Genomic DNA, 113,218 nt, shown 5'->3' with positions numbered 1-113,218 from the left:
GGAATGGCAGCGCTACGAGGCGGTCATCAACCAGGCCCTGGCTGGCTGGCCGCTGTGGGGACTGTGCATGTTCGACACCCAGCGGCTGCCCGGGCCGTTGCTGGACGCGGCGCGGCGCACGCACTCCCGCCTCGCGACCCCCCGGGGGTCCGAGGCCAACCCGCGGTTCACCGACCCGGCCGAGTACCTGCGCGGCCTGCCGGTGCCCGAGGAGCCGCTCGAGGCGACGGTCCCCCGGCTGCACGCCTCGCACGTCGCCGACTTCGCTTCGCTGCGGCGGGCCCTCGCCGCTGAGCTCGCCACCGTGCCGGCCGACGAGGAACTCCTGCAGGACTTCCTGCTCGCCGTGGACGAGATGACGTCGAACGCCCTGCGGCACGGTGGCCGGCCGGTCGACCTGCGGCTGTGGATCGGCTCCGACCGCGTCGTCTGCACGATCGGCGACCACGGCACCGGGTGGGACGACCCCTTCGCCGGCTACGGGCCGGCGCACGGCGACGACCTCTCCCAGGGGGGCATGGGGCTGTGGCTCGCCCGCCAGCTCTGCGACCACGTCGACATCACCACCGGTCCGGACGGGGCGCTGGTGCGACTGACGATCATCATCTGAACACCGCTGCTTCCGGCCAGTGGTGCCCGGGCGTGGGGCCCGCGCCCCGGGCCAGGAATACTGGGGAATCACAGTTCCGACCGATGGGAGCACGATGGACAAGGTCCTGGCGTCCACCGAGGAGGCCGTCGCCGACATCGCCGACGGCAGCGTCCTCGCCGTCGGGGGCTTCGGCCTCTGCGGCGTCCCGATCGCACTGATCGACGCGCTGCTGGCGCAGGGCGCCCACGACCTCACCACGATCTCGAACAACTGCGGCGTCGACGACCAGGCCCTGGGTGTCCTGCTGTACGCCGGCCGGATCCGCAAGACGATCAGCTCGTTCGTCGGGGGCAACAAGGAGCTGGCGCGCCTGTACCTGACCGGCCAGATGGAGGTCGAGCTGACCCCGCAGGGCACGCTCGCCGAGCGGCTGCGCGCGGGTGGCGCGGGCGTCCCGGCCTTCTACACGCCCACCGGCGTGGGGACGCTCGTGGCGGACGGCGGCATCCCGATCCGGTACGACGCCGACGGGAACGTCGTCGAGACCAGCAGGCCCAAGGAGGTGCGCGAGTTCGACGGCCGGCAGTACGTCCTCGAGACGGCGCTGACCGCCGACTACGCACTGGTCCGCGCGGCGGTCGGCGACCGGCACGGCAACCTGGTCTTCCACGAGTCCGCGCGCAACTTCAACCCCCTGGCCGGCATGGCCGGCCGGATCACCATCGCGGAGGTCGAGCAGCTGGTCGAGCCCGGCGAGATCACGCCCGAGGACGTGCACCTGCCCGGCGTTTTCGTGTCCCGGGTCGTCGAGGTCGGCACCGAGGGCAAGAAGATCGAGTTCCGCACCACCCGGCCGCGTTCGGAGGCGACCCCCGCATGACCCTCACCCGCAACGAGCTGGCAGCCCGCGCCGCGCAGGAGCTGGAGGACGGGCAGTACGTCAACCTGGGCATCGGCATGCCGACACTGGTGCCGAACTACGTGCCCGACGGCGTCCACGTGGTCCTGCACAGCGAGAACGGGATCCTCGGCGTCGGCCCTTACCCCTTCGAGGGCGAGGAGGACGCCGACCTGATCAACGCCGGCAAGGAGACGGTGACGATCCTGCCCGGCGCGAGCTTCTTCGACTCGTCGCTGTCCTTCGGCATGATCCGCGGCGGCCACCTGGACCTCGCGATCCTCGGCGCCATGCAGGTGAACGTCCGCGGCGACCTGGCCAACTGGCTGATCCCGGGCAAGATGGTCAACGGCATGGGCGGCGCGATGGACCTGGTCCAGGGCGCGAAGCGGGTGATCGTGATGATGGAGCACGTCGCCCGCGACGGGTCGGCGAAGGTCGTCGAGGAGTGCACCCTGCCGCTCACCGGCAAGGCGTGCGTCGACCGGATCATCACCGACCTGGCCGTCATCGACGTCACCGGTGACGGACTCGCCCTCGTCGAGGTCGCACCCGGCGTCAGCGTCGACGAGGTGATCGAGAAGACCGCCGCGCCGCTGAAGGTCGCCGGCGAGATCCCCGCCATGGCCCTCTAGGCCCCTCGCAGACGTCGACTGTCGGGTTGCGGTCGCCTCAGCCGGCCTGAGACGACCGCAACTCGACAGTCAGCGCGCCAGCGCGGCGGCGACACGGGTGACGATCCGGTCCGGGTCTCGCATGTCCGCCGCCGTCACGAAGACGACCGTCCAGCCGGCGGCCGTGAGTCGGTTCAAGCGGCGCCGGTCCGCGTCGACCTGCTGCGGGGTCTCGCCGTGCCACCTGCCCTCGTACTCGACGGCCACCTTGGCCTCGGGCCACCCGAAATCCACGCGGGCTATCCGACCGGTGTGGTCGCGGACGACGAACTGGGCGACAGGCCTCGGTAGCGAGGAACGGTGCAGCAGCAGCCGCAGTCGGGTCTCCGGTGGTGACGCCGCCAAACCGTCGGCGAGCTCGGTGGCCATCCGGGCCTGACGGCACCCCGGTCCCGATGCTCGGCCCGCCTCGGCGCGCACCCGCTCCAGGCTCGTGACCTTCGCATCGATCAGGCGGTCGAGGAGGACGACGGCCTCGTCGAGCGGCCCTCGCCGCGCCAGGTCGACCGCCGTCACCTCCGGCGTCGTCGTGCGCGTACCTCGACGGACGGTGACCGCAGCCGGCTCCAGGGCGCGACGCCGAACGGTGATCCCGGGAACGCGGCACACGTTCGTTCCCGGCGGCACGGTGAGCTCGACGTCGTCGTCCCGCTCGGCCACGGGCAGGCCCCAGAGAACGGCGGAGCTGCGACCACTCACCACCGCTCCGGGGACGAGGAGCCCGGCCGCCGCCACCGCCCGCAGTTCATGGGTGACGGTCAGGCGGGCGCAGGCATAGACGTCGCGGAAGAGCCGCTGCCAGGCCCGGCTCCGCAGCTCGGCGGGCGAGAGCATCCCCGCGGCAACGACCGCGGAACCGCGGAACGCCTTACCGCGGAGTTCTGCGGGGCGACGGGGGCTGAGGGGCACCGCGGAATCGTGGCCGATCTGCGCGGCGGCCCGCGTCGTCGTCCACAGGCGGCTTCGACTGTCGACTTGTCGTCGTCTCAGCGCGGTCGAGAAGACGACAAGTCGACACTCAGGCGGGCTCGACCCGGACCGGGATGCTCTCCCAGGCCCGCAGGGTGTTGTTGTGGTGCCGCTTCGTCGGGCCCGCGAGCTCGATGCGGCGCACCCGCCGGGCGAGCGCGGTGAGCAGCGCCTCGGCCTCCAGCCGGGCGACGTGCTGCCCGGCGCACTGGTGGATGCCCATGCCGAAGCCCACGTGGCCCGACGGGTCGCGGGACAGGTCGAAGCTGTCGGGGTCGTCCCAGCGCCGGGGGTCGCGGTTGGCCGCGGCGAGGAACATCAGGATCTTCTTGCCCTCGGGCACGACGTGGTCGCCCACGCGGACGTCGACGGTCGCCGTCCGGAAGAAGGTCTGCACCGGCGACTCCCACCGCACCGCCTCGTCGAAGGCGACCCGGGCGAGCTCCGGCTGCTCGCGCAGCCGCTGCCACTGATCCGGGTTGGTGGCAAACGCGTAGAGGACCGCGGACAGGCCGTGCACCGTGGTGTCGACACCCGCGGTGAGCAGCGACCGGACGATGAGCGGGGCCTGCTGGGCGGTGATGTCGCCGCGGTCGGACGCCGCCCAGATCTGCGCGCCGAAGCCGTCGTCGCTGAGCACGTCCCGCTCGCACTGGGCGTTGACCCAGGCCGAGATCTCGGCGACCCGTGGCGCGCCCTTGGCCACCAGGTCGTTGCTCGGCCCGAACGCGTTGAAGGCGTGGTCGCCGTAGGGCAGCAGGTTCTCCCGGCCGGCCTGCGGGATGCCGACGGCGTCGGGGAACACCCGCAAGGGGAACACCCCCGTCAGCGCGCCGACCGCCTCGAACTCGCGCCCGCCGGACAGGACCTCGTCGACGAGCGACTCGGCATCGGCGGCCCAGCCCTCGCGCAACCGGTGGAGGGCCCGGGGGCCCAACACCTTGGTCAGCACGCGCCGGGGGGCGTCGTGCCGCGGGGGGTCCGCCTCGAGCAGCAGGCTCGGCGGGCGCCAGGGCTTCTCCTTGCCGAAGTGCGACATCCCCACCCCGGACTTGGACTCGAAGACCTGCCAGTTGACCAGCGCCGCGTGCACCTGCTCGTAGCGGGCGAAGGCGTAGAGGTCGTACGTGCTGAGGTACACGACCGGGCCCGCCTCGCGCAGCGCGGCGTGCATCGGCAGCGGGTCCTCGAGCACCTCGTGGCTGAAGGGGTCGACGTCGTCCGTCGGGAGGGCGGTGCCGGAGTCCAGGGTGGCGGTCACAGGTCTGCCTTTCAGAGGTCGAGGACGAGGCGATCGCTGCGCGCGCGGGACACGCAGATGAACATGCAGTCGTTGGCCAGGCGTTCGTCGTCGTCCAGAAGCGCGTCCCGGTGGTCGGGCACGCCCTTCAGGACCGTCGTCTCGCAGGTACCGCAGATGCCCTGCCGGCAGGAGGACAGGACGTCGACGCCGGCCGCGCCGACCGCCTCGAGGACGGTCGTGTCCGGCGTCACGGTCACGGTCGCGCCGGTGCGGGCGAGCTCCACCTCGAACGACGACGTGCGGACCGGCCCGCCCAGCTCCTCCCCCACGAACCGCTCGGTGCGCAGCGTGTGGGCAGGCCATCCGGCGCAGGCCGTCTCCATCCCCGCGAGCAGCGCGGCCGGGCCACAGGCGTAGATCGCCACCCCGGACCGGGGACTGCCGAGGAAGCCCGGCAGGTGGTGTCGCAGGCCGAGCTCGTCCCGGGACACCACCTGGACGCGGTCGCCGTAGCCGGCCAGCTCGTCGAGGAAGGCCATCGACGTCCGGGTGCGGCCGCCGTAGAGCAGCCGCCAGTCGGCGCCGAGGAGCTCGGCCTGGCGCACCATCGGCACGAGCGGGGTGATGCCGATGCCCCCGGCGACGAAGAGGTACTCCTCCGACGGCACCATCGCGAAGTTGTTCCGCGGGCCGCCGACGCCCACCAGGTCACCGACCTCCAGCTCGTCGTGCACGTAGGCCGAGCCGCCCCGGCCCGACTGCTCGCGCAGGACGCCCACGCGGTACGTGAACGGATCCCAGCGGTCGCCGCAGAGCGAGTACTGGCGGGTCATGCCGTTGGGGAGCACCAGGTCGATGTGCGACCCGGGAGACCAGTCCCGCAGCCGGAGCCCCTGCGGGGAGGCCAGCTCCAGGGTCAGCACGTCGCCGGCCACCAGCGTCTTGCCGGTGACGCGCAGCGTGGCGACGTCCGCGGACACGGCGCCCTTCTCGGTGCCGATCACCCCGGTGAGTGTGTGGATCACGCGACCTCCTCGTCGTCCTGGCCAGCGTGGCGTCCGTCACCCGCCGTGGCGAAGCACCCTCTCAATGGATGAGACGACGTGTCAGACTGTGCTCGTGCCGCGTACCGCTACCGGGGAGTCGTCGATCGCCCGCGCGGTGCGCATCTTCGCCGCGTTCACGCCGGACGACCCGGTCCTGCAGGTCTCCGAGATCGCCCGGCGCGCCGGTCTGCACGTGGCCACCGCCTCGCGGCTCGTCGCCGAACTGACGTCCCACGGGCTGCTGGAGCGGGGCCCCGAGCGGGAGGTCCGGGTCGGCGTCCGGATGTGGGAGCTCGCCTCCCGGGCCTCCCCCACGCTGTCCCTGCGCGACGCCGCGATGCCCTACCTGGAGGACGTGCACGCCGTCGTCGGCCACCACGCCCAGCTGGGGGTGCTCGACGGCGACGACGTCCTCTTCGTCGAGCGCCTCTCGGCCCGCGACGCGGTCATCAACTACTCCCGCGTCGCGGGCCGGCTCGCGCCGCACGGATCCTCGTCCGGACACGTCCTGCTGGCCTTCGGGCCGCCCGAGCTCCAGGACCGGGTCCTCGCCGGACCACTGGAGCGGTACACCGACCGGACGCTGACGACGCCGGCCGCCCTGCAGGCCGCGCTCGCCGAGACGCGGCGCCGGGGCTACGCCGTGCTCCCGGGTCACGTCCACGCGGAGGCCACCGGGGTGGCGGTCCCGATCCGCAACGCCTTCAACGACGTGGTCGCCGCGCTGTCGGTGATCGTCCCCAACGACGGTCGTGCACAGACCCACGTGCCCGTCCTCCTGGCGGCCGCCCGGGGCATCACCCGCACGCTGTCCGGAACGCATCCGCCGGTGTGACGGTCAGTCGGCCCGCGGCGGAGCGTCCTCGGCCGCCAGCCGGCGCAGTTCGGCGCGCTGCACCTTCGCCGAGGCGGTCATCGGCAGGTCGTCCACGACGCGCCACAGCCGCGGCACCTTGAACGGGGACAGCCCGTTCCGGCAGAACTCGGTCAGCGCCCCGGGGTCGGGCTCACGCCCCGGCGCCGGGACGACGAACGCCACCACGAGCTCGCCCCAGCGCTCGTCGGGCACACCGACCACGGCGGCCCGGTCGACGTCCGGATGCGCGACGAGGAGCTCCTCCACCTCCACCGGTGAGACGTTCTCGCCGCCTGTCTTGATCATGTCCTTGAGCCGGCCGACCACCCGGCAGGCTCCGTCGTCGTCCATCTCGGCGAGGTCGCCGGTGTGCAGCCAGCCGTGGGCGTCGATGGCCGCGGCGGTCGCGACCGGGTCGTCGAGGTACCCGCGGGTGATGCGGGCGCCGCGCACCCACAGCTCACCCGGCACGCCGGGGGGTACGGCCGCGCCGTCCGGCCCGGCGATCCGCACATCGGTGCCGGCCAGCGGCGCCCCGACGGTCTCCCGGCGGACCCGGTCGGGGTCGGTCGGCGAGGTCTGCAGCACGGCACCGCAGGTCTCGGTCATGCCGAAGGTGATCGACAGCCGCGCACCGAACAGCGTCTCGACGCGGTCGACGAAGGACGGGGTGACCGTCATGCCACCGGTGAAGAGCACCTGCAGGGCCGAGACGTCGGTGCCCGCCAGCGCGGGAGACGCGGCGAGCAGGTCGAGCAGCGTCGGCGCGGCCGACAGCAGGGTGACCCGGCGGTCGGCCAGGGCCCGCAGCACCGGTTCCGGCGCGAACGGGAGGACGACGTGCTCCGCTCGTGCCCAGAGCGCCCCGACCACGCCCAGCACGTTGCCCGCGGTGTGGAACAGCGGCATCGGGTTCAGCCAGACCCGCCCCGCCGTCGGGCCGAGGCGCTCGGCGAAGGCCCGGCCGGTGGCGACCATCCCGGCGTGGGTGATCTGCACGCCCTTGGCGCGCCCGGTGGTGCCCGAGGTGAATTGGACCTGCGCCAGGCTCTGCGGATCCACCACGGGCAGGTCGGACGGCGGCCCGAGCTCGATCGCCGTCCGCCGGTCGTCGCCGCACCGCCGGATCTCCACCAGATCCGGCAACCGCTCGGCGGCCTCGGCGGCGAGGTCGGCGACCGGGTTCCCGGCGACGTCCTCGGCCGCGTACAGGCAGACGGCGCGCGACAACCGCAGCGCGTGCTCCAGCTCCGGCGGCCGCGACCGGGGGTTGATCGGCACGAGGGTCATCCCGGCCAGCGCGACGCCCAGCTGGAGCAGGACGGCCTCGGGACCGTTGCCGAGGCAGGTCGCGATCCGCGCCCCAGGCGCCCACCGCCCCAGCAGGCCGGCCGCCACCCCGTGCGCGTCCGCCAGCAGCTGCGCCGCCGTCCAGGTCTCCCCGGTCGCCGGCGTGCAGAGCAGCAGGTCGTCCGGGCCCTCCTGGGCGGCGCGGTGGAGGACGTCTCCGAGGACGCCCTCCACCGCACCGGGGGCCGGAGCGACCAGCAGTTCACTGCGCTCCAGGGCCACGTGATCCACCGGAGGCTCAGCCGAACGTGTAGCTCTTGGCGCTGGGACCCTCGATCGTGTCCAGCAGCTTGAGCCCGGCGTCGGTCCCGGCGTCGACCTTGGAGATGAAGACCTTCCGGGTCGGCGACTCGCCCTTCTTCGTGAAGTCCAGGCCGTCGGGGAAGACGCCGTCGGTGTTCACGTCGGACGCCTTGCTCAGCGCGGAGACGACGCCCTCGGGAGTGAGGTCGCCGCTGTCGCATGCGTCCTGGAGCGCGGTCTTCAGCAGCTCGGCCTGACCGTAGGCGAGCGGGACCTCCCAGCCGATGGCTCCCTTCGGGTCCGCCTTCGCGTACATCTCCTCGGCGGCCTTCACGCCGGGCGCGTCGGTCGCGTAGGGGGCGACGCTGGTGATGCTGTAGGTGTTCGCCTCCAGCGCAGCGGCGGCGGGCGTCTTCAGGAGCGCCGGGTTGAACGTCGGGTTCATGCCGATGATCGGCACGTCGGCCCCCTGGGCGGAGAGGACGCCGGCCAGCGACGCGAGCTGCCCGGGGGCGGCGCCGAGGATGACGGCCTTCACGCCGGCCTGCACCAGCGCCGAGGCCTGCGCGGAGAGGTCGGTGACCGCGGGGGTGATCTCCTGCGGGACGACGTCCAGTCCGCGCTTGCCGGCCGCGTACTTGGCGCCGGCGAGGGCGTCGCTGCCGTAGTCGCCGGTGAAGTACACGACGCCGACCTTGTCGCCCTTGGCCAGGCCGAGCTCGTCGACGAGGTAGTCGATGGCGTTGGCGCCCTCGATGCTGTAGCTGGCACCGGGGAGCTGGTTGTTCTCGTACTGCAGCGCCGAGCTGGCCCAGCCCACCCCGCCGACGTACAGGCTGTCCTGCTGCGCCAGCGGAAGGACAGCGGCGCTCGTCGGGCCGCCCAGGACCTGCTGCAGGGCGACGATGTTCGGGGACATGCTGCGGTACAGCGAGACGGCCTTCTGCGGGTCGTACCCGTGGTCCTGCACCTGCATCTTGACGTCGCGGGAGCAGATGCCGCCGTCGGAGTTGACCTTGTCCCAGTAGGCCTGGAACTCGGTGACCTGCACGGCCGCGCCGGCGGCGAAGGGGCCCGACAGGTCGGTCAGCACGCCGATGTTGATGTCGGAGTCGGTCACCCCGTTCCCGGTCTTGACGTCGCCGCCGCTACCCCCGCCGGAGGCCTCCGGCTTCGTGGTGGAACAGGCGGTGACCGCGAACAGACACGCGGCGGCGAGTGCCAGGGCGGGACGGGTCTTGCTCATCGAGCGGTCTCCTTAGACCTGGAGGGGCTGGGCCCGGCCGGATGACCGGGGTCCGTGTGGGGCGAGCTGGGAGGAGGCGTGTCGTCGGGGGCACCGGAGACGGCGCCCCCGCGACCGCGGGGGCGGAGCCGGCGGAACGCGCCGGCGAGGCCGCCGCGCAGGAAGAGGAGGACCGCGATGATCGCCAGGCCGTAGAGCAGCCGGGCTGCCGTCGCCGGGTCGAGCCCACCGGAGCCCGGGGAGGCGAGGAAGGGCAGCGCGCTGCTGTACTGGGTCAGCACCAGCGGCAGCGCGGTGACGAAGAGCGCGCCGACCACGGCGCCGCCCACCGAGCCCAGGCCGCCCAGCACGATCATCACGAGGAAGTCGACGGAGACGGTCAGCGTGAAGACGTCGGGGGCCAGCCGGCCGTAGGCGAGTGCGAGCAGCGCCCCGGCGAGCCCGGCGTAGCCCGAGGAGACGATGAACGCCGAGGCCTTGTGCCGGGCGACGGCGATGCCCATGGCCGCCGCCGCGGTCTCGCTGTCGCGGACGTTCGCCCACGCCCGCCCGACGCGGCTGGTGCGCAGGTTCCGCGCCAGCCAGCAGGCGAGCAGGGTGAGGACGAGGAACAGGTACCAGAGCCGGTGCAGGCCCTCGAACTCCACGCCGGCGACGGCGAGGTAGTCCGGGCTCCTGTTGCTGAAGCTGAACCCGCCGAGAGCGAAAGGCTCCACCGAGCGGCCGTTGAACCCCCCGGTCCAGCTGTCCAGGTTCAGCAGCAGGTGCCGGACGACGAAGACCAGTCCGAGGGTGGCCAGGCCCAGGTAGATGCCGCGCAGCCGGCTGGCGACCGGAGAGAACACGAACCCCACGAGCGCGGCCGCGGCGACGGCCAGCACGAGCCCGACGACGGCGGGCAGCCCCACGCCGGCGAGGGTGTCGGTCGGCTCCGAGGTGGCCCAGACGTAGACGTAGGCGCCGATGGCGGCGAAGGCGGCGTGGCCGAGCGAGAGCTGGCCGGCCACGCCGACGAGCAGGGTGAGCCCGACGGCACCGACGGCGGTCGCCATCACGAACAGGCCCAGCTGCAGCCAGAAGTCCTGGAGCACCAGAGGCAGCGCGAGCGCCACCACGAGCAGGCCGAGGACGCCGAGCCGGCGAGGGAGGTCAGACACGGACTGCCTCCTTGCTGCCGAGCAGACCCTGGGGCCGCACCAGCAGGACGATGATCATGACCACGTAGGGCGCGACCTCGCCGAAGCCGCTGCCGAGGAAGGCGAGGTGGCTCTCGTAGCCCACGGTGAGCGACGTGACGAGGCCGATGACCAGGCCGCCGATGACCGCCCCGGGCACCGAGTCGAAGCCACCGAGGACCCAGGCGGGGATGGCCAGGAACGCCGAGACGGCCACGGTCGGCGCGACCCCCGGCGCCGGGAACGAGGTGAGGAAGATGCCGGCGAGCGCGGCGAGCACTCCGGCCAGTGCCCAGCCGGTGGCGCCGGTGCGGGAGAGCCGGATACCCATGAGGGCGGCCGTCGGCCCGTCGGCCGCGGCCGCGCGCATCCCGATGCCCAGGCGGGTGCGGGCGAACAGGAACCAGAGACCGGCGAAGACCACCACGGCCAGTCCGGCCGCGAGCACCCGGCCGGCCGGGAGCGCGATGCCGCCGAAGTGGATGACGTCCGCGCCCCAGGGGGCGCCGAGCGGGAGCACCTGGTTGCCGATCCGGCGGGTCAGCTCGGTCAGCAGCACGATGTCGACGCCGAGCATGAGGATGGCCGCCGTGCCCGGGTTGGGGTCGGCGAGGTGGCGCACCAGCAGGGCGTTGATCAGCACGCCCACGACGGCGGCGCCGACGATGCCCACGAGGACCGCCGCCCAGAACCCGATGGTGGGCTGCGTCACGGCGACCAGGTACGCGCCGAGCAGCACGACCGAGCCGTGGGCGAAGTTGAGCACCCCGGTGGAGGTGAACACGATCGCGAAGCCGGCGGCGATGAGGCTCAGCACGAGCCCGTAGGACAGGCCGTTGAGCACCTGCGAGAGGAGGTAGCTCATGCGGCTGCCGCTCCCAGGTAGGCGCGGAGCACCTCGGGGTCGCGCTGGACCTCCGCGGGGGTGCCGTCGGCGATCTTCTTGCCGAAGTCGAGGACGGTCACCCGCTCGGCCAGGCCCATGACGAAGGGCATGTCGTGCTCGACGAGCAGGATCGACAGCCCGAGGTCCCGCCGGACCTGGCGGATCGTCTCGGCCATCTCCTGCGACTCGCCGTGCGTCATCCCGGCGACGGGCTCGTCGAGCAGCAGCAGCGACGGGCGGGCGGCCAGCGCGCGCCCCATCTCGACCCGCTTCCGGTCGCCGTAGGACAGCGTGTGCACGGGGGTGTGCAGCACGCGCGTCAGCCCCAGCATCTCGGCGATGTCCCGGACGGTCTCCCGGTGCTCCCGTTCCTCGCGTCGGGCACGCGGGGTGCGCAGGGCGCCGGTCACGACGCCGGAGCGCATCAGCCGGTGGCGGCCGACGAGCAGGTTGTCCTCGACGGTGTCCTCGAGGGCGAGGGAGATGTTCTGGAACGTGCGGGCCACCCCGAGCGCCGCGGTGCGGTGCGCGGGGAGGGCGGTGAGCTCGTCATCCCCGTACGTCACCCGACCCTCCGTGGCACGGTAGGCGCCCCCGAGGACGTTGATGCACGTCGACTTGCCCGCACCGTTGGGCCCGATCAGGGCGTGCACCGTGCCGGGCTCGACGGCGAACGAGACGCCGGCGAGCGCCGCGACGCCGCCGAAGCGCACGGTGAGGTTGTCGACCGCGAGCCGCTCGGGCGCCGAGGCGGTCGGGATCGCGGGTTCGCTGACGACCACGTCGACGGGACGGACCGGGACGGCGACGCCCAGATACCGCTCGCGGACGTCGTCGCTGGCCGCCAGCTCGTCGGCGGTGCCCGACGCCGTGACGCGGCCGACCTCGAGGACGTAGGCGGAGTCGGCGACCCTGAGGCCCATCACCGCGTTCTGCTCGATCAGCAGCACCGCGGTGCCTTGGGCGTTGATGGCGGTGACGATCTCGCCGATCTGGTCGACCAGGAGCGGCGCCAGGCCGAGGGAGGGCTCGTCGAGCAGCAGCAGCTGCGGTGCGGCCATCAGGGCCCGGCCCATCGCGAGCATCTGCTGCTGTCCGCCCGACAGCAGCCCGCCCGGCTGGTTGCGGCGCTCGGCGAGGATGGGGAACAGGTCGAAGACCCGGTCGCGGGCCTCGTTGCCGGCCTTCGCGTCGCGGACGGTGAACCCGCCGGCGCGGAGGTTCTCCTCGACGGTCAGGTCGCGGAACACCCGGCGTCCCTCGGGCACCTGCACGAGGCCACGCCGGACGACGGCCGAGGCGTCCAGTCCGGCCAGGTCCTCCCCCCGGTAGCGGATGGTGCCGCCGGTGACCGCGCCGCCGTAGTTGCCCAGTGCGCGAGAGACGGCACGCAGCAGCGAGGTCTTCCCGGCGCCGTTGGACCCGAGGACGGCGACCACCGACCCGGCCTGGACCTCCAGGGAGACGTCGCGCAGCGCCTGGACGGCGCCGTCGTAGGACACGTCGAGACCCTCGACGCTCAGCAGCGGTGATGACATCGGCGTCCTTCGGTGGCCGGACGGCAGACCCGACGGAGTGATACGCCGTGGTCCAGGTCACGCAAAAGCTAGAGACGTTGTAGACGCACGTCAAGTAAGTGTCTAACTTTGTGGCCGCCGAACGTGACCATGGTGGGATCACCGGCGACGCCGGGAGGCAACGGGATGAGCGCAGCGGAGGCCGTCGAGACCGACGGCGGCGAACGCCCCGCCACCGCGGGCACGCACCGCCCGCAGTCGCTGCTGCTGAGCTTCTTCGGGGCGCTCGTGGTCGACTTCGGTCTGCCACCGATGCCGTCGATGGTCCTGCTGGACCTCCTGGCCGACCTCGGGGTCACCGAGGCCGCCGCCCGAGCGACGCTCAAGCGGCTGACGCAGCGCGGCCTGCTCTCGCGCGGCCAGGTGGGCCGGACCGCGGAGTACGCGCTGACCCCGCTCGCCGAAGACGTGATCCGTCAGGCCCGCGAGCGCGTGGCGTCACCGGCCCCGTTCGAGCACCCCGACGGCGAATGGACGCTGCTCAGCTACTCGGTCCCCGAGAGCCGCCGGGATCTTCGGCACCGGGTCCGGGCGCGGCTCACCTGGGCAGGCTTCGGTGGCCTGCGCGACGGACTGTGGATCGCCCCGGGAACCGTCGACGTCGTCGGCGTCCTCGGACGATCGGACCTCGCGGACGCAGCCGGTCTGGCCGACGCCTTCGCGGCCAGGCCGCTGCCCGGGACCGACGTGGACCGGCTGCTGCACCGGGCCTGGGACATTCCCGCCGTCCGCGAGGCGCACGACTGGTTCATCGCCGCCTGGAGCCGGCCGCCGCGCGTGAACGGCTCATTGGCCCAGCTGACCCTCGTCGGCGCCGACTGGCTGCGCCTGCTGCGCACCGACCCAGGGCTTCCTGCCGCGCAGCTGGGTCCGGACTGGCCGGCCGCGACCAGCAGCGCCCTGTACCGGCGGATCTTCGACGGCCTCGAGCCGGCCGCCCGGGCCGCACTCCAACGCAGCCTGCGGGCCAGCGGCCGCTGAGGTCCTCCGCGGCAGCGTTCCCTCGGCCGGCCGACCCTTCGGCCGGCCGACCCCTCAGCCGGCCGCGGTCCAGATGCGGTGCAGCATGTCGCGCAGCCGGTCCCGCTCCGCACTGCCCAGCAGGTGGAGCGGCGTCTCGACGGCGGCGTCGGCGGCCTTGCCCGCCGCCGCCCGCACCCGGCGACCCTCCGCGGTGGCCACCACCAGCCGCGTGCGCCGATCTGCCTCCGGGGCCTGCCGCTCGACCAGCCCGGCGGCGGCGAGCTCGTCGACGAGCAGCACCACCTGCGAGGGGTCGAGCCCGAGCACCGTGGCCAGCTCGCGCTGACTGAGCCCGTCGGCCGCCTCGCAGGCCAGCACCAGGACCGAGTACTGCCGCACCCGCAAGCCGTGCTCGGCGAGCGCCGCGTTCGTGGCCCGGACGACCTGCCCGCTGGCGCGCGAGAGCAGGAAGCCGAGGTCGTCGGCCAGGGGCTGACCCATTGCGCACCTCCATCGTTGACAACCTCCACGATACCGTCCTACGTTCCACAGACCACCCCTGCATCACCCCTGCATCGATGAGGAGCACTCGTGGACCTGACCGGCAAGGTCGCCGTCGTCACCGGATCGGGCAGGGGCCTCGGCCTCGCCTACGCCAGGGAGCTGGCCCGCCGCGGCGCCGCCGTCGTCATCAACGACGTCGACCGCGCCGTCGCCGACGAGGCCGTCGCGGCGATCACCGCCGACGGGGGCACCGCCGTCGCCGAGGTCGTGCCGGTCGGCACGAGCGAGGCGGCACAGGCGCTGGTCGACCGCGCCGTCGCCGAGTTCGGCCGGCTGGACATCCTCGTGAACAACGCCGGCATCCTGCGCGACACGACGGTGTGGAAGATGAGCGACGACGACTTCGACGCCGTCCTCACCACCCACCTGCGCGGCACCTTCACCTGCACCCGCGCCGCCGCCGTGCGCATGCGCGAGCAGGGCGAGGGCGGCCGGATCATCTGCGTGGGCTCCCCCACCGGACAGGTCGGCAACTTCGGCCAGACCAACTACGCCGCGGCCAAGGCCGGGATCGTCGGCATGGTGCGCACGTGGGCGATGGAGCTGGCCCGCGCCGAGATCACCGTCAACGCGATCGTCCCCGTGGCGGCCACAGCGATGACCGAGACGGTGCCCTTCCTCAAGCCGTACGTCGACGCGCTGAAGGCCGGCGAACCGCTCCCTCCGTTCGCCCGCCAGCAACTGGGCTTCGGCAGCCCCGAGGACGCCGCGGGTGTCGTCGCCTTCCTCGCCTCGGACGAGGCCGCCGGGATCACCGGCCAGGCCGTGGGCATCGGCGGTGACCGCCTGGCACTCTGGTCGCACCCGTCCGAGGTCGTCGTCGAGTTCGCCGACGGCACGGGCTGGTCGGCCGACGCGATCGCCGACGTGTGGCCGAAGCAGTTCGCCGCCGCCCAGCAGACCGTGGGCCAACAGTTCCCGGAGCCCCCCAAGTGACCCTCAACCTGAACCTCGACAACCTGATCGCGATCGACGTGCACACCCACGTGCACGCCGACACGCACGGCCACATGGCCCTGGACGACGAGCTGTCCGCCGCCGCGTCGAAGTACTTCAAGGGCGACCCCTACGACCCGACGGTGCCCGACATCGCCGCGGACTACCGGGCCAAGAACATGGCCGCGGTCGTCTTCAGCGTCGACACGGAGATGGCGACCGGGCAGCCGGCGCTGTCCAACGAGGAGATCGCCGACCTCGCCGCCGAGCACCCCGACGTGCTCATCCCGTTCGGCTCGATCGATCCCGCCCGCGGGCGGTCCGGCATCCGGCTGGCCCGCAAGCTGGTGGAGTCCCACGGCGTCCGCGGGTTCAAGTTCCACCCGTCGATCCAGGCCTTCGAGCCCAACGACCCGAAGGTCTACCCGCTGTACGAGGAGCTGCAGAGCCTCGGTGTCCCGGCGCTGTTCCACACCGGCCAGACCGGCATCGGCGCCGGCCTGCCCGGTGGGCGCGGTATCAAGCTGCGCTACTCCGACCCGATGCTGCTCGACGACGTCGCCGCCGACTTCCCGGGCCTCACGATCATCATGGCCCACCCCTCGGTGCCGTGGCAGGACGCGGCGATCTCGGTCGCCACCCACAAGGCCAACGCCTACATCGACCTGTCCGGGTGGTCGCCCAAGTACTTCCCGCCGCAGCTGGTCAAGGCGGCGAACGGGCTGCTGAAGCACAAGGTGCTGTTCGGCTCGGACTACCCGCTGCTGCGCCCCGAGCGCTGGATCGCCGACTTCGAGCAGCTCGACATCAAGCCCGAGGTGAAGCCGCTGATCATGAAGGAGAACGCGATACGGGCCCTGGGCCTCCGGTGAGGAACGCGGGCCTGGGCAGCTGGCCGGAGCGCCGGCTGCACATCTCGCCGCACCGGCCGGCGATCTGGTTCGAGGGCACGACGACGACCCATGGCGAGTTCGCCGTCCGCGTGCGGCGGGCGGCGACCGCCCTGGACGCCCTCGGGGTCCGGCGCGGCGACCGGGTCGCCTGGTTCGGGGCCAACCACCCCACCGCGCTGGAGATGCTCTACGCCTGCGGCCAGCTCGGTGCGATCTGGGTCCCGGTCAATGCGCGGCTCACCGCGCCCGAGGCGAGGTACGTCCTCGAGCACTCGGGCGCGAGCCTCGTGGTGCACGGCCGGGAGCACGGGACGACGGCCGATGCGCTCCGCACCGAGCTGCCCGCCGTCCGGCACTGGGTCGCCGCCGAGCCCCCGCTGGCGGGCGGCGCGGACTCCCTGGACTGGCAGCAGCTGCTCGCCGACGCCGACCCGGTGCACCGCGACGAGCCGATCTCCGACGACGACCCCTGCCTGATCATGTACACGTCGGGCACCACGGGCCGGCCGAAGGGTGCGGTGCTCACCCACGGCAACATGACGTGGTCGTGCATCAACCAGGCGTTCGGCCTGGACTTCACCCCCGAGGAGCGCACGCTCGGGCTGGCGCCGCTGTTCCACATCGGCGGACTGAACGGCACGGTGAACCCGACCCTGATGCGCGGCGGGTCCGTCGTCCTCGTGCGCGGCTTCGACCCGCCCGCGACGCTGGCGGTCATCTCAGAGCAGCGGGTGACGTCGTTCTTCGCCGTTCCGACGATGCTGGACGCGCTGAGCCGGCAGCCGGACTTCGACACCATCGACCTGTCGGCGCTGCGGACCATCGGCGCCGCCGGCGCGCCGCTCCCCCTCCCGCTGCTGCGCACCTGGCTCGACCGCGGGATCACCGTGCAGCAGGCCTACGGCATGACCGAGTCGGCACCCGCCGGCACGATGCTCGACAGCGCCGACGCGGTCGCCAAGGTCGGGTCGGCCGGGAAGGCGCAGTTCTTCGTCGACGTCCGGGTGGTGCGGCCCGACGGCACCGAGTGCGCTCCGCACGAGGTCGGCGAGGTGGTCCTCTCGGGGCCGAACATCATGGCGGGCTACTGGAACGACCCGGAGGCCACCGCGGCGGCGATCGTCGACGGCTGGTACCACTCCGGGGATGCGGGATCGACGGACGAGGACGGCTACCTGTACATCCGCGACCGGTACAAGGACATGATCATCTCCGGCGGGGAGAACGTGTACCCCGCCGAGGTGGAGTCGGCCCTGCTCGAGCTGCCCGAGGTGGTCGAGGCCGCCGTGATCGGCGTCCCCGACGCGACGTGGGGAGAGATCGGCCTGGCCGTGCTCGTCGCCGCCCCCGGCGCGAACCGCGACCCGGAGCAGATCCGCACGGCCCTGCGCGAGCGGCTCGCCGGGTTCAAGGTGCCCCGCCTGATCGAGTTCGCCGACGAGCTGCCCAAGACCGCAACCGGCAAGATCCGGAAGCCAGACCTGCGCGACCGGTACGTCCCCATGGAGGAGAACCCCGCATGAGCACCACCACCACGACCATCGCCGAGCTGCCATCCCTCAAGGGGCAGGAGCTCGGCACCAGCGACTGGATCGAGGTCACCCAGGAGCGGGTCAACACGTTCGCCGACGCCACCGGTGACCACCAGTGGATCCACGTCGACGTCGAGCGCGCCAAGGCCGAGAGCCCCTTCGGCGGGCCGATCGCGCACGGCTACCTGACGCTGTCGCTGATGGTGCCGCTGGTGTCGCAGACCTACACGATCAGCGACGCGAAGATGGGCGTGAACTACGGCCTGAACAAGGTGCGCTTCCCCGCCCCGGTGCCGGTGGGCTCGAAGGTGCGGGCCCGCGTGACGCTCAAGGACGTGGAGGAGGTGGCCGGCGGGCTGCAGAACACCTTCGCCGTCACCATCGAGCGCGAGGGCGGCGACAAGCCGGTCTGCATCGCCGAGTGGGTCACCCGCGCCTACTCCTGAGCCGCCCGCCTGATCCGCCGCACCCGGCCCCCCGGGCATCCGCCGGGGGGCCGGGTCGCCCCGCTCACTCGAAGACGACGGTGCGGCTCCCGTGGATGACGATGCGGTTCTCCGTGTGCCAGCGGACCGCGTGGGCCAGGGCCCGCGTCTCCGCCTCGCGGCCACGGGCGGCCAGCTGCTCCGGGCTGAGGTGATGGTCGACGCGGAGCATCTCCTGCTCGATGATCGGGCCCTCGTCCAGGTCCCCGGTCACGTAGTGCGCGGTCGCGCCGATGAACTTCACACCGCGGGCGTGCGCCTGGTGGTAGGGCCGGGCGCCCTTGAAGCTCGGCAGCATCGAGTGGTGGATGTTGATCGCCCGGCCCTCGAGGGCGGTGCAGAGCTCGTTGGACAGGATCTGCATGTACCGGGCCAGCACCACCAACTGCACCCGCTCCGTGCGCACGATGTCCAGCAGCGCGGCCTCCGCCTGCGGCTTCGTCTCGCGGGTCACCGGGATGTGGTGGAACGGGACGCCGTAGAAGTCCGCCGTGGACTTCAGATCGGGGTGGTTGGACACGACCGCGACCACGTCGAGGTTGAGCTCGCCGATCGATTTGCGGAACAGCAGGTCGTTGAGGCAGTGCGCGTACTGGCTGACCATGATGACCACCCGCTGACGCTCGGCGGCGTCGGCCATGTGCCAGCTCATGTCGAACCGCGCGGCGGTCGACTCGAAGGCCTCGCACAGCCGGCCGAAGTCCAGCGGCGACCCGTCGGCGCGCGCGAACTCGACCCGCATGTAGAACATGCCGCTGGTCAGGCTGTCGAACTGGTGGCTCTCCACGATCGTGCAGCCCTCGTCCAGGAGCACGCCGGACACGGCGTGCACGATGCCGGGAGCATCCTGGCAGGACAGCACGAGGACGCCGTGCTGAGCGTCGGCGGGCCGCGTCATGACACCTCCATGATCAAGTGCGGGCAGGATCGGATGCGGGACCTGCGTCCAGTGGACACGGGAGGGACGGTACCGACCGGACCGCGTCCGGCCATGCCGCAGATGACCCCTCGTGGCCCCGAGCGGGTCGCACCCGGGCCGCGACAATCGACGTAGGTCCCCACCGCCATCGGCGGATTGCCCCGGCCGGGACGGGCGGGCAGCCTGGGCGCAGCCGCGTCGCCCGCCGGTGACGCCGACCCCGAGCACGGAGGACTGATGGCCGGCATGCACGCCCGATCGACCACGATCCACGGAGACCCGGCAGCGGTGGACGCCGGCATCGCCTTCGTCCGCGACGAGGTCATGCCGACGGTCCGGTCGATGGACGGTTGCGTCGGTCTCTCCATGCTCGCCGAGCGGGGCTCGGGCCACTGCATCGTCACGACGTCCTGGCGGGACGAGGCCGCGCTGCGGTCCAGCGAGGACGGCGTGCGGTCGGCCGCCGAACGGACCATCGCGATCCTCGGTGGACGTCCCGAGCTGCAGGAGTGGGAGATCGCCGCGATGCACCGCGTGCACGAGGCCCACCACGGGGCCGCCGCCCGCGTCACCTGGCTGCGCACCGACCCCGGCTCGGTCCATCGCGCGGTCGACGCCGTGCGGCTCTCGCTCATGCCGAAGCTCGACGACCTGGCCGGCTTCTGCAGCGTCAGCGCGATGGTCCGCCGCGAGGACGGCCTGACCGTGGCTGCCGTCTCCTACGACACCCGGGCCGACCTCGAGCGCGCGAACGAGGGCGCGCGCGAGTTCCGGGAGGAGTTCGCACCCACCCTCGGGGTCGAGATCGTCGACACCGCGGTGTTCGACGTCGCGATCGCCCACCTGCGGGTGCCCGAGACGATCTGACCCCCGGCGGTCAGCCCGCGAGCGCGGCCGCGAGCCGGGGATAGACGCGCCGGACGTTGCCCTCGAACACGGCCGAGCGCGCCTCGGCGTCCAGAGCGGATGCCTCGATGTACCGGCGGGTGTCGTCGTAGTAGTGGCCGGTGCGCTCGTCGATGCCGCGGACCGCCCCCACCATCTCCGAACCGAACAGGATGTTCGGGGTGTCGATCACGTCGAGGAGCAGGTCGATCCCGGGCTGGTGGTAGACGCAGGTGTCGAAGAAGACGTTGCCCATCACGTTGGACTCGACCGGCGGCTGCTTCAGCATGTCGGCCAGCCCTCGGTAGCGGCCCCAGTGGTAGGGCACCGCTCCCCCGCCGTGCGGGATGACCAGGCGCAGGCCCGGCAGGTCGCCGAACAGGTTGCCCTGCACCAGTTGCATGAACGCGGTCGTGTCGGCGTTGATGTAGTACGCGCCCGTCCCGTGGAAGACGGGTGTGGCCGACGCCGACACGTGCACCATCGCGGGCACGTCCAGCTCGATCGCCGCCTCGTAGAGGGGGTACCAGCTGCGGTCGGTCAGCGGCGGTTCGGTCCAGAAACCGCCGCTCGGGTCCGGGTTGAGGTTGCAGCCGACGAACCCGAGCTCCTCCACGCACCGGCGCAGCTCGGCGACCGACGCCCGCAGGTCCGCCCCGGGGAACTGGGGCAGCTGGGCCACCGGCACGAACCGGCCCGGGTAGAGGGTGGCCACCCGGTGGACGAGGTCGTTGCACCGGCGCGACCACTCGAGGCTCACCGCCGGGTCGCCGACGTGCGGCGCCATGGCCGACGCGCGCGGTGAGAACAGCGTGACGTCGATGCCGCGCTCGTCCATCAGCCGCAGCTGGCTGGTCTCGATCGTCTCGCGGATCTCGTCGTCGCTGATCGAGGGGTAGGCCGGCGCCGTCGTGCCCGCCTCCCAGGCCGCCACCTGCTGCTCGCGCCACGCGGTGTGCGCGGCAGGGGCAGTGGTGTAGTGGCCGTGACAGTCGATGATCACGCCGTCGTCCTCTCCGGTGCGTCGCGCAGTTCCACGAGCAGGTCGCGGGCCGCGGGTGCGATGCGGGCGGTCACGCCGAGCTCCTCGAGCTGATCGGTGGCGGCCGCCATCTCGTCGGCCCGCCGCCGGGCGTGCGCATGCGTGCCGTCGACCAGCCGGTCGACGGTGCGCGCGTCGAAGCTCTCGAGTTCGGCGGCGATGTTGCCGCGCAGCCAGTCCGCGCAACCGGCCGCCTCCGCGCCGCGCAGCGCCTCCACGACAGCGGCGGCGAGACCCTTGTAGAACACGCTGCGCAGCAGCTTGCGGGAGATCGCCGTCCCCACCGGGCCCGGCTGCACGCCGACGTCGGCGCCCAGGTCACCGAGGAGCTGGGCGTAGCGCCCGGCCGCCTCCCCGGACGCCAGCATCGGCGTCCGGAGGCCCTTGCCCGGCACCGGGGACATCAGCGCCACGTCGACCACCTCGACGTCGCGTCCGGCCACCCGGTCGGCGAGCGACTGCTTCAACCCGGGGCTGGCGGTGTTGAGGTCGGCCCAGAGCGTGCCGGCCGGGAGGGCCGGCAGCGCGTTCTCCAGCGCCGTCATGGCGTCGTGCGAGCTGTTCAGGCTCAGGACGACGTCGGCATCGGCCACCGCCTCGCCCTCGCTGCCGCGCGCCTGCACCCCGTCGACGACGATGCCCTTCGGGTCGTACCCGCGGACGTCGGCCCCGGCGGCGACCAGGTCGCGCGCGATCTCCGAACCCGCCTCGCCGAGCCCGAGGACGGCGATCCGGGTGCTCACTCCCCCACCGGCGGCGTGCCGTGCGTGTGGAAGGTCGAGATGGTCTGCAGACCCCAGGCCTGGCCCTTGGCGCGCTCCGCCTCGGACCAGTCGATCGGCTGCCAGTCGGGGGCGAACACCAGACGCGCCCCGGGGTTGTCCAGCTCGATCCGGTTGCCGGCCGGCTCCCAGACGTAGAGGAAGAAGCTCTGCTGGATCGTGTGCTTGTGCGGCCCGGTCTCGATGTGGATGCCCTGTTCGAGCGCGAGGTCGGCGGCCCGGATGATGTCGTCGCGGCTGTCCACGGCGAACGCCAGGTGGTGCAGCCGGCCGGCCGTGCCGGTCTTGTCCTTGGTCCAGACCGCGGTGTAGCCCTGGTTGGTGAACGTCGTCCAGGTGCCCGCGATCTCCCCGCTGTCGAGCACGATCTGCTCGGTGGTCATCGCACCGAGGGTGTCGACGAAGAAGTCGCGGTTCTCCTGAGGGTTCACCCCGAGGTAGTTGATGTGGTCGATCCGCCGGACGCTCACCCCGCGGCCGGGGTAGGCCTGCGCCTGGTTCTTCAGCGCCGGCACCAGGTCACCGGTGGGCCGGTACCACTCGGTCTCGTAGTAGACGCCCATCTCGTGCCCGTCGGGGTCGGTGAACACGTAGACCGGGCCGTAACCGGGGTCGCCGTCCTCCCAGCCGCGGCCGAGGCCGGTGGCCTCGATCGCGGCCACCCGTCGCTGCAGCGCCTCGGGGGTGCTGCTGCGGAAGTTGGTCCGCCCCACGCCGGGCTGCGCGGCGGCAGTGAGCTTGATCGTCGTGTTCTCGTAGTCGTCCCACGCCCGCAGGAAGACCGAGTCGCCGGCCGAGCCGGTCTCGGTCATGCCGAGGTAGCGGACGAAGAAGTCCAGGCTCTCCTCGGGCTTGTGCGTGAGCAGCTCGACGTGGGCGAGGTGCGCGATGTCGTGCAGCGGGGGCATTCAGAGGTCCAATCCGTGGGGGCGGCTCAAGCTCGGGGAAAGGCAAGTCCGTCGAACAACTTCCGGGCGGTGCGGACGACGCCCGAGCGGACCACGCGCGGCGGGTCGACGGAGCCGTCGACGACGACGTCGACCAGCAGATGGCCCGTCGGGTGCTCGACGTCGACCTGCGAGGTGTCCCGCGGCCAGTCCGCGGTCAGGTCGTGGCCGACGGCGCCGGGCAGGAGCATGCCGGTGACCACGCTGACCGCGCCCAGGACGCCGATCGACGTGTGCGGCTGCACCGGGATGAACGAACGCGTGCCGACCTGACCGCCGTCACGCGGCGCGGACAGGAGCACGGTCTTCGGCACCGACGCCGAGGACACGTCCCCCATGCCCATGAGCTCGGCGGCCTTGCGGCGGAACGCGTCGACCCGGTCCAGCAGCCCGGCGTCGGCGGCCAGCTCCTCGTGGGATTCGTGGCCGGTGAGCCCGAACGACTCGGCGAGCGCGAGCACCACCGGCATCCCGTTGTCGACGCAGGTCACCTCGATGCCCTCGACGGTGTCCCGGACGTGCCCGGTCGGCAGCAGCGCGCCGGTCGCCGACCCCTCGGTGTCCGCGAAGTCGAGGACGACGGGCGCCGCGGTCCCCGGGACCCCGGCGATCGCGACGTCGCCGCGGTACTCCACGCGCCCGCCCGGCGTCGGGAACGTGGCGACGGCGACGCTGTCGGAGTTCACCATGCGGATGCGCACGCTGGTCTCCCCGTCGGCCGCGGGCACCAGCCCGCGCTCCACCGCGAACGGTCCGACCCCGGCGAGGATGTTGCCGCAGTTCTGCCGGTCGCTGACGGTGGCCCGGTCGACACCCAGCTGCAGGAACAGGTAGTCGACGTCGATGTCGGGGTCGTCGGACGGCGACACCACGGCCACCTTGCTGGTCAGCGTCGTCGCGCCGCCCAGCCCGTCGATCTGCCGGGGGTCCGGCGTGCCCATGAGCCGCAGCAGCAGGTCGTCGCGCGCGGCCGGGTCGGCCGGCAGGTCACCCGCCTCGAAGTACAGCCCGCGCGACGTGCCGCCGCGCAGCATGGTGGCGCGGACGCCCGTCTCGTCGTAGGTCACCGTTCCTCCGCCCACTTCTCGTAGGGGACGTACTCGATGCCGAAGTCGGGCAGCTTGTCGCGCAGGCCGTAGCGGTCCAGCCCGAGCTCGCCCTGGCCGAAGGCCGCGCGGCTGGCGGTCTCCTTGTCGATGCGGGCCTGCGCCGCGGTGAGCGCCCGGGGCACGTCGGCGCGCGGCACCACCATGACGCCGTCATCATCGGCCACCACGACGTCGCCGGGGTGGATCGTCTGCCCGCCGAGCACGACGGGCACGTTGACCGCGCCGGCCGTCGCCTTCACCGAACCCTGCGCGCTCACGGCGCGCGACCAGGCCGGGAAGCCCATCTCGTGCAGCTCCGCCACGTCGCGCACCCCGCAGCCGAGCACCACGCCGCGGACCCCCCGGTGGGCCAGGGCGGTCGCGAACAGCTCGCCGAACAGGCCGTCAGTGGACGGGGAGTTCGTCGCGACCACGAGCACGTCACCGGGCCGGCACTGCTCCACCGCGACGTGGATCATCAGGTTGTCCCCGGGCCAGCACAGCGCGGTGACGGCCGTGCCGCCGATCCGGGCACCGGGCCAGGCGGGTCGCAACTCCGGGCCCAGGTAGCCGCTGCGGCCCAGGGCCTCGTGCACGGTGGCGACGCCGAAACCGCCGAGGGCCTCGGCATCGGCTGCGTCGGCGCGGGGCGGATCGGTGACGACGACGGTCCTCATGCGGGTCCTCCGGGGGTGGGTTCGGTCAGCGCGGCGATGACGCTGCGGAAGTGACTGACGACGGCGGCCTCGGCCCTGTCCGGATCGCGCGTGGCGACCGCCTCGACCAGCGCGGTGAGTTCGCCCAGGCTGACCTGCGCCCGCCCCGGGCGCAGCGACAGCTGGAACTGGTGGCGCACCAGCTGGGCCTGCAGACGATCAACCAGACCCGCCGCCACGGGCTGGTCGGCGATCTCCCGAACCAGTTCGTGCAGCCGCTGGATGAGCGCCGAGTACTTCGGCAGATCGCCGGCCTCGAGCGCGCTCCGCAGGGTGTCGAGATGGGCGCGGAGGCGGTCGGCGTCCGCGGTCGTGACGCGCTCGGCTGCCTTGCGGGCGAGCAGGCCCTCCAGCGCCATCCGGGCCTCGGTGATCGCCACCGCTTCGTCCGGGGAGATCACGCGGACCCGCGCGCCGCGGTTGGGGATCCGCTCGACCAGCCCGTCGGCGTCCAGCGCCTCGATGGCCAGCCGGACGTTTCCGCGACTGACGCCCAGCATCGTCACGAGGTCGGCCTCGACGAGCCGGGCACCGGGGAGGAGGTCGCCGTCGGCAATCGCTGCCCGCAGGGCATGCTCCGCCACGAGACGCCCCGGTCCACTCACGTGCCACCTCCCCTGCTACGACTCCATCGACGCTATCGGCCCGGAACCACGATTGTCAACAATCCCGTCAACAACGAGCGGCCTCTCCCACCGCCGGTAAAGGAGTCCACCGGCGAGCAGGCATGCGGCGAGGCAGGTCAGCGCCACGGCCCCACCGACCCACGAGCCGACGGCCGATTCCACTCCCACGACGAGGGGTGGACCGAGCAGCTGACCGACGCTGGAGCCCTGGACCAGCAGACCGACCGCGGCGCCGGCGGAGGCCGTGCCGGCCGACATCGACACCACGCCGCTGAAGGCGGCGGAGGGGACGATCCCGACCACGAGCGTGAACGCCAGGGCGGACGCGATGCGGACCGGCAGGGGCAACGCCGGATCCAGCACCCCCCAGACCGTGCCGGCGATCCACGCGCTGCCGCCCACGATCAGCACCCAGCGCGGCACGCCGCGGTGCTGCAGGAAGGCCCCCAGCAGGTTGGCGGGGACGTTGGCGAGGGAGACGATGCTGGTGACCAGCCCCGCGGCCGCCAGCGACAGGCCGCCGTCGACCAGCATGGTGGGCAGCAGCCCGACGACCGCCAGGTACGCCCCGGCGTAGAACCCGAAGGCGAGGGCCAGGCACATCACGCCGGGTGACCGGATCGCCGCCCACAGGCCGCTCCGCCCCGGCGGTCGCCGCGCGGGCCCGGACGGCACCCAGCGCGCCACGGCCAGCAGCACGCCCGCCGTCACCGCGGCGTCGACCAGCCAGGCGCCGCGCCAGCCGAGCCCGGTGATGGCGACCGGCACGACCAGGGTGGCGAGCCCCGTGCCCAGCGGCATGTACACGCCCCAGGCGCCGATGACCAGCCGCCGGTGCGCCTCGCCGGTGACCTCGGTCAGCAGGCCGGGCGCGGCCAGCACGACCAGCACGAAGCCCAGGCCTTCGCCGGCGCGGGCGGCCAGGAGCCACCCGGCGGTCCTCGCCGCGGCGCCCAGCAGGTTGGTGGCCACGATGGCGAACAGTCCCAGCAGGACCTGCCGCCGGAAGCCGAGCGCCTGACCGAGCCAGCCGAGCAGAGCGCCGGCCACCGCGCCGATCACGCTCACGATGGAGAGGAACCAGGCCGCGCCCGCGGAGCTGAGCGCGAACTCGTCCTGCAGCACGGGCAGCGCCGCGGCACCCTTGCCGATCTGCGCCGCCCCCACCACCCCGGCCGCCACGAGGGCGAGGACCGCACCCCAGGACGTGACGTCCTGCCTCGACGCGGCCGGGGACCGGGACGCCATCAGCCGCCCTGCGGCAGCACGGGAACCACCAGGTGCGAGTCGAACCGGCCGCCGGTGTGGACGACGTTGCGCCCGACGTTCACCGATGCGGCGTGCCGGGCGTAGGTGAGTGGCTCGGGATAGCGCATCACGTCGCTGCCCTGGACGACCAGCAGCAGCTGCTCCCCCGCCTCGAAGCGCGTGCCCGACGGCCACACCTCGATGTCGAGCCGGGCCGGCTCGCCGGGCGTCAGCGGGAGCGCCCGCCGGTGGGCCAGCACCGGCAGGTAGTCGGTCGAGCGCTCCGGGTCGAGCTCCCGGTGCGAGGCGCGGAGCCAGCCGACCGCCACAGGGCCGTCCTCGAACTGCCCGTAGTACGGGAACCCGACCTGGTTGCCGTCGGCGTCGAGCTTGAAGAGCGCCACGAAGACGTCCAGGTCGTCGGCGTCCTCGGCCGACATGTGCAGCACCGCGCGGACGTGGCCGACGAGCTCCACCGGCTCCTCGAAGGTCATCGCGAAGGTCGCCCGCCGCGGAGCCAGCCCGCTGCCGAGCCCGTCGTAGGAGGCCGCGCCCTCGGCGGTGACCGGCGTCCAGCTCAACGAGCTGCTGGTGGCGTCCAGGTGCACCTGCCGGTACTGGACGTCCTCGAGCGGCCACTCGCCGGCGTCCCGCCAGATGCCCTCGTCGTACCGCTCGCGCACCTCCGCGCGGACCCGCGGCCAGGACTCGATGCCGGTGTCCTTGCCGAGCAGGTAGTGGTCGAAGAAGGCGCGCTGCCGCTCGACGTTCTCCGGCTCGTAGTAGTACGCCCACTTCTTGCGGCCGTGCACGTCCAGCCACTTCTCCGCCGAGCTCATCCGCCGGAAGCCCTCGAGCGTGCCGCGGGTGTGCAGGCCCTGGTCGGCCCAGCTGGCCACCACGAAGGCGGGCACCCGGATCGCCTCCAGGTCGGCGGCCTTGCTCGCCCAGAACTCGTCGTACCAGGGGTGGGCGGCCGTCTCGGCCTCGAGGTCCTCGATCTCGCCGGTGCCGGCGCCCCATCGCTCCCAGATGTAGGGCCAGAAGGAGGTCTCCGGGATGCCGCCGTGCCGGGCGACCTCCCGATAGGTGTCGTTCCACCCCTCCCACGGGTTGATCGCGGCCAGGTGCGGGGGGTTCAGTGCGGCGACGAACCACTGCAGGCTCGACAGGTAGGAGACACCGGACAGCCCGACCTTCCCGGCGCTCCACGGCTGGGTACCGGCCCACTCCACCAGGTCGGCGAACGCGCGCGCCTCCTCCGGCGAGTGGTACGTGGCCCGGCCCTGCGAGTACCAGGTGCCGGGTACGTCGGCGAGGACGATCGCGTAGCCGTGCGGGACCCAGTACTCGGGGTCCGGCGCCTCGAACGTGGTCAGGTCCGAGGTCCACTCCGGCCGCACGCCGCTGTTCGGATAGATCTGGCCGATCGGCGCGGGGTTGTGCTTGCCGTAGGGCGACCAGCTCACCAGCGGCGCCGCCGGTACGTCCCCCTCGGGCCGGTACACGTCCACGTACATGACGTGCCCCTGGTCCCCGTACGGGACGGCGATGTCCTTCTCGATGACCATGCCGGGCCGGTTCTCGAACCGGTGCTCCGGCGGCCGGCCGCCGCGCGACTCCGGCGTGCTGCGGGGCGCGCGGAACAGGTACTGGGTGGTCGTGTCGTCCATGGAACTCCTTCTCCCGCACGAACGAAGGGGCGGCCCGTCCGAGAACGGGCCGCCCCTCGGCGATCAGACGCCGGTCACTTGAAGTCGGTGACCGTGTCGTATCCCTTGCCGTTGAACTTCTGCACGACCACGGTCGAGACCGCAGGCTGACCGTCCTTGGTGGTGTTCACCGAGGTGTCGGGCAGCATGAGCGGCGCCTGGAAGTCCTTGATCGAACGCAGCGCCTTCATGAAGCTGTCCCGGGTCGGGTCGGTCATCTTCTGGAATGCCTGGTCGAGCGTCGCGCCCACCATCCAGCTCCACTGGCAGTGCGGGAACGCCGGCGGATCCGCGTACTCGCCGTACTGCTTGAGTGCCGCCAGGTACTCCACCACGTCCGGGTCCGAGGCGAACGCCGGGCTGGCCGGCGCCTTGCTGAACGCGACCGAGTAGATGCCGGGGTACGCCGCGGCGCCGCCGGGCGTGAGGATCGCACCTGGGCTCGACGTGTTGGAAGGCAGGAACCAGCTCGGCTTCCAGTTGACCTGCTGCGCCTTCTGCAGCGCCGAGATGGCCAGCGGGGTGACCGACATCGCGTTGAAGAAGACGTCGGCACCGCTGGAGGCCAGCTCGGTGATCTGCCCGTCGACGGAGGTGTCCGTCGCCTCGTAGGTGAGCTCCTTGACGACCTGGATGTTGTCCTTGCCCTTGATGCCGGACTTGAAGCCCTCGACGTAACCCTTCCCGTAGTCGTCGTTCTGGGACAGGATCGCGACCTTGTGCTGGCCGCTCGAGGAGGCCAGCAGCTTCCCGAACGCTTCGCCCTCGTTCTGGTACTTGGGCACGAAGCCCAGCTGCCAGGGGCTCTGCTTGGTGTCCGAGAAGATCGGGTCGCCGGTCATGATCAGCACCTGCGGCACCTTGTCGGAGATGGCCGCCTGCCGCCACGCCCGGTTGGTCGGCGTGCCCAGCCCGGCGGTCATCGCGAAGACGTCGCCCTTCAGCTGGTCGTAGTTCGCCTTGGCCTTCTGCGGGTCGTAGGTGTCGTCGAGCGCCTTGATCTCGACGGTGCGGGTCTTCCCGTCACCGAACTTGATGCCGCCCGCGGCGTTCTTCGCGCCGAAGTACGCCTTGACGCCGGCGACCGTGCAGGTGCCCGGTCCCGCCGTGGCACCGCTGAGCGGGGTGGTGATGCCGAGCGTGAGCGTGGTGTCGGTGATGCCCGGGCTGGGCGCGCCCTTGGCCGCATCGCCGCTGCGGCCGCTGTTGCCGCTGTTGCCGCCGCAGCCCGCGAGCAGCAGCGCGAGCGCCGACGCGCCGGCGACGACGCGGACCGCCGTCCGCGTTCGAAGGTGGGAGTTCATGCGTGACCTTGCCTCTCTGTCTGAGCTTCCTCCGCCGCGGTGCCCGACCCGGTGGTCGACGACGGAGTGGTCGGGGGTGCGGCCGGACCGTGCGCGGCGGAGGAGCGCCGCCGTCCGCGGGTCAGCGCGCGGGGCAGCGACACGAGGCCGCCGGGGAGCAGGAACAGCACGATCAGCAGGAGCGCGCCCTGCAGCAGCGCCGTGAGGCTGGGGTCCACCGCGTTGGTGAGCTGCGGGACCAGCACGTAGTAGAGCCCGCCGAGGACGGAGCCCACGATGCTCGCCGAGCCACCGATCACCATCGCGGCCAGCAGGTTGATCGAGTGCCCGAAGCTCATGGTCTCCGGCGAGGTGTACTGGATGACGAGCATGTACAGGAACCCGCTCACGCCACCGATCAGCGAGGCGATCGTGAACGCCAGCACTTTGTAGCGGTACGGCGAGATGCCCATGGACGACGCGACGGCCTCGTTGCCCTTGACGATCGCGAACGCCCGGCCGTACTTGCCGCGCACGAGGCTGCGGGTCAGCAGGAACACGATGCCGCCGATGATCAGCACGAGGTAGAGCTGCCACTGGTCGTCGTAGAGCCCGCTGCCGGAAGGCGCGGCGGCGAAGGCCGTGGACAGACCCTCGGAGCCGCCGGTGAAATCGCTGAGCCGTTTCGCCAGCGGCACGCCGACGATGGGCAGCGCCACCGTCACCATCGCGATCGCGAGTCCGCCCAGGCGTGCGGCGGCGAGCGCCACCAGCAGTCCGGCCACGGCCGAGGCCAGGCAGGCGAGCACGAAGACCAGGACGATGTTCCAGCCCTGCGTGACGCCGTACGCGGTGACGTACGCGCCCAGACCGAGGAAGAAGATCTGACCGAGCGAGACCTGCCCGGTGTACCCCATCACCACGTTCAGCCCCAGCACGGCGACGGCGAAGACCCCGATCCGGGCGAGCGTCTGGTTGGTGAACTCCGACATCTGGAGGGGTGCCACGACGAGCACGGCCAGGAGCACCAGCAGCGCTCCCCAGCGCACCCACGGGCGCTGCATCCAGGGGGAGGCTGCCCCCTGGGAACTCGCGATCGCTCGGGCCATCACACGCGCACCACGGATTTCCGGCCGAACAGGCCCTGAGGACGGACGATGAGGACGACGAAGATCAGGATGAACGGCACGGCGACCTTGAGGTCGAAGCCGATGAACTTCACGTAGACGGCGGCCAGGTTCTCAAGGACGCCGATGATCCAGGCCGCGACGACCACGCCGATCGGGCTCGTGAGCCCGCCGAGGATGACGGCGGCCAGCGCGTAGACCAGCGCCGTGTCGAGCATGCCCGGCGTCAGCGTGAGCTGCGGCGCGACGAGCGCACCGGCGACGGCGCCGAGGGCCGCGGCGAGACCCCACCCGATCATGAGCAGACGTCCGACGGGGAGCCCGGAGAAGGCCGCCGACTCCGGGTTGATCGCGACCGCCCGCAGCGCGAGGCCGAGCTTCGTGCCGACGAAGAGGACCTGCAGCAGGACCATCGCCACGACGATCACGAGCGTGGTCCCGATCGAGCGGATGCTGATGTGCACACCCAGGAACGACACCGTGCCGAGCGGGAAGAGCGAGCGGAACTGCTGGTTGTTGTACGTGAACAACCACCCGCAGATGCCCGTGATCAAGGTCAGCAGGCCGATGGTGACGACGACGGCGGTGTCGGGGTCGCCGCGCTCGAACCGCCGGATCAGCCACCGCTCGACCACGGCACCGAGCACGAGGGAGAAGACGACCGACAGCAGGATGGCGACGATCAGCGGCAGGCTGTGGGTCGTCAGCCACCAGGCCACGTACGCGGCGAGCACGGCCATGCCGCCCTGCGCGAAGTTGACCAGGCCGGTCGCCTGGTTCACCAGCACGATCGCCAGTGCGATCGCGCCGTAGATCGAGCCGGTCGACAGGCCGTCGACGACGAGTTGGACGAATTTTCCCATCTCAGCCTCCCAGGTAAGCGCGACGGATCTCGTCCATGCCCCGGAGTTCGGCGGTCGTGCCGGTCAGCACGTTCCGTCCGGTCTCCAGGACCGTGGCGCTGTCGACGAGGCTGAAGGCGAGGTTGGCGTTCTGCTCGACCACGACCATGGCGATGTCGGAGTCGATGCGCAGTCGGCGGATCGCGTCGTAGACGTTCTTCGCGGTGCTCGGCGCCAGCCCCAGCGAGGCCTCGTCGAGCAGCAGCAGCCGCGGTTTGGACATGATCGCCCGGGCCACCGCGAGCATCTGCTGCTCGCCGCCGGACAGGGCCGACGCGTTGGACTTGATCCGGTTCTTGAGGTTCGGGAACAGGTCCAGGCAGTAGTCGATGTCCCGGTCGATCCCCTTGGCGTCCTTGCGGAGGTAGGCCCCGACCCGGAGGTTCTCGCGGACCGTCAGGTCACCGAGCGTGCCGCGCCCCTCCGGCACGTGGGCGATGCCGAGGGCGGCGACCTGGTCGGGCCGCATGCCCCGGATGTCCTTGCCGTCGAACACGATGCGACCGGCCGCGCGGACCGTCCCGCTGATCGCGCGGAGGGTGGTCGTCTTGCCGGCGCCGTTCGCCCCCAGGATGCCGACCGCCCCGTTGTCCGGGACGCTCAGCGACACACCCTCCAGCACCTGCACGGGGCCGTAGAACGCGGTGACGTCCTCGAGCTCAAGCAGCGTCATCCGCCGCGTCCTTTCCGATGTAGGCCTCGATGACGCGGGCGTCGGACTGCGCCTCGGCGGCCGTGCCCTCCATCAGCTTGGCTCCGTGGTCGAGCACGACGACGCGGTCGGTGAGGGCGGCGATGAGGCCCATGTGGTGCTCGACGATGACGACGGTGATGTCGTCCTCGGCACGCAGCCGCCGGACGGTCGCGATCAGCGTCTCCACCTCGGCGTGCGGCAGGCCGGCAGCGGGTTCGTCGAGGAGCAGCAGCGCAGGCTTCATGAGCAGCGCCCGGCACAGCTCGACGCCCTTGTGCAGGCCGTGCGACAGCTCGTCGGCGGGCAGGTGCGCGGCCCAGCCGAGGCCGTTGCGCTCCAGCAGGTCCAGGGCCTCGGCGCGCAGCTCCTTCTCCGAGCGCCGCGTGCGCGGCAGCCGCAGCGACCACTCCAGGGCGCCGCCGGGGAGCCGGGTGTGCGCACCGAGCAGCACGTTCTCGAGCACCGTCTCGCGCAGCTGCAGGGCGGGGTGCTGGAAGGTCCGGGCCAGGCCGTGCCGCGCCAGCGTCGCCGGGCGCGCCCCCTGCACCTCCGTGCCGTTGATCCGCACGGTTCCGGCGGTCGGCTTGTAGTGCCCGCTGATGCAGTTGAACAGCGAGGTCTTGCCCGCGCCGTTGGGCCCGACGAGCCCGAAGATCTGGCCGGGCTCGACCGAGAAGCTCACGTCCTGCAGCACCTTGATGCCGCCGAACTGCAGGCTTACGTCCTGCAAGGTCAGTTCAGCCGCCATTGACCGCTTCTCCCGCCGTTGCCACGTTGCATCGGTGTGCGGGCCCCAGAAGAAGGCAGCCCGGCACGGAACCTATCGTCGGATCCGGGGGGTGACGCCGGGCCGATACAACACCGTGACCGCCCGCCCTCCCCCGGTCCTCATGTCTGCTCGCCCGCGTCCTGACGGGCGTTCTCGAGCTCCGAGATGACGCCGCGGATGTGCGCCACGGCGGCGGCCTCGGCGCGATCGGCGTCGCGGCTGATGACCGCGTCCACGACGGCGCTCAGGGCGGCCAGGCTCACCCGCGGCCGGCCGGGCCGCAGGGACAACTGGAACTGGTGGCGCACCAGCTGAGCCTGCAGGCGGCCGACGAGCCCGGCCGCCACCGGATGGCGCGCGGCCTCCCGGACCATGCCGTGCAGCTGCTGGATGAGGTCGGAGTACTTCAGGACGTCCCCGGCGTCGACCGCCGCGGTCATGGCGCCCAGGTGTGCGCGCAGCTGCTGCGCCTCCGCAGCCGTGATGCGCTCGGCGGCCTTGCGTGCCAGCAAGCCCTCCAGCGGCATCCGGCACTCGGTGATCGCGATGGCCTCCTCGAGGGAGACGACCCGCACGCGGGCGCCCTTGTTCTGGATCCGCTCGACCAGGCCCTCGGCCGCCAGCGCGTCGATCGTCAGCCGCACGGCGCTGCGGCTGGCCCCGGTCAGGGCGACCAGCTCGGCCTCGACCAGCCGGTACCCCGGCGGCATGTCGCCGCGCGAGATGGCGACACGGATGGCGCGCTCCGCCGCCGCCTGCGCCGCTCTGGTCATGGGCCGGGACGCTAACCCATGCTGACGGGATTGCCAACAATCCTGTCGGCATTTTTGTCAGACCGTTGCGTCCCCTGCACTCGCCGTGCGAATGCGGGTCATCCGGCGCAGGCTCGGGCCACCGACGCCGAGCGAGGAAGGGGGCGCGTCTCTCAGAGCACCGACGATCACCGCACCGACGAGCACCGCAGCCTCGACACCCTGGGCCGCTGATACGACATCTGACGTAGCCGGGCACGCCGATGTGGCCGGACGCAGCCCGACATCCGGCTGTGGGCGGCGCCACCTCCCGGGCCTAGCGTCGACCTCGGACCACGCCCGGCCCGGTCGGCCGTCGTGCCCGCGGCGCGTTCCACCCGGATGACCGGATCCCGCGGGCCGCAGCCGGCCAGCAGGCAACGAGCCGCCTCCCCGAGACGGCGTCCCGCCGAGATGACACAAGGACGGATGTACATGACCGCGAAGAACCTGCAGGAGCTCCTCGACCAGACCGGCGACACCGTCGGCCTGCTGCGCAACTCCCAGCTCGGCACCTACATCTACCCCGTGGTGCCGTCGGAGTTCACCAACTGGCGGCGCGAGCAGAAGGCGTGGCAGGAGACCGCCGTGCTCTTCGACCAGACCCACCACATGTTCAACCTGTTCATGACCGGGCCGGACGCCATCAAGCTCATCTCGGACACCGGCATCAACAGCGTGGCCAACTTCCCGGTCGACATGGCCAAGCAGTTCGTCCCGGTCACCCACGCCGGCAACGTCATCGGTGACGGCATCCTCTTCCGCCTGGCCGAGGAGGAGTACGTCTACGTGGGGCGCGCCCCCGGCGCCAACTGGCTGCAGTTCCAGGGCCAGACCGGTGGCTACGACGTCGAGATCCGCAACGACCCCCGGTCGCCCTCGCGGCCGTACGGCAAGGCCGTCACCCGCGACCTGTGGCGCTTCCAGATCCAGGGCCCTCAGGCCTGGCCGATCATCGAGAAGCTCAACGGCGGAGAACTCGAGCAGCTGAAGTTCTTCCGGATGAGCACCATGAAGATCGCCGGCGAGACCGTGCGCACGTTGCGGCACGGCATGGCCGGCGCGCCGGGCCTGGAGATCTGGGGCCCCTACGAGAGCTACGACCGGATCCGGGAGGCCATCCTCGAGGCGGGCCAGGAGTTCGGGATGGAGCCCGTCGGCTCCCGCGCGTACTCCACCAACACCCTCGAGTCCGGGTGGATCCCCTCGCCGTTGCCCGCCATCTACACCGGCGAGGAACTGCGTCCCTACCGCGAGTGGCTCGGGGCGGACAGCTACGAGGCGACCAACGCCATCGCCGGCAGCTTCGTCTCCGACGACATCGAGGACTACTACACCAACCCGTGGGACCTCGGGTACGGCTCCTTCGTGAAGTTCGACCACGACTTCATCGGCCGTGACGCCCTCGAGGCCATCGACAAGGACGCGCAGCGCCGCAAGGTCACCCTGGAGTGGAACTCCGACGACCTCGCCACGCTGCTCTCCTCCCCCGTCGAGGGTGCCAAGTACCAGTTCTTCGACCTGCCGAACGCCAACTACGGGTCGTCGAACTTCGACAAGGTGATCGACGCCGACGGCACCCTGCTGGGCCTGTCGATGTTCACCGGCATCTCCGCGAACGAGAAGAAGGGTCTGTCGCTGGCCACCATCAGCCCCGACGTCCCGCACGGCGCCGAGGTCAAGGTGGTCTGGGGCGAGCCCGACGGCGGCAGCAAGAAGACCACCGTCGAGCCGCACGAGCAGTTCGAGGTGCGCGCCACCGTCAGCCCGGTTCCCTACGCCAAGATGGCTCGGGAGACCTACCACGCCGGCTGGCGCAGCGCCGCCACGAGCTAGGCCCGGCGATCTCCGGGGTCGGGTGGCCGTCGCACGGCCACCCGACCCCGGATCACCTCCGTCAGGTCAGCCGTTCCAGCTCGGCCCACGTCCCTGCGCGCCTGGGACCCGCCCCCCGATGAAGGGTGCTCCGCCATGCCGTCCGAGAGCCTTGCCGCCGCACTCGCCCGGGCCGCCGGCCCGGTGGAGCTGCTGAGGAACCTCGCCTTCCCACCGAGCACGTTCCCGGTGCAGCCGGAGTTCACGAACTGGCGCTCGGAGCAACGGGCGTGGGTGGACTCCTGCGCGCTGCTCGACCAGTCGCACCACATGCACGATCTGTTCGTCGAGGGCCCGGACGCGCTGCGGCTGTTCAGCGACACCGGGGTCAACAGCTTCGCCGGCTTCGGTCCGGGCAAGGCCAAGCAGTTCGTCGCGGTGGATCCCGAGGGCCACCTGATCGGCGACGCCATCCTCTTCCACCTGGAGGAGAACTCCTTCGACCTGGTCGGCCACCCCATGGTCCTCGACTGGGTCACGTTCCACCTCGAGCGTGGCGACTACGAGGCCACCTCCGAGCGCGATCCCAACTCCCACCTGCGGAAGTCGGGGCCGCCGAAGCTCTACCGCTACGAGCTGCAGGGTCCGACCGCCGCGGCGATCGTGGAGCAGGCGACCGGCGCCCCGGTGCCCGACGTGAAGTTCTTCACCATGGCCGAGTTCACCATCGCCGGCACGCGCGCCCGCGCGCTCCGGCACGGCATGGCGGGCCAGCCGGGCTTCGAGCTGTTCGGCCCGTGGGCGGACGGCGAGGCGGTGCTCGCCGCGCTGCTCGAGGCCGGGAAGGACCACGGACTGGTGCGGGTCGGCGCCAAGGCGTACTCGACGGCCAACCTCGGCTCGGGCTGGGTCCCGGCCCCGATGCCCGCGTTGTTCTCCGCGGACCCGCTCATGCAGGAGTACCGGGACTGGCTCCCGGTCGACCGGGTCGGCTCCATCGGCGGCAGCCTGGACTCCGCGGACATCGCCGACTACTACCTGACCCCCTACGACATCGGCTACGGCAAGACGATCAAGTTCGACCACGACTTCGTCGGCCGCGAGGCCCTCGAGCGCATGGCGCAGACGCCGCCGCCGCGCACCAAGGTCACCCTCGTCTGGAACGCCGACGACGTCACTGCCGCGATCGGCTCGCTCTACCGCCCGGGTCCGGGCGCGAAGTTCATCGACATGCCCAAGGCGCGCTACGCCACCCACCACGAGGACAAGGTCCTCAAGGACGGCGAGCAGGTCGGCATCTCCCTCGACGTCGGCTACCTCGCCAACGAGCGCGAGATGGTCTCCCTGGCCACCATCGACAGCGCGCTGGCCGAACCGGGCACCGAGGTGACCGTCGTCTGGGGCGAGCAGCCCGTCTCGGCCAAGCCCGCCGTCGAGGACCACGTGCAGGTGCAGATCCGGGCGGTCGTCGCCGCGAGTCCCTACGACGCCCGCGAGAACTACCGAGGACGGTGATCGGCCGCGCCGGACCGGCGTGGTTGGCTGAAGCCGACAGCGGGAACTCCGGCCGGGCCGGCCGCTCGGGACAGGAGGACGGGACGGTGGACCTCGATCGGAGGGGCGCCACGAGCGCCTCCCCCGCCACGAGCGCCCTGCGGGCCGAGCTGGTCGAGCACGCGCCGGAGGGGCTGGCGGTCATCGACGCCGAGGCCCGGTTCGTCGACGCCAACCCGGCCGCCGTGGCGCTCTGCGGGCTCCTGCGCGGTCAGCTGACCGGCGCGCCATCCCCCTTCCCGGCGCCCGGCAGCGATCCGGCGGCGACCAGGACCGGCGAGTCGACCGTGGAGTGGCATCCGGCCCCCGGCGAGCGCCGGGAGTTCGCCTACCTGATCGACCAGGTGCCGGGCCGGCAGCTGTGGGTGGTCTCGTTCCGCGACGTGACGGTGAGCCGGCAGCACCAGCGCCGGCTGGCCGCCATCGCCAAGGCCGCCTCCAGCGTCGCCTCCAAGCGGTCCCTGGTCGGCACGCTCGAGACGCTCGCCCGCGAGGTCCTGCGGACGGACTCGCTCGCCGGCGTGCAGGTGCTCACGACGACCCCCGGTGGCGACCGGCTGCACGTGATGGGGGCGGCCGGATTCGGCCGCGCCCCCGACTTCTTCGACAAGCTGATGGAGTGCCGCGCCCTCGGCGCCCGGCTGGTCATGCTGGAGGCCCTCGAGACCCGGCAGCCCCTCGTCGTCGCCGACCGCTACGACGCCATCCAGCGGGATCCCGCCTGGGCGCCGCTGCACGAGCTCATGCGCCATCCCCGCTGGGACTGGTTCGCCAGCGTGCCGCTGCTCGCCCGCGGGGAACCGGTCGGCATCCTGAACGCCTTCTTCGCCCCCGGCCAGACGGTCGGCGACACCCAGCTGGAATTCCTGCTCGCCATGGCCGAGCAGGCGGCGATGGCGGTCGACCACGCGGCGCTGCTCGACCGGGAACGGGACGTCGCCCGCCGGGAGGAGCGCCAGAAGCTGGCCCGCGACCTGCACGACTCGGTCGTGCAGCAGGTCTTCTCGATGATGATGCAGGCGCGCTCGCTGGGCGTGCTCGTCGCCCGCGGGCTGGCACCGGCGCCGGAGAAGGTCGCGCAGGTCGCCGACGACCTGAGCAGCAGCGCCGAGGCCGTCCTGGCCGATCTGCGCGGGATGGTGGTCGAGCTCCGGCCGGCCACCGGCACCGAGCGCGGCCTGGTCTCGGCACTGCACTCCCTGGTCGACACGACCCGGGCCCGGACCGAGCTCGTCGTGGAGCTGGACGTGGACGATCCCGCCCAGGAGCTGTCCCGGCTGGACGCGGACCTGCTCGAGGACGTCTACCGCATCGTCGCGGAGGCGCTGCACAACAGCGTCAAGCACGCGGCGGCCGACCGGGTGTCCATCTCCCTGTCGGTCAGCTCCCACGGCAGCCGGCGACGACTCCTGGCCGAGGTCAGCGACGACGGGCGCGGGATCGGCGAGGGCCCGGAGCGGGGCGCCGGCCCGGCCTCGAGCGGGCTGGGGATGGCCGTGATGCAGGAGCGCGCCGCCCGCTGGGGTGGCGTCGTCCGGGTGCGCGACCTGCCCGCCGGCGGGGCGCGGATGCAGCTCACGCTGCCGCTGCTGACGTCGCTCCCGGCGAACCGGACGGACCGGCCGTGAGCGCCGCGGAACCGATCCGCGTCCTGGTGGTGGACGACCACGCGGTGGTCCGCCGCGGCGTGGTCGCCTACCTCGAGGCCATCGAGGACCTGGAGGTGGCGGGCGAGGCCGGCACGGGGCAGGAGGCCCTCGACTTCCTGGCGCGCGCGGCGGCGCACAAGGAGCTGCCCGACGTCGTCCTCATGGACCTGCAGATGCCGGTCATGGACGGCGTGACGGCGACCGGGGAGATCGTCGCGCGGTTCCCCGGCGTGCGCGTGGTGATCCTGACCAGCTTCGGCGAGACCGAACGGGTCCACGCCGCGCTCGAGCAGGGCGCATCGGGATATCTGCTGAAGGACGCCGGTCCCAGCGAGGTCGACGGGGCGCTGCGCGCAGCGGTCCGGGACGAGGTCTTCCTCGATGCCGCCGTCACCCGGCGGCTCACGCAGGAGATGCGCGCACCCCGCGCCGGGCTCGGCGTCCTGACCGCACGGGAGAAGGAGGTGCTGGTGCTGGTGGCGGAGGGGCAGTCGAACAAGGACATCGCCCGGCAGCTCGACATCAGCGAGCGGACCGCCCGGACGCACGTGAGCCACCTGCTCACGAAGATGGGCCTCACCTCGCGGACGCAGGCGGCGCTGCTGGCGGTCAAGGAGGGGCTGGTCCAGCCCCGCTGACCGCCGCACGCATCATTTGTCGCGCCCCCGGTGCGACGCCGATGACCTGCCGGCCGGGTCAACCGCGCGATCCGCCGGAGGGCCTGCGCTCGTAGCGTGGACCTCCCGGAGGGAGGACCCCATGACTGGCGCGCACGACGTCGAACTCGCTCCCGTCCAGGTCGTCTGCGAGACCGCGGGCAGGGTGGTGCTCGTCCCGGCGGGGACCACGATCCTGCAGGCGGTCCGCGAGGCGGGTCTCGAGGTGACCCCGCCCTGCGTCGACGGCCTCTGCGGCATGTGCGAGACGCGTGTCCTCGAGGGCGAGCCCGACCATCGCGACGTCCTCCTGACCCCCGAGGAGCACGCCTGCGGGGACACGATGCTGATCTGCGTCTCGAGGGCGAGGACGGACCCGCTGGTGCTCGATCTGTGACCGGCACGCAACCGGGTATGCAAGACGGATGTCCTACGTGATCCGCGCGGCATCGGTCGCCGCGGCGGTGACATCGGACGGATTCCCGACGTCGTCGCCGTCCCTAGCGTGGTCACCATGAGCACCTTCGTCCTCGTCCACGGCGCCTGGCACGGAGGGTGGTGCTGGGACCGGGTGGCCGGGCCGTTGCGGGAGGCCGGCCACAGCGTCCACGCGCCGACCCTCACCGGGCTGTCGGAGCGGGCGCACCTGCTCTCACCGCTGGTGGGGCTCGAGACCCACGTGGAGGACGTCGTCCGGGTGATCGACACGCTCGCGCTGACCGACATCGTGCTGGTGGGCCACAGCTACGCGGGCCAGATCGTGACCGCGGTGGCCGACCGCCGGCCGCAGGCGATCGCGCGGCGCGTGTACCTCGACGCCTTCGTCGGCGCCGACGGCGAGGCGGCCCGCGACCTGCTGCCCGAGACCGTGGAGCACCACTGGGCGGAGTCGGCGGCGGAGCAGGGCTTCGGGTGGCTGGTGCCGGTGCGCAAGCTGTCGGTGCTCGGGGTGACCGAGCAGTCCGACGTCGACTGGTTGCTGCCCAAGCTGACGCCGCACCCCTGGAGGACCTACACCGACCCGCTGCGACTGACCGGTGCGGTGGACGGCGTCCCGGCGGCGTTCGTCGAGTGCGTCAGCTGGATGCGCGTGTTCGCCGGCCAGGCCGACCGCGCCCGGGCCCGCGGGTGGCCGGTCCACGAGCTGGAGACCGGTCACGAGGCGATGGTGACCGCGCCCGCCGAACTGGCCCGCGTCCTGCAGGACCTGGCAACGGACACGGAGGTCTGAGATGGAGTTCCTGGTCAGGTCGGAGAACCGGCTGCCCGCGGACACCCCGGCCGAGCGGCGCGAGGAGCTGCGCGCCGGTGAGCGCGCGCGGGCCATGGAGCTGCGGGCCCAGGGTGTGCTGAAGCGGCTGTGGCGGGTGCCCGGCCGCAATGCGACCGTGGGGCTGTACGAGGCCGAGGACCCGGCCGCGCTGCACGACGCCCTCATGTCCCTCCCGATGGCCCCGTGGCTCGACGTCCACGTCGAGGCACTGGCCACCCACCCGCAGGAGCGGACGTGACCGGCGCGGGCGAGCCGCGCGGCCGCCTGGACCTGCCGGGGACGCCCATCTTCGACGGGCAGAGCAGCCGTCGCGGACTCCGGATGAACAAGATGTTCATGAGCTTCCGCGACGAGGCGAACCGCACCCGGTTCGCGGCCGACGAGGCGGCCTACTGCCAGGAGTTCGGCCTGACGCCGGAGCAGCAGCAGGCGGTCCTGGACCGCGACTGGACGGCGATGATCGACCTCGGCGGCAGCATCTTCTACGTCTACAAGCTGGCCATGATGGACGGCCGCTCGATGCAGTACCTCGGCGGCGTCTTCACAGGGATGGGCGAGGACGACTTCCTCGCGGCGATGCGGGCGGGAGGGCGCCGGGATGGCTGAGGTGATCTGGGGGCTGGCCACGTCGCACGTCCCCTCCATCGGTGCGGCGATGGACCGGCAGAAGACCGAGGACCCGAACTGGAAGGACCTGTTCGACGGGTACGCCCCCGCCCGCGCCTGGCTGGCCGAGCACCGCCCCGACGTCGCGATCGTCGTCTACAACGACCACGCCAACGGCATCGACCTCGACTTCGTGCCGACCTTCGGGCTCGGCACCGCCGAGCGCTACCAGGTGGCGGACGAGGGTTACGGACCGCGCCAGGTGCCCGACGTGATCGGCGACCCCGAGCTGTCGCTGCACCTGGTGGAGAGCCTGATCGACGAGGGCTTCGACCTGACCGTCTTCCAGGAGCTCGACGTCGACCACGGCCTGACCGTGCCGCTCTCGGTCTGGACGCCCGATCCCGGGGACGCCTGGCCCTGCCCCGTCGTGCCGATCCTGGTCAACGTCATCCAGTACCCCCAGCCGACGGCCGCCCGGTGCTACGCCCTCGGCCAGGCACTCGGCCGGGCGATCCGCAGCTACCGGGACGACGTGACCATCGGCATTCTCGGCACCGGTGGCATGTCCCACCAGCTGGCCGGCGCGCGGGCGGGCTTCATCAACCCGGAGTTCGACCGGATGTGGATGGAGACCATCCGGACAGACCCGGCGAAGCTCGCGATGCTCAGCCGCGAGGAGCTCATCCGCGAGGCCGGCTCCGAGGGCATCGAGCTGATCATGTGGCTGGTCATGCGCGGCGCCATGAACGAGCAGATCACGCAGGTCCACTCGCACTACTTCGTGCCGGCCTCGAACACCGCGGCCGGCCTCGCCCTGTTCGACAACCGTGTGCACGAGCCGGCCTGAAAGGCATCCACATGAACCGCGCCCTGACCGCCCGCGACTCGACCACCCGCGCCTCCCTCCGGAGCGCCTTCGAGAACCTCGGCTACGAGGTCATCCCGTTCAAGAAGACCGAGGAGCAGGTCCTCGCCAATGTGCCGAAGGACGTGCGGCTGACCGTCACCGCCTCCCCGGCCAAGGGCCAGGACGCCACCGTCGACCTCACGGTGAAGCTCGCCGGCCACGGGTATTCGGTGGCGCCCCACCTCTCGGCACAGCAGGTACGGGACCGGGCGCACCTGGCCGACCTCGTCGCCCGCTGCCGGGAGGCCGGCATCACCGACGTCTTCGTCGTCGGGGGCGACCCGACCGACACACCCACCGAGTTCAAGCACGCGCACGACCTGCTCGTCGCCCTGCACGAGCTCGACCACGGCTTCACCGACATCGGCATCGGCGGCCACCCCGAGGGCCACCCGGCCGTGTCCGACGAGGTGCTGTTCCAGGCGCTCAAGGACAAGGCGGAGCTCGCCACCCACATCAAGACGCAGATCGTGTTCGATCCACGGGTGATCCTGAACTGGTCCCGGGAGCTCAAGCGCCGCGGCATCGACCTCCCCGTGCAGGTCGGGGTGCCGGGGGCCGTCCACCGGCAGAAGCTGCTCCGCGTCTCCGGCAGCCTGGGGATCGGCGCGTCCGCCGGGTTCCTCAAGAAGCAGCAGAACCTCTTCTGGCGCTTCTTCGTGCCCGGCGGCTACAACCCGGCGAAGATCATCAAGGGGCTGGCGCCGCACATCGGCAAGCCGGACAACACCCTCGACGGGTTCCACATCTTCACGTTCAACGACCTGCACTCGACGGAGGCCTGGCGGAAGAAGACGCTCGAGGCGCTCGCGTGACCGCGCGCCTCATCGACGGCACCGCCGTCGCCCGGCGGGTGCGCGAGGACGTGGCGCGCGGTGTGGAGAAGCTGCTCGCGGACGGCGGCACGCCACCCGGCCTGGCCACGGTGCTCATCGGCGACGACCCGGCGTCGGAGGTCTACGTCCGCAACAAGCGCCGTCTCAGCGTCGAAGCCGGGATGCTCGACCAGCACCGGCACCTGCCCGGCGACGTCGACCAGGACACCGCCGCCGCGCTGCTCGCCGAGCTGGCGGCCGACCCTGCGGTCTCCGGGATCCTGCTGCAGCTGCCCACCCCCGGGCAGCTGGACTCCGACGCGCTGATCGCCGGCATCCCGGCCGAGAAGGACGTCGACGGGCTGACCACGCTCAACGCGGGCCGCCTCATGCAGGGACGGCCGGGACTGCGGCCCTGCACGCCGGCCGGTGTCATGACGCTGCTCGACGAGTACGACGTCCCCCTGCAGGGGGTGGAGGCCGTGGTCGTCGGCCGGTCGCCGCTCGTCGGGAAGCCCATGGCCCAACTGCTGCTCGGCCGGCACGCGACGGTGACGACGTGCCACTCCCGCACCCGCGACGTCGCGGAGGTGTGCCGCCGCGCCGACGTCCTCGTGGTGGCCGCCGGCATCCCGGGGCTCATCGGCGCCGACGCGGTCAAGCCGGGTGCGACCGTCATCGACGTCGGCATCCACCGCGGCGAGACCGGTCTGCGCGGGGACGTGCAGTTCGACGAGGTCGCGGAGGTGGCCGGCCTGATCACCCCGGTTCCCGGCGGGGTCGGACCGATGACGATCGCGATGCTGCTGGCCAACACGCTCACCGCCGCCCGGGTACAACAGGGCATCGGGGACTGATGGACGGGCAGCCGTGGGCCCGGTTCGACGACCTCGACGCCGGCGAGGCGCTGCTCTGCCCGCCGCCGTCCCGGATCCTGACCGCGGCACGGCCCGAGGACGTCCCCGGCGTCCTGCAGGAGGTGCACGACGCGACCGAGGCGGGCAGCTGGGCGTTCGGGTACGTGGCGTACGAGGCCGCCGCCGGCCTGGACGCCCACCTGCCCGGCGGCCCCTCCTCCCCCGGCGAGCCACCGCTGGTCTGGTTCGGGCTGTGCGGCGAACCGGCCCGGGTGGAGGTGCTCGCCCCGCCCGCCGAGGCCGTGTCGCCGAGCCCCCCGTGGCGCCCGGACTGGACCGATGGCGAGCACGCACGAGCGGTCGCCGCCGTGCGGGAGCACATCGCGGACGGCGAGACCTACCAGTGCAATCTGACCGACCGGCTGCGGTCCCGCCTGACCGGGGACCCTCTGGACCTCTACGCCCGGCTCGCGCTCGCCCAGCGCGGCGCCTACAACGCCTATCTCGACCTCGGCCCGCACGTCGTCGCCAGCGCGAGCCCGGAGCTGTTCTTCGAGTGGGCCGGGGACGTGGTCCGGACACGGCCGATGAAGGGCACCGCGCGTCGCGGCCGGACCACCGCCGAGGACCGGGAGCAGAGCCGCGTCCTGCGCTCCAGCAGCAAGGAGCAGGCCGAGAACCTGATGATCGTCGACCTGCTCCGCAACGACCTCAGCCGGGTGGCCGAGATCGGCAGCGTGGTGGTCGACGAGCTCTTCGCCCTGGAGCGGTACCCGACCGTCTGGCAGATGACCTCGCAGGTCAACGCCCGGGTCCGGCCGGGGACCGGGCTGCTCGACCTGTTCGGCGCGCTGTTCCCCTGCGGATCGGTCACCGGCGCGCCGAAGCAGCGGACGATGCAGCTGATCGACGAGCTCGAGCCGACGCCGCGCGGCGTCTACTGCGGAGCGGTCGGGCTGGTGGCTCCCCCGACCGCCCCGTTCCGGGCCCGCTTCAACGTCGCCATCCGGACCGTCGTGGTCGACCGCGGCACCGGCGACGCGGTGTACGGGGTCGGGGGCGGCATCACGTGGGGCTCCGAGGCGGTCCCGGAACGCGCGGAGATCCACGCCAAGGCCGCCGTCCTCGACCACGACGTGACCGAGCACCGGCTGCTGGAGACGCTGGGGTTCGTCCCGGCCGAGGGGCTGCGCAATCTCGACGGCCATCTCGCCCGGATGGCCGACTCAGCCGACTGGACCGGATTCCGGTTCGACCGCGCCGCCGTCCTGGACGCCGTGACCCGGGCCGTCTCCGGCCGGTCCACCCCTGCGCGGGTCCGGATCCTGGGCTCCCGGGACGGCGACGTCGACGTCGAGCTGAGCGCCATGCCCCCCGCCGGCACCGGGCCGGTGGCTCTGGCGCTGGACGACGATCCGGTGGACGCCACCGACCCGTGGCTCCAGCACAAGACGACCCGGCGCGACGTCTACCTGACGCGGGCCCTCCGGCATCCGGACGCCGACGACGTCGTCCTGGTCAACGAGCGCGGCGAGCTGACCGAGACCACGACGGCGAACCTCGTCCTGCGCATCGGGGGCCGGTGGTGGACCCCGCCCACGACGTCGGGCTGCCTGCCGGGCGTGGAGCGCGGCCGGCTGCTGGCCGCCGGCCGCCTGCACGAGCGCGTCCTGACCGTTCCGGACCTGGACGCCGCGGAGCGGCTGGCGGTGCTCAACTCGCTGCGCGGCTGGCGGGCGGCCCGGCTGGTCGCCGACCGCGCGCCTGCCGGGAAGCGGGGCACGGTGACCGTCGGGCGTGCCTCCGGAGGGAACTCGTGAGCGGGACCGAGCAGGACCTCGACGACCAGTCGCTCGGCGACTTCCTGGGGCAGCTGGCCGCCCGCATGGCCGCCCCGGGGGCCGGCGCCACGGCCGCCGTGGAGGCCGCGCTGTCCGCCTCGCTCGTGGCGATGGTCGGACGCTTCACCACCGACGAGGAGCACGCCCGGCTGGTGGGCGAGATCGTGGCGGCAGCCGATGCGCAGCGGGACGCGTGCCTCGCGGCCGCCGCCGACGACGAGGCCGCGTTCTCGGCGGTCGCCGAGGCGATGAAGCTGCCCCAGGACACCGCGGAGGAGAAGGCGGCCCGCCGACGTCGGCTCTCCGCGGCCTCGCTCCACGCCACCGAGCCCCCGCTGGCCGTCCTCCGGTCGGCCGCCGAGCTCGTGACGCTCGCGGCACGCGTCCTGCCTGTCGCCAACCCCAACCTGGTCAGTGACGTCGCGGCGGCCACCGCCGCCGCCCGCGCCGCCGCCACGACGGCGCGGCTGTCGGTCGAGGCGAACCTCCCCGGCATCGACGACCAGGCCGCCCGCGACGACCTCGCCACCGCCGTCGGGGTGGTCGAGGACCTGGCGCGACGGGCGGACGACGTCGAGGCCGCGGTCCGCGAGCGGATGCGCCGGTGACCGCCGCCGTCCCGTCGATCGCGCGGCCCGGCCGCTGCGTCGTCATGGGGATCCTCAACGTCACGCCGGACTCGTTCTCCGACGGTGGCCGCTACGACTCGCTCGACGCCGCGGTCGCGCACGGGCTGGAGCTGGCGGCAGCCGGCGCGGACTACGTCGACGTCGGCGGCGAATCGACCCGGCCCGGCGCCGGGCGCGTGGCTCCCGAGGAGGAGCGCCGGCGGGTCCTGCCCGTGGTCACCGCACTGGCCGGGCAGGGGGTCGCGGTCAGCATCGACACCACCCGGGCGTCGGTGGCCACCGCCGCCCTCGACGCGGGAGCGGTGCTGGTCAACGACGTCAGCGGCGGACTCGCCGACCCCGGCATGGCCCCGGCCGTCGCCGACGCCGGTGTCCCCTGGGTGCTCATGCACCGGCGGGGCGACAGCCGCGACATGTACGCCCGGGCTACCTACGACGACGTGGTGTCCGACGTGCGCCGCGAGCTGTGCCGACGCGTGGACGCCGCGCTGTCGGCCGGGGTCGCCGCGGAGCGGATCGTCGTGGACCCGGGTCTGGGTTTCGCCAAGCAGCCCGAGCACGACCTCACACTCCTGGCGGCCCTGGACCGGATCGCCGAGCTGGGCTTCCCCGTCCTGGTCGGCGCCTCCCGCAAGCGCTTCCTCGGCGCGCTGCTCGCCTCGCCGGACGGCCTCCCCCGGCCACCGGCCGGACGGGACCACGCCACCGTCGCGACCACGGTGCTCGCCGCAGCCGCGGGCGCATGGGGCGTGCGTGTCCACGACGTGGCGGGCAGCGTGGACGCCGTGCGGGTGGTCGCCGCCACCGCCGGAGCACCGGCACCTCGGACTCTGGCGCTGACGGCGCCAGCAAGGGAAGAACTCGGACACACAGAGAGGTGGCGATCCGCATGACGGACACGATCAGCACGACGGCCCCGGTGACGACGGGGCTCTACATCGGCGGGCAGGAGCGGTCCACGCAGGACGTGCTCGAGGTCGTCGACCCGGCCCGGCCGGGCGTCGTCGTCGGCACCGCGGCGGCGGCGTCGAAGGACGACGTGGCGGACGCGGTCGCGGCGGCGAAGGCGGCCTTCCCGGCGTGGTCGGCACTCTCGGCCGCCGAGCGGGCGGCTCAGATGGCCGCCGCCATCGAGGGGATCGCGGACGAGCGCGACGAGGACGCGCGGGTGCTCTCGCTGGAGAACGGCAAGATCCGCATGGAGGCCTGGATCGACGCGCTGGTCTTCGAGATCCGGTGGCAGCTCGCCCTGTCCCTCGCCGACGAGGTGGAGCAGAGCAAGGTGCTGCCGCCCGCCCCCGGCATCCCGGTCGAGACGACGGTGGCCTACCAGCCGATCGGCGTGGTGACCGTGATCGTGCCGTTCAACTGGCCGATCGCGATCCTCGCCGCCGCGCTCCCCCACGCCCTGCTGGCCGGCAACACCGCGATCGTCAAGCCGCCGCCCTCGACGCCGCTGGCGACCACCCGGCTGGTGCAGCGGGTGGCGGAGAAGCTGCCGCCGGGCGTGCTCAACGTGGTGACCGGCCGGGATCCCGAGATGGCCGGCCTGATCGACAACCCCGACGTCGCCAAGGTCTGCTTCACCGGCAGCGTCAACGGCGGCAAGCGGATCATGGAGATGGCCGCGCGCAGCCTCACCCGGGTCACCCTGGAGCTGGGCGGCAACGACCCCGCCATCATCCGCGAGGACGCCGTCCTCGACGACGACCACCTCGACCGGCTGTTCGGCGCGATCTACGACACCACCGGCCAGATCTGCATGAACGCCAAGCGCCTGTACGTGCACCGGTCGCGCATGGACGAGCTGGTGGCCGGGCTGTCGGCACGGCTGGAGAAGGTCGTCCTCGGCCACGGTCTGGCCGAGGGGACGACGATGGGGCCCCTGCACCAGCCCGCGCAGAAGGCGTTCGTGTCGGAGATCGTCGAGGAGGCGAAGTCCTCCGGCGCGACGGTCCTGGAGTTCGGCGAGCTGCCCGGCGGGGAGTTCGCCGAGGGCAACTTCCTGCGCCCGGCCATCGTGGTCGACCCCGACCCGTCGCTGCGGGTCGTCACCCAGGAGCAGTTCGGCCCGGTGATCCCGGTGATCCCGTTCGACGACGACGCCGACGCGGTGCGGCTGGCGAACGACACCTGGGCCGGGCTGTGCGCGTCGGTTTGGACCGCCGACCCCGACACGGCGACCCGGCTGGGCAACCAGCTGGAGTGCGGCTACGTCTGGGTCAACGACCACGGCGCCGCCCGGCTGGACCTGCGTGCTCCCTTCGGTGGCATGAAGCACTCGGGGATGGGTCGCGAGCAGGGCATCGAGGGAGTGCGGGCCTTCCAGGACACCCGCTCGATCGCGCATCCCCGCCCGGCCGAGGCAGCCGGGCACTGAGTCGTGCCCTCGCGCAGCGCCTCCGTCGACGGCTTCTCCCTCGCCTACGACCGGACCGGCAGCGGGCCACCCGTGGTGCTCCTCCACGGGTGGCCCGGCGGCCGCTCGGACTTCCGGCTGGTGGCGCCGTTGCTGGCCGACGCCGCGGACGTCGTCGTCCCGGACCTCCGGGGGTTCGGGGAGTCCGACACGCACCCGGTCGCGCCCGACGAGGGGTACACCGGCGATGCCCAGGCGCGCAGCGTGACCGGCCTGCTGGACGAACTGGGACTCGACCGGGTCGTGCTGGCGGGATACGACATCGGCGCCCGCATCGCCCAGGTCGTCGCCGCCCGGTCGCCGGAGCGGGTGCGGGCGCTGGTGCTCACGCCGCCCCTGCCCGGCGCCGGGCAGCGGCTGCTGGACCCGGCCGTCGTGACCGAGTTCTGGTACCAGAATTTCCACCGCACGGGCCTGCCCGAGCGGCTGCTGGACGGCGACCGGGACGCCGTCCGGACCTACCTGGAGCACTTCTGGACCCACTGGTCCGGCCCGTCCTTCACGCCGGCGGCCGCGGACCTCGACCGGCTCGCCGACGGCTACGCGCGGCGGGGGGCCTTCACCGCGTCGATCGGCTGGTACCGGCAGGGCCCGGGCATCCTCGCCCGCGGCCTGGCCGAGGGGGCACCGGACCCCGCGGACCGGCTCGCCGTCCCGACGCGCGTCCTCTGGCCGGCACACGACCCGCTGTTCCCGGCGGCGTGGGCGGACCGGCTCGACGAGTTCTTCAGCGACGTCACGGTGACGCCGCTGCCGGACTCCGGTCACTTCGTCCCGATCGAGGCACCGGACGCCTTCGCCGCGGCGATCCGGGGGGCTCTCGGCGAGGGCTGAGCTCACGCCGGGACGAAGTCCTCCCAGCCACCGGACGGCGTGACCACGGCGGTCACCGGCCGGTCGTGGACCTCGCGCGGGAGCCGGTCGACCCGCTCGTCGTCGAACACGATGGTGACGAGGACGGCGTCCGGGCGGGCGTGGACGAGCGCGCGGTCGTAGTACCCGCCACCGCGGCCCAGCCGGATGCCGAAACGGTCGACGGCCAGCGCCGGGACGACGACGGCGTCCGCGGCCGCGAGGGCGGTGGGGCCCAGCCGCGGCCCGACCGGGTGGGACAGCCCGAACCGGCCGACCTCCAGCTCGCCCGAGTCCTCCGCCCAGTCCAGGATCCGCCCCCGCGACGGGATGACGGGGAGCAGGACCCGGGCGCCGAGCTGCGCGAACGCGGCCGGCAGCCGGCCGGATCCCGGTTCGGCGGGGTCCGGGACGAAGGCGGCCAGCGTGCCGACCCCCGTCAGCTTCTCGAGCAGGGCGGCGACGATCGCGTCGGCGGCGGCCGCGCGCTCGGCCGGCGTGCGGGCGAATCGGCGGACGAGGAGGTCGGCGCGCAGCTCGTCCTTGGCCACCGCGGGCTGGTCGACGGGTTCCATCACCCCGGCAGCCTAGGAGAAGAGCACCGACGACCGCCGGCGTTCCGCGGCCCGACCAGGCATGGTTACCTGACGTCGTCCTGCTCGATCCCTGGCCGCCCGGAGGCTGACCCCCGCGATGTCGGAGACGGAGAGCGGCCAGTCGCTGGCGTCCTGGCTCGTGGGCCTGCGCGCCTGGGACGCCGAGCGGGCGGTCGCGTCCACCCCGGCCACGGTGCCCTACGGCGACCACCCGGATCAGGTCGCGGATCTCTGGCTGCCGCCCGAGGACGCGCTGCCGCTCACCGGTGTCCCGCCGCTGGTGGTCAGCATCCACGGCGGCTACTTCATGGCGCCCTACCGGCGTGACCTGCACGTGCCGATCGTGCATGAGCTGGTGCGGCGCGGCTTCGCCGTCTGGAACGTGGAGTACCGGCGCAGCGGCACCGGCGGCGGGCTGCGCGAGACGACGGCCGACGTGTGGGCCGCGGTCGACGCGCTGCCGCCCACCGCGGGGCAGGTCGCCGTCTTCGGGCACTCGGCCGGCGGCTACCTGGCCGAGACGCTGGCCACCCACCCACGGGTCGACCTCGTCGTCCCGCTGGCCGGGGTCATGGATCTCGCCGGCGTGGTCCGGGCCGGCTGGGACGGCGGCGCCGTCACCGAGTGGCTCGGGGCCGGGCCGGACGAGGACCCCGGCACCTATGCGGCCGCAGGCCTCATGCACCGGTTGCCGACCGGCACCGCGCGGGTGCTGATCCACGGCACGGCCGACAGCACGGTCGGCGTCGAGCAGTCCCGCGCCTTCGCCGCGGCCGCGGCCGACGCCGGCGACCCCACCGACCTGATCGAGCTCGAGGGCGAGGGGCACTACGCCTTCCTGGACCCCCGCCAGCCCGCGTTCGAGACGCTGTGCAGCGTGCTCGAGCGCTGGCGCCGGCAGGGCTAGAGACCCCGGTCCGGCGCGCTCATGTCCCCCGTCGCGGGCGTGCCCTCGGCGAGCCCGTAGCGCAGGAGGACCGAGCCCTTCGGCCCGGCGAACGGCTGTTCCAGCAGGGTGAGGTTGGTGGGCACCGTGCCACCCTCGAACACCTTCTTGCCGACGCCGAGGGTGATCGGGTGCACCCAGAGGTCGAGCCGGTCGAAGAGCTTCTCGCGCAGCAGGGTCTGCACGAAGTCGAGGCTGCCGACGACCTTGACGTGCTCGTGCCGGTCCCGGATCTCCCGCACGGCCGCGGGCAGATCCGGGCCGAGCCGTGAGGACCCGGCCCAGGGGAGGTCGGGAGTCCCGCGCGACGCCACGTACTTCGGGATGCTGTTGAACAGGGTGGCGATCGCGTTGTCCTCGCCGCCCTCGGCGTGCGGCCAGTACGAGGCGAAGATGTCGTAGGTCTTCCGGCCGAGCAGGAGTGCGTCCGTCTGCTCGTACGCGGCCATGATCTGTTCCCCGGCGACGTCGTCCATCAGCGGCGCCTGCCAGCCGCCGAACGGGAAGCCGCCGTCCGGATCCTCCTCGGGGCCGCCGGGCGCCTGCCCGACGAGGTCGAGGGTCGCGAAGAGCTCGATCTCGATGAGTCCCATGCCGGACAGACCTGCGAGCGGCCAGGAACTCATCGCTGTGCGCCGCGCAGCTCAGGACATGGAGTCGCGGAGCTCAGGACATGGAGTCGCGGAGCTCCTCCAGGATCGGCGCCGCCACCTTGAACGCGTGGTTGGCCGCGGGCACGCCGGCGTAGATCGCCGCGTGCTGGATGACCTCGGCGATCTCCTCGTCGGTGAGGCCGTTGTTCTTCGCCGCCCGCACGTGCAGGGCGAACTCCTCCCAGTGCCGCAGCGCGATCGTGATCGACAGCGTCATCAGGCTGCGGTCGCGTCGGGCGAGGCCCGGCCGCTGCCAGAGGTCACCCCACGCGGTGCGGGTGATGAAGTCCTGGAAGTCGGCGGTGAACGGGGTCGTGTGGGCGACGGCGCGGTCGACGTGCGCGTCGCCGAGCACCTCGCGCCGGGTGCGCATGCCTGCCTCGCGGCGCTCGTCGTCGGTCCGTGGCTCGGTCATCGGGTGCCCCCTGCGGTGTCGAAGTGGCTCAGCAGCGCGCCGGTGACCTGCCCGGGCTGCTCGAGGTTCGCCAGGTGGGCGCCCGGGCTCACGGTGAGCAGCTCCGCACCGGGGATCGCGTCGGCGATCAGCTGCTGGTGCGCCGGCGGCAGTGCCAGGTCCTCGCGGCCGGCGACGACGAGCGTCGGCACCGAGATGCGGGCGAGGTCCGCGACGAGGTCGACGCTCGCGACCACCTCGCAGCAGGACGCGTATCCCTCGTCGTCGGCCCCGGCGATCATCGCCTCCAGGCGCGCCACCAGCTCGGGGTGCTGCGCCGCGTACTCCGGCGTCAGCCACCGGGCGGCCACGGCCGGAGCGAGCGGCGCGGTGCCACCGGCCCGGACGGTTGCTGCCCGGTCGAGGAAGGGCTGCGGGTCGGGCCTCGCCGACGTGCACAGGAGCGCCAGCCGGTCGAGGCGCTGCGGCTCGCGCACCGCCAGCCGCAGGGCGGTCATCCCGCCCAGCGACAGCCCGGCGACGTGCGCCCGCGGCGCTCCGACCTCGTCGAGCAGCGCCATCAGGTCGTCGACGAGGTCGTCCTGCGTGTACGGGCCGCCCGGCGCAGGGGATTCGCCGTGCCCGCGGGTGTCGTACGTGACCACCCGGAACCGCTCGGCCAGCTCCGGTACCTGGGGGTCCCACATGGCGCGGGTGGCGCCCAGGGAGTGGGACAGGACGACGACGGGTGCGTCGGCCGGTCCGGCGACGGTGTAGCTGACTGCAACGGCGGTCATCCGGTTCCCTCGGTCAGCCGGGCGTGGTCGGCGAGGACGGCGTCCACCTGCGCGCCCGCCTCCCCGGTGTCGGAGGCGCCCGGAAGCAGGGCCGCGACGTCGACGTCGGCACGCTCGGCGACGACGTCGGCCAGCGGCCGGCCGGTCGCGGCGGCCGACCGGACGGCGTCGGCGGCGGCGTCGTGGGCGGCGCCCCGACCGAGCGACGGCGTCAGGGCCTCGGCCAGCGCGCCCGCCAGTTCCGGGTCCCGGGCCGCGGCGACCGCGGCGGCCATCCGTGCGGTGTCCGGCCGGAGCCCGTCGAGGCTCTCGGCCAGCCAGGCGGCGGCCGAGCCCACGGTGGTCAGCAGCGTCGTCAGCGTGGGCCACTCGCTGTGCCACGCGCCCGCGGCCCGCTCGTGCTCCTGCTCCATGGCGCCGAAGAGCGTGCCCACCAGCCCGGGCGCGCGCCGGGCACAGGCCCGCGCGGAGATCGCGGCGACCGGGTTGTGCTTGTGCGGCATCGCCGACGAGCCGCCGCGGGCGCCTCCCTCGCTGACCTCGGCGACCTCCGTCTGCGCCATCAGCACGATGTCGACGGCGACCGTCGCCACCACCCCCGCCGCAGCACCGAGCGCGCCGGCCAGGTCGGCGATCGGCAGCCGGACGGTGTGCCAGGGCGCCGGGGTGTCGGCGAGGCCGAGCTCCGCCGCGAACGCCGTCCGGACGACGACGCCGGAACCGCCGCCGGCGGCCAGCGTCCCCACCGCCCCGCCGTACTGCACCGGCAGCGAGGCCACCACCTCGGCCAGCCGCAGGCGGGCGCCGTCGAGGCCGGCGAGCCAGCCGGCGGCCTTCAGCCCGAACGTCGTCGGCAGGCCCTGTTGCATCAGGGTGCGGCCCATGACCACGTCGTCCCGGTGCGTCTGCGCCAGGCGAGCCGCCGCCGCGGCGGCTGCGGTGAGGTCGCCGTCGATGGCCGAGATCGCGTTCCGGGCGAGCAGCACGAGCGCGGTGTCCACGATGTCCTGGCTGGTCGCGCCCACGTGCACGGCGACGGCGTCCCGCTCCCCCACCGCGTCCTGCAGCGCGCGCACCAGCGGCGGCACCGGGTTGCCGGCGTCCGCGGCCTTCGCCACCACGGTCGCGAGATCCAGCCGGCCGGGATCGGCGCAGACTGCGGTCACCGCATCGGCGGCCGTCCGTGGCACCAGGCCGGCCGTCGCGGCGGCGCGGGCCAGCGCCGCCTCGGCGGCCAGCAGGGCGCGGAACCAGGCGTCGTCCGAGACGGCGACGGCTGCACCGCCGCGCGCGAACGTGCCGTCGAAGAGCCCCGTCATCCGTGCAGCGCCGTCGTCACGGAGCACTTCATACCGCGAAGAACACCGTCTCGCGGTCACCCTGCAGGTAGAGGTCCAACCGGTAGCCGTCGTCGGTCTTCTCCGCGACCAGGGTGGCGCGCTGCTCGGGCGACAGCCCGCGCAGGACGACGTCCTCGGCGTTCGCCTCCGCCTCGTCGGCGAAGTAGATCCGCGTGACGACGCGGTCGAGGATCCCGCGCGCGAACAGCGACACGTCGATGTGCGGCGCCTGCAGCCCACCCTCGCCGTCGGGCACGCGGCCGGGCTTGAGGGTGAAGATGCCGAACTCACCGGGCGGGTCGACCGTCTGCGCGCGGGCGTAGCCGCGGAACCCCGGGTAGGTCGAGGCGCCGCGCGGGTCCTCCGGCGACGGGAAGCCGCCGTCGGGGTCGGCCTGCCACGTCTCGACCATCGCATCCGGGACGACCTCGCCGGCGCCGTCGAACACGCGGCCGCGGATCCAGATCCCGCCGTCGGTGCCCTCCTTCGCGGCCCAGATGCCGTCGGGCCAGGTGAGCCCGATCGCCAGGTAGGGGCCGACGGTGGCGCTCGGCGTGGGACCGAGCCGGAACGGGTCGGTCAGGAAGCCGCTCCCCCGCTGCCCGGAACGGGGCTGGTACGGCTCCGTGACGTCCGGGACGTCCAGCGGGTTCACGGTCATGCGACACCTCCAGCGCGATTCCGCGCCTCGTTCCGCTCCTCGGTCGCTAGCGCTCCCTGCGATGCTCGCTCGGCTGTCATCACGCCACGTCTCCGTCGTCCTCGGTCTCGAACGGCGTCTGGTCGGTCCCGCGCAGCACGATGTCCCACTCGAACGCCAGGGCCCAGTTGTCCTGGGTGCGCTCGAGGGAGTACCGGCTGATCGTCCGGGGCCGCGCCGCCGCGGGGATTGCGTTGTAGATCGGGTCCTGGCCGAAGAGCGGGTCGTCCGGGAAGTACATCTGCGTGACCAGCCGCTGGGTGAATGCACGGCCGAAGAGGCTGAAGTGGATGTGCGCCGGCCGCCAGGCGTTGTGGTGGTTGCCCCACGGGTAGGCGCCGGGCTTGATCGTCAGGAACTCGTAGCGGCCCAGGCTGTCGGTGACCACCCGGCCGAGCCCGTCGAAGTGCGGGTCCAGCGGTCCGGGGAAGGAGTCGACCGCGTGGCGGTAACGGCCGGCCGAGTTCGCCTGCCACACCTCGACCAGGGCGTTGGGCACCGGACGGCCGTCGCTGTCGAGCAGGCGGCCGAACACGAGGATCCGCTGACCCAGTGCCTCACCGCCGTTGCGCAGCGTCAGGTCGGCGTCCTGGGGCAGCACCCTGTCCTCGCCGAGCACCGGACCGGTGACCTCGGTGAGCCGCTGCGGCAGGTCGACCGGCGTGCGCAGCGGCGCCCGCAGCGCAGTGCTCCGGTAGTTGGGGAAGCCGACGGGTGTGCGCATCTCGGCCGCTTCGCGGTAGTACTGCGGAAGGTGCAGGCCGCTCGCCGTGGTCGTCCCGGTCATGCCGGGACAGTACGTGCGGCGGGCTATCGTGCCCAAGGGGGACCTTCCACCCAGTGAAAGAGGAGCGTCGATGGCCGGCCGCAGCACGACACCCGGCCGATCGGTGACCTCGCGAGCACTCGCGATCCTCGACGCCTTCGACGCCACCAGCCCGCGACTGTCCCTCTCCGAGATCGCCGACCGATCCGGCACCCCGCTGACGACGGCCCACCGCCTGCTCGCCGAGCTGACCGGGTGGGGAGCCCTGGCGCGACGCGCGGACGGCCGCTACGAGATCGGGGCCAAGCTCTGGGACCTCGGCCTGCTCGCCCCGGTCCAGCTCGAGCTGCGCCAGGTCGCGGCGCCGTTCCTGATGGACGTGCACACGACCATCCGCGACACCGTCCACCTCGCCGTCCGGGACGGGCTCAGCGCGCTCTACGTCGAGCGGGTCTCCGGCCGCGAGTCGGTACCGGTCGTCAGCTCCGTGGGCAGCCGGCTGCCGCTGCACGCCACCGGCGTCGGCAAGGTGCTGCTCGCGGCGGCCCCTCCGGAGGTGGAGCAGGAGGTGCTGCGCTCGCTCAGCCGGGTCACCCGACACACCGTGGTCGACCCCGGCCGGTTGCGCCGCGAGCTGACCGAGGTGCGGCGACGGCACTACGCCCGGACGTCGGAGGAGATGTCCCCGGGCGCCGCCTCCCTGGCCGTGCCCGTGCAGGTCGACCGGCCGCGCGGGCCGATCGTCGTCGCCGCGCTCGGCATCGTCGTCCCCCCACAGCGTCGCGACGTCGCCCGCCTCGTCCCCGTGCTCGAGGTCGCCGCCCGCGGCATCGGGCGGGAGCTGGCGCGCACGCGGGACTTCCACTGACCGGAAGATCCCGGTTCCCACCGGCGCGGACGCTGGTCACACTCGGTCCGTGCGCACCCAGGTAGGCATCATCGGCGCGGGCCCCGCCGGCCTGCTCCTGTCCCGGCTCCTCTTCCTCCAGGGCGTCGACAACGTCGTCCTGGAGAACCGGTCACGCGACTACGTCGAGGCCCGCATCCGCGCCGGCATCCTCGAGCAGCACACCGTCGACACCCTGACGGCGGCGGGCGTGGGCGACCGGCTGCAGCGCGAGGGCCTGGAGCACCGCGGCATCTACCTGCAATACCCCGGGACGCGGCACAAGCTGGACTTCCCGGAGCTCTGCGGGCGCACGGTCTGGGTCTACGGACAGACCGAGGTCACGAAGGACCTCATCAAGGCCCAGCTGGACGGCGGTCCGCCGCTGCTGTTCGAGGTGTCCGACGTGGCACCTGCAGACGTCGACACGGACCACCCGAAGATCCGGTTCACCGACGCCGACGGCAACGCCCAGGTGCTCGAGTGCGACGTGATCGCCGGCACCGACGGCTTCCACGGGGTCTCCCGCCCGGTCGTCCAGCAGCGCTCCGGCGGCCGGGTCTGGGAGCGCACCTACCCCTACGCCTGGCTCGGCATCCTCGCCGACGCCGCCCCGGCGACCGACGAGCTCATCTACTCCTGGCACCCCGAGGGCTTCGCGCTCTACTCCATGCGCTCGCCCAGGGTCTCGCGGCTGTACCTGCAGGTCGATCCGTCCGAGAAGATCGAGGACTGGTCCGACGACCGCATCTGGGACAACCTCGCGACCCGGTTCACCCTCGACGGGTGGGAGATCAACACCGGCCCGATCACCGAGAAGTCGGTGCTCCCGATGCGCTCCTTCGTCAGCGCGCCGATGCGCCGCGGCCGGCTCTTCCTCGCCGGCGACGCCGCGCACATCGTGCCGCCGACCGGCGCCAAGGGACTCAACCTCGCCGCCGCCGACGTCACGCTGCTCGCCTCGGCCCTGGTCCGGCTGCTGCAGGAGAAGCAGAGCGACCTCGTCGACAGCTACTCGGACCGCGCGCTGGCCCGTGTGTGGCGGTGCACCCACTTCTCGTGGTTCATGACCTCGATGCTGCACCGCTCCGGCGACGACTTCGACGCCGAACTCCAGCTCTCGCAGTTGCGCCGGGTGGTCGCCTCGGAGGCCGCCGCCCGTGAGCTGGCGGAGAACTACACCGGGCTGCCGCTCGACCTCTGACGACGCCGTCATCGACACTCTGTGCCATGGCACACGGCGCCCGACGGCACACGGTCCTCGCCGCGACCGACGCGACGGGGTTCGCGTCGCTGGGGCACACCGCCACCCCCCGCGCGGAGCGCTACGCGATCGGGCGGGGGCTCCGTGAGCGGGTGCCGCGCTCGGCGCTGGCCGGGTGGGACCCGGACGACCGGCGGGCCGATCCCGTGCAGCAGGTCATCGCGAGCAACGAGGGCCGGGTGGCCCGGCTGGTCCCGGTGCGGATCGGGCGGATGGCCGCCAGTCCGTTCGCGTTCCTCCGCGGTGCGGCGGGCGTGATGGCGGAGGACTTCTCCGGGCTGCCGGCCACGGGCATCACACCGGTGATCTGCGGGGACGCCCATCTGAGCAACTTCGGCTTCTACGCCTCGCCCGAGCGCGACCTCGTCTTCGACCTCAACGACTTCGACGAGGCCCATCCCGGCGCCTGGGAGTGGGACCTGCGCCGGCTGATCGCCAGCGTGCACGTCGCCGGACGGCAGAACGGCGCCTCCGAGGAGGAGTGCGGGGCCGCCGTCACCCGCTGCGTCCGCTCCTACCGGGAGCACCTGTCCCACCTCGCGGGGCAGCCGCTGCTCGAGCGCGCCTACGAACGGCTGAACGTCGACCGGCTGCACCGCACTGCCGCGGGGGCCGGCCGGCGGGCGCTCGAGAACGCCGCGGTCCGGGCCCGGAAGCGCACCAGCGACCGCGCCCTCCCCCGCTTCACCGAGCAGCGCGACGGCGGGCTGCGGCTGGTGGAGGAACCGCCGCTGATCACCCGGCCGGACCCGGCGCAGTACGAGCGCATCGTCGCCGCCCTCGACGAGTACCTACAGACGCTGCGGACGCAGTGGGCCGTCATCGTCGGCGGCTACCGGCTGGTCGACATCGCGCACAAGGTGGTGGGGGTGGGCTCGGTCGGGCTGCGTGCCTACATCGCACTGTGCGAGGGCTCCGGTTCGGACGACCTGCTGTTCCTGCAGCTGAAACAGGCGCGGCGGTCCGTCGTCGCGCCGTATGTGCACGGCGACTCGGCCTGGCACGACCACCAGGGGCAGCGCGTCGTGGAGTACCAGCAGGCGCTGCAGACGGTCAGCGATCCACTGCTCGGCTGGACGACCGTCGGCGAGCGGCAGTACTACGTGCGCCAGTTCCGCGACATGAAGGGCGCCGTCATCGTCGACGGCATCGACGCCGCGGCGCTGGCCGACTACGCCGGCGTCTGCGGGCTGCTGCTCGCGAAGGGGCATGCGCGCACCAGCGGCGCGTCGATGATCACCGGCTACCTCGGCCGGGGCGACAAGGCCGACGTCGCCCTCGCCACCTTCGCGCGGCGCTACGCCGACCAGACCGAACGCGACCACGCCGCCCTCCTCGCGGCGGTCGACCGGGGGTTGCTGCCCTGCGAGAGCGGCGTCTGACCCGGGGTCGGGAGGGACCGGGCGAGGCTCCGGTTACCGGCGGGTAGCAGATGTGGGATCGTCGGGGTGACCCGACGCGACGGCGGCACCACCAGGACGTGTCCGCCGTCAGGAAATGAGGACCGATGCGGTTGCAGCTGTCCCCGGAGCTCGAGGCCTTCCGGGAGGAGATGCGCACCTTCTTCACCACGCAGGTGCCGCAGGAGATCCGCGACACCGTCGCGGCCCACCGGCACGTCTCCAAGGAGCAGTACATCGAGACCCAGCGGGTGCTGAACGCCGCCGGTCTCGCGGTGCCGCACTGGCCGGTGGAGTGGGGCGGGAAGGACTGGACGCCGCTGCAGCGCCACATCTGGCGCGAGGAGATGCAGCTGGCCAACGTGCCGGAGCCCCTGGCGTTCAACGCGAGCATGATCGGCCCGGTCATCGCCGCCTTCGGCAACCAGGAGCAGAAGGAACGCTTCCTGGCCAAGACGGCGAACCTCGACATCTGGTGGTGCCAGGGCTTCTCCGAGCCCGACGCCGGCTCCGACCTCGCCTCCCTGCGCACCACCGCCGTCCGCGACGGCGACGACTGGGTGGTCAACGGCCAGAAGACGTGGACGACGCTCGGCCAGCACGCCGACTGGATCTTCTGCCTCGTCCGCACGGACCCGACCGCCGAGAAGAAGCAGCGCGGCATCTCGCTGCTGGTCTTCCCGATGGACTCCCCCGGCGTCACCCTGCGGCCGATCGAGCTGATCGACGGCGGCTTCGAGGTCAACGAGGTGTTCTTCGAGGACGTCCGGGTGCCCCCCGAGAACCTGATCGGCGAGGAGAACCAGGGCTGGACGATGGCGAAGTTCCTGCTCGGCAACGAGCGGGTCGGCATCGCGCGGGTCGGCGCCACCAAGCGGATGCTGGCCCAGGCCAAGGAGCACGCCCGCTCGATCACCGTCGACGGCCGGACGCTGGCCGACGACCCGATCATGGCCAACCGCATCGCGGCGATCGAGAACGAGCTGCTGGCCCTGGAACTCACCGCCCTGCGGGTCGTCGCCGACTCCGCGGGCGGCAAGCAGAACCCCGCCTCGTCGGTGCTCAAGCTGCGCGGCTCCGAGCTGCAGCAGGCGGCCACCGAGCTGATGGTCGACCTCGCGGGCCCGCTGTCGCTGGCCTCGTTCGCCGAGGAGGGCTCCGAGGTGCCGGACTGGGCGCGGGTGGCCACGCCGCACTACCTGAACTACCGCAAGGTCTCCATCTACGGAGGCTCCAACGAGGTGCAGCGCACCATCATCGCCGGCTCGATCCTGGGGTTGTGAGACAACCGTGAACTTCGACTACGACAGCGAGCAGAACGACCTCCGGGACGCAGTCCGCGGCCTGCTGGCCCGGGCCTACGCCGACAGCGAGGCGCGCCGGGGGGTCGTCAAGGCCGACCCCGGCTTCGACGAGAAGACCTGGTCGCGGCTGGCCGAGATGGGCCTGCTGGGTCTCCCCTTCGCGGAGGAGGACGGTGGCATGGGCGCCGGCCCGGTCGAGGTGGCGATCGTCGCCGAGGAGATCGGGCGGGTGCTGGCGCCCGAGCCGTTCATCGAGACCGTCGTCCTGGCCGGTGGCCTCGTCGCGGCCGTCGGCACGGCCGAGCAGAAGGGCGAGGTACTCGGCGGCATCTCCGAGGGGACGACGATCGCCGTCTTCGCGCACGCCGAGCCCGGCACCCGCTGGACGGCGAGCGCGGCGGGCGTCACCGCCACGCAGAGCGGCGACGGCTGGACGCTGAGCGGCGTCAAGGAGCCGGTGCCCAGCGGCGCCCGGGCCGATGTCCTGGTCGTCTCCGCGGTGGTCGACGGCGGCACCGGCCTGTTCCTGGTGCAGGGGGACGCCGAGGGCCTGACCCGCACCGGCTACCGCACGCACGACGGCACGCGGGCGGCCCACATCCGGTTCGACGGCACGCCGGCGGTGGCCCTCGGCGAGGGCGGCGACGCGACGGCGGAGATCGAGAAGGCGCTGGCGGTGGCCCGGATCGCCTACGCCCACGAGGCCCTGGGCGCCATGGACACCGCGCTGCGCACGACCACCGAGTACCTGAAGACGCGCAAGCAGTTCGGCGTCACCATCAGCAAGTTCCAGGCCCTGACCTTCCGGGCCGCGGACATGTACGTGTCGCTGGAGCTGGCCCGCAGCATCGCCCTGTGGGCGTCGATGGTGGCCGACGCCGGCGGCGACGTCGTCCAGGCCGCCGACCGCGCCCGGCTGCAGATCAGCCGCGCGAGCCGGCACATCGGCAAGGAGGCCATCCAGCTGCACGGCGGCATCGGCGTGACGGCGGAGTACTCCGTGGGGCACTACACGAGCCGGCTCACCGCGATCGACCACCTGCTCGGCGACGGCGACTGGGCGCTGGCCCGGCTCGCCGAGAACGTCGCGGGCTACGAGACGGTCGACCCGCTGGGCGCGCCGTACTCCGGCTGATCACCGGGCCAACCGGCTCACCACGAGCCGGTTGGCCCAGTCGGGCGTCACCGCCGACGCCGCAGCCATCAGCTGGGTCTGCCGGCCCACGGCACGGTGCGGGCCCGGAAGGAACCGGCGGCGCTCGTGCACGACCTTCCACGCCGCGGCGGCGACGTCGCCGGCCGTCAGCCGCACGCCCAGGTGGGCGACGCTGGTGGCCCGGCGGCCGTCGCGCCTGACCATCTCGGTGTCGACGAACAGCGGCAGCAGACTGCGCACGCGGACGCCGCTCCCCCGCCACTCGATGTCCAGCGCCTCGGTCAGCGACTTCACGGCGGCCTTCGTCGCCCCGTAGGTCGCCAGGGTCGGCTGCCCGTAGAGGGCGGATGCGGAACAGAGGTTGAGCAGCAGGCTGCCCGGCGACCGGCGCAGGTAGGCGTGGCCGGCCAGGCTGCCGTTGACGACGCCGGTGACGTTCACGTCGACCATCCGCTGCTGCGCGTCGGCGGACAGCTCGGCGAACGGGCCGGACGCCAGGACGCCGGCGTTGTTCACCAGCACGTCCAGCCCGCCGTCGCCGCTGAAGGCGCGCAGCGCCTCGTCCCACTGGCCGGCGTCGCGGACGTCGAGGCTGCCGTGCACGGCCGAGGCGCGCCCGCCCGCAGCCTCGGCCACCGCGTCGGCGTCCACGTCGAACAGGCCGACCCGCCAGCCGCGGGACAGGAAGAGCTCCGCGGTCGCCCGGCCGATGCCTCGGCCGGCGCCACTGATGAAGATGCTGCGGGGACCCGTCACCCGGTCACTTCTACCGGATCAGGCCCCCGTGCGGGGTCCCGCGACGAGCTTGCGAGTGGCGGGGGGGCACGGGGGTCCTCCTTCTAGGCGATCCAGTCGTCGGCTTCGTCGGGACCGGCGGCTTCACCGAGCATCGCGTGGCGCAGCTCCTCGGCGTCGGCGCGGACCTGGTCCATCACCGGGACGACGTCGGCCTCCACCAGCTTGCCGCAGCTGAGCCGGTGGATCGGCACCTCGTCGTAGTCCTCGGTCGTGAGCCGGGCCGCCACCTCGAACGCCGCCCGGAGCAGGGCGCCGTCGAGGGTCTGGTAGTCGTCGATCTCCTTGAGCGGCGTCGTCAGCGTGGCCGGGAAGCCCCACTGCTCGAGGGCCACCGCGGTCAACCGCAGGCTGTTGATGCCGTACCGCCGCGTCTCCGCCGCACGCCGGCCGCGGTAGGTCGGCTGCGCCTTGACGATCTCCTCGTAGCCGTCCGGGTCGTTGTGGTGCAGGAGGGCCGCGCCCATCTGGGCGAGCAGGCCCAGGCAGAGCGAGTCCTGGGGACGCTCGCCGAACCGCGGCGCCAGGGTCGAGGCGGCCAGCGCGAGGCTCGTGGTCACGTTCCAGAAGTTCTCCGGCAGCCGCGACTCGTCGTCGAGGTTGGTCAGCGCCACGGTCGCCATGGTCTTGACGGTCGTGAACCCGACGACGGTGACGGCGAACTGCAGCGACGTCACCCGGCCACGCATCCCGAAGTAGGCCGAGTTGGCCAGCTTCATCACGCGGCTGGCCAGCGCGACGTCGGATGCCAGGATCCGCGACAGGGCGCGGGCGCTGGTGTCGTCGGAGTTGGCGACCGACACGATCTGGGCGGCGACCGGCCGCTGGGCGGCCATGGTGTCGATGCTGGCCAGCACGTGCTCGATGTCGAACACCGGTGCATCGTTCACTTCGGCCCAGCTGGGCAGCGGGACGACGGTCATCGGACTTCTTCCTCCACGTGTGCGGCGAACCAGGCTGCCGCGTGGCCACCGGTCATCGGCTCGGCAAGGCAGAAGCCCTGGAGATAGGTGGCGCCGAGGCGGGTGAGCTCCTCGGCCTGGTCGAGGGTCTCGACGCCCTCGGCGACGGTGCACAGGTTCAGGGTCGCGGCCAGCGCGATGACCGCTGAGGCGATCTCCTCGTGACCATCGGCCATCTCGGCGACGAACGAGCGGTCGACCTTCAGGCAGTCGACCGGCAGGTGCCGGAGGTAGGCCAGCGACGAGTAGCCGGTGCCGAAGTCGTCGATCGCCAGCTCGATGCCGAGATCACGCAGCTGCTGGAGCACGTCCCGGGCGCTCGTGGGGTCCTTCATCAGGGCCGACTCGGTGATCTCGATGGAGATCCGCGAGGCGTCGAGCCCGTGCCGCTCCAGCGCCGCCGCCACCTGACCGGGCAGGTTGTCGTCGAGCTGCAGGGCCGAAACGTTGACGTTGGCCTTCGGGGGCGCGAGCGCGCCCAGCAGGTGGTCCCAGTCGGCCAGCTGGTGACACGTCTCGTCGAGAACGAGCAGGCCCAGGCCGGCGATGAGGCCGCTCTCCTCGGCCAGCGGCACGAACGTGGCCGGGCTGATGACCCCGCGCTCGGCGTGCGTCCAGCGGGCGAGCGCCTCCACGGCCACCGGGTGACCGTCGACGCTGTTGAAGATCGGCTGGTACATCAGCGTGATCTCGCGGTGCTCGATGGCGTCGCGCAGCTCGGCGACCAGGCGCAGCTTGTCGCGCGCCTCGGCACGGGCCTGCTGGTCGAGGACGGTGATCCGGCCCTTGCCGCCGGCCTTCGCCTGGTACATGGCGATGTCGCAGTCGCGGATGAGCTCGTCGGCGGCGGCGTGCTCGGCGGTCTGCACCGTCACGCCGACGCTGGCGTAGGGACGGATGTCGACGCCGCCGAGGCGCATCGGCCGGGCGAGGGCCTCCGAGACGCGGCCGGCGAGCGCGACGACGGCATCCTCGTCGACGTTCTCGCAGACGACGACGAACTCGTCGCCGCCGAAGCGGGCGACGAGGTCGCCGGGGCGCACGGTCGCGCGGAGCCGGTTGGCCACCTCGACGAGCAGCTCGTCGCCGGCGGTGTGGCCGAGGGAGTCGTTGACGACCTTGAAGTTGTCGAGGTCGAGGAAGAGGCAGGCCAGTCCGCCGGCGCCCGGCCGGAACCGCTCGGCGACGTACTGCGCGAGCAGGGTGCGGTTGGGCAGCCCGGTCAGCGGGTCGTGGTTGGCCTGGTGGGCGAGCTTCGCCTCGAAGGCGAGCCGATCGGTGATGTCCTCGATCGTGCCGACGAAGCCGGCGCCGACGCCGGGGGTGAACAGGTGCGAGAAGCGGATGATCGTCATCCGGACGGCGCCGTCGTCACGCACCAGGCGAGCCTGGATCTCCACGTCCTCGCCGTCCAGGGCGGCGGCGACCTGCTCGATCACGCCGTCGAGGTCGTCCTCGTGGATGGTGTTGATCCAGCCGGTACCGAGCAGCTGCTCGGCGCGCAGCCCGACCAGCGTGCAGAACGCGTCGTTGACGTGCGCGAGGCGCATGCCCTGCTCGGACAGGAGCGTCGGGATCGGGGAGCGCTCGGTCAGCGCGGAGAAGCGCCGCTCGTGGGCGTCGGCCGTGGCACGGAGCGCCTTCTCCTGCTCGTTCGAGGTGGCGACGACGCGCATCGTCCACATCCGGCCGTCGGGCGCGGGCGTGGTCACCACGACCGACTCGATGAGGGCGCCGCTGGCGGTGCGGACGGCCAGGGTCATGCGGGCGGCCCGCTCACGGCGGAGGAGCAGCTTGAGCTCGCCACCGCCGAGGGTCGGGAACAGGTGGTCGAGCGGCAGCTTGCGGATGTCGTCGAGCCCGTAGCCGAGCAGCTGGACGGCGCCCTCGTTGCACCAGCTCAGGCGGGGGGTGCCCAGCACCGACTCGGCGACGAGGAGAGCCATGTTGTCGCTGACGGTGGCGCTGTAGAAGACCGTGGAGACGATCTCCGGTGGCACGAGGTCGTCGTCAGGCACGCTGATCGTGACGGACACGGTCCTCCCCTCCCTGTTCCGGCGCCGCACATCGGCCCCGTACACGAGGCACCTGTGCCCCGCAGGGAGTGTTTCGGCCGGTAGGACCCCCCGTCTTCACCCGTACGTGCTCCGGCTCCCCCGTTGGGGGGAGGGAGGGTGACCCGCCCGTCACCGGGCGTGCCGGGCCGGTGGTAGGCGCGGGGATGCCCGGGGAGGCCTCAGAAGGGTGGTGGGTCGGGATCTCGTTCGGCCGGGACCCGCAGCACCGCGCTGTCGTCGGCGGCGGTCATGCCCGGTGGCCGGCTGGTGCGGGTGACGCCGCTGGGTGTGGTGATGGCGAGGACGCCTTCGGCGGTCATGACGTAGTGCCAGCCGGGGGCGTGGGTCTTCAGCCGGTGATGCCGGCGGCACAGGCAGCACAGGTTGGTGCAGTCGGTCTCGCCGCCGTCGGCGTGGGCGAGCACGTGGTCCAGGTCGGCCCAGCCGGCCCGGTTGGCGCAGCCGTAGTGCCGGCAGGTGCGGTCGCGGGTGGTGGTGAACCGCCGCTGGGCGGGGCTGGGTTCGTACCGGTCCACCGCCGGCGGCGGGCACAGGCCGCGGCCGTGCCGCACCGCCGATTCCAGCTCCCGGCGGGTCACCGCCGCCAGCAGCCGCCCGTCGGCGTCGGTCACCGAGATCATCAGGGTGCCGTCGGTGGGTGCCTGCAGCCCGCCCGGGCACAGCGCGTCCAACCGCTCCAGCAGCTCCCGGGCCTGCGCCGCGGTCACCGGCTCCCCGTCGACCAGCACCGGCTCCCGCCCCAGACCGGGCGCCCCGGCGGCCGCGGACTCCAACGCGTCCAGGTGGGCGAGGACCTCCACGTGCGCCGACACCGCCGGCCGGTCCTGCCCGGCGCCGGTGACCCGGGCGTGCAGCGCCACGGCCCGCAGCAGGCCGATCGGACGCTGGTCCCCGGCGGCCTTCGCCGCCCGCGCGTCGGCGTCGACCCGCGCCCGGATCTCCTTCGCCTCCGGCAGCGGCATCGTGGCCCGCAGCTCCCCCATACCGTTCCCGATCCCGCCCGCGGTGACGTCGGCGGCGCGCAGAGCCTTCTTCTTCCGCAGCTCCACGGCCGCGGGGTCGGCCTTGATCAGCTCCGCCCGCACCAGCGCCTGCAACCGCGTGATCGACAGCCCCGTAGCCCGCGGCAGCACCACCCGCTCGATGCCGGCCAGCACGTCGTCGGGGGTCTCCCGGGCCGGCCAGCCCAGCTCGACGGCGATCGCCCGCGCCCGCGGCCAGTCCAGCTCCCCGTCGGCCAGCGCCGCCCACGTGCCCGGCAGCCGCCTGCGCAACGTCGTCGACTGCTCCCACAGGTTGGTCGCCGCCGTCCGCGAGCAGTTCAGCACCATCGCCAGCTCGTCGGCGTAGAACTCCGACACGTCCTCGTCCAGCAGATCGTCGGCCCACGCATCCGACGCGGCGCCGGTCTGCCCCCGCCGCCGGTCCACCGTCGCCGGCCGATCCGCGGCCAACCCCACCACCAGCTCCACCTCGAAGGCGGCCAGCACCGACTTCGCCTGCTGCACCCGCTGCAGCTGCGCGGCCTTCTGCTCCGGCGACATCGACGCCACCCGCAGCAGGTCCCCGATCCGCGACGGCCGCGACGACACCACCCCGTCCGGCAGCACGTCCGGCCCCAGGTCCGGGTGCAGCCGGTCGACGGTCACACCGACCGCGAACGACTCCGGAGGGAACATGCCTGCACGTTAGAACACACGTACGACAGTTTTCTGCCCGCCGAACAGCGGATTCAGTGCGAGGGCACCGCCTTGGGCAGCCAGCCGAGCATCGCGTCCAGCGGCTCGCACCAACGGGCATCCAGCATCAGGTCATGGCCCATCCCCGGGAACTCCATGACGTCCGCGCCGTAGCGGGCCGCCGTCCGCCGGACTCCCGTGATCGGCACGAGCCGGTCGTCGGGCGAGGCCAGGACGAGGACCGGCGGTGCCCCCAGCGGCGGGCCCGCCGGGCGATGCATGAGCAACTGGTACTGGACCACCGGTGACTCGCCACCGCACCGGTCGGAATGTCTCCGCGCCTCGGTGCTGTCGAGCTCGTGGAACAGGTACTCGGGACGGAGCGGCAGCGATCCGCCGGACACGATCCGCAGCGCGTCGAGCGGATGCCGGCGAGCGATCGCGGCCAGCGAGGCCATCGCCGGGTGCGCCGGGATGGGCGCGACCAGGACGGCGGCACGGACGGCGTAGCGCGCCAGCACCTGCTGCACCACGAGACCGCCCATCGAATGCCCGACCAGCACCGACGGCGCGGGCAGCGACGTGGCCACCTCGATCACGTCGTCGACGTAGTGCCCGAGCCGCGACGTCCGCAGCCGGCCACCGCTGTCCCCGTGACCGCGCAACGACAGCGCGATCGAGTCGTAACCGGCGTCCGCGGCGGCGTCCTGCCACTTCTCCCAGCACCAGGCGCCATGTCCCAGCCCGTGGACCATGAGCAGCGGCGGCTGCTCCGCTGAACCGGACGCCTGCCGTTCGACGACCTCGAGCCGCGACGACGTGTTGCCTGTCACATCGGCGGACCCTAGCCGCCGCGTCACGCGTTAGCAGGCATGATCCCTGCGGGCGGGCGACAGCATTTCCCCAGCATGCCCCCGGCGACGAACGGAGCGCACTGTTGCGTATCGGAGTGCCGCGCGAGACCAGGCCCCGCGAGACGCGGGTCGCGGCGACCCCTGCCACCGTCACGAAACTGGTGGCCCTCGGCTACGACGTGGTCGTCGAGAGCGGCGCGGGCGAGGCGAGCAGCTTCCCGGACGAGGCGTACACCCAGGCCGGTGCGAGCGTCGCCGGCCCGGCCGACGAGGCGTGGCAGGCCGACGTCGTCCTCCGGGTCAACGCCCCGAGCGACCAGGAGATCGCCCGGCTGCGTGACGGCGCGACGCTGATCAGCCTGCTGAGCCCGGCGCTGAACCCCGACCTGGTGGAGGCGTTGGCCGCCCGGCCGATCACCGCTCTGGCGATGGACGCCGTCCCGAGGATCTCCCGGGCGCAGTCGATGGACGTCCTGTCCTCGATGGCCAACATCGCCGGCTACCGCGCCGTGATCGAGGCCGCGCACACCTTCGGCCGCTTCTTCACCGGCCAGGTCACCGCCGCCGGCAAGGTCCCGCCGGCCAAGGTGCTGGTCGCCGGCGCCGGAGTGGCCGGCCTCGCGGCGATCGGCGCGGCCAGCAGCCTGGGCGCCATCGTCCGCGCGACCGACGTCCGCCCGGAGGTGGCCGAGCAGATCCGCTCGCTGGGCGGTGAGTACGTGGCCGTGCCCGCGGGCGAGGGCGAGGTCAGCGCGGACGGCTACGCGCGGGAGATGGGCGAGGACTTCAACCGACGGGCCGCGGAGATGTACGCCGAGCAGGCGCCCGACGTCGACATCATCATCACCACCGCGCTCATCCCGGGCCGGCCGGCTCCGCGGCTGATCACCGAGGAGATGGTGGCGAGCATGAAGCCCGGCAGCGTCATCGTCGACATGGCCGCCGCGCAGGGCGGGAACGTCGCCGGCTCCGTCGCCGACGAACTCGTGGTCACCGACAACGGCGTCTCGATCATCGGCTACACCGACCTCGCCGGACGGCTGCCGGCGCAGGCCTCCCAGCTGTACGGGCAGAACCTGGTCAGCCTGCTCACCCTGCTGACCCCGGGCAAGGACGGACGGCTGGTCCTGGACTTCGACGACGTCGTCCAGCGCGCGATCACCGTCGTCCGCGAGGGCGAGGTGATGTGGCCCCCGCCGCCGGTGCAGGTCTCCGCCGCCCCGGTACCGGTGGCCGCCGCGCCCGTCGAAGCACCGGCGAAGAAGGCGCCCCCGCCGCCGTCCCGCCGGTTCGCCCTCGTCGGCATCGGCGCCGCGCTGCTGTTCCTCGTGGCCGCGTTCTCACCGAGCGAGCTGATCGGGCATTTCACCGTGTTCGCCCTGGCCGTCGTCGTCGGCTTCTACGTCATCGGGCACGTGCACCACGCCCTGCACACCCCGCTGATGAGCGTCACCAACGCGATCTCGGGGATCATCGTGGTCGGCGCGCTGGTGCAGACCGGGCACGACGAGCCGGTAGTGACGGTGCTCGCCACGGTCGCCATCCTGCTCGCCTCCATCAACGTGTTCGGCGGCTTCGCCGTCACCCGCCGGATGCTGGGGATGTTCACCCGATGACCGCGACCGCCGCCGCGTCCGCGGCCTACATCGTCGCCGGCCTGCTGTTCGTCCTGGCGCTGGCCGGTCTGAGCAAGCACGAGACCGCGAAGGCCGGCAACGGCTTCGGCATCGCCGGCATGGCCATCGCGCTGGCCGCCACCATCGGCCTGGCCACCCGCAGCATCTCCGCCCTCGGGATCAGCCTGCTCGTCATCGCCATGGTCCTCGGCGCGGGCATCGGGCTGTGGCGGGCGGCCAAGGTCGAGATGACCGGCATGCCCGAGCTGATCGCCATGCTGCACAGCTTCGTCGGCCTGGCCGCGGTGCTGGTCGGCTGGAACGGCTACCTGTCGGTCGAGGCGCACGCGGGCCAGAGCGAGGTTCCCAGCAATCTGCTCGGCATCCACTCCGCCGAGGTCGTCATCGGCGTGTTCATCGGCGCGGTCACCTTCACCGGATCGATCGTCGCCTTCGGCAAGCTGTCCGGCCGGATGAAGTCCAACCCGCTGATGCTGCCCGCGCACAACCTGCTCAACCTCGGTGCGCTGGTCGCCTTCGTCGTCCTCACCGTGTTCTTCGTGGCCGGCCCCAACCTGGGGCTGCTCACCGCGGTGACCGTGCTCGCCCTCGCCCTGGGCTGGCACCTGGTCGCCTCGATCGGCGGCGGCGACATGCCGGTCGTCGTCTCGATGCTGAACAGCTACTCCGGCTGGGCGGCCGCGGCGTCGGGCTTCCTGCTCGGCAACGACCTGCTGATCATCACCGGCGCCCTCGTCGGCTCCTCCGGCGCCTACCTGTCCTACATCATGTGCACCGCGATGAACCGGTCGTTCATCTCGGTGATCGCCGGCGGGTTCGGCAACGAGGGCAGCACCGGCACCGACGACCGCGACTACGGCGAGCACACCGAGATCAGCGCGGCCGACACCGCCGACCTCCTGCGCGACGCCGACTCGGTGGTCATCACGCCCGGTTACGGCATGGCCGTGGCGCAGGCGCAGGGCGCCGTCGCCGAGCTGACCCGCAAGCTCCGCGAGAAGGGCGTCGACGTCCGGTTCGGCATCCACCCCGTCGCCGGACGGCTGCCCGGGCACATGAACGTGCTGCTCGCCGAGGCCAAGGTGCCCTACGACATCGTCCTGGAGATGGACGAGATCAACGACGACTTCGCCGACACCTCCGTCGTCCTGGTCATCGGCGCCAACGACACGGTCAACCCGGCCGCCACCGAGGACCCGACCAGCCCGATCGCCGGCATGCCGGTGCTCAAGGTCTGGGAGGCCGACCGGGTCGTCGTCTTCAAGCGGTCCATGAACACCGGCTACGCCGGGGTGCAGAACCCGCTCTTCTTCCGCGACAACAGCCGGATGCTCTTCGGGGACGCCCGCGAGCGCGTGGAGGACATCCTCCGCGAGCTGTGACGTCCGGGGACCCTGTTCGCCCGAACCTGTGCGGCCTACCGTGACAGCGTGCGCACACACGGTCGGGTCGACGAGCTCCCCGGAGCCGCGGCGGCCGACCACGTCTGCTGGGTCTACGACGACGACGCCGAGTTCGACGCCGCCGTGCGCGAGTTCCTCGCCGGCGGGATGGCCCGGGGAGAACGCGTGCTGTGCGTCGGCGAACGCGTGCTGGCGGGCTTGCGGACGGCGACCTGCGAGGTGCCCCACCTCGACGAGCTGATCGCACGCGGCGCCGTCGAGACCCTGAGCCTGGCCCAGGTCTACGAGGCCACCGGCCCCTTCCGGCCGGAGGACCAGCTGGCCTACTACGACGCCGCCACGCGCAAGGCGGTGGACGCCGGGTATCGGGGACTGCGGGTGATCGCCGAGGTCAGCGACCTGGCGGCCGATCCGGCGCGGCGTCCCGAGCTGGTGCGCTGGGAGCAGCTCGCCGACGACTTGGCCGCCCGCGGCACCGGCTTCTCGGCGATGTGCGCCTACCGCGCCGACCTCGCATCCGACACGCTCGCCGACCTGGCGTCGGTGCATCCGACGGCGCACGCGGCGCAGGAGGCGTGCCCGTTCGCGCTGCACGCCGAGAGCGGCCGCCTCGTCCTCGCCGGCAGCGTCGACACCTTCACCAGCGACCGGCTGGCCCGGCTGCTCGACTCGGCGGCGATCACCGGCGACGCCGTCGTCCTGGACCTCGCGGCGCTGGAGTTCGCCGACGCGGCCGCCTGCCGGGTCCTGGCGCGGTGGGCGGCCGGTCTCGCCGAGCGCTCGGTGAGCGTGCAGGTCGCCGGAGCCTCGCCGCTGCTGCGTCGCGTGTGGCGGGTGCTGGAGCTCGACCGGCTCGTGCCGCTGAGGTTCGTGGAGATGACTGCGTGACCGCTGCGCTGCGGGCCGACCGGTTCGAGCACGAGGCGATGCTGTACCGCGGGGACGGCGATTTCCTTGCCGGGCTGCTGCCCTTCATCCGGGACGGCCTGGAGACCGGGGAGGCCGTGGTCGTGGCGGAGCCCGGCCCCCGGCTGGAGCTCCTCCGCGACGCACTGGGCGGCGAGGCCGGCGGCGTGGAGTTCCTCGACATGGCCGAGATCGGGGCGAACCCGGCACGGATCATCGCGGTCTGGGCCGAGGTCCTGGAGCGGCACACCGCCGCGGGGCGGCGGCTGCGGGGTGTCGGCGAGCCGGCCTTCGCCGGACGGCGTCCGGCCGAGCTGGTCGAGTGCCGCCTGCACGAACTGCTGCTCAACCACGCCTTCGACGACGGGCCCGGCTGGCGGCTGCTCTGCCCCTACGACCAGGAACACCTGCCGCGCGCGGTGACCCAGGGCGCCCTGCGCTCGCATCCGGTGCGCTCCACGTCGGCCTCCCGGCTGCCCAGCAACGCGTACACCGCCGGCGGCCACGTGGTCGGCTTCGCCGAGGCGCTGCCCCCACCGGGGGACGCCGTCCTCCGGGGCCGGTTCGGCCCGGCCGACGTCTCCGCCACCCGCCGCACGGTCGCCCAGTGGGCGCGCTCGTGCGGGCTGCCGGAGGACCGCGTCGGTGTGCTGGAACTGGCCGCCTCGGAGCTCGCGAGCAACAGCATCCGCCACGGTGGCGGCGCCGGGACCCTGGCCATGTGGCTCGACGGCTCGGCCGCGGTCGTGGAGTTCAGCGATTCCGGCATCGTGGCCGATCCGTTGAGCGGTCGCCGGACACCGACCGTCGAGCAGGAGGGGGGCGGCGGCCTGTACCTGGTCAACCAGCTGTGCGACCTGGTCCAGCTGCGCTCCTCCGCGAGCGGGACGACGGTGCGCGTCATCACCTGGTTCTGATCCGCCCGCGCTCGGCGTGGAGTCTCACGGGCCGCGCCGCGGTGGCTATCATCTTCAGGCGATTGCGCGTCACACAGTCGGCGTGCGGTGCTGGGACGTCGCGTCCCTCCCGGCCGGAACCTGGAAAAACCCGGGTCTCCGGACCTGACCGCCGGTACGTGTCCGTCCGGTGCCATGCCCCACGGAGCACAGCTGGTGAATGCCCCTGAGGACGACGCCGTCCTCGGCCCCGTCGTCGACCGGCTCGGCCGGCTGCCCGTGGCCGAGCACTCGCTGACCTCGGTCCTCGAGCAGGTGTCCGCCGTGGCGGCGGAGATCCTGCCCGCCGAGCCCGCCACCTCGGTGACGGTCGTCGACGGCGGGCGGGCGGTGACGGTGGCCGCCAGTGCACAGCTCGCGAGAGCCCTCGACGAGGTGCAGTACCGGCTGCGTCAGGGCCCGTGCCTGGCCGCCGCGACCAGCGGACGGCGCAGCGAGCTGGTCGACACCGGGAACCCGCGGGACTGGCCGGACTTCGCCACGAGCGCCGCCGCCGAGGGCTGTCGCAGCGTGCTGTCCTTCCCGCTGCCCGGCCGCGACCGCGTCACGGCCGCGCTGAACGTGTACTCCTCCGCCTCGGCGGTGCCCGACGACCGCACCGTCGAGCGGGTCGTGCGGCTGGGCGACTACGCCGTCGTCGCGGTGTCCAACGCGTTGCTGTACGAGACCGCCGTGGAACGGGCCGGGCACCTGGAGCGGGCCCTGGACTCGCGGGCCGTCATCGACCAGGCGAAGGGGATCCTGATGGAGCGCTTCAAGCTCAGCGCCGAGCAGGCGTTCCAGGTGCTCACCCGGGTGTCGATGGAGAGCAACGTGAAGGTCCGCGACCTGGCCGAGCGATTCGTGACCACCGGGCAGCTGCGGCCGCAGTGACGCCGTGCGGTTGCGCCGGCCGCCCCCGTCCCCGACGGTGAGCGGGTGGATCCCTTCCGCGGGCTCGGGATGCCGCGCATCCCCGGTCTCACCGACCTGCTGAGCCTGCTGCAGACGCAGACCGAGGCGCTGGCTCAGCTGCCGCGGACCCTGAGCGACCTCAACGGGACCGTCCGCGAGCTCACCCAGGCGACCACCATGGCGCGGGAGACCATCGAGTCGGCTCAGCAGATCGCCGAGCGGCTCGAGGACCTGGTCGAGGAACTGGAGGAGCCGGTGCGGGCGCTGAAGCCGGGGCTCGAGCGGGTCGGCCGCGTGCTGGACGACCCCGCCGTCGACACCGTGCCCGACACGCTGCGCCGGATCCAGGACGACCTGCTGCCGCTCATCCACGGCCTGCGTCAGGCCCAGACCCGGATGGGTTCGGTCACCGGGATCCTGCGCCGCCGTCCGCGCGAGGACGACGACGAGGCGGGCGCCGACCTCTGACCCGCACTACTTCCCGTCGCTGCTGCCCGGCCGCACGAAGTCACCGACGGCTTCCTCCAGCCGGGCCCACGTGGCGCTCCACTCCACCAGCGGTTCGAGGATGCGCTCGAACACCGCCATCTGCTGGTCGAAGGCATCCAGCTGGGCCCGCATGGCCGCGATCGACTGCCGCTGCGCGGTCACCGTCTGCGCGACGGCACGCAGCTGGGCGGCCGACATGGCCCCGGGCGGGCTGGGCAGCGACGGCAGGGACAACTTCGAGGGGACGACGCCGGCGAGGCTGCGCGCGCGGTCGGTGAAGCCCCGCAGCTGGTGCACGAACTCGTCGATCGAACGGCCGACCCGGCCGCCGTACACCGGATCCGGCTCGGCTGCGTCCTGGGCGGTCTCCTCGTCGTCGGTCATGCCTCGACCGTAGGCCCGGGAGCGGGGACCGGCGACCCCCGCCACACCCGCGGCTCAGCCCTCCGCGGACTCCGGTTCCCAGGTGACGACCAGTTCGTTGCGCTGGCCGAACCGCTCCAGGTGCCGGCCCAGCACGTCCTGCACGCGCTCGAGGGTCTCCGTGTCGGGGGCCTCCGCACGCAGGTGCAGGACGCCGTCACCCACCTCGACGACGCCGGTACCGCCGGCGATCTCCGCCGTCGAGACGGTCCCCTCCGTCGCCCATTCCACCCGGCGGCCGAGGTGGGACACGAGCTGCTTGGCGTAGCGGGCGGGCGCATCGGTCGGGACGTCGGCGCGGGCGCGCAGGGGTGCGGTCACATGAGGACGCTAACGCGTGCACGTGCGGCCTCTGCGCGTCCACCGACGGACGGCGGCCGATCGGGCAGACTTCGTGCCGACGACGAGGAGACCCATGCGCCACCCCGCCCGCGCGATCGCGGTCTACGGCTGCCTGCTCGCGCTCGTGGCGGCCTGCTCCGCCGGTACCGAGGGCGCGGGCTCGTCGGCGACGTCCACCCGGTCGTCGACGGCGACCACAGGCACCACCCCCTCCCCGGCCCCCGCCACCGGACCGGAGGCCGCGGTCGCCGCGGCGCTGGCGGGGATGGACCGGCGCGCGAAGGTGGCCCAGCTGTTCGTCGTCGGCGTCCGGCTCGACCACCTGGCCGCCGCCACCCAGCTGGCCGGCACGGGGGTGGGCGGGATCTTCCTGGCCGGCCGGTCCCAGACGGCGGCCACCGACCTCGGCGCCGCCGCGGCGGGCTGGCAGTCGGCCGCCCCGGGCCCCGGACTCTGGGTGGCCGCCGACCAGGAGGGGGGCAAGGTACAGACCCTGCGCGGCCCCGGCTTCGCCGTGCTGCCGACGGCGCAGGCCCAGGGAGCGCTGCCGCAGGCTGCTCTCGCCGACCTGGCCGATGGCCTCGGCGCCGCACTCGACACCGCCGGGGTGAACCTGGACCTCGCTCCGGTCGCGGACGTCGTCCCCGCGGGGACCGAGCAGGCCAATCCGCCGATCGGGGCGTTCGAGCGGCAGTACGGGAGCACTCCGGACGTCGTCGTCGCGGCCGCCGGGACCGTCGTCGCGGGTCTGGCCGCCCACAGGGTGACCTCGACCCTCAAGCACTTTCCCGGGCTCGGCCGGGTGCAGCAGAACACCGACACGAGCGCGCACGTGGTCGACTCCGCGACCACCGCCGGGGACGCGCAGGTGACCGCGTTCGGTCGGCTGGCGTCCTCACCGGCCCGGCCGTTCGTGATGGTGTCGTCGGCGATCTACAGCCAGATCGACCCGACCACCGAGGCCGTGTTCTCCCCCGTCGTCCTCACCGACCTGCTGCGGGGGCAGCTGGGCTTCACCGGTCCGATCATCACCGACGACGTCGGGAGCGCGAAGGCGGTGCAGGCCGTGCCGGCCGGCGAGCGCGCGGTCCGGTTCCTCGCCGCCGGGGGCACCCTGGTGCTGTCCGTCGACGCCACGGTCGTCCCGGACATGATCGACGCCGTCCTCGCCCGCAGCGCCGCCGACCCGGCCTTCGCCGAGCAGGTCGACGCGGCCGTACACGTCGCGCTACTGGCGAAGGCGCAGGCAGGGCTACTGGGCTGAGCAGACAGCGGTCCCGGCCCCGTCCAGAGGCTCACCGCGAGCTTGCCAGCGGTGAGGGGGGGTCCTTGCTCAGTACCAGCCGGTGGACTGCGAGTGGCTCCACGCGCCGCACGGCGAGCCGTACGCCTTGTCGATGTAGACCAGTCCGGCGTCGATCTGGCGGTAGCCGTCGGAGGTCTTGGCGATGCCGGTGCCCGCCCAGGTGGAGTCCAGCAGCTGCGGGATGCCGTACGCGCTGCTGCTCGGGTTCTGCGCGTTGGGGTTCCAGCCGCTCTCCTTGCCCCACAGGTTCTCGAGGCAGCCGAACTGGCCGCTGCCGACCTTGTTCATCGCGTAGTCCTTGTACGACCCGGACGGCGCAGCCGGCGCGGACGTGCCCTGGCCCGGGCGGGCGGCGGCGGCCTCGGCCTGGGCCTGCGCGGCGGCGGCCTGTTCCGCGGCCACGCGGGCGGCCTCGTCGGCGGCGACCTTCGCGGCGTCCGCGTCGGCCTGGGCCTGCGCGGCGGCCGCGCGGTCGGCGTCCCGCGCCCCGCGGCTGGCGGCCAGCTGCTCCAGCGGGCGGACGGCGTCGCTGGGGCTGAGGTCGGACTTCGCGGCGGCCAGGTCCAGCTGGGTGGCGATGCTCACCGACCGGGAGTCCGCGTGCGCGGCCGGCTCGCCGGCGGTGAGGACGTTGACCATGAGCGCCCCGGCCGTCGCGACGGTGAGGTAGAGGGCGGGACGGCGTGCAGGGGCAATGGTGCGGAGGTTCATGGCGTGCGGGTGCTCCGAGACATCGGGCGCAGCGGACCGGAGCAGGGCACCGGCGTACGACTGCGGACGTGTGAGGTGCAGCGGCCGACCGGGTCAGCAGACCCGGATCAGCGCAGGCAGATCTCTGCCAGGTGCCCGCGGAGTTCTCCGGGCGGGCTGCTGCTCCGTGCAGGGTGGGCCCGTGGACGCGCCACGGGGCGGCTCTCCGTTCCTTCCACGGCCGCCTACCGAGTTAGCTGACGGATTCGGGCGGGAAGCAGCCCTACCGGCTCTCGAGCCAGGCTCGAGGGCGGGATTCACCCCAGTACTACGGTGGGTCCCCGGCTCGCCCGCATGGGCGACTCGGCGGCGCCCGGCACGGACCCCCCGGTCTGGGGAGTCGACTACCTACCGGACGCAGCCACGCTAACCGCCGTTATCGACTCGTGACAATCGAATCGGCGAAATTCCTCACGTGATGCATGTCGCCCCGTCCGATCAGGGCAACCGCCACACCGTCGTCCGGCGAACCTGCGGCCCCTCGGTGTCGGGCACGTCGAAGGTTGCCACCTCCACCAGGCCCTCCCGCGGCACGTAGGGCCGGCCGGGGTCGCCGAGGTAGACCGCCGCGCCCCCGAGCCACGCCCTGCCCAGGTACGGCAGCACCCGCGCGGTCATCTCCCGGTCGTAGCAGACGTCCCCGGCCAGGATCACCTCGATGGCCGGATCCGGTTCGGTGTCCAGGAGGTCGCCGACGACCTCGACGGGGCCCACCCCGTTGAGGTCGGCGTTGACCGCGATCGCCGTCCGGCCGCAGGGATCGACGTCGCTGGCGAGCACCCGCGCGGCACCGGCATGCAGCGCGGCGACCGCGACGAGACCGCTGCCCGCGCCCAGGTCGAGCACGCTGCGGCCGGCCACGACGTCCGGGTGATCCAGCACGTACCGGGCGAGGGCCTGCCCGCCGGGCCACGCCGCGGCCCAGAACGGCGGGTCGGAACCGGGGTCGACATCGCCGGCCTCCAGCGCCTCCCACAGGGCCACGACGTCGTCGGCCACCTGCAGGCGGACCTCCGGCACGAGGGAGGGGCGACCGGGCCGGGTGTGCGCGCGCACGAAATCGGGAGACACGGATCGCTCGGCAGTCACTCCGTCACTCCACCTCCGCGTGTGGCCGGACGGCCTGCCCGGCGGGCGATGAGCTTCCAGTAGCTGCCCGGCATCAGCCGCACGAGGACGTCGGGGATCTTCGCGCTCGCGCCGATGAGCAGCCGGGGCCGGCGCTTCTCGATCGCGGCGACGATCTGCGCGGCGGCATCCTCGGGCGGCATCCGCAGCAGCTTGGCGAACTGCTTGCGCCCCTGCTCGTACTCCTCCACCGAGACGCCGGAGCCGGTGCGGGCCGACTCGGCGATCCGGGTCCTGATCCCGCCGGGGTGCACCACGGTCACCCCGACCCCGTCGTCGGCCAGTTCGTGCCGCACGGACTCGCTGAACCCCCGGACGGCGAACTTGCTCGCCGCGTAGGCGGCCTGCCCCGCCGGCGCGAAGATGCCGAACACGCTGGACACGTTCACCAGGTGCGCGCCCCGGTGCGACTTGAGCACGGGCAGGAAGGCGTGGGTGAGCCGGACGACGGAGCGGAAGTTGACCGCCATCACCCAGTCGAACTCCTCCAGGGTCACCTGGTCGAAGCGGCCGCCGAGGGCGACGCCCGCGTTGTTGACCAGCAGCGTCGTCCCGGGGTGGGCGGCGGCCAGGGCCTCGGCGGCGGCGTCGGTGGCCTTGTCGTCGGACAGGTCGACCACGTAGGTGTCGACGGCGAGCCGCGGATGCTGCCGGCGCACCGCCGCGGCCACGCCGTCCAGCCGCTCCTCGTCCCGGTCGACCAGGACGAGGTTGCTGCCGCGCTCGGCGAGCAGGCCGGCCAGCGCCGCCCCGATGCCGCTGGCCGCGCCGGTGACGACCGCCGTGCCGCCGCTGAACCGGTAGGCGTCCATCAGGCGACCGCCCCGGCCCGCGCCGCCGCGCGCTGGAACGTCATGCCCTCGTCGTCGAGATCCCCGCGCCGCATCATCTGCACGTCCCGGATGTAGTTCTGGTGCAGACGCCACGGCGTCCGCGAGCCCTGCTTGGGCAGCTCGTCGATGCTGCGCTGCACGTACCCCGAGGCGAGGTCGAGGAACGGCAAGTCAGCCCCCTCGGGCGGGGCGACCGGCGTGGCCGACACGTAGCCCTCGGCGTCGAGGTGGTTGATCAGCCGGCACACGTAGCGGTTCACCAGGTCGGCCTTGAGGGTCCACGACGCGTTCGTGTAGCCGATGACCAGCGTGAAGTTGGGGACGCCGGAGATCATCATCCCCTTGTAGGACACCGTCTCCGACACGTCGACGGGCACCCCGTCCAGGCGGAGGGACATGCCGCCCATGGTCAGCAGGTTCAGGCCGGTGGCGGTGACGATCACGTCGGCGTCGAGGTGCTCGCCGGACTCGAGCTCGATGCCCTTCCCGGTGAACCGGGCGATGCGCCCCGTCGCGATGGACGCCTCGCCCGCGCGCAGGACCCGGAACAGATCGCCGTCGGGGACGAGGCAGAGCCGCTGGTCCCAGGGGTCGTACGGCGGGTTGAAGTGCGTGTCGACGTCGACGTTCGCCGGCAGTTGCTTCTCGGTGAGCCGGCGGATGAGCTTGCGGGCGGCCGCGGGCCGCCGGCGGCTGAACTGGAACAGCGCCGTGGACATGAGCACGTTCTTCCAGCGGACGATCGGATAGGCGATCCTCGCGGGCAGCTTGTTGCGCAGCCACTGGGCCAGCGGGTCGCGGCCGGGCAGCGACAGGATGTAGCTGGGAGTGCGCTGCAGCATCGTCACGTGCGCGGCCTCCGGGGCCAGGCTCGGCACCAGGGTGACCGCCGTGGCGCCGCTGCCGATGACCACGATCCGCTTGCCGGTGGCGTCGAAGTCCTCGGGCCAGTGCTGCGGGTGGATCAGCTCACCGGCGAACTCCTCCTCGCCTTCGAACGTGGGGCGGAAGCCCTCGTCGTAGCGGTAGTAGCCCGAGCACGAGGACAGCCAGGAACAGGTGAGCTGCACGGTCTCGCCGGTGTCGGTGCGGCGCGCGGTCACCGTCCAGCGGGCCTCCGTGGTCGACCAGTCCGCCGACACCACCTGGTGGTGGAACCGGATCTTCTGCTCGACCCCGTACTCCCGGGCGGTGTCCTGGATGTAGTGCCGGATCGCCTCGCCGTCGGCGATCGACTTCGAGTCCTTCCAGGGCCGGAAGGAGTAGCCCAGCGTGAACATGTCCGAGTCCGACCGGATGCCCGGGTACCGGAAGAGGTCCCAGGTGCCGCCGATGGCGCCCCGCGACTCGAGGATCGCGTAGGTCTTGCCCGGGCACTCCTCCTGCAGGTGGCAGGCGGCGCCGATGCCGGACAGGCCGGCACCGACGATCAGGACGTCCACGTGTTCCATTGCGCTCTCCAAGAAGGTCCGCGGGGGCGGCGCTGCGCCGAGACTCTGCTGCACCGACCGTATCGACGGTCTGTTGAACGAGTCAACATGGTGTCGAGAAACGGGTGCGCGAACGGTATTCTCCGGTCGTGCCCACGTCCGCGAGCTCACCCACCCGGAGCCGGCGGGCCGTCCGGCCCTCCGGCGACGATCGCGAGCTGGCGATCCTGCAGACGGCCGAGCGGCTGCTCGGCGAGCGGCCACTGTCGGCCATCTCCGTCGACGACCTCGCCCGGGGCGCGGGCATCTCGCGGCCGACCTTCTACTTCTACTTCGCGTCGAAGGACGCCGTCCTGCTCACCCTGCTCGACCGCGTCGTCGCCGAGGCGGACGCCGCCACGCAGGACGCGTTCCGGGGGCGCCCCGCCGGCCCCCGGGAGGGCTGGCAGCGTGCCATCACGGCCTACTACGAGACGTTCCGGGCGCACCGCGCGCTCACCCTCGCCTGGGCCGAGGCCCGGTCGACGAACGCCGAGGTCCGCGACCTGTGGGCGCAGGTGTTCGAGGGCTGGGTCCGCCGGTGCACCGAGGCCATCGAGGCCGAGCGGCAACGCGGCGCCGCACCGGCCGGTCCCCCGGCGCGGGACATCGCCGTCGCGCTCAACTCGATGAACGAGCGGGTGCTGTACGCGACGTTCACCGCCGACGGCCCCGCGGTGACCGAGGCCGGAGCGGTCGACGTCCTGCTGGAGATCTGGCTGCGGGCGATCTACGGCACGGCACCGGACGCCTGACGGGTGGCCGCGGTGGCCACGGCGGCGCCGTCCACGGTGGCGAGCCTCAGCACACCCCCGGCCTCCCGGACGCCGGTCAGCATGCGGACGCGGGGCCGACCGGCAGCAGGGTGCTGCCGCCGAAGGCCCCGGCCGGGCTCACGCCGGAGGCGCCGCGGAGGGGTCCAGCTCCCGCCCGGTCGCCCCGCTCCGGACCACGGTGACGGGGCACGGCGCGTGGTGCACGAGCTGGTTGCCGACGGAGCCGAGCAGCAGCCCGGCGAAGCCGCCACGGCCACGGGCGCCGACGACCAGCAGGCTCGCCCCTTCCGCCGCGGCCATCAGCGCCGGCACGGGTGCCTTGTGCACGGCGTGGCAGGTGACCCGCACCGCGGGGTCGAGGCCTGCGGCCGTCACGTGGCCGGTCAGCTCCTCGAGGACGGCCTGCTCCCAGTCGACCAGCGGCGGCACGTAGCCCGGGGTCCAGCTGGCGGGCCGGGGCGCGGTCACCATGGCCCACGAGCGGATGACGTGGAGGTCCAGGTCGGCACGCAGCGCCAGGCGGCCGGCCCACTGGAGGGCCTCCTGCGCGCATCGGGAACCGTCGTGGCCGAGGACGATGCCGCCCTGGACCTCCACGCTCTCGCGGACCTCGTCCATCACTGCCTCCTCGTCGCGGATCCCGGCCGGTGTGCCTGCCAGCCTCTCATCGCCGCCGGCGCGCGGGACGCGGGGGAGGCCCGCTCAGGACGGGACGGGTGAGGGACGCCCCACGAGCACGCGCACGTCGTCGGTCATGCCTTCGACGGCGACGTTGCCGTGCCACTCGTCCGGGCCGGTGCCGGCCACGGCCTGCAGCGCCTCGCCGATGCGGTCGGTCAGGCCGCGCAGCGACTGCCGGGCCTGGTCGCGCTGCCGCCGGAGGTCGTCCACCTCGCTCTGCACCTCGGCGAGCGCGGCGGCTGCCGCCGCCGCGCTGCGGTCGCGCTCGCGGGCCGCCTCGGCGGCCAGCCGGTCCCGCTCGGCCGCCGCCTCGCGCAGCAGTTTCGCGGCTTCGTGCTTGGCCGCATCGATGTAGCTGTTGGCCTCGGCACGGAGCGCGCGGGCCTGGTCGCGCAGCTCGTCGGCGCTCGCCACCGCCAGTTCCTTGATCTCGTGGGCCTTCCGCAGGCGGGCGTCGGCCTCGGTACGCGCCTCGGCGAGGATGCGCTCGGCGTCCTGCACCCCCGCCTCGCGCAGGGCGTCGGCTTCGTCCGCGGCCAGCTGGAGCATCTCCTGCACCCGCTCGGACACCGGGAAGACGTCGCGCCCCCGGGGCGCGTCGGCCAGCAGGCGGCGGGAGATCTCGAGCTCCGCGGAGCTCTCGCCGAAGCGGACCAGGAGGTGGTCGACCTCGCGACGGAGCGTGGTCAGCTCGGCCTCCGCCCAGGCGGCGTAGTTGTCGACCTGGAGCCGGTCGTAGCCGTTCACCTTCGTCCGGAAGACCGGCCGCTGGCTCAGCAGCTCATCGAGGTCTCCGGTGAGGTTGGGCCTGGGCACCGACCTGTGGTCCGTGGCACCCGCGCCTCCTGTTCCGCCCGCTGTGTCCGTACGCCGACCCATGGATCCCCCTCCTGCACACCGCCCCCGCCCGACGGACAGTGCCAGACCGATCCGTTCCGGGACGTACGCCGTGACGGCTCCGTGACCCGCGCGGCGAGTGGCACCGGCGTAGTTCCGCTCCGCGTGCCAGGACGGTGACGTTCCGTGCCGATCGCGGCGACCCCCGGCACCGGGCATATTGGGAGGGCACCCTGCGTTGAGCCGATCAGTAGTTGCACTTTCAACTAGCAACGGAGATCGAGATGCAGTTCGGAGTCTTTTCCGTCAGCGACATCACGTCGGATCCCACCACCGGCCGCGCGCCGAGCGAGGCCGAGCGGATCAAGGCGATGGTGGCGATCGCGAAGAAGACCGAGGAGGTCGGGCTCGACGTCTTCGCAACCGGGGAGCACCACAACCCGCCGTTCGTGATGTCCTCCCCCACCACCTACCTGGGCTACGTCGCTGCCCAGACCTCGACGCTGCAGCTCTCCACCGCCACCACGCTGATCACCACCAACGACCCGGTGAAGATCGCCGAGGACTACGCGATGCTCCAGCACCTCGCCGACGGCCGGGTCGACCTGATGATGGGCCGCGGCAACACCGGCCCGGTCTACCCGTGGTTCGGCAAGGACATCCGTGACGGCATCGAGCTCGCGGTCGAGAACTACGCACTGCTGCGCCGGCTGTGGCGCGAGGACGTCGTGAACTGGGAGGGCAAGTATCGCACTCCGCTGCAGGGCTTCACTTCCACCCCGCGCCCGCTGGACGGCGTGGCCCCGTTCGTCTGGCACGGCTCGATCCGCAGCCCCCAGATCGCGGAGCAGGCCGCTTACTACGGCGACGGCTTCTTCCACAACCACATCTTCTGGCCGCCGGAGCACACCCAGAAGATGGTCGAGTTCTACCGCCGCCGCTTCGAGCACTACGGCCACGGCAGCGCCGACCAGGCGATCGTCGGCCTCGGCGGGCAGGTGTTCATGCGCAAGAACAGCCAGGACGCCGTGAAGGAGTTCCGCCCGTACTTCGACGTCGCCCCGGTCTACGGCCACGGCCCCTCGCTGGAGGAGTTCACCTCCCAGACGCCGCTGACCGTCGGCAGCCCGCAGCAGGTCATCGAGCGGACCCTCGGCTTCCGCGACTACGTCGGTGACTACCAGCGCCAGCTGTTCCTCATCGACCACGCCGGCCTGCCGCTGAAGACCGTCCTCGAGCAGCTGGACCTCCTGGGCGAGGAGGTCGTGCCGGTGCTCCGCAAGGAGTTCGCCGCGCTGAAGCCGGCGCACGTGCCGGACGCGCCCACGCACGCCTCGCTGGTCGCCGCCGCCGGTGGCGCGAAGGACTCGACCGTGTACGCCGCGGCCGACAGCGTGACGGGACAGGCCCGATGAGCACCCGCACGCTCGCCGTCGTCAGTGGCGGGCTGAGCAACCCGTCCTCCACCCGGCTGCTGGCCGACCGGCTCACCGCAGCCACGGTCGACGCCCTGCGCGCCCGGGGGGACGACGCCACCGTCGAGGTCGTCGAGCTGCGGGCACACGCCCGCGACCTCGCCGACAACCTGCTCACCGGCTTCCCGAACGAGTCGCTGCGCAGCGCGGTCGACACGGTCACCGGCGCCGACGGGCTGATCGCGGTGAGCCCGATCTTCTCCGCCTCGTTCAGCGGTCTGTTCAAGACGTTCTTCGACGTCCTGGACAAGGACGCGCTGGTCGGCAAGCCGGTGCTGCTCGGGGCCACTGCCGGCACCGCGCGGCATTCCCTGGCGCTGGAGCACGCGATGCGGCCGCTGTTCGCCTACCTGCGCGCGGTGACCGTGCCGACCGGGGTGTTCGCCGCGTCGGAGGACTGGGCCGGCGGCGGCGTCGACCGTGCGCTGGCCGACCGTATCGACCGGGCGGCGGCCGAGCTGGCCGACCTGGTCACGGGCCGCCCGGCCACCGCGCGGCGCGCCGACGCACTCGACGCTCCCTTCGGCGGCACCCCGTCGTTCGAGGAGCTGCTCCGGGGCCACTGACCGCCCGGATCAGTCGGGGACGGCGACCGGGACGGGCAGCCGGACCGCAGCGCGCCGGCCGAGCGCGAGCAGTCCGATCACCGCGGTGCCGACGGCGGGCAGCGTCATGAGCGCGGCCGCCGTCGGCACCGACGTCCCCGTGGCCAGGGCGCCGGCCACCAGCACGCCGCCGGCGTGGCTGACCATCAACAGGCCCTCGAGGAACGAGAACGCGGTGCCGCGCGAGGCCTGCGGCAGCCGCTGCGCGATGACGGCCCCGGCCGGAACGGTCATCACGTCCAGGGAGCCCGCGGCGAGGAAACCGACGAGCACCAGCGGGAGCGGGCTGTCCAGCACGAACACGGCGAACGAGATCGTCGCCATTCCCGCGACGGTGCAGCAGACCAGGCGCACCAGGCGCGCGTGCTCGCCCTCGGTCGGCAGGAAGAACGCCGTCGCGATGGCCGCCAGCGGCGGCACGGTGGCCAGCAGCCCGGCGCCGGTCGGGCCGAGCGCCAGGTGCCCGGCGTAGGCGACCATCAGGCTCTCCACGGTCATGCCGAGCAGCGTGCCCAGCGTGACGACGGCGACCGAGACGACGATCAGCCGGTCGGAGGTCAGGGCGCGGACGGCGGGCCGGATCAGCGGCTCCCGGTCGGCCGCGTCCCGGGACCGGGTGGGCCGGATCCCCGCGATGAACAGCGCCCCCGCGAAGAAGGACAGGCCGTTGAGCCCGAAGGCGAGCGACGTCCCGGCCGCCGCGACGAGCAGGCCGCCCGCGGCGAAGCCGAGCAGGATCATCGCCTGGCGGGTCGCCGTGAACAGCGTCTGGGCGGCCAGGTAGCGGTCCCCGGCCAGCTGCGGCAGCGCGGCGGAGTAGGCGGCGGTGAACGGCGGGTCGGCGAGGCCGGCGAGGAAGGCCACGCCCAGCAGCGCCGGCACCGGCAGGTCGGTGAACGCCAGCAGGAGGAACAGCAGCCCGCGGACGACGTCGGACGTCACCAGCACGCTGCGGTGCGGGAAGCGGTCGGCGAGGGTGCCGAGCAGCTGGCCGATGCCCAGGTGCGGCAGCAGCGAGACGGCCGTGACGGCCGCGGCGGCGAGCGGGCTGCCGGTCACGGCGAAGACGTGCAGGGTGAGGGCGATCCGGGCGGCCCAGTCCCCCGCCTCGGAGACCGTGCGGGCGTACCAGAGCCGGCGCACCGACCCGTCGGCCAGCGGCTCGGCCAGCCTGGCCAGCCGTGCGCGCACCCGCCCCATCCCCAACCCCCGTCGGTCGTGCAGGAGCCCGGTGCGGATCCCCCGCACCGGGCTCCTCGATCAAGTCTTCTTCGCCGCTGACGCGCCTGCCGCGCCGTCCGGGTTCAGCTCCAGCTGCTGCCGCGCATGCCGACCCTCCTCCCCGGATGTCGTCGTTGGCCGCGAAGCTAGCCATGCGGAACGCCGGTGTCCACGAGTTCGCGCGCGGCGCGCCGGATCGTTACCGGAGTCAGCCGACGGCGTCCGGTGACGGCGGGGCGCTGCCGCCCTGCGGCGCCTCGGCGGACATGATCCGGACGATCTCGGCCTGGTCCGCCGGCGACGGCATCCCCCACCCCGGCTCGTAGCCGTACACGTCGCGCAGCGGCGTCGAGGAGGTGCGGCCGTCCAGCACCTCGACGACGTCGGACTCGATCAACCCGGGGTGCTCGACCCCGCAGGCCTCGGCGACCTTCACCAGGTCGCGGCGCAGGGTGGCGATGTAGTTGGCCACGCGCACCGATTTGAGGGCCGGGTCGAGGCCGTGCGCGAGCCAGGCGTTCTGCGTCGCCACGCCGGTCGGACAGGTGTCGGTGTGGCACTTCTGCGCCTGGATGCAGCCGATGGCGAGCATGGCCTCGCGCGCCACGTTCACCATGTCGCAGCCGAGGGCGAAGGCGACGATCGCGTTGTCCGGCAGGCCGAGCTTCCCCGCGCCCATGAACACGACCTGCTCGTGCAGCCCGTGCCGGGCGAACAGCGAGTAGACCCGGGCGAAGCCCAGCTGGAAGGGCACCGACACCGAGTCGGTGAAGATCAGCGGCGCCGCGCCGGTGCCGCCCTCGCCGCCGTCGATGGTCACGAAGTCGACGCCGCGCCCGGTGCGGGCCATCTGTTCGCACAGCTCGCCCCAGAAGCGCATGTCGCCGACGGCGGACTTGATGCCGACCGGCAGCCCGGTCTCGTCGGCGAGCAGCTCGACCCAGTCCAGGAGGCTGTCGGTGTCGGAGAACTCGGCGTGCCGCGACGGGCTCACGCAGTCGACGCCCTGGCGCACGCCACGGGCCGCGGCGATCTCGGCAGAGACCTTGGCGGCGGGCAGCACGCCGCCCAGCCCGGGCTTCGCGCCCTGGCTGATCTTGATCTCCAGCGCCCGCACGGGGGCGCCGGCGACGAGGTCCTTCAGCCGGTCGAGGTCGAACCGCCCCTGGTCGTCACGGCAGCCGAAGTACGCCGTCCCGATCTGGAAGACCAGCTCCCCGCCGTGCCGGTGGTGGACCGACAGGCCCCCCTCCCCGGTGTTCTGCAGGCAGCCGGCCAGCGCCGCCCCCCGGTTCAGCGCCTCCACCGCGGCACCGGACAGCGAGCCGAAGCTCATGGCCGAGATGTTGACGACCGACGCCGGCCGGAACGCCTGCGCGCGACCACGGGCGCCGCCCAGCACCTTCGCGACCGGCAGGGCGACGTCAGCGGCGGACGCGGGGTGCGAGGGCGGGACGGCGCGACCGAACGTGCGGTGGTTGATGACCGGGTAGCCGGCGGTGTACTCGAGGTCGTTGTCGGTGCCGAACCCGAAGTAGTTGTTGTCCCGCTTCGCCGACGCGTAGACCCAGCGCCGCTGGTCGCGGGTGAACGGCCGCTCCTCGTTGTTGCCGGCGACCAGGTACTGCCGCAGCTCGGGCCCGACGGACTCCAGCAGGTACCGGGCGTGGCCGATGACCGGGAAGTTGCGCAGCAGGGTGTGCTCGCGCTGGAGCAGGTCCCGGGCGGCGACCCCGGCCAGCGCGGCCAGCCCGGCGGCCGCCGCCCGCGACACAGGCTTCATGGCCGTCACCCTCCTCGGGAACGGTTGCCCGTCAAGAGGAGCGGCCGCGCCGGGTTCCGGTCAGCGGTAGGCGGACCCGCCACGCAGCCGGGCCCCGACGGCCGCGTACAGCGGCGCGAGGACGACGCCGTCGCGGGCCAGCCGGTCGCGCAGCTGGCGGCGGTGCCGCACCACGCCGATCAGGCCGATCGCCCAGAACACGTACTGCACCGAGAACGCGGCCCGGAAGGCGTCGAGGCTGTAGTCGGTCGACGCGCCCGGCGTGAGCAGGTCGAGCACCGCGCCGACGGCGAGGATGGTCAGCAGCGACGCGACGAACCCGCCCACGTTCACCACTCCGCTGGCGCTGCCCTGCCGCTCCACGGGGTTCCAGGTGCGGGCGAAGTCGAACCCGATCATCGAGCCCGGCCCGTTGGTGCCCAGGACGACGACGAGCAGGACCAGCAGCCACAGCGGAGCGCGGCCGGGCAGCAGGAGGACGACGGTCCACATGCTCGCCGTCACCGCCAGGATCCCGAAGACGAGGACCGAGCGGCGCAGCGGCCAGCGTCCGCACAGGCGGCCGAGCAGCGGTCCGACGCCCATGCCGACCACGACCAGCAGCGTGAGCAGGCCGGCCGCCGTCGCCGGGGACCGCCCCTCCCCCACGACCAGGAACGGATAACCCCAGAGCAGCGCGAACACCGTGCCGGAGAACTGGGTGACCAGGTGCGTGTAGAGCCCGATGCGGGTGCCGGGCTCCCGCCAGGTGTCGAGCAGGCGCCCGCGCAGCTCCGACAGCGGGGTCGGCGGCGGCACGGCTGACCCGGCGGGGGCGTCGCGCAGGGCGACGGCGACGAGGACGGCGACGAGCACGCCGACCCCGGCCGCGCCGAGGAACGTCGTCCGCCACGAGGTGCCGTGCAGCAGGGCCACCAGCGGATAGGCCGCGGCGATCGAACCCAGCTGGCCGAAGATCCCGGTCAGCTGCGTGATCAGCGGGACGGTCGGGCCGGGGAACCACATGCCGATCACCCGCAGCACGCTGATGAAGGTCATGGCGTCGCCTGCGCCGACGAGGACGCGCGCGGCGACCGCGGACGGCACGTCGGAGGCGAGGGCCAGCACGAGCTGACCCGCGGCCATCGTGACGGCGCCGGCGAGGATCATCCGCCGGGAGCCGAACCGGTCCAGCGCGACGCCGACCGGCACCTGCAGGGCGGCGTACACCGCCAGCTGCAGGACCAGGAACAGCGAGATCGCCGATGCGCCCGCGGAGAACCGCTCCTGGGCGTCGACGGCAGCCACGCCGAGCGATGCCCGGTGGAACACCGCAAGCACGTAGGCCGACAGCGCGACCAGCCACGCCGCGTAGGCGCGGGCGGACGGCCCGGCGGCCCGGGCGGGAGCGATCGGCATGGTCACCTCAGGATGACGTCGTCACCGTGGCACACCTTCCGAAACCACCCGGTGAGTTCGGTCACCGGCCCGGATGTGCCCATTACAGTGCCCTGCGATGCGCAATCTGGTGGATCCGGCCGACGATCCCGAGGTCGACGACGGCCAGCGCCGGGGACGCATCCTCCGCGCCCTCGCCGCCAGCATGGCCGCGAAGGGCTACCAGGCGACGACGATCGCCGACATCGCCCGCGCCGGACGGGTCTCCAAGACCATCGTCTACGCGCACTTCCGGGACAAGGAGCAGTGCCTGCTCGAGCTCTACACCCGCTCCACCGACCACGTCCTGGAGACCGTGCGCCAGGCGCAGGAGGAGGCCCGCGGTGCCGGGCTGCCCTGGCGGGACCGGCTGCGCAGCGTCATCGGCGCCTACCTGGCGGCGCTGGCCGCCGGCCCCGACGTCGCGTGGGCGGCACTGATCGAGGTGCAGGCCGCCGGGCGGCCCGCCCTGGCCCTGCGCCGGGTGGTCATCGACCGGTACGTGGACCTGATCACCGCGTTCGCCGCCGAGCTCTCGGCCGAGCACCCGGACGAGGTCCGCGCCGTGCCCCGGGAGCTCGTCGTCGCGGCGGTCGGCGGCATCAACGAGCTGATCCTCGCGCGGGTCGAGCGAGGGGACGCCGCCCGGCTCGGGGACGACGCCGACGTCGCCGCCGACGTCGTCATCGGACTGCTCGAACGACGCTGAGGTCAGAGGCCCCGCACACGCACCGCGGCCCGCCTCCACGAGGGAGACGGGCCGCGGTGGCGGTGCGGACGCGGGACGTCAGTCCGCGGCGTGACCTGCCTGCGAGGTCCGGCGGATCCGCATGGCCGCCATCACCAGGGCGATGACGACGAACGCGATGCCCACGGGCAGCGCGAGACGCGAGGGCGCGAACGCGCCGACGCCGTCGTCGAGGTCGGTGGCTCCGTCGGCCAGCTTCTTCTGACCGGCCGCGAGCTTGAGCATCCCGTCGTCCAGCTGGCCGGCGCCGTCGGCGAGGTCGCCGGTGCCCCCCGCCAGCTTGTGGACGCCGGCCTGCAGCTCGCTGCCGCCCGCGATGAGAGCGGCACCACCCTCGGTCAGCTGACCGTTGTTGGCGGTGAGCTGACCGACGCCGTCGTCGAGCTTCCGGTTCCCGGCCGCGAGCTCACCGACGCCGTCGGCGAGGTCGCCGGCACCCGCCCGCAAGGTGGCCGAGCCCTTGGCCGCGTCGCCCAGGCCGCCCGAGAGCTGGCCCGCGCCGGCCGCGAGGGTGGTGGCCCCCGCGCCCGCCTGACCGATGCCCGCGTTCAGCTGGTCGATGCCGCCGGCGAGCTGCTGACCACCCGCGGCGAGCTTGCCGGCGCCCGGCAGGAGCTGGGTGTCCACGCCGGCCTTCAGCTGGGCCAGGCCGTCGCGGAGCCCCTGCGTACCGGGGATGCCCGCGATGTAGGCCTGCGCGGTGCCCACGCCCGTGCCGGCGGCGCCGATGCTCCCCAGGGCCTGGTCGGCGAGGGCCGTCAAGGCGTCCGCCTGAGCCACGGTGAGAACGTCGTCGGTCCGGAGCTGGGCCACGGCCGCCTTGAGCTGGGCGACGTTGGTCCCGGCCGCCCCGATCTTCGCCATGGCCGTGTCGGCGTTGGAGCTCACCGTCTCCAGTCCGGCCTGCGCCTTGGCGAGGCCGCCGCTGGCGGTCGTGAGCCCGGCGGCGAGGTCATTCCCGCCCACCGCCACGGCCGCGGCACCCTGACGGAGCTCGCTGTCTGGCGCGGTCTTCGCCCGGAGCGTGCCCAGCCCGGCGGCGACGTCGTTCGCCCCCTTGCTGACCGCGACCGAACCGGTGGAGAGCTTCGCGACGCCGGCGTTGAGATCGACGGCGCCCTTCTCCAGCTTGTTCGCACCCGCGGCCGCTTCGCCGGAGCCGTCGGCGAGCTGCCTGGACCCGTCCGCCAGCTGGCCGACACCGTCGACGTACTGGTTCACGCCGCCGCTGTACTGCTGCACGCCGGCGACGTACGTGTCGGTGCCGTCGGCCACCTGGGCCGCGCCCGCGTGGAGGTCCTGGACACCGCCGGACAGCTTGTCCCAGCCGCCGGCGAACTCGGACTGGCCGGCGTTCAACCGGATCGCCCCGTCACGGACGTCGCCCGCGCCCGCGGACACGGTGCCCATGAGCAGCAGGAAAGCCGTCGAGGCCGCGGCGGCGCCGAGCAGCACCGCGGGACCGACGTACCGACGGCCACCCTTCTGAACTCGATCTCTGTACACAGAACTCCTATCGAATGGCGCCGGGCGACGATGCCCGGCGTCGGCGGAGCGTGGCGGACCTCGGAGGAGAAGGGCCGGCTCCTGAGTGGTGCAGACCAGTACCGCGTGGTACCAGCCGAGGAAAGCTAGATGAGCAGTGGCCGCCGCCACAAGCCGGGTCCCCGCCGGAGTGATCCCCTGACCAGGTGTCTTTCACCCGACCGGCGTGACCGTGGGCAGCCGTGATCGTTCACGGCGGGGTGTCGGCACGGGATTCACCCGTGTGGGGGACACCCGATCGGGGCGCCGCGCGGCGGGTCCGTCGACTCCGTCCGGTGAACGAGGACTAGGGGGCGCCTCCCGGGGGCACGACCAGCGCAGTCGTCCAATCGGGCCCCGTCCCGGTGGGCCACACGTCCCGTGAACCCGAGCCGAGAGGAGCGCCGTCATGGCGTCCGTCATCCACTACACGATCGCCACCGAAGCCGAGAAGAGCCCCGACTTCCGTCGCGTGCTGTGGACCGGCGAGCACACCCAGCTGGTGATCATGACCATCCCGAAGGGCGGTGAGATCGGCGAGGAGGTGCACGAGGTCGACCAGATCCTCACCTTCGTCAGCGGCACCGGGAAGGCGATCGTCTCGGGCGCCGAGCGCAACGTCGCCCAGGGGGACCTCGTCGTCGTCCCCGCCGGGAAGAAGCACAACTTCCTCAACACCGGCGAGAACCCGCTGATCCTCTACACCGTCTACGGCCCGCCGGAGCACGCCGACCAGGCCGTGCACGCGACCAAGGAGGAGGCCGACCGGCTGGAGGAGGCCGGCAAGGACGAGCCCCCGAACAGCTGATCGTCAGCCGCCGAGGACCTCGAGAACCTGCCGACGGATCTCGAGGTCCTCGCGTGCGGTGACGACGACGGCCGTCACCGGCGCCCCGGGTGCGCTGATGACGGCGTCGGCCGTGGTCACCCGGTTGACCGCGTCGTCCAGCGCGATCCCCAGGTGGGACAGCGCCGCGGCGAGCTCCGCACGGACCTGCCAGGCGTGCTCCCCCACCCCGCCGGTGAGCACCAGCAGCTCGAGCCCGCCGGTGGCCGCCGTCATCGCGGCGGTCTCCCGGGCCAGCCGGTGCAGGTAGACGTCGAACGCCAGCGCGCACGCCGCGTCCCCGGCCGCCCGCCCGGCGAGGACCTCCCGCAGGTCGCCGGAGGTGCCGGAGAGCCCCTTCAGCCCCGACCGGTGCTCGAGCACGTCACCCAGCTCGTCCGGAGGCACCGACCCCTGCTGGAGCAGCCACAGCAGCAGGCCGGGGTCGAGGGTGCCCGGGCGGGTGTTCATGACCAGCCCGGCCAGCGGCGTGAAGCCCATCGTGGTGTCGACCGAGACCCCGTTGCGCACGGCGGCCAGCGAGGCCCCGGCGCCGAGGTGCGCGGTCACCATGCGCAGCTCCTCCGGGGGCCGGCCGGCGAGCTCGGCTCCGCGGCGCGCCGCGTAGGCGTGCGAGAGGCCGTGGAAGCCGTACCGGCGCAGCTGCCATCGCTGCGTCCACTCCCGCGGCACCGCGTAGGTGCGCGCGGCCGGCGGCAGCGTCGCGTGGAAGGTGGTGTCGAAGCAGGCGACCGCCGGCACGTCGGGCAGCAGGGCGTGCACCGAGCGGACGCCGGCCAGGGCCCGCGGGTTGTGCAGCGGCGCGAGATGGCTGATCGAGTCGAGGTACGCGACCACGTCGTCGTCCAGGCGCGCCGGTCCGGTGTGCCGCGGCCCGCCGTGCACGATGCGGTGCCCGACCGCGTCGACCGGCCCGCACCCGCCGAGGAAGGCCTCGAGCGGCTCCAGGTGGTCCTGCCCCTGCCACGCCTCCACGGTGACGGCCGCCGTGACGGCGCCGGCGGCGTCGAGCCGGGCCAGCTTCAGGCTGCTGGATCCCGCGTTGACGACGAGCAGCCTCATGCCTCGGGCTCGTGCAGCGGCTCGTTCCCGCCGGTCACCTGTGGTCCCCGGTGAGCACCCCACTGCCAGTCGCGGATCTCCGGGAGGTCCTCGCCGTGGGTGCGCACGTACCGCCGGTGCTCGCTCAGCTGGTCGCGCAGCCGGTCGCGGGCGTGCGCGCCCACCGTGCGCAGTCGCGGCACCCGGTCGATCACGTCGATCGCCAGGTCGAAGCGGTCCAGCCGATTCATGACGCACATGTCGAAGGGCGTCGTCGTCGTCCCCTCCTCCACGTAGCCGCGGACGTGGAAGTTGTCGTGGTTGGTCCGCCGGTAGGTCAGGCGGTGGATCAGCCAGGGATAGCCGTGGTAGGCGAAGATCACCGGCTTGTCCGCGGTGAAGTAGGAGTCGAACGCGACGTCGGAGAGGCCGTGGGGATGCTCGCGGTCGTCCTGCAGGCGCATCAGGTCGACGACGTTGACCACGCGCATCCGCAGGTCCGGGAAGTACCCGCGCAGGATCTCGACGGCCGCGAGGGTCTCCATCGTCGGCACGTCGCCGGCGCAGGCCAGGACGACGTCGGGCTCGGTGCCGTCGTCGGTGCTGGCCCAGGACCAGATGCCGAGCCCCTTCGTGCAGTGCTCGACCGCGTCGTCCATCGACAGGTACTGGAGGGCCGGCTGCTTGCCGGCCACGATGACGTTGACGTACTGCCGGCTGCGCAGGCAGTGGTCGGCCACCGAGAGCAGCGTGTTCGCGTCCGGGGGCAGGTACACGCGGATCACGTGCGCCTTCTTGTTCACGACGTGGTCGATGAACCCCGGGTCCTGGTGGGAGAACCCGTTGTGGTCCTGCCGCCAGACGTGCGAGGTCAGCAGGTAGTTCAGCGAGGCGATGGGACGCCGCCACGGGATGCCGTTGGTCGTCTTCAGCCACTTGGCGTGCTGGTTGAACATCGAGTCGACGACGTGGATGAACGCCTCGTAGCAGGAGAAGAACCCGTGCCGGCCGGTGAGCAGGTAGCCCTCCAGCCACCCCTGGCACAGGTGCTCCGACAGCACCTCCATGACCCGGCCGTCCGGGGCCAGGTGGTCGTCGCCGGGCAGCCGCTCCGCCATCCACGCGCGGTCGGTGACGTCGAGGACGGCGCCCAGGCGGTTGGAGTTGTTCTCGTCGGGGCTGAACACCCGGAAGGTCTCCATGTTCTCGGCCATGACGTCGCGGAGGAACGTCCCCAGCACGCGGGTGGCCTCCACGGCCCCGGTGCCCGGCTCGGGGACGTCGACGGCGTGGTCGCGGAAGTCGGGCATCCGCAGCGGCCGCAGCAGCAGACCGCCGTTGGCGTGCGGGTTCGCACTCATCCGCCGGTCGCCGTCCGGGTGCAGATCGCGGATCGCCGGCACGGGGGCGCCGTCGTCGTCGAAGAGCTCCTCCGGCCGGTAGCTGCGCATCCACTCCTCGAGCACCGCACGGTGGCCGTCGTCCCCCCGCGCGTTGGCGAACGGCACCTGGTGCGCCCGCCAGGTGCCCTCCACCGGCACGCCGTCGACCTCTTTGGGGCCGGTCCAGCCCTTGGGCGTGGCCAGCACGATCATCGGCCAGCTCGGCCGGTCGGTGCTGCCCTCCTCCCGAGCCCGCCGCTGGTTGTCGGCGATCTCGTCCAGGCAGCGGTCGAGGGTGGCGGCGAACTGCTGGTGCATGGTCTCGGGGTCGTCGCCCTCGACGAGGTAGGGGGTGTGCCCGTAGCCGCGCAGCAGGTCGAGCAGCTCCTCGCGCGGGATCCGGGCGAGCACGGTGGGGTTGGCGATCTTGTAGCCGTTGAGGTGCAGGATCGGCAGGACGGCGCCGTCGCGCGCCGGGTCGAGGAACTTGTTGCCGTGCCAGCTCGCGGCCAGCGGCCCGGTCTCGGCCTCGCCGTCCCCGACGACCGCCGCGACGACGAGCTCCGGGTTGTCGAACGCAGCGCCGTAGGCGTGCACGAGCGCGTAGCCCAGCTCACCGCCCTCGTGGATGGAGCCCGGCGTCTCCGGGGCCACGTGGCTCGGGATGCCGCCCGGGAAGCTGAACTGGGTGAACAGCCGCCGCATGCCCGGCTCGTCCTGGCTGACGTCGGGATAGACCTCGCTGTAGGTGCCCTCCAGCCAGGACGACGCGACCGGGCCGGGGCCGCCGTGCCCGGGGCCGATCACGTACATGCAGTCGAGGTCGCGCGCGGCGATCACCCGGTTGAGGTGGGCGTAGACGAAGTTGAGCCCGGGCGTCGTGCCCCAGTGCCCCAGCAGCCGGGGCTTGATGTGCTCGGGACGCAGCGGCTCCCGGAGCAGCGGGTTGCCCATCAGGTAGATCTGGCCGACCGCCAGATAGTTCGCCGCCCGCCACCAGGCGTTGATGGCGTCCAGTTCCTCGCTGTCGAGCGGCTCCGCCTCGATCTGCGTCCTCACCATTCCGCGACGTTAGCGGCCGTCGGTGACCGGTGGGTGCCCCCGCGTTCGCCGCCGTGCCGAGGGGGCAGCAGACTCGGGGCTCCGACGAGCGGAAAGGACCGACCGTGGCCGCCTACTCCCCCGCGAACCCCGAGAGCGTCTTCACCTACGGGGCCCCGCAGCTGAAGTTCGGCTCCGGCGCCGCCGACGAGATCGGCTACGACCTCGCGCAGACCGGCGCGAAGCGGGCCCTGGTCGTCACCGACCCCGGGCTGGCCGCCACCGGCACGCCGCAGCGCGTCGCCGACCAGATGACGCAGTTCGGCATCGAGGCCGTGGTCTTCGACGGCACGCACGTCGAGCCGACCGACGAGAGCCTCGAGTACGCCGTCGGCTGGGCCCGCGAGCACGGGCCCTGGGACGCGATCGTCGCCGTCGGGGGCGGCTCGGCCATCGACACCGCCAAGGCGATCAACCTGCTCACGACCAACCCCGGCGAGCTGATGGACTACATCAACAAGCCCGTCGGGCGCGGCACGGCGCCGGTCAACCCGCTCAACCCGCTGGTCGCCGTTCCCACGACGACCGGCACCGGCTCGGAGAGCACCACGATCTGCGTGCTCGACGTCCTGTCGCTGAAGGTGAAGACCGGCATCAGCCACGCGCGGCTGCGTCCCACGCTCGCGGTGATCGACCCGGCGCTCACCCTCACCCAGCCGCCGGGGGTCACCGCCGCGTCGGGCATGGACATCCTCTGCCACGCGCTGGAGAGCTACACGTCCCGGCCGTACACGACCTACGAGCGCAAGACGCCCGAGCAGCGGGTGCCCTACTGCGGGGCCAACCCGATCTCCGACATGTGGGCGGAGAAGTCGCTGACGCTGCTCGCCGGCTCGTTCCGGCGCGCGGTCCGCCACGGCGACGACGAGCGGGCGCGCGGCGAGATGGCGATGGCCGCGACCTTCGCCGGGATGGGTTTCGGCAACGCGGGGGTGCACATCCCGCACGCCAACGCCTACCCGATCGCCGGGCAGGTGAAGGACTTCCACCCCAAGGACTACCCGCCCGACGAGCCGATGGTGCCGCACGGGATGTCGGTGTCGCTGACGGCGCCCGAGGCCTTCCGGTTCACGTTCGACGCCTCCCCCGACCGGCACGTCCGCGCCGCGCAGCTGCTCGCCCCGAACGCCGGCGTGCCGACGGACGCGCGCGAGTTCCTGCCGACCGTGCTGGTCGACCTGATGCGCGACATCGACATCCCGAACGGCATCGCTGCCGTGGGCTACGACGAGGGCGACATCCCCGATCTGGTCGACGGCACGATGAAGCAGCAGCGCCTGCTCGCCACCGCACCGAAGGACGTCACCGAGGACGACGTGGCCGGCATCTTCCGGCGGTCGCTGCACCTGTGGTGACCGACGACGACCTGACCGCGGCGTTGCGTCGGGCCGGCCTCGCCGAGGTCGACGGCTCGGGGCTCGCCCGGGCGCTGTACTCCTCCGACGGCTCGCTGTACCGCGTCCTCCCCCGGGCGGTCGTCCGGCCGCGGCATGCCGACGAGGTCGTGGCGGCCCTGTCGGTCTGCCGAGAGCTCGGAGTGCCCCTGACGATGCGGGGCGCCGGAACCTCGATCGCCGGCAACGCCGTCGGGCCGGGTGTCGTGGTCGACACCAGCAAGCACCTGTCGCGCGTGCTCGACGTCGACGTCGAGGCCCGGACGGCGACCATCGAACCGGGCGTCGTGCAGGCGGCGCTGCAACGGGCGGTGCAGCCGCGCGGACTGCGGTTCGGCCCCGACCCGAGCACGCACAACCGCTGCACCGTCGGCGGGATGATCGGCAACAACGCGTGCGGCTCCCGCGCGCTGGGCTACGGGCGGACCTCGGACAACGTCGTCGGCCTCGAGGTGGTCACCGGGACGGGCGACCGGCTGTCGCTCGCGCCGACCGGCAGCGGCGGGATCCTCGACGAGCTGCGGCGCCTGGTCGACGGCGAGCTCGCCACCATCCGCACCGAGCTCGGCCGGTTCGGGCGCCAGGTGTCGGGCTACTCCCTGGAGCACCTGCTCCCCGAGCGCGGCTTCGACGTGGCCCGCGCGCTGGTCGGCAGCGAGGGCACGCTCGCGCTGGTGCTGGGAGCGACGGTCCGGCTGGTCGCCGACGCCCCGCACCGCGGACTCGTCGTCCTCGGGTACGCCTCGATGGCCGAGGCCGCCGACGCGACTCCGGCGCTGCTGCCGCACGGCCCCACCGCCGTCGAGGGCCTCGACGCCCGCATCGTGCAGCGGCTGCGCGACGTGCCGGCGGCCGTCGTCCCGGAGCTGCCCCGCGGGGAGGGGTGGCTGATCGTCGAGCTCACCGGCGACAGCGCCACCGAGGTGGCGGCGAAGGCGCAGCAGGTCCTGGCCGACGCCGGGGCTCTGGACTCCCTCCTGGTCACCGATCCGGCGCACGCGGCGGCGATCTGGCGGATCCGCGAGGACGGCGCGGGGCTGGCCGCGCGCACCAGCGAGGGGCGGCCCGCGCACGCCGGCTGGGAGGACGCCGCCGTCCCGCCCGCGCGGTTGGGTGAGTACCTGCGCGAGTTCGAGGCGCTGCTCGACCAGTACGGGTTGCAGGGCCTGCCGTACGGCCACTTCGGCGACGGGTGCGTGCACGTCCGGATCGACTTCCCGTTCGGCACCGACCGCGGACGTCCGGTCTACCGGGCGTTCGTGGAGGACGCGGCGCGGCTGGTCGCCAGGTACGGCGGCTCGCTGTCGGGCGAGCACGGCGACGGTCGGGCCCGCAGCGAACTGCTCCCGATCATGTACTCGCCGGCCGCGATCGACCTGTTCTCCCGGGTCAAGGGCCTGTTCGATCCGGACGACGTACTCAACCCGGGCGTGCTGGTGCGGCCGGCGAAGGTCGACGCCGACGTGCGGGTCGCGGCCGCCCCGCACCGGCGCGAGGGGCTCGCCCTGGCCTACCGGCACGACGGCGGCGACTTCTCCGCCGCGGTGCACCGCTGCACCGGCGTCGGCAAGTGCCGGGCCGACCTGCCGGCCACGGTCATGTGCCCCTCGTGGGCCGCCACCCGGGAGGAGAAGGACACCACTCGTGGGCGTGCCCGGGTGCTGCAGGAGATGCTCGCGCCGGGCGGGCCGGTGAACGGCTGGCGGGCGCCCGAGGTGCACGACGCCCTCGACCTCTGCCTGTCCTGCAAGGGGTGCTCGCGCGACTGCCCGACCGGTGTCGACATGGCGACCTACAAGGCCGAGGTGCTGCACCAGTCCTACCGGCGCCGGCTGCGTCCGCGCCCGCACTACACGCTGGGGCGGCTGCCCCGCTGGGCCGACCTCGCGGCGCGGGCCCCCCGGGCGGTCAACGCGGTGCTCGGCTCGCGGCTGGGCGGCCGGCTGGCGAAGTGGTCGGCCGGGATGGACCAGCGGCGCCAGGTGCCGCCGTTCGCCGCGCGGACCTTCCGGCAGCAGTGGGCCGTCCGCCCGCGGGCGTCCGGCGGGGCGGGCGGGAAGGTGGTCGCGCTGTGGGTGGACTCGTTCACCGACCACTTCGCGCCGCACGTGGCGATGGCCGCCGCGCGGGTGCTCGAGGCGGCCGGCTACGCGGTGCAGGTGCCCGGCGACGACACCTGCTGCGCGCTCACCTGGATCACCACCGGCCAGCTCGACGCCGCGCGGAGGACCCTGGGTGCGACGGTCGCGACGCTCGACCGGCTCGCGCAGGACGGCGTCCCCATCGTGGGCGTGGAGCCCTCGTGCACCGCCGTCCTGAGGGGCGACGCCCTCGAGCTGGTGCCCGGCGCGGCGGCCGAGCGGGTGGCCGCGGCGACGCGCACCCTGGCCGAACTGCTCACCGGCACCGACGGCTGGGAGCCACCCTCGCTGGCCGGGGTGGAGATCGTCGCGCAGCCGCACTGCCACCACGCCTCGGTGCTGGGCTGGTCGCCCGACGCCCGGCTGCTGGAGCGGGCCGGGGCCACGGTCACCCGGCTCGGCGGCTGCTGCGGGCTGGCCGGGAACTGGGGCGTCGAGCGCGGCCACCACGACGTGTCGGTGACGATCGCCGAGCAGCAGCTGCTGCCCGCCGTCCGGACGGCCGGCCCGGACGCCGTGCTCCTGGCCGACGGCTTCTCCTGCCGGACGCAGCTCGACCAGCTGGCCGGCCGGCAAGGCCAGCACCTTGCTGAGCTGTTGGCAGCCCACCTGCCTTGACGGCTCAGGCGGCCGACGTCCCCCGGGCCCGGGCCGCGGCGATCACCGCGGGGGCGAGGGCCTCGACGATCCGGGCATAGCCGGCCGAGGACGGGTGGAACCGGTCGGCGGAGAACATCTGCGGATCGGCGGCGAACGCGGCGCCGACCTGCGGGCCGATGTCGGCGAAGCTCGCGCCCGTCGCGCGGGCCACCTCCTCCTGGTGGCGCTGGAGCACCGAGCAGGCCGACTGCACCAGCCGTCGCAGCGCCGGCGGGACGAACGGCACCACCGACATGTCCGGCGCCGGGACGACGACGACGTCGGCACCTGCGGCCCGCAGGCCCACCACCGCGCTGTGCAGCGCACGCGCGGCATCGGCGGGCGGCACGAACCGGGCGAGATCGTTCGCGCCGATCACGACGACGGCGAGGTCCGGGCGCAGCGGCTCGACCCGGCGCACCTGCGCGGCGAGCTCCGCCGACGTCGACCGGGGCACCGCGGCCACGTGCAGGTCGACGTCGAAGCCCTCGTCGCCCAGGGCGGCGGCCAGGCGCGGGCCGAGCCGCTCCTCGGGGCGGTGGGCGCCCTGCCCGTAGCCGATGGAGTCACCGAGGACGGCGAGACGGAGCGGGATGGATGCCACGCCGTCCTCAACGCCCGACGGCGCGCCGATCGTCCCGGCGTTGACCCCGTGGCGGCCATTTCCGGCCCGGAACTGGCCGATCAGGGGACAAGGGTCAGCCTTCGACGATAGGCGGCCAGGATCTCGGCCCGGCACGCCGCTGGTTCGCGCATCAGCCGGCGGTAGCTGAACCGCAGCACGATCCATCCGAGAGCGGCGAGGGCGGCGTCCCGGCGCAAGTCCCGTTCACGGTCCTCCGCACTGCCGTGGAACGCGGCACCGTCCAGCTCGACCGCCAGCTTGACCTCGGGCCACGCGGCGTCCAGCTTCACCAGCCCGAACGGGAGCCGCAGGCGGTGTTGCTGCACGCACGACGGTATCCCCGGCACGTCGAGCAGATGGCGCACGCCGTAGATCTCGAGATAGCTCTCGCAGCCACCGGCGATGAGGAACAGGAGCTCGGTGAAGGCCGCTCGGCCGGGCAGTTCGGGACGGACGTCCAGGTGCTCGTCCAGCTCGCGGACGGTGACGCGTCGCTCTCGTGTCGCCCGCAGCACCGCTGTGCGGGCGACGCCGTGGTAACCGCGCACGGCACGGGCCCGGTGCGCGTCACCCCAGGTGTCGACCAGCGCACGGGCGACCGACGTCACCGGGAGCCCGCGTGCCTGCAACACCTTGAACGGGTTGCGGCTGCGGTGCACCCGGAGCCATCGAGAACTGCGCACTCGCCGGTCGCTCGGAACGGTGACCTGGATCCTGGTCACCTCGGTGTCCACGACCCGGTGCGCGGCGAGTGCGCTCATGTGACTGAGCGGCCCGCCCGCATACCCGGTGGCAGCGTGCGCACGGACGGTCCAGTCGTCGGCGAGCTCGGGCACGGTGACCCAGCCGGGGTGCAGCCGAACCAGTCGCCCGGAGGAGATCCACCTGCTGATGCTCCGGGCGCCCACAGCGCTGGAGAGCGCGGCAACGGAGGTCGTGCGGGTGGGGCCGAGCAGTGCGGGGAGGTCGTGCATCGACACAGACTGGGGGCCGGTCGAGGCCGGGAGCGGCCGTCCGCCGAACCTGTGGACAAGCGCAGCGGGCGTTGTCCCTCAACCGGCCATTACCTCGAGCATTCTGGCCGGTGCAGGGACAACGCCCGCCGAAGAGGTCAGGCGCGGGGGCCGCCGGCGGCGTAGACGACCTGGCCGGAGACGAAGCCGGCACCCTCGCTCACGAAGAACGAGACCAGGTTCGCGATGTCCTCGGGCTGTCCCACGCGCTGCACCGGGATCTCCTTGGCGGCGAAGGCGATGAAGTCCTCGAACGGGATGCCCATTCGCTCGGCGGTCGCTTTGGTCATCTCGGTCTCGATGAAGCCGGGGGCGATCGCGTTGGCGGTGACGCCGAACTTGCCCAGCTCGATGGCGAGGGTCTTGGTGAAGCCCTGCAGGCCCGCCTTCGCGGTCGAGTAGTTGGCCTGGCCGCGGTTGCCCAGCGCCGACACGCTGGACAGGTTGACGATCCGGCCCCACTTGGCCTCGGTCATGTACTTCTGCGCCGCACGGGTCATGAGGAACGCCCCGCGCAGGTGCACGTTCATGACCATGTCCCAGTCGGTCTCGGTCATCTTGAACAGCATGTTGTCGCGGGTGACGCCCGCGTTGTTGATCAGCACGGTCGGGCCGCCCAGCTCGGCGGCGACGCGGTCGACGGCCGCCTGCACGGCCTCGGCGTCGCTCACGTCGGCACCCACGGCCAGCGCCTTGCCGCCGGCGGCCTCGATGGCCTGCACGGTGCCCTTGGCGGCGGACTCGTCCAGGTCGAGGACGGCGACGGCGAACCCGTCCTGCGCCAGCCGGAGTGCGGTCGCGGCACCGATACCGCGGGCCGCACCGGTGACGATGGCCACACGGGTGCCTGCGCTTGCCTCGCTCATGGACGTTCTCCTTCAGGTCGTGGACGGCAGCCGTCGACGGCGACGGGCCGGAAGCTCTCGCCCGACACGGTACCGCCGGGTACACGGCCGATCGCTCAGGGCCAGATGCTCGCGACGATGATGGCCGCGACGGCCAGCTCCGCCGCCGCGCTGACCAGGGCGGCCGGGTGGAAGGCGGGCTCCACGAGGTGAGCGCCCAGCCGGCCCGGGGTGATCAGGTCGAGCACGACGAAGGCCACCGCCTGCAGCAGCACCCCCAGGACGCCGAACACCACGGTGTACAGCAGGGCCCGGCCGAATCCGCTGGTGGCGTTGGTCCAGATGCTGGCGAAGACGATGGCGCCCTGACCGAGGAATCCCGCGGACAGCGTCACGGCGGCGTTGACCGACCGGTGCTCGTAGATGTGCCGCCCCAGGTGGCCGGGTGTCAGCAGGTCCAGGACGACGAAGCCGAGGATCAGCAGCGCGATGCCCACCCCGGTGTAGGCGACGGCGTAACCGATGCTGGCCAGCACGGCGGGACCTCCGGACGGGGCGGGGACGCGGACGGGACCAGAGCGTGCCAGACCGGCGGTCGGCGGGCGCTCAGTCGCCCGGCGTCCCGGTGCCGGCCTCGGGGTCGGGGGACGGCGGATGCGGGTGCCGGCGGGGGACGTGCAGCCGGCGCACCGAGGCGAGGGCATCGCGGCGGGCGCGCATCCGGCGTCGCGCCCGCGTCGTCCGTGGGGCGCGCGGTTCCTCGCGCAGCAGTGCGTCGATCCAGTGCGCCCGCGGGTCCAGGTCGACCAGCATCACCTTGACCAGCAGGGTGAGCGGAATGGCCAGCAGCGCCCCGAGCGCGCCCATCACCCAGCCCCAGAACAGCAGCGCCACGAACGTGACCGTCATCGACAGGCCGACCGAGTCGCCGACGAAACGGGGCTGGATCAGCGTCTGCACGACGAAGTTCAGCACCGAGTAGACGATCACCACGACGATCAGCTCGCCCCATCCACCGGCGAGCAGGCCGAGCAGGGCCGGCGGCACGACGCCCAGGACGAAGCCGATGTTGGGCACGTAGTTGGTGACGAACGCGAGCAGCCCCCAGATGCCGGCGGCCGGGATGCCGATGATCGACAGCGCGACCCAGTCGCCGACCGCCACGATGGCCCCGAACACGGTGCTCACGACCAGGTAGCTGCGGGTGCCCTGGGTGAACAGGCTGATCGCGACGGGCAGGTGCGGACGCTTGGCGCCGACGAGCGCGATCCGCCGGCCGAACCCGCTGGACTCGATGGCCACGAAGACCAGCGCCGTGAGCAGCAGCACGAGGGTGCTGGCGGCATCGGTCAGCCGGGACAGCAGCCCGGTCGCCACCCCCACGAGCTGGCTGTAGTCGATCCTCGACACCAGGTCCGACAGCTGGCCGGAGACGATGCCGGCGTTGTTCAGCTTGGCCACGACCCCGTTGATGAGCACCTCGGCCCGCCCGGTGTAGTCGGGCAGGAGGGCGGCCAGCTGCGCCACCGACAGCACCAGCAGGCCGACGAACGACAGCAGCACGGTCCAGACGAGGACCAGCAGGACGGCGGTCGCCAGCCAGCGCGGCGCCCCCAGCCGGCGCAGCCCGCGTTGCACAGGGGTCAGCGCGATGACCACCACGAGGGCGAGGAACACCGGTGCGACCAGCCATGCGATCGCCTTCAGGCCGGCCACGGCGACGGTCGCCGCAGCGCCCCCCACCAGGAGGAGGAGCCAGCGCGGAATGACGCCGCCGGTGGGCTCGAGCGCATGGGACGGCGCGGCCGCTGCGGCGGCATCCGGAGCCGGCGCGTCCTCTGCGGCGTCCGCAGGGGGCGGGTCGGCGCGCCCCGGCTCGGGCCGGAGCAGCGGCCGGGGAACGGACGGTCCGGTGCTCGGCACGTCGGGTCGTATCGCCACAGCCGCCCCCTCCCTGCCGCGCCTACCTAGTCATGATCACCCGCCCCCGTCACCGTAGGAGTGGCCGGGGGGACGAGGAGGTCAGCTCGCCGCGACCCGGTCGGTCAGGGCGAGAACGTGGTCCCAGGCGTCCCGGCAGGCCTCGGCCCAGTCCCCGAACGCGCGGTCGAAGAACGAGTGCGGGGCGCCGTCGTAGACCACCGCGTCGACGTCGGCGCCCGCCGCCCGCATGGTGTCGGCCAGCTGCAACTGGTCGGCCACCGGGGTCGCCGCGTCGGCCCCGGCGATGATCATGACCGTCGGCAGGTGGGCGCGGTTCGCGGCGTCGCCGACCATCGAGGGCCGGCCGTAGAAGCCGGCGCAGCCGGCCAGGTCGAGGTGCCCGCCGGACTGGCGCCAGGAGTGGCTGCCCCCGAAGCAGAAGCCGACGGTGATCACCGGGAGGTCGCCGCGGGTGCGGCCGCGCAGGTAGTCGATCGCGGCCGCGAGGTCGCCGTCGATGCCCTCGGGCGTCGTCTGCGGGATGTGGGACTGCCAGTCGAAGTCCTCCGGCCGGGTCCCCGACTCGTCGCAGACGCCGGCCGTCCGCCCGAAGTAGTCGATCGCGACCGTGGCCGCGCCCGCCTCGGCGAACCGCTCGGCCAGCGCCACGTAGTACGGGTGCAACCCACGGATGTCGGGCAGGACGACGACCCCGACGCGGGCCTCCTGGGCAGGGGCGGCGTACGCGGCGCTGAACTCCGTGCCGTCGGCCGAGGTCAGCGTCAGGACGCCGCGCTCGGCGACGTCACCGCTGCGCGGCGGAGCGGGCGGACGGCTGTCGTGGTCGTGGCACATGGGAACGTTCTACGTCAGCTGCCCGCGGCCTCGGCCGCCGGGCCCGGATCGCCGCCGAACACTCCGGCCGCGACCTCGCGCCGGGAGTCGGCCAGCCAGTCGTGCTGCTTGTCGGCCTGTCGGATCATCGCGTCGATCCGCTCGGCGTCCAGACGCTGGTCGGCCGCCGCGACGACCCGGAGGGTCTCGAAGCCGCACCGCTTGGCGAGGACGGCGGTGGCGATGAACTCGAACTCGACCAGGTCGCTGAGCGGCGAGCGGGTGAGCACATGACCGTTGAGCTTCAACCGGGCGAGCTTCTCCCCCACCCAGGAGGCGACCAGCTTGTACTGGCGCACGGGCAGCTCGAGTGCCTCCATCGAGGCGCGCAGCACGGACTGCTCCTCGCGCAGCTCGCCGAGCAGCTCCTCGAGCTTCTGCTCACGCGGGGTACCGCGGTACCGGCTCAGCATCCGGCCGACCAGCTCGATCCCGCCGACAGCGGCGGCCAGGTGGTCGTTGCAGTAGATGCCGAGCAGCTCGCGATCGTGCACGGCAGAGACTGCGGACGACTCGGACACGGGGCCTCCAAGGGGCCGACGACGGAACGCCCTCCAGTCTCCCGCCTCGACCGGCCCCCCGCTGGGTCAGCCGGTCGGGCCGGCGCTCGCGGTCGGCTCCGCGGGCCCGCTCGTCGGCCCGGCGCTGGTCGACGGCGCCTCGGTTGTGGCCGGTGCGTCGGACGTGGTCGTCCCACCGGTGGCGGCGGCAGCCGTGGACGACGCCGCACCGGTCGGCGCCGCGGCGCCGCTGCGGGTGGCACCGGTCACCGACGCGCTCGTCGACGCCCCGGACGGGGCCGCACCGCTCTCCGGCGTCCTCGCTCCATCTCCGGTGTCGGGCGCCACGATCGCGAGGATCCGCTCCTTGAAGGCGTCGAGCCGGGACTGCAGCTCGGCCAGCGGCACGTCCTGGATGTGCGACCCGAAGGCCTGGAGCTCCTTCCAGACCGCGGCGAGCTGCTCGTTCTGCGCGTCGGTGAGCGCATCCGGGACGCTGACCACGAGCTGGGTGGCCAGCGCCTGGGTCACACAGCGCACGCAGGCGTAGTTGAGCGCTCCCGAGAGGTTCTGCGGCACCACCACGTCGACCTGGCCGGCGAGTAGGACGACCTGGAACGCGACCGCGACCGTCCGGCAGTCGGTGCAGCTGGCGAACGCGTACGCCTCGTTCTTGTTCAGTGCGGTGGAACCGTCGGCCCAGACCAGGCTGAACGAGACGTCGTAGGTCACCGATCCGTCGGTGGTGTTCACCGCGAGCGCCTGGTTGTCGCCGGCTCCCGGCGGCAGCGGGCGGTCGAACGGGAACACCCAGGTCGGCGCGGTCGCGCTCCCGGCGGCGCCGGGCCGCGGGGTCATCACCATGGCCAGCACGGGATGGTCGGCGGTGGGGAGCGGTCCGGCGTCCGACGGCCAGATCGTCGTCGCGGCGCCGCGGGACCCCGCGCCCAGCGTCGAGTTGCTGGACGCCGGCACGACGTCCAGCACGGTGCCCCCCTCGTAGGCGTGCACCGGCCGGTACCGGTCGGACGACGGCCACCAGGCCCAGGCCAGGCCCGCGACCAGCGCGGCGGCGACCACCGCGGCCAGCGCCCGGCGCACCGGGCGGCCCTCGGTCCGCTGCAGCGTGCCCGCGACGATCCGCCGCACCAGCCGGACGACGACGTAGGCGATGCCCAGCAGCGGGACGACGAGGACGACGATCGCCAGCCCCCGGGCGGTGACGCCGAGGAAGTCGCCGTCGGCGAAGTTGCGGGACAGCTCGGCGCTCTGCACCCCGACCGAGGCCCAGGCCGTGGCCACCAGGCGCGGCAGCGAGAGCACCACGAGGAGCATCGAGAACAGCATCAGCGGCACGACCGCGAGCACCCAGAGGGTGACCACGACACGGGCCCAGGTCTTCAGGGCGACGGCCTCGGGCTCCCGCCAGTGGCCGGGCAGCAACCCCTTCAGGATCGGGCCGATCCGCTGGTAGAGGTCGGGGACCCCGGTGACGTCGGCGAGCACGTGGTAGCCGTCGAAGCGCAGCATCGGGGCCAGTTGCCGGATCATCTGCAGCACCTGGGTGGCCACGATCAGCAACAGGGCGTGCCAGCCGGTGAGCCACCACACGCCGAAGGTGAGTAGTACGACGATCGCGTTGAAGTAGAGCCCACCCAGGTCGGTGCGCAGCCGCCCGCCACGGCCGAGCCGGTAGCTGTCGGTCACGTCGGTGTAGAACGCCGGCCAGAACAGGTAGAAGCCGAAGCCCATGACGCCGAGGGTCGCTCCCCCGCGCTGGGCGGCCGCGGCGTGCCCGAACTCGTGGAACCCGGCGGACAGGACCGTCACCACGATGACGAGCAGGAACAGGCTCGGGAACTGGAAGGCCTGTGCGGTCGCGGCCGCCAGCCCCTCCCGGAAAAGCACCCACCCGGACACGGCGAGGAAGGCCAGCACCACCGGGATCACCACGAACGGCGAGAAGAGCACCGCGAAGGGAGCGGTGAACCGCCGGGTGATCGCCGGGTCGGTGATCATCTTCCGTGCCCGGAGCGCCAGCAGCGGGTTGGCGCGGCGCAGCTCCGGCTCACTGCCGTCGGCCAGCCGGAGCAGCCCGAGCGGACGCAGGGTGGCGTCGACGAGCTGGCGGACGTCGTCCGGGCCGACGAGCCGGCCCGAGGCCTCGCTCACCGCGGCCGCGACGGCCGTGAGATCCCGCCGGCCGTCGATCGCCGCCACCGTCCGGTGCAGCAAGGGCGTCAGCGTGATGACCTGTCCGTCGCCGCGGCGGGCCAGCGCGGGCGCCTGCCGGTAGCCGGAGCCCGGGATCTCGCCGAGCAGTTCGAGGCCCTCGGCCCGGTGGAGCACCTCTCCACCGGACGCCACCGCGGTGGTGGGCGCGCCGGAGGGCGTACCCACCACCGGGATGGGGGTGGTGCTGGGTCTGGTCATCAGCGTCGGTGGCCGGCGGCCGTCACTGCTGGATGGTGGACTGCTGGTCGGCGGTGGCCGTGGCGTCGCCGGTGATGTGCTGGGTGATCAGGGCGGTCTGGTCGGAGGAGGCCGACGCCACCGAGTCGATCGAGCCGACGTTGGCCGCCGCCGACGCGTCGATCGGGGCGGCGACGTTGGCCTGCGCCGCGACCGCACCGTCGATGGGCGCGGCCAGGTCGAGCTTGCCGTCGAGGTTGACGTCGATGTTCAGCAGCGGACCGTCGAGCGGTCCCGACGAGGCGGCGGGCTCCGGGGCCACCGGCGCGGCCGCGGCGTCGGCCGGCGCCGGCTCCGTGGCGCCGGTCTGGTCGATCGAGCTGACCTGCGGCGCGTGCGCCACCGAGTCCCCGGTGACGTCCTGGTCGATCGCGACAGCCTGGTGCGCGCCGGCGACGGCGGTCGACCCGGCCGACAGGACGTTGGCGCCGATGGAGGCCTCGATGGGCGCAGCGACGTTCGCGTTGGCGGCCACTCCCAGGTCGATCGGGGCGGCGGCGTCGAGCGCGATGTTGAGATCGGCGTTCAGGTCGAGGAGGGACATGACCTCCTTGTCGGGGAGGGCGGCGCCGGTCTCGGCGGCGAGTTCCTCGGGGGACAGCGGGCGCAGCTCGTCGTTGCTCACGGGGTTTCCTCCTCGTTCGGGGCCGGCGCCCGGACTGCCCCACCAGCCGATCGCACAAACGCGCTGGTCGGGCCGCTACCCGATCGGGCGACGAGGGATCAGTGGCGCAGCAGGAGGGCGACCCCCACGCAGGCCGCGGCCCACAGCGCGCTGGCGAGCGTGCCGACGATGAACCGCTCGGCGGCGGCGGGAGCCCGGAGCTCCGCGTACCGACCGAGGCCCTTGACCGCGAGGACGACGACGAGCCCGTCGGCCGAGCCCGCGAGCAGCGTCGCGGCGATGGCGGCGCGCTCGAGGACCCCGATCCAGGCCCCGCCGCGGAGGATCGCCGGGTCCTGCGGGCCGCCGGTCACCCCCACCGCCGCCGGGTCCGCAGCGCGCAGGACCGCGGTCGCCACGGGCCCACCACCCGCGACGGCAGCGAGCACCGCGGCGACGGCGGCCGCCTCGACCACCGACCGCGACGCGTTCCCGCCGGCCCACGCGAGGGCGGCCGCGAGGGCCAGGAGGACGCCGAGGAACAGCGCGCCCCACGTCGGTCGCACGCGCTCGCCCTGCGCGGTGAGCAGGAGGCCGAGCACGGCGACGAGCACGAGGAGGACGGCGACCGTGATGTTCATGGCGCGCTCATCCTGCCGCGCGGGTGAGACAACGGGCCGCGGTGGGCCGCAACTCGCGCTCCAGGTCCCAGAGCCCGGCGGCGAGCCGCTGGCCCACCGCCTGCCGCGAGATGCCCAGTTCGGTCGCCGCGTCGGCCTGCGTGCGGCCGGCGCCCACCAGGGCGATGGCCTCCCAGGCCTGTTCGCTGCGGCGCTCCACGACCACGGCGAGCGCGGTGAGCACGGCCTGCGCGTCACCCGCGTCCACGGGCACGGCACCGCGCACGGCCAGCCGGGCGGGCCGTTGCTTCGCGGCGTCCACGGCCCGGCGGGCGCTGAGGAAGGCCGGCCCCGCTCCGGCGCGCGTGCTGGGCGGCAGCGGGGTCTGGACCGGCCCCACCCCGACCCCGATGCTCCAGTTGCCGGTGCGGACCAGCCGGAGCACCACCTCGACCACGTCGTCGGGATCGGCGAGCACGCCCTGGAACTCGTCGCCGGCGGTCCGCTCGAAGCCGAGCACGGTGGGGACGTCGGCATTCAGCTGCCGCAGCACCTCCGGGACCCGGTCGGGCTGGCTACGGCTGGCACGCTGGTCGATGGTCAGGACGTAGGGCACCTGGCAAGGCTGACAGCTTTCTTCAGCAGTTGCAAGCCTCAAAGCTTGTCAACCACCTCGAGTGGGAAATGCCCGCTGGCGATCGGGTATCCGGTCACAGTGAGCCGGAGCAGCGACTTGCCCTGGCGGGTCGTTGGTCACCCTGGCCCGCTGCGGACAGGTGGAGACGACGACACGCCCGTCGCCGTCCACCCCGAAGCTCACCGGTGACCTCGGGACCTCACCGGTTCGTCGGCGGGCGACCGGAACGGCGGGCGACGCTACGGCGTGGTCACGATGATCGTTTCGGTCGGTCCGACCCCGCGCCGTGTGCTGAGATCGTGCCCATGAGGTTCCGATTCGCCGGCCGCCCGGACCAGGCAGGCCCCACGGCGGACTCCCCGGCCCCGGACGGGCCGGGCGCCGTCGCCGAGCCGGGCGCGGAGGTCACCACGGCTCCCGCGCCGCCGGAGGGACGTGGGCCCAAGATGCAGCGGGCGGCGCGGACCCTGGCCATCGCCTCGGCACAGTTCCTCCTCATCGCCGCGGCCCTCGTCGTGCTGTTCTGGGTCCTGGGCAAGCTGTGGTCGATCCTGCTGCCGGTCGTGCTGGGCCTGCTGATCGCCACCGTGCTCTGGCCGGCCACCCGCTTCCTCCGCCGACACCAGTGGCCGGCTGCTCTGGCCGCCTCGACGGTTCTGCTCGTCTTCATCGCCGCCTTCGTCGGGATCATCGCGGCGATCGCGCCCTCGGTGGCCGACCAGGTCACCCAGCTCGCCGACGCCTCGACCAAGGCACTGCAGGACGTGCAGGAGTGGTTGCAGGGGCCGCCGTTCAACTTCGGCGAGGACCAGATCGGCAACGCCGTCGACAGCGTGATCAACTCGATCCAGGACAACGCCCAGAACATCGCCGGCTATGCCCTGACCGGCGCCAGCGTCGTCGGCAGCAGCCTGGTCAACCTGGTGCTGGCGCTGGTGCTGGTCTTCTTCTTCCTCAAGGACGGGCCGCGCTGGGTGCCGTGGCTGTCCGCCCAGACGGGCCCACGCGCGTCCCGGCACGTGGCGGCGTTGTCGTACAAGTCCTGGGCGACGCTGTCGGAGTTCATCCGCCAGCAGGCCCTGGTGGGCTTCATCGACGCCTTCTTCATCGGCCTGGGGCTGTGGATCCTCGGGGTGCCGCTGGTCTTCCCGCTGGCGGTGCTGACGTTCTTCGGCGGGTTCGTGCCGATCATCGGCGCCTTCGTCGCCGGCGCGTTCGCCGTCCTCATCGCCCTGGTGAGCAACGGGTTCACCACGGCGCTGATCGTGCTGGCCGTCGTCCTGCTCGTGCAGCAGATCGAGGGCAACGTCCTGCAGCCGATCATCCAGGGCCGCGGGTTCAACCTGCACGCCGCCGTCGTCATCCTCGCCGTCACGGCGGGCGGCAGCCTGGCCGGCATCATCGGGGCGTTCCTGAGCGTGCCGGTCGCCGCGCTGATCGCCGTCGTCTACCGCTACGCCCGCGACCAGCTGGACGAGCGGTCGCCCGAGATCGCGCCGGACGGCACCCAGGCGCGGCTGGAGGGAGACGTCGAGGGGACCGAGGTGGTCCGGGAGCGGGTGACCGTGCCCGGCGACCGGCCGGCCGCCCCGCGGGACAGCGACCCACCGGCCTGACCCCCCACCGAGCGGTACCGGGAATTCCGCGACCCGCCCCGGGGCTGAAGCAGTCGAACGTCGACACCGATCCAGGAGGTCCCACCGTGGCCCAGCGACCGGAGGAGCTCGTCGAGCTGCTCCCCGAAGCCGAGCGCTTCCTCGCCCGCGAGGCGGCCGTCGGCGACCCGGCCGAGCGGGCCGGGCTGGTGCTGGTGCACGACCTCGCCGGCGACTTCGACGCCGCGCACGCCGGCGCACTGGCCGGCGCCCACCTGCTGGCCGGCCTCCCCCACGAGGTCATCGCCCGCTTCGACGCCGACAGCCTGGTCGACTACCGCGGACACCGGCCCCGCATGACCTTCAGCGGTGACCACTACGAGGACTTCGCAGCGCCGGAGATCGCGCTGTACGCGGTCGAGGACGACGCCGGCGTCCCGTTCCTGCTGCTGCACGGCACCGAGCCCGACTACGCGTGGGAGCGGTTCGTCGCGGCGGTGATGCAGCTGGTCGAGCGGCTCGGCGTCACCAGCGTGATCGCACTGCAGGCCATCCCCATGCCCGTGCCGCACACCCGGCCGGTCACCGTCACGGCGCACGCCACCCGCCGCCAGCTGATCGACTCCTACCCGGTCTACTGGGGCGAGATGCGCATTCCGGGCACCGCGTCGGCTCTGCTGGAACTGCGGCTGGGCCAGTCCGGGGTCGACGCCCTGGGGGTCGCGGCGCACGTGCCGCACTACCTCGCCCAGGCCACCTACCCGGCCGCGTCGCTCACCCTCCTCGAGCACCTCGAGCAGCTGACCGGGCTGCACCTCCCGACCGAGACCCTGGCCGAGGCCGCCCAGTCCAACCGCACGGAGATCGACGAGCAGATCGGCCGGTCGGCGGAGAACACCGCCGTGGTGGCCGCGCTGGAGCAGCAGTACGACTCCTTCACCGCGGCCCGCGAGGGCACCGATCTGCTCGGCGGGTCCGGCGAGGTGCCGAGCGCCGAGGAGATCGGCGCGGAGTTCGAGCGCTTCCTCGCCGACCAGGACCGCAAGCGCCCCCGCGACTGAGCAAGGACGCCCTGCTGGGGCCGAGGATTGTGCACTTTCCGGGGTCATGGCGCGCTCGGGTTCAAGGGGTCGATGCAACACCCCGGTGATTTGGGGTGGTGTCGATGGCGCGTCTGCGGCTGCCGAAGGAGATCGAGCGCAGGTTCTGGAGGCTGATCGCTGAGGGGCTGCCGACCG

109 protein-coding genes and 1 riboswitch (1 of these 110 cut by a window edge) are annotated in these 113,218 nt (G+C 72.9%); of the genes, 48 read left to right on the top strand and 61 right to left on the bottom strand.

From position 1 onward, the window contains the following. From AC2H4J_RS05340 to AC2H4J_RS05330, 3 genes are all read left to right on the top strand, one after another. On the top strand, positions 1–610 hold the 3' portion of the coding sequence (locus AC2H4J_RS05340; protein WP_487463807.1) for an anti-sigma factor RsbA family regulatory protein. It extends 362 nt beyond the left edge of the window; 610 of the gene's 972 nt are visible here — the last part of the coding sequence; the start codon falls outside the window, past its left edge; the stop codon is at positions 608–610. Between the two features lie 94 nt (positions 611–704). Further along, positions 705–1,472: a CoA transferase subunit A gene (locus AC2H4J_RS05335; RefSeq protein WP_487463806.1), complete on the top strand. Its 768-nt coding sequence runs from the start codon at positions 705–707 to the stop codon at positions 1,470–1,472. Next, positions 1,469–2,125 (top strand): CoA transferase subunit B, encoded by a 657-nt coding sequence (locus tag AC2H4J_RS05330; RefSeq protein WP_487463805.1) that lies wholly within the window; start codon positions 1,469–1,471, stop codon positions 2,123–2,125. Before AC2H4J_RS05335 ends, AC2H4J_RS05330 begins: the two co-directional genes overlap by 4 nt. Positions 2,126–2,194: 69 nt before the next feature. Here AC2H4J_RS05330 and AC2H4J_RS05325 read toward each other — a convergent pair whose 3' ends face one another. From AC2H4J_RS05325 to AC2H4J_RS05315, 3 genes are all read right to left on the bottom strand, one after another. Beyond that, positions 2,195–3,073 carry a type IV toxin-antitoxin system AbiEi family antitoxin gene (locus AC2H4J_RS05325; protein WP_487463804.1) on the bottom strand — a complete coding sequence of 293 codons (879 nt, stop codon included), beginning with the start codon at positions 3,071–3,073 and terminating at the stop codon, positions 2,195–2,197. Between the two features lie 109 nt (positions 3,074–3,182). After that, on the bottom strand, positions 3,183–4,394 hold the full coding sequence (locus tag AC2H4J_RS05320; protein WP_487463803.1) for a cytochrome P450: 1,212 nt from the start codon (positions 4,392–4,394) through the stop codon (positions 3,183–3,185). A gap of 11 nt (positions 4,395–4,405) precedes the next feature. Continuing rightward, positions 4,406–5,401: a PDR/VanB family oxidoreductase gene (locus AC2H4J_RS05315; protein WP_487463802.1), complete on the bottom strand. Its 996-nt coding sequence runs from the start codon at positions 5,399–5,401 to the stop codon at positions 4,406–4,408. 94 nt (positions 5,402–5,495) lie between these two features. On the opposite strand from AC2H4J_RS05315, the gene AC2H4J_RS05310 reads away from it, so the two are divergent. Further along, entirely contained in the window at positions 5,496–6,257 is a 762-nt protein-coding gene (locus AC2H4J_RS05310) for an IclR family transcriptional regulator (RefSeq protein ID WP_487463801.1), read from the top strand. 3 nt (positions 6,258–6,260) lie between these two features. On the opposite strand, the gene AC2H4J_RS05305 is transcribed toward AC2H4J_RS05310, so the two are convergent. The 5 genes from AC2H4J_RS05305 to AC2H4J_RS05285 are packed head-to-tail and all read right to left on the bottom strand — an operon-like array spanning position 6,261 to position 12,716. Beyond that, complete coding sequence (locus AC2H4J_RS05305) at positions 6,261–7,859, bottom strand: class I adenylate-forming enzyme family protein (protein ID WP_487463800.1); 1,599 nt, start codon at positions 7,857–7,859, stop codon at positions 6,261–6,263. Positions 7,860–7,866: 7 nt separating this feature from the next. Then, entirely contained in the window at positions 7,867–9,117 is a 1,251-nt protein-coding gene (locus AC2H4J_RS05300; RefSeq protein WP_487463799.1) for an ABC transporter substrate-binding protein, read from the bottom strand. Further along, a complete protein-coding gene (locus AC2H4J_RS05295; RefSeq protein WP_487463798.1) occupies positions 9,114–10,274 on the bottom strand; it encodes a branched-chain amino acid ABC transporter permease in 1,161 nt (386 codons plus the stop codon). The genes AC2H4J_RS05300 and AC2H4J_RS05295 overlap by 4 nt, the downstream gene beginning before the upstream one ends. Beyond that, positions 10,267–11,157: a branched-chain amino acid ABC transporter permease gene (locus AC2H4J_RS05290; protein WP_487463797.1), complete on the bottom strand. Its 891-nt coding sequence runs from the start codon at positions 11,155–11,157 to the stop codon at positions 10,267–10,269. The genes AC2H4J_RS05295 and AC2H4J_RS05290 overlap by 8 nt, the downstream gene beginning before the upstream one ends. After that, positions 11,154–12,716 (bottom strand): ATP-binding cassette domain-containing protein, encoded by a 1,563-nt coding sequence (locus AC2H4J_RS05285; protein WP_487463796.1) that lies wholly within the window; start codon positions 12,714–12,716, stop codon positions 11,154–11,156. The genes AC2H4J_RS05290 and AC2H4J_RS05285 overlap by 4 nt, the downstream gene beginning before the upstream one ends. 165 nt (positions 12,717–12,881) lie before the next feature. On the opposite strand from AC2H4J_RS05285, the gene AC2H4J_RS05280 reads away from it, so the two are divergent. Then, on the top strand, positions 12,882–13,736 hold the full coding sequence (locus tag AC2H4J_RS05280) for a PaaX family transcriptional regulator (RefSeq protein WP_487463795.1): 855 nt from the start codon (positions 12,882–12,884) through the stop codon (positions 13,734–13,736). A gap of 54 nt (positions 13,737–13,790) precedes the next feature. On the opposite strand, the gene AC2H4J_RS05275 is transcribed toward AC2H4J_RS05280, so the two are convergent. Then, positions 13,791–14,219 (bottom strand): MarR family winged helix-turn-helix transcriptional regulator, encoded by a 429-nt coding sequence (locus tag AC2H4J_RS05275; protein ID WP_487463794.1) that lies wholly within the window; start codon positions 14,217–14,219, stop codon positions 13,791–13,793. Positions 14,220–14,309: 90 nt separating this feature from the next. Here AC2H4J_RS05275 and AC2H4J_RS05270 point away from each other — a divergent pair, with 90 nt between their 5' ends. The 4 genes from AC2H4J_RS05270 to AC2H4J_RS05255 are packed head-to-tail and all read left to right on the top strand — an operon-like array spanning position 14,310 to position 18,089. Next, positions 14,310–15,218 carry an SDR family NAD(P)-dependent oxidoreductase gene (locus AC2H4J_RS05270; protein ID WP_487463793.1) on the top strand — a complete coding sequence of 303 codons (909 nt, stop codon included), beginning with the start codon at positions 14,310–14,312 and terminating at the stop codon, positions 15,216–15,218. After that, positions 15,215–16,090 (top strand): amidohydrolase family protein, encoded by an 876-nt coding sequence (locus tag AC2H4J_RS05265; protein ID WP_487463792.1) that lies wholly within the window; start codon positions 15,215–15,217, stop codon positions 16,088–16,090. The genes AC2H4J_RS05270 and AC2H4J_RS05265 overlap by 4 nt, the downstream gene beginning before the upstream one ends. Continuing rightward, complete coding sequence (locus AC2H4J_RS05260) at positions 16,087–17,634, top strand: acyl-CoA synthetase (protein WP_487463791.1); 1,548 nt, start codon at positions 16,087–16,089, stop codon at positions 17,632–17,634. The genes AC2H4J_RS05265 and AC2H4J_RS05260 overlap by 4 nt, the downstream gene beginning before the upstream one ends. Next, positions 17,631–18,089: a MaoC family dehydratase gene (locus AC2H4J_RS05255; RefSeq protein ID WP_487463790.1), complete on the top strand. Its 459-nt coding sequence runs from the start codon at positions 17,631–17,633 to the stop codon at positions 18,087–18,089. Before AC2H4J_RS05260 ends, AC2H4J_RS05255 begins: the two co-directional genes overlap by 4 nt. A gap of 64 nt (positions 18,090–18,153) precedes the next feature. Here the strand turns inward: AC2H4J_RS05255 and purU are convergent, their stop codons facing one another. Further along, a complete protein-coding gene (purU, locus tag AC2H4J_RS05250; RefSeq protein ID WP_487463789.1) occupies positions 18,154–19,026 on the bottom strand; it encodes a formyltetrahydrofolate deformylase in 873 nt (290 codons plus the stop codon). A gap of 258 nt (positions 19,027–19,284) precedes the next feature. Here purU and AC2H4J_RS05245 point away from each other — a divergent pair, with 258 nt between their 5' ends. After that, the gene (locus AC2H4J_RS05245) at positions 19,285–19,914 is read left to right on the top strand and encodes an antibiotic biosynthesis monooxygenase (protein ID WP_487463788.1); all 630 of its coding nucleotides are present in this window, start codon (positions 19,285–19,287) and stop codon (positions 19,912–19,914) included. A gap of 10 nt (positions 19,915–19,924) precedes the next feature. Here AC2H4J_RS05245 and AC2H4J_RS05240 read toward each other — a convergent pair whose 3' ends face one another. The 14 genes from AC2H4J_RS05240 to AC2H4J_RS05175 form a co-directional block, all read right to left on the bottom strand. After that, a complete protein-coding gene (locus tag AC2H4J_RS05240; RefSeq protein WP_487463787.1) occupies positions 19,925–20,935 on the bottom strand; it encodes an amidohydrolase family protein in 1,011 nt (336 codons plus the stop codon). Further along, positions 20,932–21,717, bottom strand: a complete 786-nt coding sequence (locus tag AC2H4J_RS05235) for an NAD(P)-dependent oxidoreductase (RefSeq protein ID WP_487463786.1) — start codon at positions 21,715–21,717, stop codon at positions 20,932–20,934. The genes AC2H4J_RS05240 and AC2H4J_RS05235 overlap by 4 nt, the downstream gene beginning before the upstream one ends. Next, a complete protein-coding gene (locus tag AC2H4J_RS05230) occupies positions 21,714–22,664 on the bottom strand; it encodes a VOC family protein (RefSeq protein WP_487463785.1) in 951 nt (316 codons plus the stop codon). Before AC2H4J_RS05230 ends, AC2H4J_RS05235 begins: the two co-directional genes overlap by 4 nt. Before the next feature lie 26 nt (positions 22,665–22,690). Continuing rightward, a complete protein-coding gene (locus tag AC2H4J_RS05225; protein WP_487463784.1) occupies positions 22,691–23,770 on the bottom strand; it encodes a 4-oxalomesaconate tautomerase in 1,080 nt (359 codons plus the stop codon). After that, positions 23,767–24,468, bottom strand: a complete 702-nt coding sequence (locus tag AC2H4J_RS05220) for a 4-carboxy-4-hydroxy-2-oxoadipate aldolase/oxaloacetate decarboxylase (RefSeq protein WP_487463783.1) — start codon at positions 24,466–24,468, stop codon at positions 23,767–23,769. Before AC2H4J_RS05220 ends, AC2H4J_RS05225 begins: the two co-directional genes overlap by 4 nt. Continuing rightward, a complete protein-coding gene (locus AC2H4J_RS05215) occupies positions 24,465–25,112 on the bottom strand; it encodes a GntR family transcriptional regulator (protein WP_487463782.1) in 648 nt (215 codons plus the stop codon). Before AC2H4J_RS05215 ends, AC2H4J_RS05220 begins: the two co-directional genes overlap by 4 nt. 15 nt (positions 25,113–25,127) lie before the next feature. After that, on the bottom strand, positions 25,128–26,381 hold the full coding sequence (locus AC2H4J_RS05210) for an MFS transporter (protein WP_487463781.1): 1,254 nt from the start codon (positions 26,379–26,381) through the stop codon (positions 25,128–25,130). Beyond that, a complete protein-coding gene (locus tag AC2H4J_RS05205; protein ID WP_487463780.1) occupies positions 26,381–28,054 on the bottom strand; it encodes a CocE/NonD family hydrolase in 1,674 nt (557 codons plus the stop codon). Before AC2H4J_RS05205 ends, AC2H4J_RS05210 begins: the two co-directional genes overlap by 1 nt. A 74-nt stretch (positions 28,055–28,128) precedes the next feature. After that, positions 28,129–29,397, bottom strand: a complete 1,269-nt coding sequence (locus AC2H4J_RS05200) for an ABC transporter substrate-binding protein (RefSeq protein WP_487463779.1) — start codon at positions 29,395–29,397, stop codon at positions 28,129–28,131. Next, positions 29,394–30,440: a branched-chain amino acid ABC transporter permease gene (locus AC2H4J_RS05195; protein WP_487463778.1), complete on the bottom strand. Its 1,047-nt coding sequence runs from the start codon at positions 30,438–30,440 to the stop codon at positions 29,394–29,396. Before AC2H4J_RS05195 ends, AC2H4J_RS05200 begins: the two co-directional genes overlap by 4 nt. A 44-nt stretch (positions 30,441–30,484) precedes the next feature. Continuing rightward, positions 30,485–31,366, bottom strand: a complete 882-nt coding sequence (locus AC2H4J_RS05190) for a branched-chain amino acid ABC transporter permease (RefSeq protein WP_487463777.1) — start codon at positions 31,364–31,366, stop codon at positions 30,485–30,487. A 1-nt stretch (position 31,367) separates the two neighbouring features. Then, the gene (locus AC2H4J_RS05185) at positions 31,368–32,078 is read right to left on the bottom strand and encodes an ABC transporter ATP-binding protein (RefSeq protein ID WP_487463776.1); all 711 of its coding nucleotides are present in this window, start codon (positions 32,076–32,078) and stop codon (positions 31,368–31,370) included. After that, the gene (locus AC2H4J_RS05180; RefSeq protein WP_487463775.1) at positions 32,065–32,847 is read right to left on the bottom strand and encodes an ABC transporter ATP-binding protein; all 783 of its coding nucleotides are present in this window, start codon (positions 32,845–32,847) and stop codon (positions 32,065–32,067) included. The genes AC2H4J_RS05185 and AC2H4J_RS05180 overlap by 14 nt, the downstream gene beginning before the upstream one ends. Before the next feature lie 140 nt (positions 32,848–32,987). Continuing rightward, positions 32,988–33,641: a GntR family transcriptional regulator gene (locus AC2H4J_RS05175; RefSeq protein WP_487463774.1), complete on the bottom strand. Its 654-nt coding sequence runs from the start codon at positions 33,639–33,641 to the stop codon at positions 32,988–32,990. A gap of 453 nt (positions 33,642–34,094) precedes the next feature. Here AC2H4J_RS05175 and ligM point away from each other — a divergent pair, with 453 nt between their 5' ends. The 16 genes from ligM (at position 34,095) to AC2H4J_RS05095 (ending at position 49,517) form a co-directional block, all read left to right on the top strand. Further along, on the top strand, positions 34,095–35,495 hold the full coding sequence (gene ligM, locus AC2H4J_RS05170) for a vanillate/3-O-methylgallate O-demethylase (protein ID WP_487463773.1): 1,401 nt from the start codon (positions 34,095–34,097) through the stop codon (positions 35,493–35,495). Between the two features lie 135 nt (positions 35,496–35,630). Then, positions 35,631–36,989, top strand: a complete 1,359-nt coding sequence (locus AC2H4J_RS05165) for an aminomethyl transferase family protein (protein ID WP_487463772.1) — start codon at positions 35,631–35,633, stop codon at positions 36,987–36,989. 86 nt (positions 36,990–37,075) lie between these two features. Then, the gene (locus AC2H4J_RS05160; RefSeq protein WP_487463771.1) at positions 37,076–38,656 is read left to right on the top strand and encodes a GAF domain-containing sensor histidine kinase; all 1,581 of its coding nucleotides are present in this window, start codon (positions 37,076–37,078) and stop codon (positions 38,654–38,656) included. Continuing rightward, positions 38,653–39,315, top strand: coding sequence for a response regulator (locus AC2H4J_RS05155; RefSeq protein WP_487463770.1), 663 nt, complete (start codon positions 38,653–38,655; stop codon positions 39,313–39,315). Before AC2H4J_RS05160 ends, AC2H4J_RS05155 begins: the two co-directional genes overlap by 4 nt. Before the next feature lie 121 nt (positions 39,316–39,436). After that, entirely contained in the window at positions 39,437–39,730 is a 294-nt protein-coding gene (locus AC2H4J_RS05150; protein WP_487463769.1) for a 2Fe-2S iron-sulfur cluster-binding protein, read from the top strand. Between the two features lie 117 nt (positions 39,731–39,847). Further along, positions 39,848–40,564: an alpha/beta fold hydrolase gene (locus AC2H4J_RS05145; protein ID WP_487463768.1), complete on the top strand. Its 717-nt coding sequence runs from the start codon at positions 39,848–39,850 to the stop codon at positions 40,562–40,564. A 1-nt stretch (position 40,565) separates the two neighbouring features. Continuing rightward, positions 40,566–40,844 (top strand): muconolactone Delta-isomerase family protein, encoded by a 279-nt coding sequence (locus AC2H4J_RS05140; RefSeq protein ID WP_487463767.1) that lies wholly within the window; start codon positions 40,566–40,568, stop codon positions 40,842–40,844. Further along, positions 40,841–41,212, top strand: a complete 372-nt coding sequence (ligA, locus tag AC2H4J_RS05135; protein WP_487463766.1) for a protocatechuate 4,5-dioxygenase subunit alpha — start codon at positions 40,841–40,843, stop codon at positions 41,210–41,212. Before AC2H4J_RS05140 ends, ligA begins: the two co-directional genes overlap by 4 nt. Then, positions 41,205–42,062, top strand: coding sequence for a class III extradiol dioxygenase subunit beta (locus AC2H4J_RS05130; RefSeq protein WP_487463765.1), 858 nt, complete (start codon positions 41,205–41,207; stop codon positions 42,060–42,062). Before ligA ends, AC2H4J_RS05130 begins: the two co-directional genes overlap by 8 nt. Before the next feature lie 11 nt (positions 42,063–42,073). Further along, on the top strand, positions 42,074–42,937 hold the full coding sequence (locus AC2H4J_RS05125; RefSeq protein WP_487463764.1) for a methylenetetrahydrofolate reductase: 864 nt from the start codon (positions 42,074–42,076) through the stop codon (positions 42,935–42,937). Further along, on the top strand, positions 42,934–43,794 hold the full coding sequence (locus tag AC2H4J_RS05120) for a bifunctional 5,10-methylenetetrahydrofolate dehydrogenase/5,10-methenyltetrahydrofolate cyclohydrolase (protein ID WP_487463763.1): 861 nt from the start codon (positions 42,934–42,936) through the stop codon (positions 43,792–43,794). The genes AC2H4J_RS05125 and AC2H4J_RS05120 overlap by 4 nt, the downstream gene beginning before the upstream one ends. Beyond that, a complete protein-coding gene (gene pabB, locus AC2H4J_RS05115) occupies positions 43,794–45,614 on the top strand; it encodes an aminodeoxychorismate synthase component I (RefSeq protein WP_487463762.1) in 1,821 nt (606 codons plus the stop codon). The genes AC2H4J_RS05120 and pabB overlap by 1 nt, the downstream gene beginning before the upstream one ends. Continuing rightward, complete coding sequence (locus AC2H4J_RS05110) at positions 45,611–46,243, top strand: cyclodeaminase/cyclohydrolase family protein (RefSeq protein ID WP_487463761.1); 633 nt, start codon at positions 45,611–45,613, stop codon at positions 46,241–46,243. The genes pabB and AC2H4J_RS05110 overlap by 4 nt, the downstream gene beginning before the upstream one ends. Continuing rightward, positions 46,240–47,157, top strand: coding sequence for a dihydropteroate synthase (gene folP, locus AC2H4J_RS05105; protein ID WP_487463760.1), 918 nt, complete (start codon positions 46,240–46,242; stop codon positions 47,155–47,157). The genes AC2H4J_RS05110 and folP overlap by 4 nt, the downstream gene beginning before the upstream one ends. Continuing rightward, positions 47,154–48,644 carry an aldehyde dehydrogenase family protein gene (locus AC2H4J_RS05100; RefSeq protein WP_487463759.1) on the top strand — a complete coding sequence of 497 codons (1,491 nt, stop codon included), beginning with the start codon at positions 47,154–47,156 and terminating at the stop codon, positions 48,642–48,644. Before folP ends, AC2H4J_RS05100 begins: the two co-directional genes overlap by 4 nt. 3 nt (positions 48,645–48,647) lie before the next feature. Continuing rightward, the gene (locus AC2H4J_RS05095) at positions 48,648–49,517 is read left to right on the top strand and encodes an alpha/beta fold hydrolase (RefSeq protein WP_487463758.1); all 870 of its coding nucleotides are present in this window, start codon (positions 48,648–48,650) and stop codon (positions 49,515–49,517) included. Positions 49,518–49,519: 2 nt separating this feature from the next. Here AC2H4J_RS05095 and AC2H4J_RS05090 read toward each other — a convergent pair whose 3' ends face one another. Further along, a complete protein-coding gene (locus tag AC2H4J_RS05090; RefSeq protein WP_487464350.1) occupies positions 49,520–50,110 on the bottom strand; it encodes a 5-formyltetrahydrofolate cyclo-ligase in 591 nt (196 codons plus the stop codon). A 118-nt stretch (positions 50,111–50,228) separates the two neighbouring features. Between AC2H4J_RS05090 and AC2H4J_RS05085 the strand changes: the two genes are divergently transcribed. Beyond that, on the top strand, positions 50,229–51,038 hold the full coding sequence (locus tag AC2H4J_RS05085) for an alpha/beta hydrolase family protein (RefSeq protein ID WP_487463757.1): 810 nt from the start codon (positions 50,229–50,231) through the stop codon (positions 51,036–51,038). Here the strand turns inward: AC2H4J_RS05085 and AC2H4J_RS05080 are convergent. The 6 genes from AC2H4J_RS05080 to pcaH all read right to left on the bottom strand — a co-directional run bounded on the left by AC2H4J_RS05080 (position 51,035) and on the right by pcaH (position 55,748). Beyond that, complete coding sequence (locus AC2H4J_RS05080; RefSeq protein WP_487463756.1) at positions 51,035–51,670, bottom strand: dihydrofolate reductase family protein; 636 nt, start codon at positions 51,668–51,670, stop codon at positions 51,035–51,037. The two genes, AC2H4J_RS05085 and AC2H4J_RS05080, sit on opposite strands and share 4 nt — an antisense overlap. Before the next feature lie 73 nt (positions 51,671–51,743). Beyond that, a complete protein-coding gene (pcaC, locus tag AC2H4J_RS05075) occupies positions 51,744–52,145 on the bottom strand; it encodes a 4-carboxymuconolactone decarboxylase (RefSeq protein WP_487463755.1) in 402 nt (133 codons plus the stop codon). Next, a complete protein-coding gene (gene pcaD / locus AC2H4J_RS05070; RefSeq protein ID WP_487463754.1) occupies positions 52,142–52,921 on the bottom strand; it encodes a 3-oxoadipate enol-lactonase in 780 nt (259 codons plus the stop codon). Before pcaD ends, pcaC begins: the two co-directional genes overlap by 4 nt. Beyond that, positions 52,918–54,240, bottom strand: coding sequence for a 3-carboxy-cis,cis-muconate cycloisomerase (gene pcaB / locus AC2H4J_RS05065; RefSeq protein ID WP_487463753.1), 1,323 nt, complete (start codon positions 54,238–54,240; stop codon positions 52,918–52,920). Before pcaB ends, pcaD begins: the two co-directional genes overlap by 4 nt. A 28-nt stretch (positions 54,241–54,268) precedes the next feature. Next, positions 54,269–54,922, bottom strand: coding sequence for a protocatechuate 3,4-dioxygenase subunit alpha (pcaG, locus tag AC2H4J_RS05060; protein ID WP_487463752.1), 654 nt, complete (start codon positions 54,920–54,922; stop codon positions 54,269–54,271). Positions 54,923–55,001: 79 nt separating this feature from the next. Next, positions 55,002–55,748 (bottom strand): protocatechuate 3,4-dioxygenase subunit beta, encoded by a 747-nt coding sequence (pcaH, locus tag AC2H4J_RS05055; protein WP_487463751.1) that lies wholly within the window; start codon positions 55,746–55,748, stop codon positions 55,002–55,004. Positions 55,749–55,818: 70 nt separating this feature from the next. Here pcaH and AC2H4J_RS05050 point away from each other — a divergent pair, with 70 nt between their 5' ends. The 5 genes from AC2H4J_RS05050 to AC2H4J_RS05030 all read left to right on the top strand — a co-directional run bounded on the left by AC2H4J_RS05050 (position 55,819) and on the right by AC2H4J_RS05030 (position 61,716). Then, positions 55,819–56,595 (top strand): IclR family transcriptional regulator, encoded by a 777-nt coding sequence (locus AC2H4J_RS05050; RefSeq protein WP_487463750.1) that lies wholly within the window; start codon positions 55,819–55,821, stop codon positions 56,593–56,595. A 49-nt stretch (positions 56,596–56,644) separates the two neighbouring features. Further along, positions 56,645–57,817, top strand: coding sequence for a 4-hydroxybenzoate 3-monooxygenase (locus AC2H4J_RS05045; RefSeq protein ID WP_487463749.1), 1,173 nt, complete (start codon positions 56,645–56,647; stop codon positions 57,815–57,817). Between the two features lie 26 nt (positions 57,818–57,843). Next, positions 57,844–59,259 carry a DUF2252 domain-containing protein gene (locus tag AC2H4J_RS05040; RefSeq protein ID WP_487463748.1) on the top strand — a complete coding sequence of 472 codons (1,416 nt, stop codon included), beginning with the start codon at positions 57,844–57,846 and terminating at the stop codon, positions 59,257–59,259. Between the two features lie 125 nt (positions 59,260–59,384). Then, positions 59,385–60,560 carry an acyl-CoA dehydrogenase family protein gene (locus tag AC2H4J_RS05035; RefSeq protein ID WP_487463747.1) on the top strand — a complete coding sequence of 392 codons (1,176 nt, stop codon included), beginning with the start codon at positions 59,385–59,387 and terminating at the stop codon, positions 60,558–60,560. A 7-nt stretch (positions 60,561–60,567) separates the two neighbouring features. Continuing rightward, on the top strand, positions 60,568–61,716 hold the full coding sequence (locus tag AC2H4J_RS05030) for an acyl-CoA dehydrogenase family protein (RefSeq protein ID WP_487463746.1): 1,149 nt from the start codon (positions 60,568–60,570) through the stop codon (positions 61,714–61,716). Here AC2H4J_RS05030 and AC2H4J_RS05025 read toward each other — a convergent pair whose 3' ends face one another. The 5 genes from AC2H4J_RS05025 to AC2H4J_RS05005 all read right to left on the bottom strand — a co-directional run bounded on the left by AC2H4J_RS05025 (position 61,717) and on the right by AC2H4J_RS05005 (position 68,084). After that, on the bottom strand, positions 61,717–62,493 hold the full coding sequence (locus AC2H4J_RS05025; protein ID WP_487463745.1) for an SDR family oxidoreductase: 777 nt from the start codon (positions 62,491–62,493) through the stop codon (positions 61,717–61,719). An 83-nt stretch (positions 62,494–62,576) separates the two neighbouring features. Next, entirely contained in the window at positions 62,577–63,455 is an 879-nt protein-coding gene (locus AC2H4J_RS05020) for an HDOD domain-containing protein (RefSeq protein WP_487463744.1), read from the bottom strand. Then, complete coding sequence (locus tag AC2H4J_RS05015) at positions 63,452–65,530, bottom strand: putative bifunctional diguanylate cyclase/phosphodiesterase (protein ID WP_487463743.1); 2,079 nt, start codon at positions 65,528–65,530, stop codon at positions 63,452–63,454. Before AC2H4J_RS05015 ends, AC2H4J_RS05020 begins: the two co-directional genes overlap by 4 nt. A gap of 200 nt (positions 65,531–65,730) precedes the next feature. After that, entirely contained in the window at positions 65,731–67,251 is a 1,521-nt protein-coding gene (locus AC2H4J_RS05010) for an HNH endonuclease (protein ID WP_487463742.1), read from the bottom strand. A 53-nt stretch (positions 67,252–67,304) separates the two neighbouring features. Continuing rightward, complete coding sequence (locus AC2H4J_RS05005; RefSeq protein WP_487463741.1) at positions 67,305–68,084, bottom strand: alpha/beta hydrolase; 780 nt, start codon at positions 68,082–68,084, stop codon at positions 67,305–67,307. 104 nt (positions 68,085–68,188) lie between these two features. On the opposite strand from AC2H4J_RS05005, the gene AC2H4J_RS05000 reads away from it, so the two are divergent. The 6 genes from AC2H4J_RS05000 to AC2H4J_RS04975 all read left to right on the top strand — a co-directional run bounded on the left by AC2H4J_RS05000 (position 68,189) and on the right by AC2H4J_RS04975 (position 74,369). Beyond that, positions 68,189–69,721 carry a Re/Si-specific NAD(P)(+) transhydrogenase subunit alpha gene (locus AC2H4J_RS05000; RefSeq protein WP_487463740.1) on the top strand — a complete coding sequence of 511 codons (1,533 nt, stop codon included), beginning with the start codon at positions 68,189–68,191 and terminating at the stop codon, positions 69,719–69,721. Then, a complete protein-coding gene (pntB, locus tag AC2H4J_RS04995) occupies positions 69,718–71,124 on the top strand; it encodes a Re/Si-specific NAD(P)(+) transhydrogenase subunit beta (protein ID WP_487463739.1) in 1,407 nt (468 codons plus the stop codon). The genes AC2H4J_RS05000 and pntB overlap by 4 nt, the downstream gene beginning before the upstream one ends. Before the next feature lie 48 nt (positions 71,125–71,172). Continuing rightward, on the top strand, positions 71,173–72,033 hold the full coding sequence (locus AC2H4J_RS04990; protein ID WP_487463738.1) for an MEDS domain-containing protein: 861 nt from the start codon (positions 71,173–71,175) through the stop codon (positions 72,031–72,033). Next, complete coding sequence (locus AC2H4J_RS04985) at positions 72,030–72,968, top strand: anti-sigma factor RsbA family regulatory protein (RefSeq protein WP_487463737.1); 939 nt, start codon at positions 72,030–72,032, stop codon at positions 72,966–72,968. The genes AC2H4J_RS04990 and AC2H4J_RS04985 overlap by 4 nt, the downstream gene beginning before the upstream one ends. A 195-nt stretch (positions 72,969–73,163) precedes the next feature. After that, positions 73,164–73,880 (top strand): ANTAR domain-containing response regulator, encoded by a 717-nt coding sequence (locus AC2H4J_RS04980; RefSeq protein WP_487463736.1) that lies wholly within the window; start codon positions 73,164–73,166, stop codon positions 73,878–73,880. A gap of 45 nt (positions 73,881–73,925) precedes the next feature. Continuing rightward, the gene (locus AC2H4J_RS04975) at positions 73,926–74,369 is read left to right on the top strand and encodes a hypothetical protein (protein WP_487463735.1); all 444 of its coding nucleotides are present in this window, start codon (positions 73,926–73,928) and stop codon (positions 74,367–74,369) included. 6 nt (positions 74,370–74,375) lie between these two features. Here AC2H4J_RS04975 and AC2H4J_RS04970 read toward each other — a convergent pair whose 3' ends face one another. After that, on the bottom strand, positions 74,376–74,774 hold the full coding sequence (locus AC2H4J_RS04970) for a hypothetical protein (protein WP_487463734.1): 399 nt from the start codon (positions 74,772–74,774) through the stop codon (positions 74,376–74,378). A gap of 54 nt (positions 74,775–74,828) precedes the next feature. Further along, entirely contained in the window at positions 74,829–75,134 is a 306-nt protein-coding gene (locus AC2H4J_RS04965) for a DUF2218 domain-containing protein (RefSeq protein WP_487463733.1), read from the bottom strand. A 94-nt stretch (positions 75,135–75,228) separates the two neighbouring features. On the opposite strand from AC2H4J_RS04965, the gene AC2H4J_RS04960 reads away from it, so the two are divergent. Beyond that, positions 75,229–76,419 carry a glycoside hydrolase family 3 N-terminal domain-containing protein gene (locus tag AC2H4J_RS04960; RefSeq protein WP_487463732.1) on the top strand — a complete coding sequence of 397 codons (1,191 nt, stop codon included), beginning with the start codon at positions 75,229–75,231 and terminating at the stop codon, positions 76,417–76,419. A 69-nt stretch (positions 76,420–76,488) separates the two neighbouring features. Here the strand turns inward: AC2H4J_RS04960 and AC2H4J_RS04955 are convergent, their stop codons facing one another. The 4 genes from AC2H4J_RS04955 to AC2H4J_RS04940 form a co-directional block, all read right to left on the bottom strand. Continuing rightward, positions 76,489–77,172: an aggregation-promoting factor C-terminal-like domain-containing protein gene (locus AC2H4J_RS04955; RefSeq protein ID WP_487463731.1), complete on the bottom strand. Its 684-nt coding sequence runs from the start codon at positions 77,170–77,172 to the stop codon at positions 76,489–76,491. Between the two features lie 206 nt (positions 77,173–77,378). Then, a riboswitch (cyclic di-AMP (ydaO/yuaA leader) is annotated at positions 77,379–77,530 on the bottom strand. A gap of 119 nt (positions 77,531–77,649) precedes the next feature. After that, positions 77,650–78,282, bottom strand: coding sequence for a class I SAM-dependent methyltransferase (locus tag AC2H4J_RS04950; protein WP_487463730.1), 633 nt, complete (start codon positions 78,280–78,282; stop codon positions 77,650–77,652). 14 nt (positions 78,283–78,296) lie between these two features. Further along, a complete protein-coding gene (locus AC2H4J_RS04945) occupies positions 78,297–79,151 on the bottom strand; it encodes an SDR family NAD(P)-dependent oxidoreductase (RefSeq protein WP_487463729.1) in 855 nt (284 codons plus the stop codon). After that, positions 79,151–80,623, bottom strand: coding sequence for a flavin-containing monooxygenase (locus AC2H4J_RS04940; RefSeq protein WP_487463728.1), 1,473 nt, complete (start codon positions 80,621–80,623; stop codon positions 79,151–79,153). The genes AC2H4J_RS04945 and AC2H4J_RS04940 overlap by 1 nt, the downstream gene beginning before the upstream one ends. A 128-nt stretch (positions 80,624–80,751) precedes the next feature. On the opposite strand from AC2H4J_RS04940, the gene AC2H4J_RS04935 reads away from it, so the two are divergent. Next, positions 80,752–81,396 carry a TetR/AcrR family transcriptional regulator gene (locus AC2H4J_RS04935; RefSeq protein ID WP_487463727.1) on the top strand — a complete coding sequence of 215 codons (645 nt, stop codon included), beginning with the start codon at positions 80,752–80,754 and terminating at the stop codon, positions 81,394–81,396. 138 nt (positions 81,397–81,534) lie between these two features. Here AC2H4J_RS04935 and AC2H4J_RS04930 read toward each other — a convergent pair whose 3' ends face one another. Then, a complete protein-coding gene (locus tag AC2H4J_RS04930; protein WP_487463726.1) occupies positions 81,535–82,035 on the bottom strand; it encodes a universal stress protein in 501 nt (166 codons plus the stop codon). 84 nt (positions 82,036–82,119) lie between these two features. Further along, entirely contained in the window at positions 82,120–82,914 is a 795-nt protein-coding gene (locus tag AC2H4J_RS04925) for a DivIVA domain-containing protein (RefSeq protein ID WP_487463725.1), read from the bottom strand. A 305-nt stretch (positions 82,915–83,219) separates the two neighbouring features. On the opposite strand from AC2H4J_RS04925, the gene AC2H4J_RS04920 reads away from it, so the two are divergent. Further along, complete coding sequence (locus AC2H4J_RS04920; protein ID WP_487463724.1) at positions 83,220–84,350, top strand: LLM class flavin-dependent oxidoreductase; 1,131 nt, start codon at positions 83,220–83,222, stop codon at positions 84,348–84,350. Continuing rightward, positions 84,347–84,976 carry an FMN reductase gene (locus AC2H4J_RS04915; protein ID WP_487463723.1) on the top strand — a complete coding sequence of 210 codons (630 nt, stop codon included), beginning with the start codon at positions 84,347–84,349 and terminating at the stop codon, positions 84,974–84,976. The genes AC2H4J_RS04920 and AC2H4J_RS04915 overlap by 4 nt, the downstream gene beginning before the upstream one ends. A gap of 9 nt (positions 84,977–84,985) precedes the next feature. Here the strand turns inward: AC2H4J_RS04915 and AC2H4J_RS04910 are convergent, their stop codons facing one another. From AC2H4J_RS04910 to AC2H4J_RS04900, 3 genes are all read right to left on the bottom strand, one after another. After that, entirely contained in the window at positions 84,986–86,206 is a 1,221-nt protein-coding gene (locus tag AC2H4J_RS04910; RefSeq protein WP_487463722.1) for an MFS transporter, read from the bottom strand. A gap of 238 nt (positions 86,207–86,444) precedes the next feature. Next, entirely contained in the window at positions 86,445–88,019 is a 1,575-nt protein-coding gene (locus AC2H4J_RS04905) for an FMN-binding glutamate synthase family protein (RefSeq protein ID WP_487463721.1), read from the bottom strand. Positions 88,020–88,079: 60 nt separating this feature from the next. Further along, the gene (locus tag AC2H4J_RS04900) at positions 88,080–89,417 is read right to left on the bottom strand and encodes an MFS transporter (RefSeq protein ID WP_487463720.1); all 1,338 of its coding nucleotides are present in this window, start codon (positions 89,415–89,417) and stop codon (positions 88,080–88,082) included. Between the two features lie 97 nt (positions 89,418–89,514). Here AC2H4J_RS04900 and AC2H4J_RS04895 point away from each other — a divergent pair, with 97 nt between their 5' ends. Continuing rightward, a complete protein-coding gene (locus AC2H4J_RS04895; protein ID WP_487463719.1) occupies positions 89,515–90,144 on the top strand; it encodes a TetR/AcrR family transcriptional regulator in 630 nt (209 codons plus the stop codon). Between the two features lie 78 nt (positions 90,145–90,222). Here the strand turns inward: AC2H4J_RS04895 and AC2H4J_RS04890 are convergent, their stop codons facing one another. Further along, complete coding sequence (locus AC2H4J_RS04890; protein ID WP_487463718.1) at positions 90,223–91,638, bottom strand: hypothetical protein; 1,416 nt, start codon at positions 91,636–91,638, stop codon at positions 90,223–90,225. 478 nt (positions 91,639–92,116) lie between these two features. On the opposite strand from AC2H4J_RS04890, the gene AC2H4J_RS04885 reads away from it, so the two are divergent. Further along, entirely contained in the window at positions 92,117–92,515 is a 399-nt protein-coding gene (locus AC2H4J_RS04885) for a cupin domain-containing protein (RefSeq protein ID WP_487463717.1), read from the top strand. A 3-nt stretch (positions 92,516–92,518) separates the two neighbouring features. On the opposite strand, the gene AC2H4J_RS04880 is transcribed toward AC2H4J_RS04885, so the two are convergent. Then, positions 92,519–93,616, bottom strand: a complete 1,098-nt coding sequence (locus AC2H4J_RS04880; protein ID WP_487463716.1) for an acetate/propionate family kinase — start codon at positions 93,614–93,616, stop codon at positions 92,519–92,521. Continuing rightward, complete coding sequence (locus AC2H4J_RS04875) at positions 93,613–96,039, bottom strand: phosphoketolase family protein (RefSeq protein WP_487463715.1); 2,427 nt, start codon at positions 96,037–96,039, stop codon at positions 93,613–93,615. The genes AC2H4J_RS04880 and AC2H4J_RS04875 overlap by 4 nt, the downstream gene beginning before the upstream one ends. Before the next feature lie 104 nt (positions 96,040–96,143). On the opposite strand from AC2H4J_RS04875, the gene AC2H4J_RS04870 reads away from it, so the two are divergent. Then, positions 96,144–97,433, top strand: a complete 1,290-nt coding sequence (locus AC2H4J_RS04870; RefSeq protein WP_487463714.1) for a hydroxyacid-oxoacid transhydrogenase — start codon at positions 96,144–96,146, stop codon at positions 97,431–97,433. Then, entirely contained in the window at positions 97,430–100,231 is a 2,802-nt protein-coding gene (locus AC2H4J_RS04865; protein WP_487463713.1) for an FAD-binding and (Fe-S)-binding domain-containing protein, read from the top strand. The genes AC2H4J_RS04870 and AC2H4J_RS04865 overlap by 4 nt, the downstream gene beginning before the upstream one ends. Before the next feature lie 4 nt (positions 100,232–100,235). Here the strand turns inward: AC2H4J_RS04865 and AC2H4J_RS04860 are convergent, their stop codons facing one another. The 11 genes from AC2H4J_RS04860 to AC2H4J_RS04810 form a co-directional block, all read right to left on the bottom strand. Then, positions 100,236–100,856 (bottom strand): SGNH/GDSL hydrolase family protein, encoded by a 621-nt coding sequence (locus AC2H4J_RS04860; RefSeq protein WP_487463712.1) that lies wholly within the window; start codon positions 100,854–100,856, stop codon positions 100,236–100,238. 80 nt (positions 100,857–100,936) lie between these two features. Continuing rightward, complete coding sequence (locus tag AC2H4J_RS04855) at positions 100,937–101,851, bottom strand: DUF559 domain-containing protein (protein WP_487463711.1); 915 nt, start codon at positions 101,849–101,851, stop codon at positions 100,937–100,939. Between the two features lie 137 nt (positions 101,852–101,988). Continuing rightward, entirely contained in the window at positions 101,989–102,756 is a 768-nt protein-coding gene (gene fabG, locus AC2H4J_RS04850; RefSeq protein ID WP_487463710.1) for a 3-oxoacyl-ACP reductase FabG, read from the bottom strand. 95 nt (positions 102,757–102,851) lie between these two features. Beyond that, the gene (locus AC2H4J_RS04845; protein WP_487463709.1) at positions 102,852–103,271 is read right to left on the bottom strand and encodes a DUF350 domain-containing protein; all 420 of its coding nucleotides are present in this window, start codon (positions 103,269–103,271) and stop codon (positions 102,852–102,854) included. A 70-nt stretch (positions 103,272–103,341) separates the two neighbouring features. Continuing rightward, on the bottom strand, positions 103,342–104,658 hold the full coding sequence (locus tag AC2H4J_RS04840; protein WP_487463708.1) for an AI-2E family transporter: 1,317 nt from the start codon (positions 104,656–104,658) through the stop codon (positions 103,342–103,344). A 99-nt stretch (positions 104,659–104,757) separates the two neighbouring features. After that, positions 104,758–105,513: a dienelactone hydrolase family protein gene (locus tag AC2H4J_RS04835; RefSeq protein WP_487463707.1), complete on the bottom strand. Its 756-nt coding sequence runs from the start codon at positions 105,511–105,513 to the stop codon at positions 104,758–104,760. A gap of 14 nt (positions 105,514–105,527) precedes the next feature. Then, entirely contained in the window at positions 105,528–106,073 is a 546-nt protein-coding gene (locus AC2H4J_RS04830; protein ID WP_487463706.1) for a hypothetical protein, read from the bottom strand. A gap of 66 nt (positions 106,074–106,139) precedes the next feature. Then, a complete protein-coding gene (locus tag AC2H4J_RS04825) occupies positions 106,140–108,485 on the bottom strand; it encodes a zinc metalloprotease (RefSeq protein ID WP_487463705.1) in 2,346 nt (781 codons plus the stop codon). Positions 108,486–108,507: 22 nt separating this feature from the next. After that, positions 108,508–109,149, bottom strand: coding sequence for a hypothetical protein (locus AC2H4J_RS04820; protein WP_487463704.1), 642 nt, complete (start codon positions 109,147–109,149; stop codon positions 108,508–108,510). Positions 109,150–109,247: 98 nt separating this feature from the next. Next, positions 109,248–109,769, bottom strand: a complete 522-nt coding sequence (locus AC2H4J_RS04815) for a hypothetical protein (protein WP_487463703.1) — start codon at positions 109,767–109,769, stop codon at positions 109,248–109,250. Positions 109,770–109,776: 7 nt separating this feature from the next. Beyond that, positions 109,777–110,364 carry a hypothetical protein gene (locus AC2H4J_RS04810; protein WP_487463702.1) on the bottom strand — a complete coding sequence of 196 codons (588 nt, stop codon included), beginning with the start codon at positions 110,362–110,364 and terminating at the stop codon, positions 109,777–109,779. Positions 110,365–110,690: 326 nt separating this feature from the next. Here AC2H4J_RS04810 and AC2H4J_RS04805 point away from each other — a divergent pair, with 326 nt between their 5' ends. Together AC2H4J_RS04805 and AC2H4J_RS04800 are read left to right on the top strand one after the other, a co-directional pair. After that, positions 110,691–112,001, top strand: coding sequence for an AI-2E family transporter (locus AC2H4J_RS04805; RefSeq protein WP_487463701.1), 1,311 nt, complete (start codon positions 110,691–110,693; stop codon positions 111,999–112,001). Between the two features lie 86 nt (positions 112,002–112,087). Then, positions 112,088–113,041 carry a proteasome assembly chaperone family protein gene (locus AC2H4J_RS04800; RefSeq protein WP_487463700.1) on the top strand — a complete coding sequence of 318 codons (954 nt, stop codon included), beginning with the start codon at positions 112,088–112,090 and terminating at the stop codon, positions 113,039–113,041. Positions 113,042–113,218 lie beyond the last annotated feature (177 nt).

It is taken from the genome of Blastococcus sp. OS1-29 (assembly GCF_057628075.1).
The sequence above is the reverse complement of the archived record's forward strand: the minus strand, read 5'-3'. Positions and strand labels throughout refer to the sequence as shown.

What these genes read in the sequence shown, in the direction of transcription:
- AC2H4J_RS05335 (WP_487463806.1), top strand. Translation starts at nt 705, where the DNA reads ATGGACAAGGTCCTGGCGTCCACCGAGGAGGCCGTCGCCGACATCGCC.
- AC2H4J_RS05330 (WP_487463805.1), top strand. Translation starts at nt 1,469, where the DNA reads ATGACCCTCACCCGCAACGAGCTGGCAGCCCGCGCCGCGCAGGAGCTG.
- AC2H4J_RS05300 (WP_487463799.1), bottom strand. Translation starts at nt 9,117, where the DNA reads ATGAGCAAGACCCGTCCCGCCCTGGCACTCGCCGCCGCGTGTCTGTTC.
- AC2H4J_RS05290 (WP_487463797.1), bottom strand. Translation starts at nt 11,157, where the DNA reads ATGAGCTACCTCCTCTCGCAGGTGCTCAACGGCCTGTCCTACGGGCTC.
- AC2H4J_RS05285 (WP_487463796.1), bottom strand. Translation starts at nt 12,716, where the DNA reads ATGTCATCACCGCTGCTGAGCGTCGAGGGTCTCGACGTGTCCTACGAC.
- AC2H4J_RS05280 (WP_487463795.1), top strand. Translation starts at nt 12,882, where the DNA reads ATGAGCGCAGCGGAGGCCGTCGAGACCGACGGCGGCGAACGCCCCGCC.
- AC2H4J_RS05275 (WP_487463794.1), bottom strand. Translation starts at nt 14,219, where the DNA reads ATGGGTCAGCCCCTGGCCGACGACCTCGGCTTCCTGCTCTCGCGCGCC.
- AC2H4J_RS05255 (WP_487463790.1), top strand. Translation starts at nt 17,631, where the DNA reads ATGAGCACCACCACCACGACCATCGCCGAGCTGCCATCCCTCAAGGGG.
- purU (WP_487463789.1), bottom strand. Translation starts at nt 19,026, where the DNA reads ATGACGCGGCCCGCCGACGCTCAGCACGGCGTCCTCGTGCTGTCCTGC.
- AC2H4J_RS05245 (WP_487463788.1), top strand. Translation starts at nt 19,285, where the DNA reads ATGGCCGGCATGCACGCCCGATCGACCACGATCCACGGAGACCCGGCA.
- AC2H4J_RS05230 (WP_487463785.1), bottom strand. Translation starts at nt 22,664, where the DNA reads ATGCCCCCGCTGCACGACATCGCGCACCTCGCCCACGTCGAGCTGCTC.
- AC2H4J_RS05220 (WP_487463783.1), bottom strand. Translation starts at nt 24,468, where the DNA reads ATGAGGACCGTCGTCGTCACCGATCCGCCCCGCGCCGACGCAGCCGAT.
- AC2H4J_RS05210 (WP_487463781.1), bottom strand. Translation starts at nt 26,381, where the DNA reads ATGGCGTCCCGGTCCCCGGCCGCGTCGAGGCAGGACGTCACGTCCTGG.
- AC2H4J_RS05205 (WP_487463780.1), bottom strand. Translation starts at nt 28,054, where the DNA reads ATGGACGACACGACCACCCAGTACCTGTTCCGCGCGCCCCGCAGCACG.
- AC2H4J_RS05200 (WP_487463779.1), bottom strand. Translation starts at nt 29,397, where the DNA reads ATGAACTCCCACCTTCGAACGCGGACGGCGGTCCGCGTCGTCGCCGGC.
- AC2H4J_RS05195 (WP_487463778.1), bottom strand. Translation starts at nt 30,440, where the DNA reads ATGCAGCGCCCGTGGGTGCGCTGGGGAGCGCTGCTGGTGCTCCTGGCC.
- AC2H4J_RS05190 (WP_487463777.1), bottom strand. Translation starts at nt 31,366, where the DNA reads ATGGGAAAATTCGTCCAACTCGTCGTCGACGGCCTGTCGACCGGCTCG.
- AC2H4J_RS05185 (WP_487463776.1), bottom strand. Translation starts at nt 32,078, where the DNA reads ATGACGCTGCTTGAGCTCGAGGACGTCACCGCGTTCTACGGCCCCGTG.
- AC2H4J_RS05180 (WP_487463775.1), bottom strand. Translation starts at nt 32,847, where the DNA reads ATGGCGGCTGAACTGACCTTGCAGGACGTAAGCCTGCAGTTCGGCGGC.
- AC2H4J_RS05175 (WP_487463774.1), bottom strand. Translation starts at nt 33,641, where the DNA reads ATGACCAGAGCGGCGCAGGCGGCGGCGGAGCGCGCCATCCGTGTCGCC.
- ligM (WP_487463773.1), top strand. Translation starts at nt 34,095, where the DNA reads ATGACCGCGAAGAACCTGCAGGAGCTCCTCGACCAGACCGGCGACACC.
- AC2H4J_RS05165 (WP_487463772.1), top strand. Translation starts at nt 35,631, where the DNA reads ATGCCGTCCGAGAGCCTTGCCGCCGCACTCGCCCGGGCCGCCGGCCCG.
- AC2H4J_RS05150 (WP_487463769.1), top strand. Translation starts at nt 39,437, where the DNA reads ATGACTGGCGCGCACGACGTCGAACTCGCTCCCGTCCAGGTCGTCTGC.
- AC2H4J_RS05145 (WP_487463768.1), top strand. Translation starts at nt 39,848, where the DNA reads ATGAGCACCTTCGTCCTCGTCCACGGCGCCTGGCACGGAGGGTGGTGC.
- AC2H4J_RS05140 (WP_487463767.1), top strand. Translation starts at nt 40,566, where the DNA reads ATGGAGTTCCTGGTCAGGTCGGAGAACCGGCTGCCCGCGGACACCCCG.
- AC2H4J_RS05130 (WP_487463765.1), top strand. Translation starts at nt 41,205, where the DNA reads ATGGCTGAGGTGATCTGGGGGCTGGCCACGTCGCACGTCCCCTCCATC.
- AC2H4J_RS05125 (WP_487463764.1), top strand. Translation starts at nt 42,074, where the DNA reads ATGAACCGCGCCCTGACCGCCCGCGACTCGACCACCCGCGCCTCCCTC.
- pabB (WP_487463762.1), top strand. Translation starts at nt 43,794, where the DNA reads ATGGACGGGCAGCCGTGGGCCCGGTTCGACGACCTCGACGCCGGCGAG.
- AC2H4J_RS05100 (WP_487463759.1), top strand. Translation starts at nt 47,154, where the DNA reads ATGACGGACACGATCAGCACGACGGCCCCGGTGACGACGGGGCTCTAC.
- AC2H4J_RS05090 (WP_487464350.1), bottom strand. Translation starts at nt 50,110, where the DNA reads ATGGAACCCGTCGACCAGCCCGCGGTGGCCAAGGACGAGCTGCGCGCC.
- AC2H4J_RS05085 (WP_487463757.1), top strand. Translation starts at nt 50,229, where the DNA reads ATGTCGGAGACGGAGAGCGGCCAGTCGCTGGCGTCCTGGCTCGTGGGC.
- AC2H4J_RS05080 (WP_487463756.1), bottom strand. Translation starts at nt 51,670, where the DNA reads ATGGGACTCATCGAGATCGAGCTCTTCGCGACCCTCGACCTCGTCGGG.
- pcaC (WP_487463755.1), bottom strand. Translation starts at nt 52,145, where the DNA reads ATGACCGAGCCACGGACCGACGACGAGCGCCGCGAGGCAGGCATGCGC.
- pcaD (WP_487463754.1), bottom strand. Translation starts at nt 52,921, where the DNA reads ATGACCGCCGTTGCAGTCAGCTACACCGTCGCCGGACCGGCCGACGCA.
- pcaB (WP_487463753.1), bottom strand. Translation starts at nt 54,240, where the DNA reads ATGACGGGGCTCTTCGACGGCACGTTCGCGCGCGGCGGTGCAGCCGTC.
- pcaG (WP_487463752.1), bottom strand. Translation starts at nt 54,922, where the DNA reads ATGACCGTGAACCCGCTGGACGTCCCGGACGTCACGGAGCCGTACCAG.
- pcaH (WP_487463751.1), bottom strand. Translation starts at nt 55,748, where the DNA reads ATGACCGGGACGACCACGGCGAGCGGCCTGCACCTTCCGCAGTACTAC.
- AC2H4J_RS05050 (WP_487463750.1), top strand. Translation starts at nt 55,819, where the DNA reads ATGGCCGGCCGCAGCACGACACCCGGCCGATCGGTGACCTCGCGAGCA.
- AC2H4J_RS05040 (WP_487463748.1), top strand. Translation starts at nt 57,844, where the DNA reads ATGGCACACGGCGCCCGACGGCACACGGTCCTCGCCGCGACCGACGCG.
- AC2H4J_RS05035 (WP_487463747.1), top strand. Translation starts at nt 59,385, where the DNA reads ATGCGGTTGCAGCTGTCCCCGGAGCTCGAGGCCTTCCGGGAGGAGATG.
- AC2H4J_RS05020 (WP_487463744.1), bottom strand. Translation starts at nt 63,455, where the DNA reads ATGACCGTCGTCCCGCTGCCCAGCTGGGCCGAAGTGAACGATGCACCG.
- AC2H4J_RS05010 (WP_487463742.1), bottom strand. Translation starts at nt 67,251, where the DNA reads ATGTTCCCTCCGGAGTCGTTCGCGGTCGGTGTGACCGTCGACCGGCTG.
- pntB (WP_487463739.1), top strand. Translation starts at nt 69,718, where the DNA reads ATGACCGCGACCGCCGCCGCGTCCGCGGCCTACATCGTCGCCGGCCTG.
- AC2H4J_RS04970 (WP_487463734.1), bottom strand. Translation starts at nt 74,774, where the DNA reads ATGACCGACGACGAGGAGACCGCCCAGGACGCAGCCGAGCCGGATCCG.
- AC2H4J_RS04960 (WP_487463732.1), top strand. Translation starts at nt 75,229, where the DNA reads ATGCGCCACCCCGCCCGCGCGATCGCGGTCTACGGCTGCCTGCTCGCG.
- AC2H4J_RS04955 (WP_487463731.1), bottom strand. Translation starts at nt 77,172, where the DNA reads ATGAACCTCCGCACCATTGCCCCTGCACGCCGTCCCGCCCTCTACCTC.
- AC2H4J_RS04945 (WP_487463729.1), bottom strand. Translation starts at nt 79,151, where the DNA reads ATGGACGCCTACCGGTTCAGCGGCGGCACGGCGGTCGTCACCGGCGCG.
- AC2H4J_RS04940 (WP_487463728.1), bottom strand. Translation starts at nt 80,623, where the DNA reads ATGGAACACGTGGACGTCCTGATCGTCGGTGCCGGCCTGTCCGGCATC.
- AC2H4J_RS04930 (WP_487463726.1), bottom strand. Translation starts at nt 82,035, where the DNA reads ATGGACGAGGTCCGCGAGAGCGTGGAGGTCCAGGGCGGCATCGTCCTC.
- AC2H4J_RS04920 (WP_487463724.1), top strand. Translation starts at nt 83,220, where the DNA reads ATGCAGTTCGGAGTCTTTTCCGTCAGCGACATCACGTCGGATCCCACC.
- AC2H4J_RS04915 (WP_487463723.1), top strand. Translation starts at nt 84,347, where the DNA reads ATGAGCACCCGCACGCTCGCCGTCGTCAGTGGCGGGCTGAGCAACCCG.
- AC2H4J_RS04905 (WP_487463721.1), bottom strand. Translation starts at nt 88,019, where the DNA reads ATGAAGCCTGTGTCGCGGGCGGCGGCCGCCGGGCTGGCCGCGCTGGCC.
- AC2H4J_RS04900 (WP_487463720.1), bottom strand. Translation starts at nt 89,417, where the DNA reads ATGCCGATCGCTCCCGCCCGGGCCGCCGGGCCGTCCGCCCGCGCCTAC.
- AC2H4J_RS04895 (WP_487463719.1), top strand. Translation starts at nt 89,515, where the DNA reads ATGCGCAATCTGGTGGATCCGGCCGACGATCCCGAGGTCGACGACGGC.
- AC2H4J_RS04885 (WP_487463717.1), top strand. Translation starts at nt 92,117, where the DNA reads ATGGCGTCCGTCATCCACTACACGATCGCCACCGAAGCCGAGAAGAGC.
- AC2H4J_RS04880 (WP_487463716.1), bottom strand. Translation starts at nt 93,616, where the DNA reads ATGAGGCTGCTCGTCGTCAACGCGGGATCCAGCAGCCTGAAGCTGGCC.
- AC2H4J_RS04875 (WP_487463715.1), bottom strand. Translation starts at nt 96,039, where the DNA reads ATGGTGAGGACGCAGATCGAGGCGGAGCCGCTCGACAGCGAGGAACTG.
- AC2H4J_RS04855 (WP_487463711.1), bottom strand. Translation starts at nt 101,851, where the DNA reads ATGCACGACCTCCCCGCACTGCTCGGCCCCACCCGCACGACCTCCGTT.
- fabG (WP_487463710.1), bottom strand. Translation starts at nt 102,756, where the DNA reads ATGAGCGAGGCAAGCGCAGGCACCCGTGTGGCCATCGTCACCGGTGCG.
- AC2H4J_RS04835 (WP_487463707.1), bottom strand. Translation starts at nt 105,513, where the DNA reads ATGTGCCACGACCACGACAGCCGTCCGCCCGCTCCGCCGCGCAGCGGT.
- AC2H4J_RS04825 (WP_487463705.1), bottom strand. Translation starts at nt 108,485, where the DNA reads ATGACCAGACCCAGCACCACCCCCATCCCGGTGGTGGGTACGCCCTCC.
- AC2H4J_RS04815 (WP_487463703.1), bottom strand. Translation starts at nt 109,769, where the DNA reads ATGAACATCACGGTCGCCGTCCTCCTCGTGCTCGTCGCCGTGCTCGGC.
- AC2H4J_RS04805 (WP_487463701.1), top strand. Translation starts at nt 110,691, where the DNA reads ATGAGGTTCCGATTCGCCGGCCGCCCGGACCAGGCAGGCCCCACGGCG.